Here is a 112,800-nt window from a genome sequence, read left to right on the forward strand (position 1 = left end):
TTCGCGATCTCCCACAACCCGTCCGGAACAATCCAACTCCACGTATCCCGCCCCATGAACAGTCCAACGAGCCAGCACCACATAGGACACGGTCTTACTTGGGTTCCGACCACAGGCAGGGCCACCAGCAGTGCGGAGTTGAGTACGGCGGCGGGAAGGTGCACGGCGGTCTGGCCGTGGCGGTCCATCAGGCGTCCCTTGACCGGCTGGGACAGTGCGGAGGACAGCCCGTACAGGGCGCTGAGCAGTCCGCCGAAAGCGATGCTGCCTCCGGTCGCGGTGGCCCACAGGAGGATGGCGACGGGTGCCATGCCGTTGGGGAGGCGGCCGGTGAGGGTGCCGCCGAGAAGGCGGGCGACGTACGGGCTGCCCAGCACCGCGCCATAGGTGATGCGCGGTGCCGGGGCCGGGGCCGGGGCCGGGGGTGCGGTCAGGGACAACGGGTGCTTTCTCTCGGGGGAGCGGTGCCTAGCGGTGGCGGGCGGTGGTGGTGCGCGCTGGCGGCGTGGGTGGTGTGGTGTCCACGGCGGGGCGCGGGCGGACCCGTAGGACGGGGGTGCGGTGCGGCGGTAGAACGGCGACGGTCGCCCCGAGGTCCTCGGCCGCGTCATGCACTTCGCGGATGAGGAAGTCGATCTGTCGGCCGAGTGCGGTGAGCCGGGCGGCGATCTGCCGGCCCTGTACGGTCTCCAGGGCGCTGGCGAACTGGCCCGCGGTCTCAAGGAGTTCCTGAAGGCGGACCATCGGGCCCGCGTGGTAGCCGCGTTGGGTGGCACCGAGGAGCGCGTTGGACGCGTCACCGGCGTGCTGGGCCTCGATGACGTCCCGGATGAGTTCCTGCAGCGATATCTCGGGGGCGGGCACGGGCCGGTTGAACACAGAGACGTCCGCGCCAAGTACGCCGGGTGGGACGGGGGCGGGAAGCACCTGTCCGGCCTCGTATTCGTGGGCGAAGTGTCCGATCACCTGCCAGCCGGGGGCGTCCGGGTCACCTCTGAGGGCGACCACCGTCGAGTCGTCGTCCTCGATCAGATGGGCGAGGGTGATGGGCTGCCCGTCAGCGGCGTACCAGGACTCGGTCAGCTCTAGCTCGCCTCGCCGCTGCGCGGCCTGGGCCCGCTCGGTCCACGCCTGCTGTTCTTCGTCGGCCAGCGGGACCTTGTAGTGCTGGTGCTGGTCGGCGAGGTTGCTGGCAATGAAGCCGTGCTCCGCCCAAGCAGCGAGGTAGGGCCACAAGGCCGCATGCTGCGTGCGTACGGCGGAACCGGGGGCGGCGGGCCGGTCGAGTGCCCGCCGGATCTCGGCGGCGGAGACGGCGAGGCCGTCCAGCACGGTCCGCCACCCAGTGATGTGCCGGGCGGGCGGAAGCTCGTCGAGCGCTCGGTGAGCGGCATCGAGCAGTGCATCGGCGTACGGGGCGAGGTGCGTGGCGTACGCCTCCACGGCGGCCTTGTCGCGGTGGGCTCGTGAGGCTGCCGCGGCGCCTTCGTGAACGGTGCGGCCGTAGCGGTCGCGGGTCATGTCGAGCGCGATCTCGGTCTCGCGGGCGATGACGGACATCCGGAGACGGAAGTCGCCTGCTCGGGTTCCGAGGTCGCGTGCCACGGGCAGCGGGCTTTCGGGGGCCGGGTCGCTTCCGGGTGTCATCGGGATCGCCTGCCACCCCACGCCGTCAGGTGGACGGTCGGCGCGTAGGTGGGCTTCGGCGGGATCGGCCGGGCCGACGGCGGCGAGGTGGTGGGTGCCGTGCCGCGCTGCGTCGTACGGCCGGCGGCGGCCTGTGCGAGACGGCTGCGGCGTTCCAGGAGCCCGTTCGGCCGCACGGGAGGTGGCGGGCTGGCCGAAGTGGCGGGGTCGAGAACGACGTCGGCGTGTACGGCGTAACCCTGGCGGCGCAGGTCGTGGACGGCCTGTCGAGTGCGGCGAGGGCCGTCCCGTTCCGGTTCGCTGAGCCTGAACAGCCCGGGTTGGCCGGCGACCGGTTCGAACTCTTCGCGCAGCAGAAACCATTGGGCGAGGTGCGAGGGCATGGAGGAGGTGAAGGAGGCGACGAAGCCGTGTTCCTTGTGAGTGCCGAAGACAAAGTGGGTGCCGGGTTCCAAGAGGGTGGGCATCTCCTCACGTGGTCGGTGGTGGAGCAGGTCAGCGGCGGGGTGCCGGACGGGCCGCAGGCAGGGGACGCAGGGGTGCGGACACGGCGAGAGCCGGGCGCCGGTGCGCTGCGCTCACGCGGGCTTGGCGCAGGAACGCGCGGCCCAGGTCGTCGCCGACCGGTAGGCGAGGACGATGTGCGCGTCAGCCACGGGCGAGAGCCTCGCGGGTACGAAGAGCGGCCCGCAGGCTGAGTCCGTAGCCGTGCGCGTGCTCGCGGGCCGCCGCCTCAAGCTGGTCGTACGACGCCTGCTGCGTCATCTGCCCCGGGTGCTTGCGGTATCGGTAGACCGGCAGGCGCAGCAGGATTCCCGGGGCGAGGACCGTGATGCCGACGGCCGCCATATAGTCCTCGCCCTGGACGAGGCCGCCCATCGGGGCTGCTCGTACGAGATCGGTGCGGGCGAGGATCGTGGTCGGCCCGATCGGGATCGTGTCCTGCGGCCGTGCCCAGTAGTTCATGACGTCGCCGGCCTCGTGTCGGCCTGGCGGCGTCGGGCAGCGCCACAGGGTGGTCGAGCCGTCGGGGTGCAGGTCCTCACTCCAGCCGGCGCACCAGCCCACCCCTGTGGATTCGAGGGCGGACAGCCGTGCCGTCATGGCCTCGTCGGTGAACTCGTCGTCATCGTCTGCCCAGTTCACGTACGTGGTGCGGACCTGGGTGAGGGCGAGGTTGCGGGCGCAGGCGGCGCCGACGGGGCGGGGCAGCGTGAGGGTACGGATGCGCGGGTCCGCCGCGAGAGGGGCGGGCAGGCGGCTCGGGTCGGCGCCGTCGAGGGCGATCACTGCCTCCCACGGCACGGACTGCCGGGTGAGGCTGGCGTGCATGGCGGTCAGGTAATCGAGGCGGTCCTCACGCAGGCGGCTGGCGATGACGATTGTGATCGGGGGCGTGGGCAGGGAAATCTCCGGGAAGCGCGGGCGGGAAGGGTCAGCGGCGGGCAGCGGTGCGGGGACCAACCGAAGGCGAGGTGGGGGCGGGACGGGCCGATGGCGCGGCGGCCGAGGCGGGGGCAGACCAGTGCGCCGGGTGGTTGCTGAACCGGGCGCGGGGGTCGGTGCCCCACGCGACGAGAGGACCGGCGGCGGCGTGCAGCACGCTGATCACTTCGATCCCGTGGGGGCGAAGGATGTACCCCCACTGCACGTCCAGATCGGCGGCGGTCTTCTCGGTGACCGTCATGCGGACCGGCGGGGAGCCGACGGGCGTGACCAGGTGGTCCAGGGTGCTGCTGGCCCACTGTTCACCGCCGGTCAGCGACGAGAGGATCTCGGGCGGGGCACCGTCCAGGAGATCAGTGCCCAGCTCGTCCCATCCCACGGCGACGCCATCCACGAGATGCTGCGCCATAGCTTTGACGTCACGGCCGAACCGGTACCGGTGGGCAGTGAGGAGGATGGGCAGTTTCTCGCTCGGCTGGCCGTCGAGATGGACGTATATACCGGTGTAGCCGGTCTCGGTGGGGCGAGCGATGAAGGAACCGGTCGACAGGAGGGGCCTCCAGGGCGTTTCAGGATCACTGGGTGGGTGCTGGGTCGGCGGGCGGGACGCGCGGCGGGGTCGGGGCAGTTCTGTCGAGGCCGGTGCCTGGCCCGGCGACGGAAGGTTCGGCCACGGGTCCTTCTAGACAGAGGCGCTGGGGCCGGCGGCCTTGGCGTCGGTGCGGCGGCAGCTGTAGCCGAGGAGGCTGGACGCCTCAGGCACGCTCGGGACGGCGGCGATGTCCGAGCAGGTGAACGTGTAGGTGAAGGCGGGGCTGGGGCTGGTGCCGAGCCAGGCGCGGTCCTCTTTCTCCGGAATGATCCGCAGACCCGGTGCGGCGACGGCGTCGTGCTGGGTGTGCGTGTGGGAGAAGACGACAAGCGCGCCCGTGGTGGTCTTCAGCGCGTACGCATCGGTGAACTGCGGGTCGGCGGCAGTGAAGCGGGTGGTGCCGCGCGGGCCGAACTTCCGGGTCGTCTCGTCGTGCACCTTGATCTGCCGCTGGGAGGTCTGGTTCGAAGTGAAGACCTTCTTCCCGGTCAGCTCGCCTCCGGTGGCGAAGTTGTCGGTCACCGCCGAGCGGAGCTGGCCGACCGGTGCGGCCAGGGACTTCGAGGAGGCGTCGATGGCGGTGGCGTAACCATCCTTGTCGAGCACGATCTGCGGGAGCTGCTTGGGATCGTCGACGTCGACGGTGGCCACCATCTCCCACTGCTTCGACTTCGTGTTCTCGGCCATGACCAGGACGCGGGCGAACTGCTGCTGGCTGCCGCCCCTGGTGACGGCGGCGAACCACCGCTGCTGTCCGCTGTTCAGGCGCGGGATGTACAACTCGGTCGCCGACAGGTCGTACGACCACAGCCGGTACGGCTGGCGGTCCGCCTGCGGCAGCGCCTCGTCCTGCTTGAGGTCGGCCAGCGACATCGCGTAACGGGGACCGTCCTCGACGGTGTCGAGGAGCGCGGGGTCCTGCTTGACGTGCGCGAGGTAGTTGGTCGTCGAGTAGCGGGTGATGGCGTCGCGTGCCTGCGCCGGCGTGAGCGCGGGGGTCGCCACCGGCGCGGCGGTGGCGCTGGGCGCTGTCTTCTTGGCCGAGGGACTGCTGGCGTCGTTGGTGCAGGCGGTCGTAGCAAGGGCGACGCAGAGTGTGGCGGTGATCAAGGGCAGGGTGCGGCGGATGGTGCGGATGGGGGCTCCTCGTACTGGGGAAGAGGGGGGAACGGGTAGGCGCGCGTGGCCGGTCCGGCGGTCGGCCTATCGGTGGCGCAAGGTGGCTGCGGCGCTGGTCGGCGCGGGAACGGGCTGCCGCGTGGTGAGGGTGGTCGGTGTGGTGGTGTGGCGGAGGTTGACACCGATGCCCTTTGGGGCGAGGTGGTGCACCAGGGCCTGCAGGCGGAGAGCGCGGCCGTCCTCGCCGTAAGCGGCGGGCAACAGGAATGCGGCCTGGTGCGGGTGGTACTGGAATCCGAGGGCGTAAAGCACCGTGCGGGCTTCCTCGGGGACGTCCTTGTACGGAGTGCCGAGCGCGCCGTCCTCGTACCAGGTCAGGGTCACGACGTCGGCCACCTGCGGCGGTCCGGGGCGGTGCGGCGGCTCTGGCTGGATGGTTGCGTTGTGCAGCACGGTGTCCAAGGCCCGCTGGTAGCGGGGCAGCAGGCGTCGGGTGACCTGCGCGGCTGCCCGCGCTGGCTGGGCACGAACGGCCATGCCGTTCGGTTCCTCGACTCCAGAGAAGTGATGGGGCTTGATGCCGGGCCCTTCGGGCTCCAGCGGTGCCACGACGAACTGGTGCCGGTACAAGGGTCGATCGGTGAGATAGAGCTGTCGTCCGTCCTGGTCGCGCAGGACGGCGTGGTGACTGAGGACGTACTGGCTGACGATGTAGTCGACGTGGCCGACGTCCCAGAGCGCCTCGGCGCTGGCGAACTGCTCGTCGCAGGAAGCGTGTCGGACGTATTCGGTGGTCCACTGGCCGGGCAGCCGGTCGGCCAGGGCGTCGGCGAAGGCGGAGAGATCAGCGCGGAGTGTGGGCATGTGCTCCCAAGGAGATTCGTGGCGCTCTAGCGGCGGGAGCGCGGAGGGCCGGAGGCAGCCGAAGGCCCCAACGACCGGGGACGGGCCGCGGCTGGCTGGACGGCCCTGTCTTCGTCCGGGCCTACTGCGGGCGGGGTGTAGTGGGCACGCAGGTTCTCCAGATCGGCCTGGGTGACCTGTGCCGGCGCCAGGCGGACACCGTGGGCGGCGTCACGTAGCAGGCGCACCGCCTGTGGTGTGTGGCGGTGCTCATGGCCGGCCCAGAGGGCTATGGCCACGAAGTGGCCGGCTATGTGGTCGAGCACGGGCGTGGTGGCTTCGACGAGCCGACGGGTGACGGCGCTGACCTCGGCGGGCGTCTCCGCCATGGCGAGCGCGGTGAGGTAGGGAGTCAGGTCGGGAAGCGGCAGCGGCTCGTCGGGGAGCAGGTGCGCGGCCAGGAAGGGCTCGGCGTCCCGGCGGGCGTAGCGGTGAAGCGTGTTGGGCGAGGTCTCGCGCTGTTCCGGATCTTGGTAGGGCAGGGAGAGGTCCGTTCTGATCGACTGGCGGTGAGTGGCAGCAGGATCGTCGTGCGGTCACGGTCCGAAGAGGGCGGCCTGATCGGCGTGGACATCGGTCCAGCCGAAGACCACGCGCTCCATCGATTGGTGGCGGTCGGCGGCAGAACGCGGGGTCACTGCCAGTTGGGGTGAACTCGCGGGACTTCTCAGTGCATGCGGGCGTCGGTGTCGAACAGCGACAGCTCGCACGAATGCAAAAGATGTTGAACGATGAACGATCGCCCGGCGACCTTCCACAGGCCACGCCCTCGGTTGAGGTGCGCGATGGCGTCCATCTCGACGGAGGTCAGGCCGAGCAGGGAGGCCGCGGCGTGGAGCTGGTCGGTCTCCTGGCGGTAGATGATGCGGGTGCTGCAGTCGGCGAGAAGGCCCTCGGCCAGGGCGCGGCCCTGGGATCCGGCATCGCCGGCGGTGAGCAGGTCGGACAGCCGGTGGATCACCATCAGGTTGGCGATGCCGAGTCCGCGGGAGAGCTTCCATTGGGCCTGCATTCGCTGCAGCAGCCCGACGTGCCGCATCAACCTCCACGCCTCGTCGTACACAATCCAGCGTCGGCCGCCGTTCGGGTCGGAGAGGGCGGACTCCATCCAGGCGGAGGCGCACGTCATCGCCAGGACCAGCGCCGTGTCGTCCCCCGAGCCGCCGAGTCGGGACAGGTCGATGGTGAGCATCGGTGCGCTGGGATCGAAGGCGACGGTGGAGGGGGCGTCGAACATGCCGGCCAGGTCACCGTGGACGAGGCGGCGCATGGCGTGGGCCAGGTCGCGGGCGGCGTCGCCGAGTTGGCCTGACATCATCCCGGCGGCCTCGTCGAGTGCGCCGGAGTTGTTGAGGGTGGCGGCGACGTCACCGAGGAGCGGGGTGCTGCCGGTGTCGGCGGCGCGGGTGACGACGGCGTCGAGGGCGACGTCCAGGGCCGTGTGCTCCATGGGCATCACCTCCCGACCCAGGACGGTGCGGGCCAGGGAACCGAGCAGGAGAAGGCGCCGCTTACGGATCTCGCCGACCCAGTCGGCCTCGGAGACGCTTTCCGGGCGCGGGGCCGCGTCCAGGGGATTGAGCCTGCCGGGCAGTCCGGGCCCGAGGGCTACGGATCGGCCGCCGAGGGCTTCCGCCACCGGTGTCCACTCACCCTTGGGGTCACACGGGACGTAGACGCGGTACCCGAAGGCCACAGAGCGCAGCGCGAAGGACTTGGCCAGCGCGCTCTTGCCCTGGCCGATGACTCCGGCGAGGAGGAGATTCGGGTTGGTGAAGCCCTCGACCTTGCCGTACAGCGCGAAGGGGTCGAAGACGAATGATGCCTCGGCGTGTACATCGCGGCCGATGTAAATGCCTTCCGCGCCGAGGCCGCCCTCCGCCAGGAATGGGTACGCGCCGGCGGCCACGGCGGTGGTCATGCGGTGTGCGGGGAGCTTCAGCCGGTTCCTGCGAGCGGAGGCGGGTCCGGGGCGTCCGCTTGAGGGGTAGAGGGCGGCGGGAGTCTCGTGCTCGGCGCGTGTGGTCTCTGTCTGGTGGGCGCTGGCTTCGGCGCGGGCCTTGGCGGTGGCTTCGGCGAGCTGGCGACGGGCCTCTTTGCGGCTGGCCCGGTCCGTTCTGTGGGGAGTGAAGAGCGGAGACGCGGAAGCGCGGCGGGCGCGGCGGGCGGGCCGGTGGCTCATCGGGGGCCCTCGATTCTGCGGGTAATGCTCATTGCGCACAGGCCGTGGTGTGCGCGCGGAGGTCGGTGGGGGTGGTCTTGCGCCGGACCACGTGGCCGGCGGCGAGGTGGCGCTGGCAGATGGTCAGCACGGGCGGTCCCTCGGGCAGCCGGTCCGGACGGCACGCGCTTGCTTCGCTGCCCGCCGTCGTGTTGCTGGGCAGCAGGTGGAAGGCGGCGTGGACTTCGCTGGCGGCCTGCCACAGGTGGGTGTGCGCGGTGGCCAGGCGGCGGCCGGCGGTGGGGTGCGGTGGCCGGGTGGTCTCGGCGAGCCGGTCGAGGAGCTGGTGCAGGGTGGTGAGGTGGGCGTGGAGCACGTCAAGGTGCAGTCGGTCTGCCGGCCGGGGAGGGCCTGTGTCCGACGGTGCCAGTGCACGGGTGTGGTGGCGGACTCCGGCGCTTGCGGCGCGAAGGTAGGGGTGCGCGTCCTGTGGAGTGTGAGAGGTCAATGGTGGTGGTCCTTCCTGCCGGGAGGCAGGGGGCGGCGGGCAGCGGTTGCTCTGCCACGCCTTGATCGAAAAGGGATGGGTCCGTCACAGGGCGGTCCGCGCGAGCGGCAGCGCGGTGAGGGTGAAGGCGTCGGGCTGCTGGTAGTTGAGCCGTCGCAGATCGACGCCGGAGGTGACGGCGCTGGTCTCGATCTGCGCGCAGGCCGCGTCCAGGAGGGCATCGGTCTCGGCCGTGACGGTGACCAGGCCGGTCAGGGCCACGTCCGCGTGCCCGGCGATGAGCTGGCGCTCTCGCATTTTGACGTCGGCGTACTCGACGGAGTCTTCCTCGCTGTCGACCTGTCCCCGGCGGGCGCGCTCGTTCGCGTCGGCGATGATCGCGGCCTTCTTCCGCTGGACGTCCCGCAGCGCAGACTCGAGCCCCTGCGGCGCGTATATAAGGGACAGGCTGCGCCGCACTCCGGCCGTGAACATGATCCCGTGCAGGAAGCCGGCTCCCATTTCGGTGCGCGGCCAGTTCTCCACCCAGTACGTGGCGTGGCGGGCGGAGTCGGTGGCGAGGCGGTCGTACTCCTCGAGCTGGACGACAGGTCCGGCGGCTGCGGGGTCCGCCTCGGCGCGGCCGGTGTCGGACCACTGCTGGAGCGCGGCGAGGGCCTTCGGGTCGTAGGCGGTGCGGATGACGGCGGCGATCTCCCGGGCGCTCAGCCAGCCCGTGACCATGAGCCCGGCGTTCCGGGCGGCCTGGGCGATGGAGGCGGTCGTCTGCTCCATGACGGTGAACGCGCCCGGCAGTCCGCCGCCGGCCTGGCTGATCAGGCGCTTGGCGGCCTTCAGGTCGAGGGAGATGGCGAGGTAGGTCTCGTGCGGGGCGGCGGCGGGGCCGGCCGAGGCGACCAGTTCCGAGTAGATCTGTCCGGCGACTGGGGCCTGGGGCTGCCCGTTCTGGGTCCAGTGGCGGGTGAGGGTGTCGCCGCTGTCGGGGACGGTGCGCTCCAGGACCTGCACGGTGGCGATGTGTCCGGTCCGTGCGATGCCCGCGAGCGCACGTCCCCAACTGGCCACGTTGTGGTTCTGGGTGGCGGGGTCGAGGAGGGCGAAGGCGCGAGAGGTGACGCGGGCGATGGCGGTCAGGGTCTGCCGGTGCGGGTCGTGGACCGCTGCAGCGCCGTTGGCGGAGTCGCCGGGGGTGACCACCTTGAGGGAGGCGGTGGTGCCGGGCAGGTGAAGGACGCCTTCCTGCCGGGGTCGGGTGACGGGCCGGGCGAGCCAGAGCGTCTGGCCGGTGCGTCGGCGCTGCGCGTAGCGGGTGACGATCGGCGCCCAGTCGATCAGGGAGCGGCCGTGCCGGCGTATCGCGACGAGAGCGCCCGAGGCGGCCCAGAGCGGGGTCAGGGCGACGGCGCCGAGCAGCCCGGTGGAGAGCACCGTCATCAGCAGCAGGGCCAGTGTGCACGCCACGAGGACGAGTTGGGGAAGGGAGAGGCCGAGGAGGATGCCGCGACGGGACCGGTGCGGGAATTTCACCGTGACCGGGGCGACGGAAAGGTCAGTCATGGGGCGGGTCCTGGAGGCGCGGGTGGGGGCCCGGGGGCGGGAGCGCGCGGTGCGTCCCGCCCCCGGAAGCGGGCAGAGGATCAGGGGCCGGTCGGGGGCGGGGGCGGCCCAGCCGGTCCGCTGGTCGTGGCGTTCTGTTGGCTGGAGGACGGCGGTGCGCCCTGGGGCGGCGGGGTCGTGGTCGGGGGAGCGGACTGCCATCCGTCGCCCTGGCTGGACGCGGCGCTCGGTCCGGACCCACCCGGGCCTGGGCTGCCTCCCACCTGGCTGCTGGTGTCGTCGGAGACGCTCGTCGGCGGGGGCTGGACGGCCTTCTCCAGGCCGGACTTGATGGCATCACCACCGGGCGAGACGCCCGTGCCACCGCCTTGCGCGTCTTCCTTGCCACCGCCTCCACCGGTCGAGTGGGAGGCGATGTCGCCCGGGAAGCCGCCTCCGCCTGCGGCGTCGGGGCCTTGCGGAGCGGCGCCTGCTCCGGCTGCCGCACCGCCGGTTCCGGCGGTGGCGGCTGCCGCCGCGGCCTTGCGGGTCGCGTTCTCGGCGTGTGCCTTGGCGACTTGGGCTCCGGCGCCGCCGGCGCGGTGGATGGACTCGCCGTCGGTTCCGTCGGCTGCCCAGTGCACGAATTTGAACACCGCGTACGGGCACAGCAGTACCAGGACCATGATCACGATGCCGGACATGACGTCGGCGAGGGCACCGATGCCGTCCTTGGCCTCGGTCTTGCCCATGGCGGCGATGCCGAGCACGAAGATCACGGTCATCAACAGCTTGGAAACGACGAGGGTGGCGGTGGCTTCGATCCAGCCCTTGCGCCAGCGGCGTGCGACCTCCCAGCCGCCGCCGGCACTGGCGAAGATCGCCAGGGTGACCATGACGAGGATGCCGACCTTGCGGACCATCATCACGCACCAGTAGAGGAAGGCGCCGATGGCGGCGCCGAGGCCGGCCACGACCGGGACGAGCCAGCCGAGCCCGGCCAGGGCGCCGATCTGGCTCACCTTCACGATGCGGCGCACGGCCGACTCGATGTCCAGGCTCGCGGCCTTGAACAGGCCGTCGGAGATCGCGTCGACCACCTCGACGGCGACCGTGGTGAAGGCGATGGCGCAGAAGGCGAACAGGACGCCCGACATGGTGCCGGTGAATGCCTGTGTGAGGGCTTGTCCGTCGCGTCTGACGGCGGCCCGGACGAGCTGTGCGCAGAAGGTTGCGACCAGCAGGACCAGGCCCAGCGGCAGCAGCATCTCGTAGTTGTCGCGGAACCAGCCGGCGTTCAGGTCGACCTTCGTGGTGGTGTTGACGGCCTTGGCCGCCAGGTCGGCAGCGGCGGCAGCGAGTTCGCCTGCCGACTTCGCCATCCAGTCACCGATGGCCTTGCCGGGATCCGAGGCGAAGTCGACCGCGTCGCCGACGGCGCACAGCTTGCCCGCCAGGGGGAAATCACAGAAACCCACGGAGAGTTGCCCCTCCTTTCTTGTGTCAGGCGCGGGTCACTGCGTGACGCTCGGAGCGATGGCGGCCAGGGCGCAGTCGTGGTTGGGCCGGCACTGCACGGCCAGGGTCACGGCGCGTTCCTCGGCTCCACCGCCGCCCTTCTTCCAGGCGATCTGCTGCTTGCCGTTGACGGTGACGACGTAGATGTACGCCTTGGTGATCGCGGACGGGTCGTCGGCCAGGGCCTGCTTGAACGCGGAGGGGTAGTGGCCCTCGGTGACACTGGCGGTGGCGTGCTGGTCCTGGTCGGCCATGCGCGACCACAGCACCGGATCCGGGACTTGGCCGGAGACCGATGCCCAGTCGGCGTACGTGGGCTCGTTGGTCATCCACGCGCGCATGCCGGCGAGCTGCTGGTCGCGGCTGGTGTTGCGGGTGTCGTAGGACCACAGCATCTGGGCCACGGCCTTGGCGTAGGCGACGGGCTCCGCGATCTGCGGGGGCTTGGGCACCGATCCGGATCCGGCGACGGGCTTCGGGGCGGCCTCGGAGGAGGACGGGCTACTCGCCGGCGCCGCAACGGCGCGATCCGGACCCTGGCGGCCGTTGCCGTTCCCGCTGAGCCAGGCGACGGCGGCGGCGGTCGCGAGCAGGACGGTGACGACCAGAGCGACGATCGCGATCCGCTTGTTGGCCGACCAGCCGATGCCGTACGGGGACAGGGAGAGGGAGAGGAATCGTTTCTGCATCAGTGGACCTGAGACCCGAGAGCCGAGAAGAACGCGACGATTCCGTTCGCGGCGCCCAGGCCCAGAGCCGCGCCCGCGGCGACGACGGCGCCCTTCTTGCCGTTGGCCTCGGCCTGGTGGCCACCGGTGTGGTGGCCCCAGGCCCACACACCGAGGGAGACGGCGAGAGCGCCGACGACGGCGATGATCCCGAACATGTTGATCGAGTTGACGACGTTCTTCAGCACGGCGAGGCCGGGCAGGCAGCCGCCCGCGGGGGTGATGCCGGGGTCGAAGGCGAGCTGGATGACGCGGTCTGCGAGAGGGAGGGACATGGGTGTGGCGAGGCTCCTTGCGAACGCAGGCCAGGCGAGGGGCCGGCGGGAAAGGGGGAAGCGGAGGGGGAGGCGCGCTCGGCGCGCGGGAAGTGGCCGCGGCGGCGGCCCGCCCGCAGCAGCGGGGTGCGGGCGGGAGCGGCGTCAGAGGACGCGGCGGGCGGCGAGGATGTCCCAGTCCTTGATCGGGGTGATCCGGACGGGCTTTCCGGTGCGCGGGGCCTCGATCACGAGGCCCTCGCCCATGTACATGCCGACGTGCTCGGGGCGGCTCGCGGTGCCGCGGCTGAAGATCAGGTCTCCGGGCTGGAGGTGGCTGGGGGAGACGGGCTTGCCTTCGTTGACCTGCGTGTACGTGGTGCGGGTGAGGGTGATGCCGGCGTGGGCGTACGCCTGCTGCATGAGCGAGCTGCAATCGCAGCGGCCCATCGGGTCTGGGCCGTGCGCGTCGGTGCAGCTGCCGCCCCACTGGTACTGCGTGCCGAGCTGGTGCATCGCCCAGTCCAGGGCCTTCCGGGCCCTGGGGTCGGCATCCTTGGGGATCCTTTATCCCTTCGGGACGCTCCCCTCGGGGATGCGGCCGAAGCCGGATCCGTCCTGGGCTGGAGCGCAGCCGGTGGTGCCGGTCGCGGACTCGTCGCCCTTGTCCGGCCCCTTGTCGTCCTTGTCCTTGCCGGTGCTGGGAAAGGTTTTGGCGATGGCCGTCTGGAGCGCGGTGGCTAGGTTCTCCCACTGCGCGTACGCGTCCGGGTAGCCGGACTTCTGCACGGCCTGTGCCGCCTGGGTGACGGTCATCTGCTGCCAGCCGTTGACCTTGAGCAGCTCCTTGTAGAAGCGCTCACTGGCGTAGACAGGATCACGGATCTGCTGGGCAGTGCCCCAGCCCTGTGAGGGACGCTGCTGGAACAAGCCGAGCGAGTCCCGGTCGCCGTAGTTGAGGTTGCGCAGCCGCGACTCCTGCATCGCGGTGGCGAGCGCGATGATCTGACCCTTCTTGGGCACGTCGAGGCTGATGCCGGTGGCCACGATGGTCCGCGCGTTGGGGACCTGCTCGGCGGGCAGATCCAGGCCCTCGATGTGGACGTCCTTACCGGACGCTCCGTCGAGGATCTCGGTGACGTGCTTGGCGACCTCGTCGGAGTCGATGTCGGTCAGGCAGCCGCTGAAAGAGCCGGAGGTCTGCACGGCTTCGGCGGAGGAGGCCATCATCATGGCCGTCCCGGCGAGCAGCAGTGGGGAGAGGAAGACGACGCCGATGCCGGCGGCGACCGCCTTCAACCGGCGCGGACCGCTCGCGCGTCAGCGATTTCGGGCATGGGTGGGTAGCAAGGCGTCATGAACGTGTCCTTGGGGGTGCGGTGTCCGGCGTGCCGCGTGCGCGTGGCGGTGGAAGGGCGCGGCGGCCGGGGTGGGCAATCGTGTGGGCCGGCGGGCGAGTTGCCGCTCGCTCCGCATGGCCGTGTCGTGAGCTAGGTGTGCCGGGGCAGGGGGTACCTCCGTGAGGCGTGGTGGGGAGTAGCCAGCGGCGGTGTGCGCCGGGCGGTTCAAAAACAGTAGGCCCGGATTGGCGGCTGACCAAAAAGTCGGCATGAGGTGCCGGAATCCGGTACGTCAGCAGCGGACTTCTTGGTCGTCGGCGTATTCGCCTCTACAGTTTTTGGACTCCCCTCGCCCTCCTCGGTCTGCGGCCCGGGCTTCCTCATGCCCAATTCCGGCCTGCGGGGACTCGTATGCGAGACGGGAGTTTCCCTCTGCGCTTCCACACCCGAATTGGGGCCCCTCTTTGCCTTTTTCCCTGCACCAGGGCGACGCTCTCAGCGTCCTCGCCGGCCTGCCGGACGACTGCGTCGACTCCGTCATCACCGACCCGCCGTACAACTCGGGCGGTCGAACTGCGAAGGAGCGCACCACGCGCTCGGCGAAGCAGAAGTACACCTCCGCCGACGCCCAGCACGCCCTGCCGGACTTCACCGGCGAGAACATGGACCAGCGCAGCTACGGGTTCTGGCTGACGCAGATCATGACCGAAGCCCACCGCCTCACGAAGACCGGTGGTACCGCGCTGCTGTTCACCGACTGGCGGCAGCTCCCCACCACAACGGACGCGATCCAGGCGGCCGGCTGGCTGTGGCGCGGTGTCCTGGCCTGGCACAAGCCGCAGGCCAGGCCGCAGAAGGGCCGGTTCACCCAGAACTGCGAGTTCATCGTCTGGGCGAGCAAGGGGTCGATCGACGGCTCCCGGAACCCCGTCTATCTACCGGGCATGTACTCGGCTTCCCAGCCCTCGGGGACGAAGCGCCAGCACATCACGCAGAAGCCGGTCTCGGTCATGCGCGAGCTGGTCAAGATCAGCCCCGAAGGCGGCACGGTGCTCGACTTCTGCGCCGGCTCCGGCTCCACGGGCGTCGCCGCCCTGCTGGAAGGCCGCGACTTCATCGGCGTGGAGAAGACCGAGCACTACGCGTCCATCGCAGCCGACCGGCTCACCGAAACGATCCGCGAAACCCTCACCCAGGACGACGTGGACCTCTCCGTCTGAGGCTGCGACCGCCTTTCCTGCGCAGAATCCGACGCCGCTTCTGGCCCCGAGCGGTATCCCGCCGTGACGCCGGCAGTCCGTCGACCGGCCCGCACTGCTTCCGCTTCCCCTTTTTCCGCACCTCGTAGGAGGCCCCACGTTCCATGTCTGAATCCATAGAACCCTCGGACCACGGGGAGTTGGAACCGGTTCGTATTCCGGACCCCCACCTGGAGGGAATCGAGGCGAGCGTCCGCAGGCTGATGGAGCAGTCGGCTCAGCAGGCGCAGCAGCTCGACCATCTGGCCTCCGCCCCGGCTCCGGGCGGGTCACCGTTCGCTGCGTTCGGCATGCCGGGGCTCGGCGGACCGCCCCCGGCTGCGCCGCCGGAGCCGCGCCCGATTCTGGAACTGGATGGGGAGGAGCGTGAGGACGAGCTCGACGCCTTGTCCGACTGGGTCGATGACTTCTTCCTCCCGGTCTACGGGGCGGAGGTCACCACCGCGGCGCCCTGGTGCCTGCAGTGGCAGGAGCACGACGACGTCGTTGCATGGCTTCACGCCCTGTGGCTCGCATACCAGCAGCACAAGGACCCCGAAGCCGGTCTCTCCGGCCTGTTCGTGTGGCACCGGGACTTCCTCACCCATGCCATCGCGGCGATTCGCGCGCCGGGCGGTCCGCTGTCGGCCTGCATGACCTCACCTGAGCGTCCCGCCCACCGGATCCTTCCGGGCCCGCCGCCTTCGGCGCGTACGGAGAAGGCGATGGCGAGCGCGGCGGAGGCGGCCGGGCCCCCTGAGCCGGACGAGCCGACGTCGTGAACGGGGGGCAGCAACCGGCTTTCGGCCTGAGTTTCGATCCCCGAGCCCTGACCGATCTCCTCCAGGCGCCCAGCGACATCCGCGATCTCACCCTTGTCTACCTGCAGGAAGTCGTGAACGCGCAGCGCTTCGGGCTCCGGCTCACGGGCGACCTGGAGGGCTACCGCAAGTTGTTCGTGGACTCCCGCAAGGACTGGCGCGTCGTCTACGGCGTCCGCCCGGCACCCGCCGAGTCCATGCACCAGCGGGAGATCCACGTCGTGGCGATCCGACCGCGGGCGGGCAACGACGTCTACGACGAGGTCGGCCGCCGCCTGGGCATGACCCGCCGGCCACTGAGCGCCCGCACCCACGCGGCACGCTCCCGCTCCCCGCAGCTCACGACCCGAGGCCCCGCACCCCGGCCTGCTCCGCCGCCCTCCGCGCTGCCGGGCCTGCCCCGCCCCGCACTCAACCCCTCGCACCATCACGCCCGCTGAACGACGGAGTCCCGCCTATGCCCCCTGACCCCGCGCCGGCAGCAGTCCGGCGTGCGGTGTCCCCACTCGACCATCGCATCGAAGCCGTCACCGGCCATGACGTCGACACCCTGTGGGCGTACGGCGACCGCGGCGTCCTCGACGAGCCACATGCCCACCTGGTCGACCGGCACCGCGAGCTGGTCCGGGCCGAGACCGGCGTGACCTTTTACCGCGTCCTCCTCCACCGTCTGTCCAGCGGCGAGTTCCCCGTCGACGGCGCCCTGTTCGCGCGCATCGACCGGACCGTGGACCAGTTGGAGGAGGCCGCCAACGTACGCGACGCTGCCGCCCGGAAGGTGATCACCGCCCTGGAGCCCATCGAGGCCGCCGCCGCAGCGTCCTCGGCGCCCAGCGAAAGGCCGCTGTCGACTGCCGACCAGGCGGCGCTGCTGGCCATCGCCGGCGGGGCCAAGCTCTACGAGCATCTCCTGACCGGCCGGATGTCGGTGACCACTGCCTCCGGCACCCGCATCCCCTACGCCGAGCTACAGCAGCTGGAGGGTGCCGGCCTGGCCAGCCCGTCGCACTGACCGATGTCGGCCGCGCCGCGCTGTTCGCCGCGCGTCGGCCGCCCACGACCCAAGTGCCGAAGCCCCCGGCTCGCCCCGGGGCCTGGCCGTCCACCCCGGCACGGCGGCGCTGAACTCCCCGAAAGGCTCTTGTTGTCCCCCAGCGAACCGGCACCCGCCCGGAAGCCCCTTCCCGCAGTCGAATTCGACGTGGACGACCTCGACGCCGACGAGCAGGTTCACCTCGACTTCTACCGTCAGGTCGAAGTGCGGTCCGACTTGCTCGTCCCCCTGGCGGAACACCACACTGCCAACGGTGTGCACAGCTACTACGTCCTGTTCGACCGCACCGCCACCTACGGACACCCCGGCATGCCGCAGTACGTCGCCGTACATCTGCAACGGGACAGGGAAAAGCGGACGTTCAACTTCGAGAAGGAACTGCTGCCGCTGCCCGCCATGGCTCAGTCCTGGCTGATCCACCGCGGCTGCCCTCCCAACGCCATCGGCCTCAACCCCGAACTGGGCCCGCCGCCAGCGGACGAGGCGACGCGGGCCCTGGAGCAACGCCTCGCAGGCGACGGCGACCACTACGCGATGGGCTACTCCTACACCAGCGACGACCCGGACGACATGGTCACCGTCGTGGCACTGCGCGCTCTCGACGAGCGAGCCCCCTCACCGTTCCGCGTCGTGGTCGAGGAAGTCGACACCGACGCGTGGACCCACACCCTGCGCGAGGGCGGCTTCGCCAGGGTCGAAGAGGCCCTTCAGTGGTGCGACGACCGGCTCACAGGCGAGGCCGGCCCCCTCCCGCCGGTCCGCCCGGCAGCGTCATTCACCCGCCCGGCTGCCATGCCGAAGGCCCCCGCTCCACGCCCGCCCGGCCCCTCACGCTGAATTCCGAGGCCGACCGGCGCGGCGGAACATAGCCGACGATCGCCGGTTAGCCAAACCGGCGATTCTCCGGACTCTTATACAGCCGCCGGGGCAAAGCCCCGGTGCCTTCCCCTCAAGCCTTATGCCTCATGGAGGTTTCTTCCGCATGCGCTCAACCCGTATTGCCATATCCGCTGCGATGCTCGGCGCACTCGCTGTGCCGGTGCTGTCCGCCACCGCCGCGAATGCGGCGCCCGTCGCCACCGCGGCAACTGCCGTCCCGACGAGCAGCTGCTCGTCTCTCCCGCCGCTGCCGTACGAGGTCCACACGAAGGCCGTGACCATCCGGTCCAAGGCCACCACGAAGTCCACCGCGGTCGGAGTGCTCTACCGCAGCCACAAGTTCACCGTGCACAAGAAGAGCGGCAACTGGCTCTACATCACGGACAAGACGACCGGCGTAAAGGGATGGGTCTCCGGCACGTACGTCTACCGAGACGTCCGCATGTGCCTCAGCTGACAGGCCGGCAGCAGTAACCGGCTTACTTCGCAGCCGGGGTCGTCCGACCGCCGTTATCTCCCTGCCCTTGAAGTTTTAGGTGTCGTCTTCCGAAAAAGAGTTCCCGTTGTCCGACGACATACCCGAAGACACAGCGGATGTCCTGGGTGTGCTCACCGAACGGATCGAAGCCCACTTCGGAATGGGCATGGATCAGTTGAGGGCCGCAGTCGCCGTCGCGCCGGCCGCGAACCCCGACGCCACCGAGGTCGTCACGTGGCACGGCCATCTCGTCGACTCCCAGGCTGTGCTCGACCGAGCGGAGGACGACCTCCTCGCCGCGCTGGAAACGCAGCCCGGTGAGGTCGACGACCCGACGATGGGCCTCGCCCAGCGCGTCAACGCGGCCGTCATGGCACGCGACGGCCGGGCCCTGGTCGTGCGGTGGCTTCTCGATCCGGAGGCTCCGGGGAAGAAGGGCCTCGCTGCCGAACGCCTTGCCCGTCTCAATCGCGGAGCCCGCAAGGGCCCGGCGGTGCCGACCAGCGCTCCGCACCGCCCCGCAGTTGCGCCGGCGTCGGTGCCGCGAGCGGGAAGGGCCGTGCTGTGAGCGTCCGGCTCAAGTCCAGCACCGCAGACGGCCAGCTGCAGGAGATCTTCGGCGCCCCGGTCGCCGAGCTGTACGCGACTGCTACCGGGCCCGATGCCCCTCCCGCGCTGACCCGCGCCCTGGAGCTGCGCTCCTTCCTCGCCTTGGCCGAGGAGCAGGTCGCCCGGGTCCGCGACCGCGTGCACGAGGCGATGGCACCCGACCGGGACATGGGCGAGCTGTCAGCCGGTGACCTCCGCTTCGACGCGCAGTGGCTGGAGGCGGCGCTCGATGCCCGCGACGGCTACCGCGCCGCGCTCGGCGAGCTGCTGCGCACCATGCCTCCGCCCGATCATCAGCCCCGCCCCGTCCGTACGGCGCAGCCGGTGGTCGCAGCCGTCCTGCCCCCGTCCCTCGCCGCCCCGGCCCCCGCGCGTGCCGGGGCGGCGAGGGCCCGCCGACCGTGAAAGCCCCCGCTTGCCCCACTCGACGTCCACCGAGATAGCCGGACGGATCGAGGACCTGTACGGCGCACCGCTCGCCGAGCTCGAAGCCCACGCCCAGGACCAGCCGCCGGGCATGCTCTCTGCCCTGCTCGGCATGCACGACGACCTCATCCTCGCCGAGCGCAGCATCGACTTCCACCGCGACCGCCTCGCCCAGCTCATCCACCCCGAGCGGCAGATCGGCCGACACGAGGTCTCCCACCTTCTCGACGGCGCCCGCCGGCTCGCCGAAGCGGTCGCAGTCCGCGACGTCCAGGCCAAGTCGGTCTCCGCCGTTCTCCAGAGCCTCACCCGCGTCACCGCGCCTGCACCGCCCCCGGCCACCGCGCCAGCTGTACCCGCCCCGCCCGTCCCGGCCGTGAGCCCTGCACGAAGCCGCTGACCCGCGGGCATCCCTCTTCACTCACCCAGGAGTTCCTCCCTTGGCCATCACCGGTCTGCCCCCTGACACCGACGCTGACATCGCGCGGGTCAGCGAGGCGCTCGCCATGATCACTCCGCGATGGAACGTACGGATCCTGCTGGCTCTCTCCGGGCCGCCGCTGCGGTACAGCGAGATCGCGGATCGGCTGTCGTGGCTGCAGAACGGCCAGCTCCACCCCAAGCTGCGGGCCCTGTGCGATGCCGGCCTTGTCCAGCGCACCGAACACACCTCGCGGCATGTCACCTACGGACACACCGACCGCGGCGCAGCCCTTCTGCGGGTGCTGCCGGTGATCGTCACCTGGGCCGAGGAGCACCTGGAGAAGGCGGACCGCCCGCTTCCCGCGATCGAGCAGATCGAGGACAGCCTCACCCTGCTCACCCGGCGGCACGCCGCCGCCATCCTGTGGGTACTGAAGTCCCGCGCAGAGGTCAGCGGCCGGGCCCTGGCCAGGATCGTCATGCCCAGCAGCGACTGGACCAACATCTACCCCCCGCTGCGGCAGCTCGTGGCCGACGGTCTGGTCGACACCGCGGGCATAGGTCAGCCCTACCGCCTGTCTGTGGCGGGCGACGGCCTGGGGCCCGTCTTCGGCGCCCTTTCCGCGTGGTCCGCCGGGCACCCCCTCACCCATGCTGCCCAGCACCCCGTCTGGGGGCACCCGGGGGCCGTACCCGCGCCGAAGCCGTGGGTCAGCAACCACGCCCTGCCGGCTCCCACAGCCTCCTCGGCTGGCCGGGCCGGAGGGGCCACTCGCCCGACGTGGCAGAACCGCGACCTGTTCTCGCACACCGCGACGGCCCGCCCGAAGGCGGCGCTCCCGGCGGGAGGTCCGCGCCGATGACCGCCTCCTTCACTCCGGCCGAACTGCGCAACGCACTCGCCCTGCTGTCCTCGCCGGGCCTGATCCGGCTGATCACCGAGATCGACGACAACGGGCCGATCCCGCCGAGAAGGCTCGCCGGCACCCTCCCCGACCTCTCTGCGCACCACCTTCGCCGGACCACCCACGTTGCCCGCGTGCACGGTCTCGTCCGGGTCGCACCCGGCGTCGGCCTTGCCCTCACCGAGGCCGGCTCGGAGCTGGCCGACTTCTACGACGCCACCGCACGCTGGGCCCGACGCCACGCCTACCCCACCCGCGTCTGCGACTTCACCACCCGCCTCCAGCACTCCCTCAGCCTCCTGGCCCCCGCGCTCCTCGCCGACCGCGCCGATGGCTCCCCGCGACCAGCGAGCGAGGACACGCCCAGCCCCGAGGCCGAAACGGATCTCGACCACCCCCGCGCTCTGCTGGTCCAGTGGCTGAACGCCAACCCGCAGGTCACCGTGCTCCTTGACCCAGAGCCGGTCGCGTGAGCGGAGGCGTCACCCCCCGGCACGCCCTCCACACCGGGGGACTGCTGCGCAGCATCTACCTGCCGCGCACGGTGGACGCCCTCGCGTTCGCCATGTCCACCTACGGCATCCCGCTCCTGGTGCTGGTCACCACGCGCTCCGCGGCGTTGACCGGCCTGGCGTTCGCCCTGGAGTGGGTGCCCAGGTTGGCAGCGTTCGGGTGGGCTGGCGGGATTGTTGACCGGCGCGGGGCATCGGTCGTCTTCTTCCTCGCCTCCCTCGGCCGCGCGCTGGTCGTAGCCGTCGGCGCGATCCTCCTCTACCTCCACCCGTCCGGCGCCGTGGCGAGCGTGACGGTGATGGCACTCGCGGCCACCACAGGCGTGCTCACCGAGTTCAGTTACATCGCGGCCGAGACCGCGGGCGCAGCCGCCGGCCGTCGAGCCGGTGGGCGGGCCCACCGTGTCCAGGCCGTGCTGCTCGGGATCGACCAGACCGCCACCCTGGCCGGCCCGGCATTGGCAGGTCTGCTGCTGCTCGCCGGACCTTGGCAGATGCTCGCGGTGATCACGGTGTTCTCGCTGCTCGCCGCGCTGCTCGCCCTGCGCACACCGCCGTCGCCGGTCGCCCCGGCCCGCTCAGCGAAGGGCAACACGAGTGCGGGGCTGATCACCGGGTGGCGGACCATCCGGTCTCTGCCCGCGCTCGGCTGGCTCGTGACTGGCCTGACCCTGTCCAACCTCGCCATCGGCTTCCTCCAGGCTGCCGGTCCGGTGATCGTCGTCAACCACTACGGGCAGTCGGCCCCGGCTGTCGGCCTGGTCTGGTCTGCCGCTGCAGGAGCGACGCTCCTCAGCGTCACGCTCTGCCGGTTCGCGATCGACCGCCTGGGCCTGTGGCCGGTCGGCGCCGCCTGCGCCGCCATCGCCTCGCTCGCCACCCTCGCCGCTGCACAGGCCCCCGACTACGTGTCCTACCTGGTCCTGGTCGCGGTCCTGATGGCCGCAGAGGGCGGCATGACGGTCGTCCTGCGCACCCTGCGCTCCCGCCTGATCCCGCCGGAGAAGTTCGGCAGCACCTTGTCCGCGACCATCCTCATCCTCCTGCTGCCCTTCCCCGTCGCCGGCGTGCTCACCGCGCTCACCCCGCCCGACGCGCTCGGCCACGTCATCACCGCGTGCGCCGTCCTGCAGGCCCTCGGACTGATCCCGGCCTTCCTCCGCCTGCGCACCGATCCCGCCATGCGCACCTGACCCCCTGCGCTTCCCCAGCCTGTGGAGAACTTCCCCATGCCCGCTGCCTGCTCCAGGGCGAACCGTACGAGCGGTCGCACCATCACCGAGCAGTTCCACGCCTTCGACGCACAGAACCCGCACGTCTACAGCGCGCTCGAGCGCATGGCCGCCCGTCGCCTTGCCGCCGGCGCCACGCGCATCAGCCTCAAGGACCTCTTCGAGGACCTGCGCCGACAACTCCCGTACGGCGTCCCCGGGCTGAACAACAACTACACCGCCCTCTACGCCAGGCAGCTGATCGCCGCGCATCCCCATTGGGCCAGCGCGTTCGAGCTACGCCGCCGCCGTGCCGACTGACACCCCTCTTCCCTCGTCCCGCCGTCCAACGATCCGGAGAACTCCTTCTTGTCCGCTCGCCCCCTCGTGCTCGTCGTCTCTCCCGGCGATGAGACCTATCGCGGCTACTGCCTGGAGCAGGTGGCCGCCGCGTACGACGTCGTCCTGCTGACCGGCACCGAGCCGTCATGGGAGAAGCCGTACATCGTCGACCACGCCGTCGTCGACCTCCACGACGACGCCGCACTGCTCTCCGCGGGCCGGGCTCTGGCGGCACGCCACGAACTCTCCGGTGTCATCACCTGGGAGGAGTGGCACCTCGTCTCCACGGCCCGCCTTGCCCGCGCGCTCGGTCTGCCCGTGAACTCCGTCGAGGTGATGCGGGCCTGCCGCAACAAGGCCACCGCCCGTACGCTTTTCGCCCGTCACGGGGTCCCGTCGGCCGCCTCGAAGAAGGCCCGCACCTTGCTGGAGGCAGGACGGGCGACGACGACCATCGGCCTCCCCGCCGTCATCAAGCCCGCCGCATCCGCCGGCAGCATCGGCGTGATCCGCATCGACCGCCCCGAAGAACTGCGCGCCGCATTTGAGTTCGCCTCCGCCGGAGCCAGCCAGAGCCGCGAGGACACCGGTGTCGAGGAGTACCTCGACGGCCCGGAAGTCTCCGTCGAATGCGTCACCCACCGCGGGCAGACGACCGCCGTCGCCGTGACCCGCAAGAGCCTCGGGCCCGCCCCGTACTTCTACGAGACCGGACACACCGTCGATGCCACCGACCCGCTCCTCGCACAGGTCGCCCCCGTCGTGGCGGCGGCGGTCAAGGCCGTGGGGGTCACCGACGGCGTGCAGCACGTCGAGATGCGCCTCGTGGATGGCCGGCCCCGGCTGATTGAGGTCAACGCACGTATCGGCGGCGACATGATCGGCCATCTCGTCCGCCTCGCCACCGGCATCGACCTGCCGAAGGCCGCCGCCGACCTCGCCTGCGGTCGAGCCCCGGACCTCATCCCTACCCGCCGCCAGGCCGCAGGCATCCGCATGCTTTACCCGGCCGCCTCCGGCACGCTCACGCAGCGGCAGGTCAACCAGCCATTCGCCGCCCACAACCCGTGGCTGCGGCAGGTGCAGTGGATGCGACAGGTCGGCGACCTGCTCCTCCTTCCGCCCGAGGGTGACCTGTTCACCGCCCGGGCCGGGTTCTACATCGTCACCGGCCGCGACACCGCCGAGGTCAACGAACGCCTCGACACGGCCGCCGAAGAGATCACCGTGACGACGCGGGCGGAACGATGAGCCACCAGCCCGACCCGCGCCACGACATCGATGGAGACGTCTACGTCTCCCCGCGCTACCTCGCCTCCACCACCGGGATCGGCGACCCCGCCCTCGCCCCGCTCCTCGAACTCGGCTGGGAACTCCAGCGCGACGAGGACGGCAACGTGTATGTGAGCGCCCCCGACCGGCGCGTACGCCTGGGCTACCTTCCCGAAGGCGAGGACGACGGGCTCTGGCGGATCAACGCCTACCGTGACCCGTTCGGCACGCCGACGTGGGGTGTTTGTTTCAACGACCGCTTCCCCACCGAGTTCGTGGCCGCCTTCACCACCGCTCTCGCCACGGCGTACGAACAGGGGCCGGCCGCCTACCTCACCAGGCCGGTCGCCGGGAGCGACGATCACGATCCCTTCCTCGCCGTCGTGCCCCTCCTGAAGCAGCGCTGGGAGATCGACCGTCCGCGCTGGGGCGTCTTCGCGGTCCAGTCCCCGGACGGGCTCGCCGGTCTGGAGTTCACCACCGGCGACCTCGATCCGGAAGCCGAGCTGACCACGCGCGACGCCCGCTGGCAGCTGTGGGCCGGCAAGTCCATCGACCGCCCCGTCTGGTACGCGACGGCCAGCACCGATACCCCCGTCGCCCTGCTCACCGCCGTAACGCAGTGCGTCTCCGACCAGGCCCCGCTGCCCCGTTGGCGTCAGGACACGCTCAGCTACATCAAGGGCATGGCCCAGCTCGCCCCCATCCTCCCTCCCGAGCCACCGGCCCCCACCCCACTGGACGTCCAACGGGCTACCGCATCACGCCGCCCGGCCGCGCTCCCCGCTCCCAGCGTCCCGCGCTGGAGCACCACCAGCCGCCCGGCCCTGCCCGGCCCACGCCGATAACAACCGCTCGACCTCGACCGGAGCCCCTTCTTGTCCCTGCAGGCCCCCGAGTTCTTCGACGAACTGTGCCTCCCGTTCCACGACAGCACCGTCGTGGGCAACACCTACTACGCAACCCCCACCCCGGGCGCACCGCTGCGGCTGCGGATCACCTTCACCGGAACCATCCACGCGGACACCTACGGCGGCCTGCGCCTGGCGGTCCTCCACGCGGACCGGGGCGAGATCGATGCGGTGGCACTCAGCTTCGAGGACCACGGCACCTTCCACCGTCGCGACGAAGCCCACAACACCCGAAGCGGCACCAAGCAGTACGGCACGTTCGACACGTACCACCGCCCCGGTCAGCCACCGTGGGAGGGTGCCGTCACCACCGGCCTGCGCGATGCGATCGAGCAGTACACCGCCGTCTGGTTCCCCGGCGCGTGGACCGCGTCCGCGCCGAGCCGCGCTGCGGGCAGGACCGCCCATAAGGCTCCCGCCCTGCCAACCTCCCGCAGTGGTGGCCGCGCCCGCTGAACCTTAAGTCTGCTCACCCGTCCCGCCGCCCGCGCCTCCGGTCGCTGGCCGGACCCGATGAACTCCCCACCACCTGATCAAGGAGACCCTCTTCCCGTGCATGCTCGTTTCGTCCGTGGCGCCGTCCGATCCGCTGCCGTCGCCGCCGCAGTGACCGGCACCCTCACCTGGGCGCCGGCCGCGACCGCCCAGTCGTCCGAGCCGACGCCCTCAGCCTCCGCTGCTCCCGCCGACACACCGGCCCCGGATGCGGGCAGCATTGCGATCACCAAGAAGGACGCGGCCGGGGACGTCCTCCCCGGCGCCGAGTTCCTCCTGCTCGACTCCACCGGCAAGGAGGCTGGACGCGGGAAGACCGACGCACAGGGCAAGCTGACCTTCCCCGACCTCGCTCCCGGTGTGTATCGGTTGAAGGAAACGTCCTCCGGCAGTCCGCTCCACGAGGTCGTCGCCGACCAGGACGTCATCGTCACCCCCGGCGCGACCACACCGCTGACGATCACCGACCCGTTCAAGGCCGCCAAGGTCCTCCTCCAGGCCAAGGACGACAAGACCGGAAAGCTGCTGCCCGGATCCACCGTGAACATCGGAACGGGCAGCGAGACCCTGCTCACCCTCACCACCGGGTCGCAGGGCACAGCCACCGGCGAGCTGCCCGTGACCAGCCGGAAGACCGAATTCTGGGTCAAGCAGATCGAAGCCCCCGCCGGCTACGACCTCTACAAGCCGTCGAAGACGTTCACCGCAGGCCCCGGCGCGCCGGTCACCGTGACCGTCACCAACGCCAAGACCGCCACCACTCCGAAGCCTGACCCGTCAGATAAGCCGACGCACGAGCCCACCGGCACCCCGTCCACACCTGCGGACAAGCCGAGCGGCAGCGGGACCGGCGGGACAAAGCCTTCCTCGACGGGCACCAGCACGCCGACCGCCGTCTCCTCGCCCACCGCAGCGGCCGGGCCGAACGACAACACGACGCCGAAGCCTCCGGCCGGCTCCCTCGCCCACACCGGCGCCGACGCCACCCCGTGGACTGCCGGCGGCGCGGGTCTCCTTGTCGCCGCAGGCGCCGTCGCCCTCGTCGTCACCCGCCGTCGTACGCCGGCCGAGCCCGAGCCGGACGACAACCGCGAGACCAAATAACCGAAGACCCCACCATCAGCAGGCCCCCGGGACGCCGCCCCGGGGGCCTGCTCACGTCTACCGACGCCGGCCCACCCGGTCCACCTCCCCCCAAGACCGCCACACCGCCCAGCGGAGCCCCTACAGTCGGCCGAAGCCTGCCCACTGCGGATGAGCTGGGGAAACGAGCGTGCCGCCGACGATCGCTTCGGTGGTGTCGCGGCGGCGGACACCCTCGATGGGCGTCAGCTGACGGCCTGAGACTCAGCGGACTTGCGTGAACTGCGAAACGCTAACTTTCCGGTCTTGGGGCAAGTCCCATGGGCCCAGAACTACGCCCACACAGGCTTGGGCAGTCGCTACGGTGGGGTACGCCAGCTCAGATGCGGAATCCGGTACAAGGGGGCGCGGTGCACATGCGTGCCGTGAGGGTGCCAGCGAGGCCAAGCGAAACCCATCAGGGGATCGAGTGGCTGACCAACTTCGGCCCCAGGGACACTGAGACGGCTCAGCAGTTGCTCGACAGCCTGCATATCGTGTCGGAGACGACGTTCAGGCAGGGGCTACGGGAACATCTGGGGTCAGTCCTAGCTGGTGAAGCCAGCATGGAGAGACCGGCGGCGCTGTATGGCGTCCGCTCCTGCAAGCCGACGGACACGATGTTCATCAACAACGTGTCACCACAGGTTTCCGGTGGCGATGGCGGCGGTAGCGAGTTGATCGTCCAGAACATCATCCGCGATGTGCAGCGGAGCCTGGACACCTCCGTTGTGACGCGCAACGCCATGACGATTGATCTTCTTCGGGCGCGTCGTGCACGGAGCCTAGTGTTCGTTTCCGACTACGCCGGCTCCGGCGAGGAGTCTCTGGCGTACGCGCGGGCCTGGCTGCGTAATGCGACGGTCCGCAGCTGGCGCTCCCTGAAGTTGGTCCGGCTGCACTTGGTCCTCTTCGCCGCAACAACCACCGGACTGCGGCGCATCCGTGCCAGTGGGCTGTTCGACGGGGTGTCGGTGCTGCACCGCGGGATGGACCTTCCCTCGGCTCAGTGGCATACGGACGAGCTCTGGAGGATCAGGAAGCTGTGCGAAGACTACGCACGGCGGCCCGAAGACAGTGCAGGCTGGTCGGGCAGCGAGGGGCTGCTCGTGTTCGAGCACACCGTCCCGAACAATCTGCCATCCATCCTGCGCCAATCCAGGGGCCGGACTCGGCGTCCCGACGGGAAGTGGGCACCGTTCTTCGAGCACCGCACTGCGCCGCCGGGGCTCATGCGTGACCTCGTCGGATACCGGCCAGAGCGCAACGCAGAACTCGGGCTGCGTGGCATGGGGCGAGTCCAGCCGACAGGATCGGGCAAGCTACACGTGCGCTATCGCGGCGGCATCAGGGACCTTGTTGAGGTCCTTGGCCACATCGCGAAAGGCCATAGGCACCCCGAACAACTGGCGACCGATGTTTCGGTCTCGGTTCCGATGGCCAGAAACCTCGTCTTCCAGGCCCAGAAGCTGGGTTTGGTGGACTCTCAAACGCGGCTTACCGACGCAGGGTGGAAGGAGCTGCGGGCAGCCAAAGCGAAGCCCCGGGTCGTCGTAAGCCGCTTGCAGGGCAGTCAGGAGCCTTACTACCCTGGCGCCTTGCGGGAGAGTTGGTAACGGCCTAGCGCAATCGGCGAGGTCATCGTCGAGTCAACGATCTGCATCGGTAGGTCAGGCTGCGGTCGTGAGCCGCACGCTGTGGACAAGCTGTCGAACGCCTGGATGGTGCGAGGCGCACGTGCTCCTACGGGGGTCTGGCGCGCGACTCGCACCAGCCCGCCGGGGCGGGATACACCGAAGGTAGGCCACCATCGACTCTCCCGCACACTACCGGAGCCTCGGCCGCAGGAATGGCATCACTTCCTCAGTCATCGACGAGGCTTTGGTGCAGATGCAACGAGTCCGAAGTCAAGGACTCACACCTGTACTGACGCTGGGGCACCTGGCCCACCAGACAGGCGCGCCATACCTCTACCTACGGAAGATTGTCCAGCGGCGACAGGACCCATACACCGAGTTCTCCCGCCCCAAGCGTGAGCCCGGCAAATCTCGCACAATCGCTTCCCCTGCGCCCGTCTTGATGGACGTACAACGCTGGCTCCTGGGCAACGTATTCAGCCGGATACCGACGCACGGTTCGAGCTACGCCTACCAGCGGGGACGCTCTGCCGTGCAGTGCGCGCAGCTTCACCTTGGTGCCTCGTGGTTGCTGAAGTTCGATCTGCATGACTTCTTCCACTCCGTCGACGAGCGTGCAGTTCAATCGATCCTGCGGGCGGTCGGCTACAACCGTCTCGTCTCCTTCGAAATCGCCCGCGTCTGTACCCGCCTTCCGGGAGGAATTACCTTGCCGCACTTCAGGAGTGCGTACCAGGCCATCCCCACCTACAGAGCGCCGGTCCTGGGCTACCTCCCACAGGGAGGCCCCGCGAGTGGCGCCCTTGCCAATTTGGCCGCCCGCCCACTGGACGAGGCTCTCTCATCCGTCGCCGACCGGTACCGCATGACGTACACACGCTATGCGGACGACATGACCTTCTCTACTCTGAGGAACCTCGACCGCTCCACGCTCACACGCTGCGTCTCCGAGGTCTCGGCAACGGTGCCCGACGCCCGGTTCCGGCTACACAGGAAGAAGACCCGCGTTGTTCCGCCAGGTGCCCGCAAGATCGTCTTGGGCCTCCTCGTGGACGGCGAGAGACTGCGATTGCCGCGGCACACGAGAAGGGGACTCGAAGATCACGTCCGCGGTGTCGCCAAGTTCGGGCTTGGGGCCCACGTCGAGCACGCTGGCTACAGCTCCCTGCAAGGGTTCGTCAACCACATCGACGGGCTGCTTGCGTACGGGCATGGTGTGGACCCTGCGTGGTCGAAGCCACTGGCTGCCCAGTGGGAGCACCTGATGAACGCTGCGGGTCTTACGGCCCAGGAACGCCGCCTCTGGTGAGCAGAAGTCGGCCTTCCCCGTCGTGCAGGCCATCTGCACGCCTCATGAGCGGGGGTGCTGCGAGGATTTCTCGACGAGACGAACTGCGATCCATCAACCTTCAGTGAGGTTCGCTCATGGTTGGTGCGACAGGACAGGGATCGGCTGTGACTCGTGATGTGTGAGTGCTTCTCAGCGAAGGTTGGAAACGGCGCGGACCGGCCTGCGAAGTAGGAGATCCACCACGCTCGAGCCAGCGGTCGACCCAGGCGGGCACGGAGAGGGCAAGCTGCTGCTGGGCGGCGTGGATCGCAGGGCGGTGCTCCTGGATCCATTTCAAGCGGTCGCCGCGGCGCCGGATGGCGCGAACCTCCAGCACTCCGGGCCGCTCGGCTAGGCCGGCGGCGACGGCGGTGCACTGGTCGCTGTAGCCGGGCGGCAGATGGCAGGCGCAGTGTTCGTCCACGGACGCGAGGGGCAGGCCCCAGCCGGGTGCCGCGAGCAGCGCCATCAGACGCCGGTGGCTGGGGCGCCGGAGCCTTCCGCGAACGTGGGGTCGATGATCCAGCGTTCGCCACCGCCGCGTTCGTGGTGGCCGAGCCAGCCGGTCACGGCCAGCGGTGCCCCGAGGGTGCGGATCAGGCCGACCCGGCGCAGCAGCCCGCTGGTCAGCCAGGCCGATGCCGCGGTGCCGCGGCGGCTCGGCCGCCGGTAGAGACGCTCGGCCGGGTGCCACCGGGCCGGCAGGTCGCGGTGGCACGGCGTCATGCCGTAGGCGCCCATCTGCTGGTCCTGGACGTCGACCGCGCGCAGCCACTCGTCGGGGTCCAGACCCAGCAGGGTGACGGAGGCGGACGTGTCCAGCACGCGGAGCATCACCTGCCCGCGCTCGACGGGGGTACGTGCCCCGGGCACCCCCTTGATATCGCCGTACTCGTCGGCGCGTGGCAGCAGCGCCTCGGCCAGGTCCAGGGCCTGGGTCTCGTCCGGGTCGCGCCGCTCGACCGGGTTGGCCTCGAATCGGATCAGGAGGCGGTCGGAGCGCGGGTCCACGTATTCGATACCCCAGGGGTGCAGAGTGGTGATCCGACGCCATGCCAGTGCGGCCATGACCCGGGCCTCCAGCAGCAGTTGGTCGACGTCAGGCCGCGGGATCAGCAAGGATCCAGGCGCTGCGGCCTCGACCCGGCGCAGGGCGGACTGCCAGGGCAACTCGGTGTACAGACGCAGCGGTTCGGCGCGACGTTCGACGGCGGTTGTCTTCATGACTCGGAGTCCCTCAACACCGCGGAGCCGTCCCGACACAAGCGCGCGGCGGAGAGCCACGAGGAACATGCGGACCGTGCAGCGGTGCCGGCCGAGTTGGCTTCTCCACGGCGTGCTCGATGTCGGCTCGAGCACAGGGCAGCGACCCCGCCGGGCCCACCGTTCTGGATTTGACCACAGTGACGGGGCAGGCCCCCCGGTCGCCGGGGTGACGCGCCGCCGCGTCACCCGAACGTTCGCAGGCGGGTTGATCGAAACATCGAGGGGATCCTGTCTGCAGGCGGAACGCGCGGCCACCTCTGGTGCTCAAAGTGGCCAACTGGGCGCGGCTCAGTCACATCGCCACGGGCTAGGCGTGGATCGGGGGCAGGCCGTAGCGGCTGACGGCCAGGTACGTCTCCGGGGTAGCCGCTTCGAGAAGACTCTCGTCGCCCTCCAGGTCGAGCTCCGGCTCCTGAGGACGGCGCAGCAGGTCGCTCCAGTTGCTCGTCGCACCCCGCTCGTAGGCGTCACGGAGAAGGGGGCGCAGCCGGGGACGGGCTTCCTCCTGCTGCTCGCGGAAGATCCGCCGCTGGGTGAGTCGCTGTTCTTCCTGAGCATCCTCGCTGAGCCCCTGGTCGACGGCCAGCAGGTCCTCGGCGCGCAGCCCCGGGGTGCGCCGGGCGATGGCGAGATCTTCCTCGTGGAGGCGCTCGCAGGCGGCGAACAGCTTCCGGGACATGCCGAGGTGGACTTCGGTTCCGGAGATTCGACAGGTGAGGAAGTCGTCGAGCCCCATGGTGCGGATGCCGACGCGCAGGGTGTGCTGCTCGATGTGGGGCGCTGCTCCGCGGGCGTCGGCCCGCAAGGCGAGGGTAAGGCCGTCGTCCTCCAGGGGGGTGGTCAGCCCGGAGCGCCGGTGACGGGAAGCGCGGTCGGCCGGCACCGGTACCGTGCGCAGATGAGAGGCGGGAGCCGAGCGCAGCGCCAGGTAGGCGAGCATCTGGGCTCGGGCCGCGCCGATGAGCGCGTCGTCGCTGTCGCCGAGGTGGTCTTCGAGGTTGCCCGGGCTCGCCGCTGCCTCGTCGTCGGTGCCGGATCCGTCCGGGTGGAGCGGCGGCTGGCCGGGGTGCAGGTCGTGGTCGATGGTGAGGAAGAGGTCGTCTCCGGGCCGCACGGACGCTCCGACCAGGACGGTGCGGTGCGCGTACGAGCCGAGTATCTTGCTGCCAGCCTCCAGTTGTGCCCACCCCTTGCGGAGCGTGCCGACGCCGACGTTGCCGCCCTTGGCCTCGATCAGCCAGTACATCTCCTCCGCCTCGTGCCGTCCCCACAGGTCGGGCAGCTTCTTCTTCGGGTCCTTGAAGGTTTCGCTCAGGGCGGGGATGGGGCCGCCGAGTTCGAGATGTTCGGTCTGCCCGAGGCCCAGCAGCGAACGGCAGGCCCACTCGGCCATCGTCATGCCCAGCCGGTAGGCGGCGGCGTTCTTCGCCGTGCGCTCTGTCCCGTGCGCGTAGACCGGGTTCAGGGTCAGGCGCCGGCCCTTGGCGCCCGGTACGGGGTGCCGCGGCTTAACGGGGTGAGCGCCGAGGTAGGCGTACAGCGGGGAAACCCGGGCGACGAGTTCCCCGTGCGCGTACTGCGGCTGGTTCTGCAGATGCGGGGTGATGTCGCGGCCGACCTCGGTGGCGGCCTTGATGATCTCGCGCCACGTGGTGGTCGGGGCGTACCAGCCGTCCGCTGCTGGGGACCCGTCCGACTCGGTCCACGGCTTGTGCTTGTTGGTCCGCCACTGCCTCTTGGGCTTGTCCGCGGGTCCGTTACGGAACAGGACCGGTATGTCGAAGCTGTCGGCGTAGGTGAGCGGTGGCTCGTCGGGGACGTGTGCGGGGATCATGGGGTTCATGGGGATTACCCTGGCACGGGCCTGGGCCCTCCCGGGGGTCGGGCGGCGGGCTGCCGATCTGCATGGCTCCTGTCGTGATGGCGCAGTCGCGGCCATGTCCGATGGTGACTGATGTTGTTGGCCCGCCACCCGTCTCCTGGTGTTGTGCCGCTCACGGCCGGTCGGGCCAGAAGATCGACAAGGGGAGTCGGATGGAGGGCAGCTGTACCGCCTCGATCGGTCCGAGAACGGCTGCCGCGGCGCGAAGGGCTTCGGTGTAGGAACCGGAGCCAAGGACTTCGGCGGAACAGGCAGGACAGTCTCCGGGGCGTCGGGCGTGACCAGCACCGCTATCCCTGGAGCCTCGGACGTGCGCGAAGGCGTCGTCGGGGAAGTCAGCCCGCACGGCATGCCAGACCCCGACGCGTTCGTCGTCGGGTAGCCCGGCCGCTACCGCCGGCCGCATCGGCGGCAGCAGGCGTTCGTGGTCCTGGACGAGGAACACTCGGTCAGTGAAGTCGACGCTGTCCCCCTCGGGGCGCTCCTGCTCCAGCCACGCCCGGGCCTCCTCTCGGGTGCCCGGTCCCCACAGGTATTCCGTGGGGAACCGTGTGGTCTCGTAGCGGGTGTCGAACTCCGCCCAGTGAGCGTCATTCCAGCGACTGCCCGGGATGAAGGGGATGGCCCGTACCACGACGTGCTGGTACTCGTCACTCTCCTGATCTTCCATGGGGTCGGGCGCGGTGAGCGCGTCGGCGGGCTCCATCCGCGCCCGCCCGGAACCGTTCCAGCTCAGTACGGCGATCTCCCGGTGCAGAGGTGCCGGGTACAGGCGCCCGTCGGGAGTGGCCTGCCCCCACAACTGGTTGATCAGCTCCGCCAGATCCCGCACCGTCCGGGCCGCACCGACGGGGGTATCGACATGGTGGCCGGAGGGATGGGCAACGTAGTTACGAAGCTTGGCCAGCGCGTCTTCGACCGCGCGGCTGCGCCGCCCGCGGAGCAGACCCGCCGTGCGCGCCCACAGGCGGAGCCCGTGCAGCATCCCGTTGAACTCGATGGCGTGGGTGGCGACGACGAGCTTCGCGCGTTGCCGCGTCATCCTATCCGCGCGCTTCTTGACGTCGTCGTACGACGTGACGGTGTAGGAGACGTCCGGGGTTTGGGGGAGACGGAAGGTGATGGTGCCGGCGCACCACTCCATGAAGCGGTCGCGCAACGCCTGTTCATAGATGAGGAGCGCCTGGTCGCCGACCATGGTGTACACGTCGTAGCACAGCACGCCGTAGGCGAAGACGGTGCGCAGCCGCTCGAAGGAATCGCGTGTTCCTGCCGCGACACCCGCCGCCAGGTCGCAGTCGGCGATCTGCCGCTGCTGGAACTCCGCAGCGCTTTCGGGCCTCATACGGCCGCCGAGCCCCCAGGGGTTGAACGCCAGCGACAGATCGTCCGCGGCACGCAACTCCTCAAGCGGCCGGATCTCCATGTACTCCTCCTCATGATGGGAAACGGGCCAGCATGCACCTCCGGGCCCCTGGCTGGCCACCCCTTTCCTTCAGGTGACTTCGTGAGATCGACGTGAAATGGGTGCGGAAGGCAACAGTTCTGTCCGCTGTCATCCAATCCAGGCGTTTGACATCGAACTCAGTCGTTCGGGCGGCCTTGCCAGCGAACCTAGTCGCATGAGGTGAACACGCTGGGGGCTGGGTGGCCGCACAGAGCATCAACGGCGCCCGCTGCTGGACTGCATGCGGTGCCGGCGGGCGCGGCGCACAGCGGCCTTGGTCACCCCGCAGCGCGTACGGGCGTCGTACCCTGCCCATCCCCGAAGAGCCCAAGCATCTCGCTACCGGCAGACAGCGTGCCGACCAGGTGGCGAGATTGATGTACCCGGACGCTGTCAGAGGGACCTGACAGGATCCGGAGCATGGATTACTGGCCTTACCCGCCGACTGAGGCGGACCGTATCAACCCCTTTGACAGCGAGCGCACCGAGACGCAGTACCTACTCTTCGGCGGCCACCGGCCCACATCTGCGTTCACCGATCCCGCCATGTTCAACAACCCTGATCTTCACCAATGGATCCCGATGGGCTACAAGATCCTTCGGATGGCCCAGAAGGTGGCCATCCTCCGGCACGGCGACGTCGTACGTGAGTGGCCGGTGCATCGCCGCGATCCTCGCGTCGACCCGGTGGACCCGCCGGCCGGCGAGACGCTGTACCTGGACAACTGGCGGCGCAGCGTTTGCGGGTATCGGATCCTCACCTCGCCGACCGCGATGACCGCTGCGCAGGACGCCTACGACTACCCAGCCGCCATCGCGCTGGGCCGCGCCGCCTCGCGTGCCGAAGGCCGCGCTCTGGTGGTGTACATGTACGACGCCGAGAACTGGCACTGATAACCGAGGCATTCCGGCGCCCAGCACTCGCCGGCAGGGTCATCACCGAACACGGTTCAGAAGGCCAGGAATCTTCTGGCTGCAGCAGCACCCGCCGCGGGCTCCCAACCAACCGCTCCGACGACCGCGGTCACGTGTGCCTCCGTGACGTCGCCGTCGGCGGCGATGAGCGCTTCGATCGCGGCCGGATTCGGCGCCGACCCGCCGAGTCCCGGCGCCTCCCGGGCGAGCGAGATGATCCTCTCGCGCGTCTTCTCAAGGCTCAGGGCGGGCAGGCCCACGCTGCGAAATCCGTCTTCCGCGCTGTAGTCGGCGCGCTTCCATCCGCCGCCGGCGAAGCCGTACACAAAGCCCACGTACTGCTTCTCAGCCAGCATTCGCTCCACCACCGGCCGCCACCAGTCGGGTGCCTCGGCGAGCACATCGGTTTCGCCCTCGCCGAACTCCTCGGCGGCCGGGCCGTAATAGGTTTCCGAGTATTCGTGGTCGTAACCGATCAGCACCGCACGGCCTGTGCCAAGGTGGTGCACCTCCGCCCAGTTGCCACCGCTGTCGTCGAAGTGCCATACAGGGCCGTCGGCCCAGCACGTTCTACCCCAACCCCTGGCCGCGCAGATCGCCGCGTATGCCGCCCAGCGGCCGCGCAACTGCGCCGGCGCGGGAAGGTCCAACATCACAAGCCCCACAGCCGGTCCACCTCCTTCTTCCTGTCTTGCCCTCGCGTGCACAGCGGCCAGGCTTCACCAGTCATGCCTCAACGACCGCGCTGCGACGGACGTTCTCCATTCAAACCCCCGCCTCTGACAACGGGACTCCGTCCAGGGTGAGCCCACACCCATGCCCACGAGGAGGCAACCCGCGCGCGACAGCACACGGGAGCGGGAGGGTATGGCGAGCCACGTGGCGGGCGCCGGGCTCAACACGTCGCGGGCCACGGCCCCGATGTCGGTAGTGCCGTCAGCCGCTGGCGCATATCGGCGAGGCCCGCACAGGCAGGGACTTCCTCACGCGGTCACGCCTTGCGACAGCCGCGCCTCTGCACCGACCCCGAAAGGGGTCCGAATGTGCAGTCCCGCTACGAGGCGACCGTATTGTCCACAGTCCTCAACGAGTGGCTGTGACCAACACCTTCCCAACCGACCCTATTCACATCGAACGCCTCACCGGCCGCCGCCGCAAAAGTGTCGCCAGCGAATCGATCCGGTTGCCGGTTCATACCATCCAGCTCTGTCTACGCTGGTCAGCCCGCCTAGACCTTCGCCACCGGATGCCAGCAACTCAGAGCAGGACAATCCTGCAAGCGGCTCCTGCAATCGGTGTTCTCGCACCTCAGTCCTGTGCCGATGTCGGCCTACTCGAAAGCAGCTCCATCAGGCGCGTGCGAGCGTAGCCATCCCAAGACCGCAGCGCGACACACCTCTGCAGCCTTTCCGTGAAGCTGGCCCTCCGTGATCCGCGCCGGGGTCGGCGTCACGAAGCCGGTCTCCTCGTCGACTTCCAGAAGGCTGTTGCCGTGCGTCAGCAGGGAGCGGGTCTCGTAGAGCAGTTTGTGGGTGCGCTCATCCTCCGAATCCTCGGTCGGTGGCGCGTACTTGGCCACAAACTCCTGAAACAGCCTGGTCGGGCCCACTCCGATGACTCGATCACATTCGGGACACTTCGGTTGCCCAGGGGGAACGGTCGTGAGCGCCTCCACCGCTTGGACCAACGATTGGAAGCTCGCGGAGTGCGAGCTGGCAAAGACTTTCCCTGCAAGGTGCAACCAGTAGGCAGCACGCAGGAGCTTTCGGCGGTCATCAGGTGTGAGCTGGATGTAGGCGTCGAGGTACGCCGCCATGTCCTCGCGCAGGGTCAGCGTCGCCCCGGCCTCAATCCCGCGCGGAACTGGTCCCAGATTGATGTCCGGAAGACCGTCCTGCTCCGAGAGGGAGTCCGGCCCGTTCAGCATCCCCGGAACGAAGTACCCCTGCTGTGCGTATTCGCTCTGCAGTTCTGGCGTCGGCGCTTCCGGGTTCAGCGTGCTTAAGGTCGGTGTCAGGACCCAGCCCTGCGCCGACTGGTCCGCCAGCCTCAGACCGGGCACCAGCAGGGTCAGGAGAAGCGCCAGCTGACGGGGTTCGCGGCCGGATCGCAGGCTGCTGACCCACGGGTCACTGGCGCCATCGAAGCGGATCTCGCAGATGAGCGGATGGTCAGCCAGCTCGTGGCGGCTGCGGGGCACCGGCTGGCACCTGACGCAGGACGATCCGGTCGCGATACCGCCAGTAGCCCACGACCGGCACATGTGCGTACATCACGAAGCGGGCCACCTTCGGGACCGGCGCCGACACCAGCTTGTCCTCGATCTCCTTTTCGATCTGCGCAACCAGGGCGGATTCCAGAGGTCGTTGCAACACATTGATCAACTGGCTGTTGCCAGGAGCTTGGCGAGGCGCTCGGCTGGGGTTTCCCAGCCGAGCGTTTTGCGTGGGCGGCTGTTGAGTTCTGCCGCGACGGCCGCCAGGTCGTCGGGGGTGTGGGCTGCCAGGTCGGTGCCCTTGGGGAATTACTGCCGCAGCAAGCCGTTCGTGTTCTCGTTCGATCCGCGCTGCCAGGGGCTGGCTGGATCGCAGAAGAAGATGGGAATGTCCGTGGCGACGGTGAACGAGCGGTGGGCGGACATCTCCGAGCCCTGGTCCCAGGTCAGAGACCGCCAGAGGTGGCGCGGGAGGGACTGAACGGTCGTGGCGAGCGCGTCGCGGGTGGCCATGGCGGTGTGACCGGCGGGCAGGTGGACGAGCATCAGGTAGCGGGTGGCGCGTTCGACCAGCGTGCCGATGGCGGACTTGCCGTTCTTGCCGATGATCAAGTCGCCCTCCCAGTGGCCCGGAACGGCCCTGTCGGCGGCCTCGGTGGGCCGCTCACTGATCATGACCATGTTCTTGATCGGACCCGGGAGACGCTTGTAGGCGTGACGGTGCGGGCGTCGCGCAGCCCGGCCGGTCCGCAGCGAGCGGGTCAGTTCCCGGCGGAGTTCTCCACGGCCCTGGACATAGAGAGCCTGGTAGATCGTCTCGTGGACCACGTGCATCTCCGGGCGGTCGGGAAAGGCGGCCCGCAGAGCCTGGCAGATCTGCTCCGGGCTCCACCTCCTTGTGAGGCGATCCTGGATGAAGTCCCGCAGCTCGGAACACTGGCCGATCTTCCCGGCCTTCGGGCGAGCGCGTCTGTTCCGAGCCCGGACGTCGGCCTGGAAGGGCTGATAGAAGAAACCACCCCTGGGCATCGGCCGGCGGTTGCGGCGTATCTCGCGGCTGACGGTCGAAGGGCTGCGGCCCAGTTCGGCCGCGATCTGCCGGACGGACGCCTTCTCACGCAGCCGGTCAGCGATGTGTATGCGTTCGTCCTCGCGCAGGTACCGCGACGTCCGGAGAGCCGACTCCCCCTGATCAACCGCCCCTCCAGGGAGCGGGTAGATCGGGGGGACCGGCTTTCGTCCCCGGTCCGGCGAGTGATGCCCGTTGCGCCATCTCTTGCCGGTCCGCAGGTTGATACCGACGATGCGGGCCGCTTCCCGGGTGCTGTAGCCCTGCTCCATGAGCTGGAAGTATGCGACCCGCTCGGCGACCAACCTGCGGGGCCCCCGCTGTGTCCGGTCCTGACGAATCTCGAAGTCCATCGCACCCCTTGAGCTGGGGTGTTGCAAGGACCACTAGAACCGAAGCGACGGTCGGGGGCAGCAGCATGTCCAGGCCGGTCAGCCGACTCTTTCCGCCTTGGCGAGAGCCTTCTCAAGGTGACGGTCGACGAGGGCCGGGGAGCCCGAGACGATCAGCAACAGACTGCCGTCGCGGATCGCGGTCTGCTTCACCACGGTGCTTCGCCCTCCAGCGGAGAACGTCAGGAGTTGACTCAACTGCTCGTCCCCGAGCTGGTGGGGGGCGGGCAGCTTCTGCGAGGCCATGTCGATCGCAGTGCCGCCCGCGACGACCTGATAGGTGGGGCAGCCGGTCATGGCGTCGAAGATCCGGCCGATGCCGTCGGACAGCTTGTTCGCGCTGTCGCTGTACAGCTCCTCGGTGACCTGCGAGTTGCTGCCTCCGGTGTAGGTGAAGGTGGCCTTCGCCTTGTGCGGGAAGGTGAGCGAGCCGCCGGTTGCCGCATCGCCGCCCAGCTCGCTCAGGGCCGTACAGCCAACAACGGTTACGTCGTCGTGCCGTGACGGACGCTCCGGCTGGCGCAGGTAGCCGCTGCCGAGGTCGCTCTCGTCGAGCAGGCGCGTCTTCAGCGCGGCCGAGGACAGCGGGGCGGCGTCCTGGTCGGCGCCGGCTGACTTTACGACCTGGGCGGAGGAGGCGGCGTCGGGCTTGGCCCCGGCGGTGCCGGTGGAGCAGGCCGGTAGGGCGAGCAGGGTAACGGCGGTGAGGCCGACGGCGGTGGTGGCGACGCGAACGCGCATGACGGAACTGACCCCTTGGTGCTAGGCGACGGGTGGTCAGTGCGGGCCCGCGGGCCCGGTGGGGTTGTAGGGATGGGGGTCACTGGCCGAGGTGGCGCAGGCAGTCTTCGAACGTGGTGTGCGTCGCGTCCGCCGGCCCGGCGCTCCGGTTGTACCAGGCGGTGTCGAGGCGGGTCTCCAGCTGCTGGTGGCCGGCCCGGCAGCGCAGCCAGATCTGGTCGCGGGTGGAGAGGATGAGCCAGTCCCGGTACGCGCCGCACGCGGCGCACGCGACCATCTCGCCGTCGAGAACGATCGGCTGCCTCCAGGGCATCATGCGGCCGTCGAGCTGGTCGTGGCTGGGCACCCGCAGCTCCGGCGGAAGGAAGTCGTCCACCGCTGCGGCCGGCTCACTGCGCTCGGGCTCGGCCGGCGGCCCCCCCAAGCCCGGCGGGGCCTGGTCCTGCAGCCGCGCCGACAGCTCGAAGAATTGGCGCTGCGCCTCGCTGGGCTCCGCCGCCCGGCGGCGTATCCGGTGAAACACCTTGACGTCCTCCTTTGCCTCGCCCTGCTCGCGTCATGATCGTGCCCTAGGAACGGGAGGGCTTCAATTCGCAAAGTCGACAGTCGCACTCCAATCGTGACGCGTTTCCGTGATCCAGGCGGAGACAGAGCAGAGATGGCATAGCCTTCCCGGTATGAGCAACCGACTTCCGGGCGAGCATGGGGCGCAGTCCCCCATGTCTTGGCCGAGGTTGAGGGTGCTCCAACCCGAAGACCTTGACGTTCATGCACCAGTGACGCCGTATATCGAGCGGCAGCATGATTTGGTCCTGGCGACCACCATGATGACCGTCGGGTTCGGCGAACCGAAGATCGACGGACTCCTGTTCGCGGCGGGGGCGCGGCTTCATGACCTTCAGAAGGTCTGGCTCTTCCAGGCCAAGGCTTGGGCCCCCTCCAGCGACCTGGGGGGCGAGGATCTGACGCGTCTGCTTCTCCGCACAGCGGAGGAGACGGCCGGTCTCCCGTGCGTCTCTTCGGGCCTTCTCCACAGACTTGAGCCGACACCGCCCCCCGTCGGCCCCATGTCCGTGATCGATGGGCAGCACAGGCTTTCTGCCCTGAGGACCATCGTTCACCACACCATGGGCTCAGGTAAGTCGGCGACCATCGTGTTCGAGGCAATGGGGCAGCTGTCTCGGCGGCTCGATGAGATCGGCCGTGATGGACGTGCTCCGACGGCGGCGGACTTTGCGCACCTTGCCGATGCCGCCGACGCACTCTCAGCGTTGTTGCTGAGCATCGTGCAGCGTCGCCACGATGGTTACGTCAGGCGCTTTGCGTATCTCGTTGCGGTTCCGCTCACCGAATCTTCACCGTGCGGTGTCCTGCGGCTGGCCGCGCCACGCGTACCGCGCGCTCCCGGGGCGGGCCTGGTTCCCGGCCTGAGTAATTTCGCCCTCGCCGCATAGCTTCGCGCGGGGGCGCCAAGTCCCCCGTGAGGTTGATCGTGACCATGTCTCCGTGGTTCTTCTGGCTGTTCCTGTACCTGCTGCTATTGCCCGTGGCTATTTGGTGGTACGGCATGCGGGCCCGTCGGCTCTGGCGCCGTGTCCGAGCCTGGGTGTCACGCTCGAAGCTCCGGTGCCTGGCCGCTCTGCGACTCCGACTTCGGCGCCTGCTCGCCGAGGAGATTGCTGCCGGAGCAGCAGATGAAGCACCTCGGCCCGCCGAACTGCGCCCCCGTCCCTAACAGGTCCATAACGCGATAGCGCAAGAAGAGGAGACCACCGGGAAAAGCGGTCTCCTCTTCTTGCGACGGGCTACTTCTCCGGCCAGTCTCCGGAAGGCATAGGCGGTTGGGTGGAATGCGGCCCGGACCGACCAGCTATCGGCGCCGGTATCGAACGTGGTCCGATTCGGGGACTGTACCGGCCGACGGTGCCCGGGACGCGGGAGTGGCAAGGGGAGCATCGGCGGGGTCGGCGGGCAGGTCGGCTAGACGCCGCAGCCGCCACACCAGCACGTCGCTGACCGAGTCCGCGGTGTCGAGTTCGCGGCTCTCGACCACATCGGACAAGAGAGCGGCGGGGTCGTGGCCGACAGCTTCGGCGTCCGCGATCGTCGCCGCCAAGGCGTACCAGCCAGGCTCGGCCAGGATCTGCTGGGCCAGACCGGGCAGCGCCTCGCGCAGCACCACTGTCTGGCGCTGGAGCATCGGCCGGTTCAGGCGCCGGCCTCGCTGGTAGAGCACGCCGAGGGGCTGAGCTGCGGCGGTCTGGTAGGCGGCGCGCAGATGTTCGGCGGCCCGGCGGGCGGCGGCGGCCTGCTGCGCGTGGCCTTTCTTCGCGTGCCAGTGCACGGCGGCGGTGATGAGGAAGAACAGCATGTCGATGGCCATCGCGGTGCTCGCGCCGTCCTCGCCGCGGCCGAGGGCCGCGCCGCCGTGGACGAGGTCGCGGGCGGCCTGCCGCAGGGCCCGGTCGTGTCCGCGCACGGCGCGCTCGTGGGAGCGCGAGGCCCGTTCGAAGGCCGTTGCCGCGTCTCGTAGTTCGCGGCGGGTGTGGGCGGCGGATGTATTCGCGAGGGCGTCGAGGACCTCGCCGGCCGCAGCGATGTGGGCGGCGACGATCGCGTCGTCGCCGTTCTCGACGACGAGCACGGCACGCCACGCGGCCGAAGCCGTCCTGCGGCGGGCAGCGGCAGGAGTGACCGGCCCCGTACGGACCCCGTCCTCCTGCCGAGGAGCCGGATTCTCCTGGGCATCGCCGGACCAGCGCTCCCGGATGCGGGGCAGCGAGAGGTCGGGGGCGAGGCGCGCGCCGGGGTAGAACACCGGCTCGCCGTTCTTGTTCCGGTCGTCGGGCAGGGCGACCTTGTATCCGAGGAGGTCCCCGGAGGGCGCCACGCGCTTACGGATCAGGAGGCCGTCACCGGCGAGCCGGTCGAAGAACTCCTCCTCGCTCGTCGCGCCGGCCACCGCGCGCCGTACCGCCTCGCGCAGTTCTTCGCGGGCAGTGCGCTCGCGGCCCTGCCGTTCGGCCTTGTGGCGTTCGGCGCTCGTGGGACGTTGAGCAGCTGTGCCGTCCCCGGGCGCGACCTCGTGGAGTCCGAGTTCCTTTTCGATGAGCCGGGCTTCGGCCTGGGCGCGGGCGCCGGAGCGGTAGTCGTCGGGGCGATGGCCGTCCTCGGTCACGAGGGTGGCGACGATGTGGATGTGGTCGTCCGCGTGCCGTACGGCGGCCCAGCGGCAGCCGGACTGTCCGTCGCCGGGGTCGATGCCGGTGGCGGCGACGATGCGGCGGGCGATGTCGGCCCACTCCTCGTCGGACAGGATCCGGTCGCGCGGGTCGGCGCGGACGGAGGTGTGCCACACGTGCTTGGCCGGTCGGGCGTGCTCGGCGAGGGCCATCACAGGCTGGTCGACGAGCTGCTGGAGGTCCTTGAGGGTGGCGTTCGGATCGCGGCCGGGGTCAGGGGACATGCCGTCGAAGGAGGCCACGAGGTGAGGGTCGGTGTGTTCCTCGTGCTTGCCTGGGCCGTAGAGGTAGGCCAGGAGCCCAATGGTCCGGGAGCCCGAGGAGTTGACGCTGGGGATCATGAGCCGCGGCGCTCGATCAGCCGTGCGGCGGCTTCGTGCGCGGTGTCGGCGGCCCGCCGTACAGCGGCTACGGCCGCCTCGAGCTGGGGAGCGTCCGCACCGGAGTTGAGCGCCTTGACTGCCTGGTTGAGGTTGCTGCCGGCCCAGCCGAGCCGCCGCCGGCTCTCGAATAGGGCTGTGATCACTTCGCGCTCGTCGGCGATCTCGGCGCTGGTGCGGTCGAGGTCGCGGGCGGCGGCGAGCGCGGAACGGGCGAGGAACCCGGCGACGGAGAGGCTGCACCGGGCGGCGGCGGACTTGATCAGAGCGAACTCTTCTTCATTGAAACGTGTGTTGGGCTGGTGCAGACGCTTCTTCTCGGGCGGCTGGCGCGGACGCTGGCGGGCCCGAGCGGCGCGCTCTCGGCGGACGCGGCGATCGGTCTGCTTCTCCTCCTGCCCCGGCTTCGACCCGCCCTCGGTCGAAGCCCGAAGGACCTGCGCCCCCCGGTGCAGGTCCTCTCCCGCCCCCTCGGGGGCGGGTTCGGCGGAAGCTACGCTTCCGCCCCAACTTGCTCGCCCCGAGACTGAGTTGAGGTCAGGAGCAGGTTCCGGGGTGGTGCCGTTCTCGTTCGGGTTCGTCATCGGGTTCAGGGCCTCGTGGAGCGGACGCGGTGCTGGATGGCGGCGGCCAGCTCGACGACGTCGGCCGGTCCCGCGAGGACGTGGACGGGGCTGTCGGGCTCGTGCTGGACGAGCCACTGGCCGTTCGGAGCGAGGGCTGCGGCGTGCAGGAGTCGCCGACGGACCAGGACGTCCGCCCATGCGCCGGCCTCGGTGGTCGTGGGTGTGGACGAGCGGGTGTGACGGGGAATCACGGGGTGCCTCCTAGAGCGGGGCAGTGGCCCGGCACAGAGCCGGGCCACCGTGAGCAGATGGGAGCTTTGACCTGCTGTTTTGCAGGTTCAGCCGCACTCGGGGCAGCGCCCGACGTGGCCGCTGAGCGCCCGCGCCATCCGCGCTTTCGTGGACGCGGCGTGCTTCGCGCTGGACTTCGCCGACGGCCTGCCGGCGTGCCGCTCGGAGTGGGCGCTCAGGAAGCCGATCTCCCGCTCGTACTCCTCACGGATGGTCGCGAATCGGGGGCAGGTCTTCATCGGGCGGCGCTCCTTGTCTTCGTGGTGTCTTCCTCGCTCCGCAGTTGCTGAAGGACGAGGCTCAGTCGTTCGTTCCGGCCACCCTTGAGGCCCTCGCGCCGCAGGATCTCCCGAAGCTGGACCCGGGTGACGGCTTCGTTGCCGTCCCGCGCGAGCAGGTCGGGGACGTGGGGGCGGACCTGCTCGACGAGGTGCTCCACGGATTGCTCCGGCTCGCGCGGCGGACGCTGCGTCTGCGGGCTGCGGGATTGGCCACTGCGCTTGCCCTTGCCCTTGGCCTTAGGGGTTGGCTTCCGCCGGAGGGGCACCCTGTGGCCCCGGTCCCCGGTGGGCTCGGTCCCCGTGTCGGGGGTGCTCGGTCCCCGGTCCCCGGTGGGCTCGGTCCCCGACTCGGCGCCCCTCGGTCCCCGGTGCGCTTCAGGGGCATGAGCAGGCACTTCGACCGCAGTGAGGTCGGTCCCTGCGCAGCCCTCGGGCGCTTCGTCGGGCTCCGGCCTGACGGCCTCGGTCCCCGTCCAGGTCTCCTCGTGACGGTCGTCGGTCCCCGCGTCACGGTCCCCAGCACCGGGGGCCGGTCCCCTTTCCTTGTACGGTCCCCGGTCCCGGATCGGCTCGGCGTCGGAGCGGGGACCGTCGATGGGGACCGGGGTGCTCTGGGTCTTCGGTGCGGGGACCGTGACGGTCATCTTGCTGTCGTGGTGCGGGGACCAGGGGGAGGGCAGGGGGACCGTGGCGAGCGCGAGTGCGTGCCGGCGGGCGGCGAGATGGGCGAGCAGTTCGGCGCGCTGCTCAGGGTCCGTGCCGACCGAGGCCCTGCCTATTGCCTTCGACAGCCGCCGCGTGAGTCGTCGGCCGCGCCAACCCTGTTGCTGCTCGGGGGTGCGTTCGGCGAGGCGGGCGGCGAGGGCGACGGCGCGGGCGGTGGCGCGGTCGCGGGTGATCTGCGCGGCGTCGCGGTCCCGTGCAGCGATGCCGAGGCGGGACAGCAGGCGTTCGCGCGCCTCCCGCCCGAGGGTGGCGATCAGGCCGTGGGATGCGGCCCCCGGGGTGCGCAGGCGCAGTTCTATGCCCATGGCGAGGTGCCAGAGCATCGCCGCCATGATCGGGCCGACGAAGGCGCGGACCGTGCCGCCGACGGGGCCGCTCTCGGCGTAGGCGGGGATCACCTGTACGCCGGTGATGACCCAGACCAGGGTGCCCGGCATCCCGGGCGCCCCCTGGGTGGCCAGGTTCTGCCTGGCCATCAGCGCGGTCGCGAAGAGCCCCAGTTCGGCGGCGGCGAACATACCGATCCGCTCGGCGGTGCCGGCCATGTCGAGGTAGTCGGCGGCGAACCGCCAGCTCGTTTCCGCGCTGTAGGCGGTGCAGCCGAGGGCCGCGACTGCGGCGGCTTTGACCGCCGGGCTGCCGAGACGCTTCCGCGGACGCCTTCCCCGCCGCCGGATCGCCCATCCGGTCAGGGCCAGGACCAGGGTGGAGACGGGGGCGCCGATGACGAGAAGCAGGGACAGGTCCGAGACGGCACCGAGGGACAGAACGGTGGGGTGGGTCATGCTGCCTTTCCGAGAGGGCCGTGCGCGGAGGTCGACGTCGCCGGACGGGACACCGGCTGCTTCGGGCAGGGTTTGGTGGTCGCGGGCCGGCTGTTTGCCGAGGCTGTCTGCTTCCCCTTCTTCTTGTACGGGTTCGGCGGCACGCCGAGGGTCAGGTCGCGGTCGAAGACCTTGTTGGCGACCTGTCGCAGAAGGTCACGGGCGTGCTTGACGCTGATCTGCAGGGCCGCAGCGAGCCGGTCGGGGCGCCAGCCCCGGACGTAGGCGTGGTCGATGACGGCCTGGCGCTCGGCTTCGGTCAGGTGCACGTCGCGGCCGTTGAAGAAGGCGATCACGCGGCTGTAGTCGAGGCGCTGGGGTAGTCCGTCGTGCCAGGGGCGTCGCTCGGCCTCGGTCAGCCCGCCCCAGATGCCCTCCTTCAGGACGTTCTCCAAGGCGAAGTTGAGGCAGTCGCGGCGGACCGGGCACGCGGCGCACAGCTCCTTCGCCTCGGCGATGGCCTCGTGGTCCCGGGGCAGCGGGAAGAAGGTGGCGTCGGCGTCCTCGGGGTTCATGCCATGGCACACACCGCGGGTGTGCCAGCTGGTGTCGCCGATGCCGCGCAGGCCGGTGGCGGGCGCGTCGTGGGTGGTGATGTGGCGCAAGGTGGTCTCCGATGTGCTGCCGCGTCGGCCGGTCGGAGCCGGCAGGGGGAGGACGCGGCGTCGGTGCTGGCTGCGGCGCCGGGCGGGCGCCCAGCCGGAGCTGGACGGTGGCGTTGGGGTGGTGCGCCGGATGGGGTGCGCCGGCGGGATGGGCCTTCAGGCCATCGCGGGCTGCTGGACCTGTTGGGGCGCTTGCGCCTGCTGGGTGGCGGCGAGGTCGAGGCGGCCGGGGTGCGGGGTCGCGCGCGGGGCGTTGCCGCGCGCGCCGCCGTCGGGGCCGATTCGCCGACGACGGCACGGCTCGCCGATCTGGGCGTGGCACCAATCGCAGCGGACCGCAAGGGCGTCCGGCTGGCCCTGGGCGATGGCTGCCTCTCGTGCAGCCCGGGCCGGCCGGTAGGGCGCGAGGGCGGCTCGAGCTGAGGCCGGTATGCAGGAGCCGACCTCCCGCAGCCGTGCCTCCAGCCGCGGATCGATCCGGCCGCTGGTGATGGCCCGGTACTGCGCGGGCTGAGCAGCACCCGAGGCCACGGCGCGCCGAGTGCCGACCAGTTCGGCGGTCCAGGCCGCCTGGTCGTCCGGGTCCACGGACGGGGTCGGGTCGGTGTGCCGGCCCAGGCGGTCGCGCCGGTAGCTCTGCCACGGACGGGCGACGTCCGCGGGCAGGATCTGGTAGGGCGAGACGCGGATGTGCTGCCGGGCGGCGACGCGGGCGTCCCAGCCGTGCGTCGTGGCCATCGGCACGTCGCCGAGCAGCTCGTGCCACTGGGCGAGCTGGTCGCGGGCCTCGCCTTGGTCGGTGCGGATGGTGCGAGGGTCGAGTCGGCCGATGTAGGCCAGCAGGGCGGCGGTTTCGCGGCGATCCATGGCTACTTCGTTCCGGTCGGCTCGTCGAGGGCGGCGAGAAGGGCTGCGGTGTGGGCTTCAGCGCGGGTCATGCCGCCTGCGGGCGCGGAGCCTCCACTGCGTGGCAGGGCGTAGAGGTTCGGGCGGCCCGGAGCGTGCTCTCGGGCGACCCAGGACCGCCAGTCGGCAGCCCAGGCACCCGCCGAGCGGGGCTTGAAGTCGGCGCGGTGCAAACGCCACTTCGCGTCGGCGGCAGCGAGGCCCTCCTCGCCGAGGCGGTCGAGGTGGCCCTGCTGGCGGGCCCAGGCATGGGTGGCTGGGTCGACCTGCCACTCGCTGGCCGGGGTGACGGCGGTACCACTACTGCTGTACCTACGGTTCACCTTCGGTTCACTACGGTTCTGGGGTCCCGTTTCCGGTACAGCGCTGTGCCGGTTTCCGGTACGTCGGGGTGCCGGTTTCCGTCGTGAGGTGCCGGTTTCCGGACCTGCCGGTTTCCGGCCCGTCGCGGGGGATTCCGGTACCTCACGGGGGCGGATTCCGTACCGCCGCAGGGCCGAGATCCGGAGCGTCAGGCCGACCTCGGGCTCGTCCGTCGGAGCGGCTTCGTCGCCGGCCTCCTGCTCCCCCGCAGCCTTGGCTACGGCCTTTGCGGCGAGGGGCAGGCGGTAGACCGTGCTGCGCTGCGGGCCTGTGAGGTCGTCGACCTGCTCCAGCTCGCCGCTGTCGAGCAGCCGGTCGAGGGCGTCGCGCACCGTGGACCGTGAGGCGTTCGCGCGCTCCGCCAGGCTGGCCAGGGAGGCCCAGGCGATGCACTGCTCGTCGGCCACCCGGTCGGCGATCGACAGCAGGACCAGGCGCGCGGTCCCCCGGCTGGAGCTGCGCTCCCACACCCAGTCGCGGGCATCGCTGCTCATCGGCCGCTCCCGCTCACCAGGCGGGACCGGCGGCTCGACGAGGCCGTTGCGGTGTGCTCCGGCCCGGGGCGGGAAGGCGCCGAGGCGGAGGTGGCTGCCGCGCAGGCCAGGCGGTTTGGCCTTTCGCGTAGGGCAGGAGGCATGCAAGAATCCCCTTTGCAGTGTTGCCACGCTGACGCGCCCGTGGAAAGGGATCAGCGTGGTGATGGTGGGCAATCTCCGCCCTTGCCGGGGCGGGTTGTGCCGTTGAGCGTTCGGCGTCCGGGAGTTCGCATCTCTCGGGCGCCGCCGCTATATCGGGACCTATACGGTCGGGCCGGTACGCATGTCGCTCCTCAGCTTCGCGGTGCCGGGCAGGCCGCCCGGCGGACGACGAACATACGCAGGCCCCTGCGTCAAGATCCAGACTTGGTTCAAGAACGCTCCACTACTCGCAGCGTGCCCGGCGCCCGGCCGCGGACCGTGCTCACGATTGAGCCGGCCATGTCGCGCCCCGTGTCTTCAGTGAGGACAGGCAGCGGTTCAGTAGAGGCATGGCGGACTCCGGGGCTACAAGTGGCGCAGGAGCGTTCTGCTCGATGCGCGCGCAGGATGATGTCGCAGAGGTAAACTGAGAAGCTCACCCCGATCGATGAAACGAAAGTATCCTCGTTTAGTCGATCGATCAAGTGGCTACAACGCAGACCTCATCGGACCAGGAAGGATGGGTTGGATGCCGGCACGCCGGTTCGACGCCGCGCGCGTGCTGATCACCCGCCGGGATGCCCGCCTCAAACAGAGCGACGTGGCGCTCGGCATGCGAGTCAGTGCTGCTCGGGTCAGCGCCTGGGAGACGGAACGCTCGGTTCCCGACCCGGAGAAGTTGCCTCGCTTGGCCGAGCTCCTTGGGCGCGGCCTGGACGACTTGTTTCCGCGTGAGGGGCGTCCCGACCTTGCCGACCTCCGTGCCGATGCTGGCTACTCGCAGGCGGATACCAAGCATCTGACGAAGACCAGGACGGCCGGCCCGGTGGCCGCCGCAGAGAAGGGCCAGCGGCGTCTTGCCGAGGAGTATCACGCACCGTTGGCCAAGGCGTACGGCGTGGGCGTGGAAGCGCTGCTCCGTGCCCAGGAGCGCTCCTTCGGTATTGACGTGCCCGAGCCCGGCGAGCAGCCGGAAACGCCGCGAGTCGCTAGCGACGGGCTGCCCGAGACTCTCGCGGAGAAGATCACCTATCTGCTGGAGCAACTGCCGTCACCGCCGTCGGACGCGGAGGTCGCGGCCCTGGGCAACAGCCGTACGGGGGCGGAGAACCTCGACGAGGACCTGGTGCGCGATCTGCGTACCGGAGTGGTGACGAGCGCCCAGGACGAGGTGCTGCATGCGTTGGCCGAAGCGCTGGATACCACTCCGCTCATCTGGTCCGCCGACGCCGACGTGCAGCGGATCATTGCGGAAACGATGCTGCTCAGGGGTCAGGTCGCCGCACTCGCAGCACGCGGCGGCGGACAGGAAGGGCTCTCGGCAGAGTTGCTGCAGTTCATCCTCAAAGAGGTCGAGAAGGTCAAAGCGGACGTCCAGGGGAGCGGCTCCTCTGAGACCGTCTGACTGACCAGCCCTGGAACGGCGTTCCCGGCACGAAAATGCATGATCCTCGTGCCGGGAACGCGGTCTTAGAGGCGGATGGAGACCTCCATCAGGGTCTGGCTGGCATGGGCGGCGAGGGCGGCCCGCCAGACCTTGGTCAGGTGAGGGGGGATCAGGCCCGGCTCCATGTCATCGGGGTGGCAGAACCGGTACTCGCTCAGCTCAGTCTCCTGCAGCTCGATCGCGGCCCGCTCCTTCTCGCCGAGGATCCCTCCGTCGTAGACGTAGAGCACCTGGGCGCCTCGGCCGGGGACGGTGAGCCAGGCGTGTACAAGCAGGCGGCCGATAGGGGGCGTGATGCCGAGTTCCTCGCGCACCTCTCGTACGGCGGCCGCGTACGGCGTCTCGTCGTGGTCAATGTCGACCGCCCCGCCGGGCAGGTTCCAGTGGTCCTTGTATGTCGGATTGACGATGAGGACGGCGCCCTCTGTGTCGAAGAACAGGGCAGCGGCGGAGGCGCTCAGGTGGGAGGAGGTGGCACTCATGGTTACATCCTGGAGGTGTGGGGGACGGGTTGCTCGGTGACGGTGCTGCCGATGAGCGGGACGGCGGCAGGGCGCGCCGAGCGGTAGACGTCGGCGACACGCACCAGCCAGGCGACCTCCGAGGCGAAGTCGCCGCCGGCGGTTTCGAACCTGACAGGCGCTCCGGCGGGGTGGCGGACGGCGCCCAGCGCCGACTTGAGCCAGTACGCTTCGGCCACGGCCGCCGCGTCTGTGCCCCGGTGCCCTTCGGCGTCGGCGAGCTCGCGGGCCCGTGAGAGTAGGTCGGCCGGCACCCGGCGCCGCAATTCGTGGGTGACATCCCGGATCTCGGTGACGTAGCGGCCGAGCCGGATCTGCGGGGTGGCATCGTGCGACAGGACGTCGCGGGCCAGGTTCACCACGGCAGCGGCCCTATGACCATCCAGCAGCAGGCTGGGCTGGTATAGGGCGATGCCGTCCACTGCGAGTACGAGGTCACGCCACAGCGGGTGCAGGCGGACCACGGTCCGCATGCACTGGATTCGCCCGATGAGCGCCCGGGCAGCAGGGGTGACGGCCCCGACCAACCACAAGAGGAAGCCGGCGTACAGCACGGCATCGGTGATCTGCTCCTGCTGAACCACGGCTGCGGTCGACGGGAGCGCCACCGCGGTGGGGATGAGGAACGCGGTACGCAGGACGGCGTACAAGATGATCACGACCATGCCGGCGGCCATCATTGCCAGCCCGGCTCGCAGCGGCCACCGGCGGGCATGGCGTGCGGCCCTGCCCCACTGGTAACCGCACACAGCTGCTGCCGCCGCGGTGTACAGGTAGAGCAGACCCATGTAGAGGACCAGGCCGGGTTCGCCGATGTGCCGGCCGACGAAGTACGGGCTGTCTGCCCCGGTCTTCGTCCGGTCTAGGGCGAGGAAGAACACGCCGGCCAAGCACAGAACGGTCGCCAGGGAAGCCCGGGCGGCGACGCGATGCGCCAGCGACGTGATCTTGATGTGGCGGGCGGTGGCGTCCTCGTCGGCGTAGACGTCCGTGACGTAGGTCAGCAGTCCGCAGATCCCGACGATCGCCAGGATGTGCTTCAGGAGGGTGGGCAGGTCGTTGATGCCGAGCGGATCGATCACCGCGCGGCCGAGGTCGGTGCGCAGTCACCATGCAGTGGCGAAGGCGGCGAAGGCACCCCACAAGGAGCGCTCGCGACGCCGGCCGCGTATAGCTGCGGGGATACGCATGATGACCTGCAGCAGGAGCAGGACGACGATGAGAGTGATGGTCGCGTCAGGTGCGGACACGGGTCTTCCGGTCGTTGCGGGGACGGGGAACTAGGAGAGGACGGGACAGGTCTTCATCGAGGTGCCGGAGCGTCGTGTCCTCGATGTAGTCGATGGCGTACGCCTCGTTGTGGAGGAGGTCGGCCAGCATCTCGGCGCGCATCTCGGTGTGGGAGTCGTACCGATGCCGGGCCATGATCCGGCCGCGCCGGGTCAAGCGGTGCAGGACGTTGGGTGGAAAGTCCGGCAGGAGTCGGGCCAGTTCCTCGTAGCTGACTTCGGTCTCGTCGTCGCACCACATGTGGGCCAGCTCGTGGAGGATGATCCGCATGCGGTGGAAGGCGGTGGTGCCCTCCACATACAAGATCATGTCGACGGGTGCGTCATCGAGGTGCAGCCATAGGCCGCACACGTCGGTGTTGGCCAGCAGGTAGTCGGGGATCGCCACTAGTTTGATCTTTCGGCCGCGCGCCGCCTCGATGCCTGTGATCAGCCCGTCCAGCGTGAACGGTCGCGGGATCGGCATCTGCTCCAGCAGCACCCGACACTCCTCGCGCACGGCACGACGCCGCTCCGCGGCCTTGGGAGGGTTCCGCCGGCCACGGTCGCTCAAAGGTCGGCGCCAGCCACCGCGCAGGCTTGCCCACAACATGGCGCTGCCTGATCTGCTCAAGCCGGGTCGGCCATCGGGGCGGGTGTAGCCAATTCCGCTGCTGCCCTGGTGATCGGATTGGAGCGCGTCATGAAGATCCTTTTTACGGTTCGACGGTCTTACTGCCTGGGGAATTGAGTGCCTCGGCGGCCTCAGCGAGATTAGGCGACAGCCCGCGCGTCACAGCAACACATAGCCTGCGCTTATCCTTTTGATGAGAACTCCCAGTTCACCCTGCCCTGCAAGAACCTTCACGCTTCAAGTAGTGGACGAGGTGTTCGGGGTCAACTCCCCTAAAGGCGCGCCGAGATACCGGTGGCCGCCTGAGTGGGGTGACCGTGAATGCGACGGCAGTGTGACCTGAGCCCCACCCTCCCGTCGTTATGTGAACGTTATGAATAAGAGTGAGACGCAGTTGATTGTCACCCGCATTCTGAGGCAAGCCCGCGCGCGGCGTAACACTTCGGGCATACCGGGTTTTGTGGCGTCGTTCGGTGACCGGTCTTCTGTCGGAATCACCCAAGCCCAGACGGCGCAGCTGGCCGGCGTCAGCCGTCGTTGGTACAACGCCCTGGAATCCGGCCGGCCGGAGAACTACAGCGACAATTTTCTGCAGGCTGTCCGGCGGATCCTCGACCTGAGTACTGAGGAGTGGGACATCGTGTACCGCATCACCCGCGGTCGAGTCCCCAACTCGGCACCCGTCAGCTCCCTCAGTGGCCTGCTGCCGGATGCGATCCGCGATGTCGTCGAGCAGAGCCCCACATGGGCGCTCTACGTCAACGACTTCCGCTGGGACGTGCTCGCCTACAACGCCAAGACCCGCGAATACTTCCCCTGGATTCGGCATGGCCTCAATGTGATGGAGTGGGCCCTCACCTGGCCCGAAGCCCGTGCCCAGCTCATCGACTGGCAGGATGAATGGGCGCTGCCGATGGTCGCCCAACTCCGTCTGCACGCGGAACAATGGCCCCACGATGCGCGACTCCAGGCAGTTGTCGGCACCGTCATGGCTGACCCAATCGCGGGCAAGCTGTGGAACGCGCCCAACCTGCCAGCCATTACGCACCCGGCATCGCACCAGCCGCGGCGACTCTACTTGCCTCGGCAGGGCGGCAAGGAGTTCGCCATACGGCTTCTACCGTTCACCCCCATGGAGTTGCCCTCCTGTCGTCTGATGGCCATCACGCCCGTGAAATAAGAGTCGGGTCTCTGATGGCGAAGCTGCGCGGTCTCGGTGTGTAATGGTTCGCGATGTGTGCGCGGGTCAGCGAGCCCGCGCGGGGTATCGGGGTTTCTGGGCACATGCGTGCGGTCCAACCACTCGATGCCGCTGGGCCTCGTCCTCCGCATGGCCGCCGAGCGCTCCTGGCTCTCCACAACTGCAGGAGCGTGAGTCGTCCGATGGCTGCTGCGAGCGGGATGGTGGCCATCGCGACGGCGCAGCCGAGGTTCGTGGCGATCATCAACGGCCGTTTCCGGAGCCGGTCGGCCCAGGCGCCGGCGGGGAGCGAGAACAGCAGCGGCGGGGTCTTCTGCGCGGCGGCGAGGACCGCGGCTCGCCAGGCGCTCGCGTGCAGGGTGACGACCGCGACCAGGGGGATGGCGACAGAGCTGAGCGAGGAGCCCAGGACGTCGATGGCCTGCCCGGTCCAATAGAGGCGGAAGTCGCGGTGCCGCCACAGGGTCGTACGCGGGGGCGAGTTCATCCACCTGCGCTTTCTGGAGCGGATGACGGTGCCGTTCGGCTGTCGTAGGGAGTGAAGTGGGCCGGGGGGTGGTCGATGGGCAGGTCGGGGCGCCAGGCGGTGAGGATATGTGCGCTGCACTCGAAGAGACCGTCGGGCAACTCGTCGAGCGGCCACCAGGCCCAGTCGCCGACGCTCTCGTCTGGCTGGGTGGTGGGTTCGCCCTGCCAGATGGTGACGAGGGCGCCTACGGTGACGCGTACGACGTCGCCGACGTGATCGACGAGGGTGCCCAGGAGGGTGACGTCTTCGGGGCGCGCGGACAGGCCGGTCTCCTCGGCCAGCTCGCGCACGACCGTCTTCTCCAGGGGTTCGCCGATCTCAAGAGATCCGCCGGGGAGTTCGAGAGTGCCGCGGCGGTGGCGGCCCAGGAGTAGACCGCGGTCGCCGAGGACGATGGCGCCCACGCCGATCGCGGCGTGCGGGACGGGCGGGCGTCGGCTGCGGGGGCGGCTGGTGATCCGCGCAGGTAGGACGGTCCTGCGCCGGGCCTGGATGAGCTGGCAGGTGACGGGGTTGTCCGGGGCGGGTGCGTGGAGCTGGGTGATGGCCTCCACCGTGAATCTGTAGTCCGTCAGGAGGTCTTCCCACACCTGGGCGGTGAGCACCCAGGTCTGCAGCGGCAGCGGGTCCATGCCCTTGAGCGCGACCGTCTCCGCGCGTGGAGCCACGGTGTCGGAGGGGCCATGGCCGTGCCAGTTGGTGTGCAGAACGGAGAAGACGAGCGGGGCTCCGGGGAGTAGTCCGTCGCGCAGCGCGGGCAGTGAGATGTGGGGGTCGATTCCGGCGAGTGTGCAGATGCCGTACGCCGCGTCGTACGGCTGAGCCTGCTGAAGGTGCTCGATCACGTCCGCGTGCAGGAACCGGACGCCGGGTACGTCGCCGAAGTGCCCAGTGGCGCGTCGGTGTTGGGTCGGCGAGAGTTCGACCGCGTCGACGAGTGCGCCGTGGGCTTGTGCGAGGTGGACGGCGTAGTGGCCTGCGCCGGAGCCGATGTCCAGGACCCGCTTTCCGGCCAGGGGGCCGAGGACGTCGTCGCCGGGGCCGACACCGTCCCAGAAGCCCCATCGCAGCTGTTCAGGTGCGGGCGGCATGTAGGACCGGTCGAGCTGAAACTGACCATAGGCAGTCCAGGTCTCGGGGTTGGGGGACGCCTCGACGGACATGAGAACTCCAAAGGGGAGGGCCGGGGTTAGGTGTGATCGGTGACGAGGTACTGCGGGCCGCGGCCGGTGCGGGCCCGTTCGATGGCCTCCAGGCGGGCGAACGCTCCCTCGGCCAGCAGAGGTCGCCACTCGTCGAGGCCGTGGATCGCCCACATGTCGTGCTCTGCCGGGTCGACGCGAATCTGCCGCAGCTGTTCAGGGCTGAGGCTGCCGCCGTCGAAGATGAAGCCGATCTTGCCCATGGGCCAGCGGGGCCCGGGGTGCAGGTAGTGCGTGAGCAGCAGGCGGGGTTGGCCCTGGCCGAGCTCGAGTCCGGTTTCCTCGGCCGTTTCGCGGCGCGCGGTCTGCAGGGGATCCTCGCCGGCGTCACTGTTCCCGCCTGGAAACTGCCAGGGTCGACCGCCGTACACCGAACGCAGCATGACGGGCCGATCGCGGTCGTCGCGTACGTAGAAGCAGCTGTACACAGTGTGGTGCGGAACGGTCTGTACGTATGCCTCGGGCGACACGGGCATCGGCTGCCCCGCGAGTGCCGGCCGGTGGTCGAACTCGATCGCGAGCGGTCCAAGGGCCTCCTTCTCTGGTGGGTAGATGCGGCGCAGGTTGGCGAGCTGCTCGGCCTCTGTGGCGTCAGGGTCGATGCGGGAGGTGTCCTCCGCGGCGAGCAGCTCGGCGAACGAGGCGTGCGGCGTGATCCGCGCGACCCTTACGTCGAGTTCGCGGCCGGAGTCCTCGCCGTGGAATACGGGCACGTCGCCGACCGCGACGTCCGTCATCCGGGGTGTGCGCACCCGGACTTCGATGGTCTTGCGGCCGGATTCCACCTGGGCGTAGTAGCGCTCGTACAGGCCCAGCCCGTGCTGTGGCTCGACCTGGTCGGGTGCCGGTTCAGTCATGGGCGCTCACCTTCTCTGGCTGCGCGGCCGGGGCATCGGCGGTGTCGGAGCGCCACGTCCACACGAGCCGGTTGTGGGTCTTGTCCAGCACGTGGCCTGCGGGTAGTTCGGTGTCAGGGGTTCCGGCGGGATGAACCTCCAACTGGGGGTAGCCGTGGGCTCGTTCGTGGACGTCCCAGCGACGCACGGCGAAGGTGAGCTGTTCGGCCAGAGCAGGCCCGGATGGCCCGAAGCCGTGAGCCAGAAACTCCGAGCAGCGCTGTTCGGCCGTGGGGCCGTCCTGGACCAGGACGTGGGTCAGGTAGGCGAGGGAGCCGACCGCTGTGATCGCGGCGGCGTCCGAGCCTTTCGGCAGCGCGGTGATGCCACTGCTCTGATCACGGTTGCGGGCGAGGCGGCAGAAGCCGGGCAGCGTGGTGGCGAGGAAGAGCTGCAGGGTCTCGAACGACTCGTTGCCTGCCACGGTCACGCCGGTGGCCACTTCGTGGCGAGGGCCAGCGAGGGCATCGTCCAGACCGGTGGTCTCGGCGGGGACGCCGTCGGGGAAACGGAGCTGCAGTTCGCCGTCGGCGAGGTCGACGGCGGGGACGGCGCGGGCCGCGGGCCCGCGGTCGCGGATGAACCCACAGAACGTGAAGTCCGTAGCACGCAGCACCGGGCCGTGCTTTTGAAAGGCGATGGCGCGGGTGTAGTCATGGACTTCCAGTGGGAGGACGAGATAGCGGCCGTCGGCGAGCTGGTCACGCCAAGCGGGAGCGATATCCCAGCAGTTGTAAGTAATCACCGCAGCATCGAAACCCCCGCGGGGCATGTGCTCGACGGCGCCGTCGCTGGCAGAGCCGAGCACCGCTGTGACGCGACCGCTGCCGGCCTCGGCGGTCAGCCGCCGCGTGCGGCGCACGACATACGGTGCGAGGTCGACGGTGATCACGCGGCCGGTCGGCCCGACGACGTGTGCGATCAGTTCGGCGTTGTAGCCGCCCGAGCCTCCCTCGAATACCGTCATCCCCTCGGCCAGATGCAGGTGCTCGGCCATGTCGGCCTGGAGCCAGGCCGCAGACACGGAACTGGTCGCCTGAGCAAGGTCGTTGTGCTCGGTGGCCACGGCCAGGTTGCTGTGGTACGCGGTCCGCAGAGGGCTCTCGGGGGTGAAGCGGTGCCGCGGGACCGAGCGGAGCGCTTGCTGGATCGGCGGGGAGGGGGCCCAGCCGCCGGCAATGACCCGGTCAGCCATCTGCTCGCGTCGCTCGATCGCCTCTGGCGGCTCGCCGGGCACCGGCGGGCAGCTGTTGTCGACCGGATAGGCGTGCGCGGACGGCACGTACGGAAGGACTCCCGGCCAGACCAGGTCCAGCGCCCGCGCTGAGGTGCCTGGCAGCCGGTCCAGACGGTGCAGGGTGTGCAGCGGTCGCCAGTCCACGTGCCCGAACCGGTTCGGCTTCAGCGACTGGGCCTGCCCGGTGTGAGACGTGACGCGGACCACCACGCTCGTACGCAAGAGGCCGTCCGGGGCATCGAAGTGCAGTCCGAGGACGTGCGCGTCGGCGGGATCGGCCATCACGCCGGTCTGCTCGGCCAGGGCGCGCACCGCAGTCTGCTCGAATCCTTCCCCGGGCTCGGCCATGGCGCTGGGCAGCTCCCACTCCTGTTGTTGCGAGCGCCCCAGCAGAACGCGCCCCAGGGCGTCGGTGCCCACGACGTGCACCGCGGTCACCGAACTCGACGTCGGGAGAGTGGGGTTCGTGATCTGCACGGCGGGCTTCTTCAGCCCGCGCAGGACCAGGACGGCCATCCCGTTCGCGTCGAAGCGCTGTGCCTGCTCCCACATGCTCATCAGGTGCGCGACCTCGTCCTCGTCGAGGGCGATGCCCCGGCGCTCGGCGGGGGTGGTCGCGGTGAGCGGTGTGATGACGACGAGGGCACCGTGCTTGCGTAGCCGCCGGCCCAGCGTGCGGGTCAGGCGCGTGCGGTCGCGCAGGAACGCGAACACCATCCGCAGGACGATCAGGTCGTAGCCGTCTGCGTGCAGTTTCGAGAGGTTGGCGCGCTCGATGTCCAGGTGCAGCCAGCGAACGGCTCCGTGCGAGGGGTCTTCCGGGTGCGCGTCGGTGCTGGGGAAGGCGGCGTCGGCCCAGTCCACGGCGTCGACGGCGTAGCCCATGGAGGCCAGGTGCAGGGCCAGTTCGCCGGTCCCGCACCCCACGTCGAGTGCTCGGCCTCCATCGGAAGCGGGCACGTGCTGGGCGAGCAAAGTGCGCTCCTCCTTGTCGAGAGGCCGGTAGCGGCGCCCCTCGGCATAACCGCTGTTCCATTCATCCTGCGAGGTGAACAACGAGTGGCACATCCTTACTTTGAGGGGTGGCTGGAGAGGCGTCGGCCAGAGCCAGCAGGTCGGAACGGCGGGGCCGTTGAGGGATGGGTCAGCTCCACCCCATCGCCGTGTACGGCTCGTCGCGGGCGATAGCTCGCAGCGCGACGCGGGTGTACTCCACGAGGGACTCGGGCAGGGCGTCGAGCGGCCACCACCGCCACTGGGTGCACCGCTCGGGTTCGAGCACGCGCGGTCGCCGCTCCAACGGGAGGCGGTGAAGAACAGCTGGATACGCGACGTGGAGCTGCCGGGATCGAGGAGATCCAGGGTGTGGGCCAGGCGGAGATCTTCAGCGGCGATGGTGAGCCCGGCCTCCTCGGCCGTTTCGCGGACCATGCAGGCCAGGGCAGACTCGCCGGCCTCTCGGTGTCCGGCCGGCAGATGCCAGGCGCCGGGAGCGAAGGCGCTGTCCGGGTGGCGTTGGCCGAGCAGCACCGCGCCGTCGCGTACAAGGACGAGATGCGCTCCGACGATGCTGCGATCTCGGTGCTCGTCCGGCTCCGTCACCTTCACGATCGCGGGCCTGCCCGAGCCGTCGAGGAGGGGCTGTGGAAGGCGTCGATGTTCGTCGAGGGTCGCCATGGTGGCGGGGTCCATCGTCATCTCGGCCGTCTCGTCGATGCGCGTCCACCGCAACTGGATGCCTTCGCGTAGTTCGATCTCGTGGACGGCCCGGTTGAGCGTGCCGAGGTAGACATGCACACGGTTGGTCAGGACACCGTTGGCATCGACGGTGTCCCGGGTCCGGAACGGGACGAGGTCCTCTACGACAAGACCGATCTCCTCCTGTAGTTCACGCCTGATGCAGTCGTCGTTGCTCTCTCCAGCGTCGAGGCGGCCTCCGAGCAGACACCAGTGGCCGGCGCGCCAGATTGGCTTGTTAGCCGCGCGCAGGTGCAGCAGGTACTCACCGCTGTCGTTGACGAGCAGCGCGGCGGTGCCACTTCCACGGAGTAGTTCCGCGTGGCCGGGGCTGTGCACGGTGTCGGTGGACTGAAAGGACACGATGCTCCTTCGGAGGGCTGGTCAGGCGGACTCGGAGGCGGCCGTGGGCCGGGCGGGGCGGGGCAGGACGGGGGCGTACTGGGCGGCCTGGGCGCGGAACATGGATGCGTATTGCTTGTTCGCTTCGATCAGCTCGTCATGGGTGCCGTGCTCGGCGACGTGCCCGTTGTTCAGGACGTAGATCTGATCGGCCCACCGCACGCCGGACATGCGGTGTGTCACCAGCACCACGGCCCGGTGGGGCGCGGCCAGCTCTCGGATGCGATCGAAGGTACGGATCTCGGCCTCGGGGTCCAGGGCGGAGGTGGGCTCATCGACGATGAGGAGGCTGTCCGCGGTGGAGGTCTCGGCGCGCCAATGCGACCGCGCCAGGCCGACCTTCTGCCACTCTCCGCCGGACAGTTCGGTCGCACCTCGGAACATGCGGGCCAGCAGCGTATTGAGCCCCTCCGGGAGTTTGTCGAGCAGCGACACTGCACCCGCGAAGCGCACCGATGAATTCAACTCCTCATCGGTGGAGGGGCGGTGGGGACGGCCGATCCGAATGTTCATCGAGGCGGTCATCGGCCACCGCTGGAAGTCCTGTGTCAGTTGCCCAACCCGCTCGAAGAGCTTGAAGCGGTTGAGCTGGGTGACTGGGGATCCGCCCCAGGAGACCGAGCCGGTGGTCGGGACCAGGAGGCCGCTAATGATCTTCACTAGCGTGGACTTGCCCGCGCCGTTGTCGCCGACCACGGCAGTCACGCTGCCCATGGGAAGGGTCAACGACACCTTGTCCAGGGCCGGTTCATCCCGGTCGGGATAGCGGTAGCCGACCTGCTCCAGAACGATCGCGTCGACCCGCTCCGGCAGGTCATCCCCGCCGTCCGGAATGGTGCGCCGGGCTGCCTCGACGAGGAAGCGCTCGTGATCCTGCACATACAACGACTCCTCGTGCAGGTCGTTGACGTTCATCACGAGGGCGCCGAGGCTGGCCGAGCCGGAGCGGATGGCGAACACCGCAGTGCCGGCGACGGCCAGGCTCATCTGCCCGCCCGTGACCAGCCAGAACATCACCGCATAGGTCGCCGCCGTCGCGATGCCAGACATCGCCTGCGCCAGCAGCTCGGTCGCAGCCTTCCCGTTGGCCAGCCGCTGCTGTTCTTCCTCCGCGTTCTCGGCCATGTCCCGGTAGCGCGCCAGCAGATAAGGGCCCACACCGTGCAGACGCACTTCCTGGGCGGCGCTGCGCTCGGTCAGAAGGTTGCCGATGAGACGACTGGCCCGCAGGTGCTCGACCCAGTTCAGCACCGACACGTAGCGCCGCTGCGCCACCCTCATGGCGCCCCAGCCGCGTGGGGCCACGATCAGCAGCAGCATCGGGATGAGAGCCCAGTGCAGCACGAGCAGGATGCCGGCCGTGGAGATGAGCCCGATCATGCTGTTCAGGCCGGCGACGCAGGTGGAGATCATGCGGCGCGCGTACGTGGGGCCGTAGTAGGCCACGTCGAGCAGCCGGCGAAAGGCCGGGTCCTCGATCGCCTCCAGCTCGACGGCCTGCGCCGCGTCCAGGTACTCCGTCGTGGCGATCCGCTCGACGAGTGGCTCCAGACGGCCGGCGCGCGACGTTGACCAACTGGCCAGACCTGAATTGACCACGGCCGCGCCTGCCCCGACGAGCATCGCCGGCAGCGCCGCGTCGAGGCGGTCCGCCGGGCTGCCCGCGCCGAGCAGTGCATGCATCACTGCGTTGAGGACGAGGAGGTTCACCGCGGCGACGATGCCCTGGCCGATCTCGCAGGCGCCGACGCTCAGCAGAGCGCCCCGGTCGGCCCGCCAGGCTCGCCGCAGTGTGCCCCACACCTGCCGGGGCATGGAACGAAGTGCGCTCCATAGCGTCAACTCGAGCCGAGCGTGCTCGTGTTCGGTCCACCCCATGTCATAGCGAAGCGGTCCTCCGAACAGCTCCTGTTCGGAACGGGAGACCTTGGGCTCCTCCACTCGGGGACGGCGCAGAAGCCTCATGCGGCGTCACCCGCAGTGGTGGGGTCGGCTTTGATAACGGCGTACAGGGTCCCTTCGACGAAGTGGCGGAGCACGCCCTGGGTGTAGGGGTGACAGTCCTGGGGCGGGTCGCCGGGTTCGGCCCACAGGAGCTCCGAGTGCTTGTCGGGCTCGCTATTCGTCGGGGTTCCTTCCCAGTAGCGCGTTACCCAGGCCGTCCCGAGCCGCCGAGAACCGTCTGCCGCGACGAACTGGAATAGCCCGCAGAACTCGGCGTCGTGGGGGTTGATCCGGATCCCCAGCTCCTCCTCGGCCTCCCGGATCGCCCCTTCCAGAGGGGACTCGCCCTCCTCCAAGTGACCTCCCACCACTGTGAGTTGTCCGGGCGCGTACTGATCTTGTGCACGCCGTAGAAGCGGCATCCGTCCGTCCTGGCGGTACGGGAGCATGAGCACGTCGACGATGCTGGTGTAGCGGTCCCTCACGCGAACGCCTCCTCGGATGCTGCTCCGAGGCGCTCCGTAGCGCCGACGGGCGCACAGGGATGAGGGGGACAGGCTCCAGGCGGAGGTCCGAGGCGCACGGGCACATGGAATTCGAGCGTGGTGTGCGCGCCAATGGCGATCATCTGGCGGGGCATACGGCCTCCTCGGTGTGCGTGCTCTCGGACAGGTGCTCGGAATAACGGCCCGCTGGGCCAGTCGTTCGGGGCACAGAAGGGGTATTTCTTGGAACGCATGTGCTGTTCTGAGGGTTTGGGCAGGTGCCCCCGCGTTCTCCGGGAGGGGGGCCTCAAGTTCGTCACGCGTGTGGGGGGCGACGCGGCTTCGCCGCCGTGTCGGAGGTTGCGGCGACTAGAGGTGATGGGCCGTCAGGCGGGTCGCGAGGGCGCTGCGGCCGTGGCGAGCCGAGGTGACGTAGGTGACCGAAATCGTGGGTGTGCTGCGGTGCGGCGGGCGAGCATCGCGGCGGCACGTGCAAGATCCTCCGGGGTGTCGACCGCGATGCCGCTGTCGGACACGGGCAGCATCTGCACTCGGTGGCCGTGCTCGATGAACCGCAGCATCTCGACGCCCTCGGCCTGTTCGAGAGGGCCCTGCGGGAGCTGCCGGAAGCGTTCGAGAGCCTCGCGTGTGAAGCCGTAAAGGCCGAGCTGTCGCAGGAAGGAAGGCCGGCTGCTGCGGGGGTAGGGGATGGGCTGCCGCGAGAACATCAGCGCCTGGCTTTCGGTTCCGACGACAACCTTGACGACGTTGTGGTCGAGTACGGCCGCGGTTTCGCTCAGCTCGGCGTACGCGTTAACGGCCAGGGCCTTGCCGTCCAGGTTGGCGAGCGCGTCGGATAAAGCATCGATGGCTGACGGCTCAATGAAGGGCTCGTCGCCCTGGACGTTGATGTACGCGTCCGCGCGGAGACGCTCGGCGCACTCTGCGACGCGGTCGGTGCCGGTGGCCTGCTCGCCGGTCCGTACGCAGTCGATGCCCAGCTCGTGGCACGCTGCCTCGATGCGCTCGTCGTCCGTCGCCACTACGGCGCTGTCCAGAGACGTGGCTTCCAGACAGCGCTGGTGAACGTGCCAGAGCAGCGGCTTGTCGCCCAGACGGGCCAGGGGTTTGCCGGGGAAACGCGAAGCCCCCCACCGGCAGGGGATGACGGCTATGTGCCGGCGTCCAGGTGTTTTCGGTGGTGAGGCTGTGGTGGCGGCCACGGGATCTCCTAGCGGTCGGCTGGGTGTCGGAGTCAGAGAAGGGCGAGTTTGGCGCGGACCGTGGGTGCGGCGGCCTCGGTGAAGGGACGCCACTCGTAGCCGCCCACTTCCGCGGCCTGCAATGTCACTTCGTGCTCCGAACCGAGGCGGAAGATCCAGCGGAAGTCGATGTGCTGGTGATCGGGCTCGCCCTTCGAGGGGTTTGCGTCGATCGCGTGCACGTCGATATCGAAAGGGATGTCTGCGAATCCGGGAAGAGCGACAACGGCGCTTGGCGGGATGCCTGCTTCTTCGTGGAGTTCACGCAGTGCCGCAGTGGGGAGGTCGGGGTCCTCTGCCTCGTTGTGGCCCCCGGGCGCGAGAACCTTTCCGGAAGCCTTGTGGTGGATATGGAGGATCCTCTGGTCGCGGTCGAGGAGGATGGCGCTGCAGGTCACGTGGGCCGGGAACGTCTTGCGGCTCGTGGGGTCGTCGCCGCCGGCGAGTGCGGTGAAAAGCGGTGCCAGCCCGTCGCGTTCGTGCGGGTAACGGGAGAGGTACGTCTCGGTGACGGCGCGGATGTGCTGTGCGGAAGGGGGCACGGAATCACCTTTCGAAGTGGTCGAGCCAGGTCCTGGCGATGGCGTGACGGTCGGATGCCGCCATCTCGTGCATGCCGGGCTCGAACTGGTCGCGGCTAAGAGCTGCTGTGGCGGCGAGTATTTCGGCCTGGACGAGATGGATGTACGAGCCGACAGCGGCGCCGTGCACGAAGTTGACCGCGCCGCCGTCGGCGAGCACGAAGAAGTAGTGGCCGGTGATTTCGTACCGAGTCAACTCCGGGCTGGTAGACGTGCGTTGGTAGAGACTGTGGAGGCTTCCAAGCTCAAGTTCGTCCTCTGAGGAGGTGACCGACCCGAGATACGCACCGTTGCGCAGGGCAGCGAAGTCGCTCTGCTGCAGGGCGAGGTTGCCGGTCGCACACAAGACGAGTTCCGCCTCGCGGACCGCGTCCGCGGCGGACGCGCAGGTACGGAAGCCCAGCGAGTGCGCCTGCACCTGCCTGACTGGGTCCTTGTCGTACACCGTGACGCGCAGGTCCAGCGCCCGCAGCGTCTGAGCGATAGCGCGCCCGACTTTCCCGAAGCCGATGACGCAGGCGTTGCGGCCGGTCAGAATATCTCCGCGCCCGCGCACAAGAGCCTCGGTGGAGAAGACGATCGAGCGACCCACGAGGTGGTCCTCGCAGTCCTTGAGCGGGGAGCGGGCCACGGAGACGACTGGGCACGGCAGGGAGTCGAGCGCCGCGTATCGCTGGTGTCCGTTCTCGGTGTCCTCGACGACGCCGAGGATGCGGCCGGAGAACTTGCTCACGAGGGTGTCGAGGCTCGCCGCGAAGTAGCCGCCGATGTCCACCAGGACGACGTCCCGGCCGCTGGCCGTGTCCTCCAGGTAGTCCAGAGCCTGGGTCTCGTCGGTGAACCGTTCTCGGGTGAGGTCGTGGACTGGGAGGGTGCGGCGGACGTCGTCGAGGGTCGGCTGGTGGATCGACCGGGGCTTGGGGAGTACGGCGCCGACCGTGGACACCTCGGTCATGGCGCGCAGGAACGCCGGCCGCTCGGGGAGCAGATGCGTGATGACCAGCGTCGTGATCGCCTCGCCTGCGGGGAATTGCGCGGTGATCTGCCGGAAGAAGGCGTCCAGCCGGGCTCGCTCGGGACTTTCCATTGCGTCTCCTCTCGGGCTCCGGGTCGCGGAACTATGCGGCTCGGCTGTAGTTGGGGACCTGTGCGGCCAGAGCCTGCATGTGAGCACGCAGCCCGTTGTGGAGGTCGACTCGCGGCTGCCAGCCGAGGATCTCTCGGGCACGGCTGGGGTCGGCGCGAGTGAGGAGGACGTCACCGCTGCGCGCGTGGTTCTGCTCGATCTGGATGTCGCGGCCGATGAGGCTGGTCGCGATGTTGATCACTTCCAGCAGCGACGCGTTCGACCCGCCGCCCACGTTGATCGCGCCCTGCGCGGTCGGCACGACGGCGGCGGCGATCGTGGCGGCGACCACGTCGTCGATGTAGGTGAAGTCGCGTCGCTGGTGGCCGTCTCCGTACAGGCGCAGCGGCTGTCCGGTCAGAGCTGCCTGCAGGGCGCGGTGGGTGAACATGTCCGCGCGCTGGCGGGGGCCGTAGACGGTGAAGTACCGCAGGGCGACGACGCTGGGACCGTTGGGGCGCGTGGCGTAGGCGAGGCAGAGCTGTTCCTCGGCCAGTTTGGTCACCGCGTACGGGGACGCCGGTTGCGGGCGGTCGGCTTCGACGCTCGCGCCGCCGTCGGTCGGCCCGTAGACGCTGGAGGAGGAAGCGACGATCAGCCGCGGAACGCCGATGCGCGTGCAGGCTTCCAGCACCCGGTGGGTGGCCAGCACGTTGGACGCGAGGTAGTCGCCGAACTGCGGACCCCAGGAAGGCCGTACGCCGGGAATTCCGGCGAGGTGGAAGACCGCGTCCGCGTCGATCAGGAGAGGGTCGATCGCGCAGTGGAGGAGGTCGGCAGTGACGTGGTGGTAACCCGGGAGGCCCCGCAGGGCGGCGAGGTTGGCGCCGGCCGTGTGGTCGGTGGACGGGTCGCGGCGGTCGACGCCGATCACGGTGGTGCCGGCCTGGACGAGGGCGTGGGCGAGGTGGGAACCGATGAATCCGGCGGAGCCGGTCACCACGGCTCGGCGGGGGGCAGCGGCGGTCGGGTGCTGCTCGTGCTGCGGCACGGGAATCTCCAGAGAGGTGTGGTCGAAGGGGGGGAAGGTCAGGTGAGGCGGGACAGGACGGTTCGGCCGTGCGCGCTCAGAGTGAGGTCGTTTTCCTTGTGGCCCTTGACCAGGGCGGTGGCCGCCTCGATGGCGCCGAAGGACTCCAGGAGGCGCCGTTCGGCGTCGGTCAGCGGACGCCCGTAGCCGTCGAGGAATGCCGTTCGGAGGTGGGGTGCGGCTTGCCAGCGTCGGAACTCGAGCCGAGCGAAGTCGCGGACGCGGGCGTCGCGTCGCATGTGCTCGAAGTCGCAGACACCGAAGACGTCTCCGACCAGCCAGTTCCGCGGCTGGTAGTCGAGGTGGCAGACCGCGCCGTCCATGAGGCTGTTGCCCAGGATGGCCGCATGGTGCTTCAGCAGGTTTCGCTCGGCCGTGTCGATCAGGTCGGCGTGAACGGCCCGGTCGATCCAGCTCTGGAGGCGCTCGGCGAGTGCTGCGCCAACGGCGCCGCCCTGGGGCATGGAGGTGGCCCGGTGGAGCTTGCCGAGGACGTGGCCGGCCTCGTGATGGGCCAGTTCCTCCTCGGGTGAGCCCGGGGCTGCGGTGTCCGCCCGAGCGCCTGCGAGCGCGGTAAGGAGAAGGGTGCGGGTGGCGTCGTCACGGCCGACTAGCTTCGGCGCGTGGCCGGTCAGCTGGGTGCCCCATGTCCGGTAGGCGTGGAGTTCGCCTGCGTACCGGTCGTGCTCGGCATGCTGCTTGGCGACGAAGTGACGCCCGTCGTCGGCCACCACGCGCACGACCCGGGGAGGGAGCAAGGGGTCCGGCGCGATCTCGACTGCGCCGAGGAGGCAGTGCGCCAGTTGGATCCGGGGATCGTCCGATGTCGCGATCACGGGGTCGGCTCCGGCGTGAGGAGACTGAGGTGCTCGGTGTCGTTGTGTCGATCGAGCATCCAGCGGGTCTGGCCCAGTCGGTTGCGGTGGTGCTGCCAGCGGGTGATGGAGGCGTGGTTGTGCGTGAAGCCCGCCGGCGAGCCGATCGGGATGTCGAGGAGCAGGGTGTGCGCGGTGATCACCGTCTCTCCGTGGGCGGCGAACACGATGCGCTTCCCCTCGTTCTCCTCGATGAGCTGACTCAGGTTCTTGCTGGCGCGCTTCAGGTACCCGTTCCAGGTGTCTGAGCCAGCGGCCCAGGGAGCGTCGGGGTGCGCATGCGGGCCGCCGTTGGCGGCCGTCTTCACCGCATCCCAGGGTTTGCCATCGGCATCGCCGTGGACGGGGCCGTCGAGCCGGTCGTCGACTTGCAGCGGGATCTGGAGCGTCTGGGCGATAATCTCGCCGGTCTGGACGAGGCGAATCCGCGGACCTGCGTAGACCATGTCGAAGGGCTTCTTCAGGTGCTCGGTGGACAGGCGGCGCGCGGCCTGTTCGGCCTGGGCATACCCCAGGTTCGTCAGTCCCGTGCAGGTGCGAGGACCTCCGACGAGTCCGTCGGCATTGCACTGGGCTTCACCGTGCCGCACGAAGATGAGTTCGGTGGTGATCACGTTGCTCCTTGAAGGCGGAGACGGATGTGGGCGGGCCAGATGTGGCAGTAGCCGTTCCGGCCGAGGTAGGGCGCGGTGAGTACGGCGTGCAGCGCCAAGCCGTCGTCCAGGCGTTCTCGGTCTATGGGGTCCAGCTGTGGGGCGTGCTGGCGGAGCGCCTGGCTGTAGATGTCGCAGGCGTCGTCGATCGCTTCGCTCGCGAGGGAGCCGTAGGTGAGGAGAAGCGTGGCGACCAGCTTCGCGAGGTCGTAGCCCATGGGTGCGAGACTGAGATCGTCGGTGTCGACCGTGACGATGTCCCCGGCGGCAGTGATGATGAAGTTCCGCGGGTTGCTGTCCTTGTAGAAGGCACAGGGCCCCTGCGCCGTCTCCTCCAGCAGGCCGAGCATCGCGTGCAAGGACACCTTGTTCGGCAGGTAGCCCTGTTCGTGGCGCCGTCGGAGCGCGACCTGGCGCGGGCCGAGGTAGTCATCGAACGTCGTGCCGTCTTGGAAACGATGCAGAGTGTTCAACGACGCGGCCTGCAAGTCACTGCGCCAGGCGGCACCGTGAGCGTGGCCCAGCAGTTCCGCCGTGCGCGGGAGATCCTCGGGGCGTACGGAGCGCCCCTCGACCCGCTCGAAAGTCAGGCTGGCAGGGCCGATGACTTTGAGGGCCGGCTGCCGCAGCGGCTTCGCGTGCTCGTTGATCCACCGGTAGTGGCGGACGGCCGCCGCCGCGCGCTGCGGTGTCTCGTAGTGCTTGGTGAACGGCGGAAGGGTCATGCCTGCCCCTTCTTCGGATGGGCGACGACGAAGGTGATGAGGGACCGAGTGGTCAGCGGCTGGTCCGGAAGGAATTCGTGCAAGGCCGCCGCCATAGCCCTGGGGTTGCCGTACAGGCCGGGCGCGAGGTGGTACTTGGGGTTCGTGGCCAGGTATTGCGCCGTGTGGTCGTGGCCGTCGAAGGTGAAGGCGTGCTCCTCGTCCAGGACGGCGATCACGTCGAGCGAGGAGGCGGTCAGGTCGGCGAGGTTGCCGCTGTGCGCTGCGGTGTAGAGGCTCTCGTGCTTATCGCCCCGCGCGTCGAGGCCGGCCGAAGCGACCAGCTGGTCCATCTCCCGGTAGCTGTCGAGTGCCTTGGTGACGAGCACGGCCAGGCCCCCGGGGGAGAGGACCCTGGCGATCTGCGCGATGACGTCTTTGGGCTGCGGCGAGTGGTAGAGGCAGAACGCGGCGACGGCGACGTCGCACGACCCGGCGGGCAACGGGAGGTCGTGGAAGTCGCCTTCGACGAAGTCCACCGTGATGCCGGGCAGCTCCTTGGCGCGCTCGTGGGCCTGGGCGAGCAGGGCGGGGGCGGCGTCCAGACCGACGACGCGCTGCGGTCGGAGCTGCTCGGCGATGCCCAGGCTGCTCGTACCGCGACCGCAGCCTATGTCGAGCACCACGCCGAGCCGGTCCGGCTGCGCGTGGTGGGTCTGCACCAGGCTGACGATCGTCTCGGGCACGGGGTTGCCGGAGGTCTTCGCGCGCATCAGGGCGCTGGTCCGCCCGGACAGCCGGGAGGCGTTCCCGTACAGCTCCTGTTGCCGGGCGGGGTCCAGGAAGGCGTTGGGCTCGTTCATGCCGCACCCCCTGCCCGGGGGCGAGGGTCGTTCAGGACTGCTCGGCGGCCACCTTCCGCAGCCAGCGGCGCGTCTGGCGCCGGTTGGCCAGCAGCACCACGTCGGCTTTCGCGCCGAACTCCTCGATCTTCGCCATCACGCGGGGCCGCATCTTGCGGCGGTACGTGGCGACGTACTTGATCACGCCCCAGTGGATGCGGTTGTGCACCCCGTTGCCCTTGTGTCCCGCGCCGTGCCGGATCTGCCGGGCGAAGATCCCGTACAGCGCCGCCACGGTCGACACGTCCATCAGGACCACCGTGTCGCAGGCTTCGAGCCGCACCTGCAGCGTCGAGTTGTAGTTGCCGTCGATCACCCACCGCGGTTGCGCGACCAGCTCGCGCTGCACGGCGGTGAACTTGTCCATGGGGAGCGCGTTCCACTCGTCGTCGTAGAACGCGGCGTCCAGGTGCGTCACCGGGGCGTCGAGGATCTTGCCCAGTTCGCGGGCCACGTGGGATTTGCCGCTGCCTCCGCAGCCGACGATGGCGACCTTCTGCATGGTGCTCCAGCGTAGAGAGGTTCGGGTGTCCGGCGGAGCCATCCTCCAGGACACGTTTTGATGATCCAGGCGCCATGGCCTGTAGAGCGGTCGGCATCAGGCAGCTCCCCGCTCGGTCGTGCCCGGCCTCACGAGACCGTGCAGAAGGGATTCCAGGGTGTCGACCTGCTTGCTCAGGCCGAACAGGCGCAGACGGTCCACGCACGCGGCGATCAGGTCGGCGTGCTGCTGGGTGCCGGCGATCTCGCGGAGGTGGGAGAGGCGTTTGATCACGTCCCGGCCGGAGCGCACGACCAGCTCGTCCGGGACGAACCGGTTGACGTAGCGGATGTCCGCCGGGGCCAGGGGCAGGCACCCGGCGAGCACGGCCTCGAAGATGCGCTGGGTCATCTGCCCGACCGCGGCGTACCGCTCGGGCAGCATGAGCACCGTGGCCAGGGACCTGCCGTATACGCCGGCGGCGGCCTCGAACGGGATCCGGCCCAGGAAGTGGACGTGCGGCCAGCGGTCGGTCTCCGTCCACTTCCCGGCGACCAGGTGCGCGACGCGGGCGGCGGCTGGGGCGAAGAAGCGGTCGAAGGGCTCGTCGCGGTCGTACTGGTTGCCCACGTAGCCGAGCACGAGGTCCCGCCTCTGTGCCGCGAGGGCCACGGGGTCCGCCTGGGTGAGGAGGTTCTCGGCGACGGGGAAGAGTAGCGAGTGAGCTCCGTGGGTCGGGGCGAGGGCGGCCTCGCAGACGCGGGTGTGCGACGTGGTGCGCCACACGCTCTCGGCTCGCAGGGTGCGGTCCTTGTCCCAGATCACAGTGGGTGTCTGGTGCCGCACGGTGTAGTGGTTGATGAGCTGGGCCTGGCGGTGAAGGTCGCAGGTGTGCCCCTCGCTCCCGCACATGGTGGTGTTGCGGCCGGGGATCGCCCAGCGCCACTCCAGGAACAGGGCGTCGATGTGCGGAACGCCGTCGTCGAAGGTGTACGCGCCGCCGAGGTCCTCGCCCGCTTCGAGGCGGTCGCGGTCGGCCTGCAGGAAGACGATGTCGTGACCGTGGGCGATGAGGGCGTCGATGAAGGGGCGGCGGTGGCTGCGTCCCCCGTCCGGGGTGTCGGTGACCCCGTTGCCGAGGAAGCCCCAGAAGCTGTATCCGATCTTCACTTGGTGATCCACCGCCCTTCGAGGAGCAGGGCGTCGAGCCCGGAGTTGACCAGGCAGTCCAGGGCCATTTCCGGTGTTCCGCAGATCGGCTTGCCCTTGACGTTGAGGGACGTGTTGATCAGCACGGGCACCCCGGTCCGGCGGCCGAAGGCGGTCAGGACCGCGTGCATGAACGGGTTCTGCGCCTTGGTGACGGTCTGCAGGCGGGAGGTGCCGTTGGCGTGCACGATGGCCGGCACGCGCTCGCGCGTTTTGTCGGTCACGCCGGAGGCCATGGACATGTACGGCGCCTGCTGGCCGAGGGTGAAGAACTCGCGGGCGCACTCGGCCAGGACCATGGGGGCGAAGGGCCGGAACGGCTCGCGGAACTTCACGGTGGCGTTCAGCCGCTCGACGACGCCGGGCTCCAGCGGAGAGGCGAGGATCGAACGGTTGCCCAGGGCTCGCGGCCCGGCTTCGACGGCTCCCTGGAACAGGCCGACGATCGTGCCGTGGGCCAGCTGGTCGGCGAGGAACTCTGCGGTTTCGATGCCCAGGGTCTTCTGGTGAAGGCCGGGCCAGGGCGTGAGGTCGAGGGCATGGTCCTCGTAGGACGGGCCGAGGTAGCAGGTGCGGGCGACGCCGGCCACCGGTCGCGGGCTGCGTCCGCCGATATGCACGGCGAGGGCGGCGCCGATCGCGGTACCGGCGTCACCGGGCGCAGGAGGCACGAAGACCTCGTCGAAGATGCCGGCCTCGATGATCCGGCCGATGCTCACGCAGTTCGTGGCGACACCGCCCCCCACGCACAGGCGCCGGGAGCCGGTGAGCACGCGAGCGCGGCGGGCCAGGTGCACCATGACCTGCTCGGTCCGCTCCTGGAGAGCCGCCGCCAGGTCCCGGTGGACGTCGGCCAGGGACTCGCCCGGGTGCCGTTCGGGGCAGGTCTCGGTGACGAAACGGCGGGACGTCCGCTCGTATCCCGACGTGAGGGTGCGCGTGGGGAAGTAGGCGGGGTTGATGCGGAAGCCGGTTGCGGTCGTGTGGACGGCGTGGGTGAAGAGGGAGCGGAAGCGGGCGGGGTCGCCGAGGGCGGCCAGCGCCATCACGGTGCCCTCCTCGTCGCCCCGGCGCCAGCCCAGGTGCTCGGTGACGGCCCCGTACACGTACCCCAGGGAGGCTGGGTCGTTGATCGCCTCCAGGGTCTGCGCGCGGGGACGGAGCGTGTCGTGGCAGCGGGCGATGGTGGTGGTCTGCCGCTCGCCGAGGCTGTCGACCACGAGCACGGCGGCTTCGTCCCAGCCCGAGGCGGCGAAGGCCGTGAGCTGGTGGGCGCGGTGATGCAGCACCGGGGTAACACGGGCGGCGGGGAACTGCCTGCCGATCAGCCGCAGGCGCTGCTGGGTGCGCACCGCCACCTTGGCGAACCCGTGCGCTCGGGCGAACGCCCGGTCACGAGTTGTCGGGGAGAGCGCCATGCGCAGGGCGGCGGGCGACTCGGCGAGGTAGCGGGCGGGCTGGAAGTTGTAGGCGACGGTGTCCACGTCGGCTGAGGTGAGCTTGGTCCGGCCGAGCAGCCAGTCCACAGCGTGAGCGGGGTAGAGCTTGGTGTGCTTCTGCTCGGAGAGGCGCTCTTCCTCGACGAAGCCGATGAGTTCGCCGTCGACCAGGAGAGCTGCCGACGAGTCGTGGGTGTAGGAGCACAGGCCGAGGATGACCGAGGGAGTGCGCTTCATGGCGGCCGTCACCTCGCCCCGGCCGTCGTCGCAGCCGCGGGCTGGCGGGAGCGTCGTTTCAGCTCGCCGTACCAGGCGGTGAGGGCTTGGCCGAGGTGGCCGTCGATGCCGTCGGCCACGCGCCACGCCTGCTGGTGCTGTCCGTCCTTCCACAGCCGATAGCTGCGCAGCGTCCCGGCCATCGCGTCCCAGCCGGGGTGGCCGGTCACGTCCCGGGCCGCGACCTGATCGAGCAGACCGGCGAAGCCGTTCCACCGTGTCCGCAGGTCGGGCATGACGGGGCTCGCCGTGAGCGAGGCCAGCTGCTCGGACTGGTCGAGGTGCTCCTCGTAGATGTGCAGCGACCCCACGTGCAGGTGGAACTCGCCCAGCTCCGCGTCGAGCCATCCGGCGACCAGCTCGTGCAGGACGGTGTAGAAGAAGACGTCGTACGGCATGCCGATCCACACGTCCTGGCCCCGCATCATGGTCGCCATGTGCAGCCGGCCAGCACGCAGATGGAAGCGGAAGCCGAGGGTGCAGGGCACGTCCTTGTGCCCGGCGGCGTCCTGAACCGGGTCGTAGAGCTGGATCAGGGCGCGGCGGGAGTCGGGGTCCTCCTTGAGGATCTCCACGACACGGTTGAGCTGATCGACCTTGCCGGCCCAGTTCCGCATCCTGGGGCCGTACGCGCCGAGCAACACCCCGTGATCGGCGTACTGCCGGAGCCGCGCGTTGTAGTCGAAGATCCACGGATCGTCCGAGCCGGACAGGTGCCAGACGCTCTCGGCCACGGCGAACGCCGGGTTCAGGATCCTGGCCGGCGGCGCGTACAGCAGGCGGGCCCGCGGCTGCGTGAGCAGCAAGTGGATGTCGCGGACTTCCCGCGTGGGCATGCCGCGCGGGCTGACCTTGTCGCCGGACTTCGTCAGCGTGACGGCTTCGGAGAACAACTCGGCGATGTTGTCGGCGGTCAGATGGGTCATGAGGCTGGGACTCCTTCGCCCTGCTCAGGCACGGGCGGCGTGCTGCGGGCATCGTCGTGAAGGGGGTCAAAGGGCAGCTCGGGGTGCGTGGCGCGGTGATCGATGAGGCGGGCGACCTGGGCGGCGCTGTCGCCGCGCCACCGGCACACCGAATCGGCGGCTCCGGCCGGCGGGCGAGAGCGGGGCAGCTCCGCGAGGGCGATGCCGACTTCGTCCGCGGAGCCACACCGTTGCGCGATGCCGTGGTCGGCCAGGCCGAGGGTCCGTTCGCCCGGGGCGGCAAGTTCAAGGACGGGCACGCCCAGCAGCGCGGCTTCGATGCCGCATGTCGAGTAGGCGCTCGCGACCACATCCGCGCCGGCCAGGCACCCGCGTGCTCCTACCCGAGTGTCGGCGACGGCCACCGGAAGACCGGTCGCCTGCTCAAGAAGCGGGGCGAACACGCTGTCGCGCTGCGCCGGATGCGGAGCGATGACCAGTCCCCAGTCCGGGACGGCCGACCGCAGCCCGCCGAGGAGGAGTTCGGCCTGGCGGGCGAGATGCTCGGGCCGGAAGGGCTGGCAGGCCCACACGGCGATCTTCGACGGGGCACGCCGTGTGCCGACCGACAACAGCTTTTCCAGGTACCGGCGCTGTGCCCCACGGCCCAAAGCGGCCAGTGCATCGAAGCGGGGCTGTCCCAGGACGTGCACCTCACTCTTCGGGTGCTTGGCCCAGGCGAGGGCGAGCGGATGGTCGCGCTCGCCCATCACGACCACGTCCCGGCTGTGGAGGGCGGGCCACGCGACGGACTCTTCCGTCCAGGCGCCGTGCTGGACGTGCACCGTGTTGGAGTCGTGCCGATCAGCAAGGTGAACCGCCAACGCCCCGAGCGGACTTGTGTCGTTGCTGAGGACGACGGAGTGCGGACGAACGGCTCTCAGAACGCGGTCCAGCCAGTTCTCCGCCTGGACCAGAGCAGGCCAGGATGGCTGCGTGCAGCCGCCACTCATCGCCAGCAGCGTGGACAACAACCGGACGAGGCGGGACAGGCGGATCGCGTGCGGACCGACCTCGACGGTCCGGTCGTCATCCGCGGGACGCAGTCCGTCCGCCTCGCCTGACAGCCGGAAGAGCCCAACCGGTGCAGGACACACCCGCACGCTCTCGCTGCCCTCGGCCAAGCAGCGCTGACCGGGATCAGTGGCGAGGTCGATGAGCACGCTGTTGTGCCCTTTGCGCGCCAACTCCCGAAGAACCGGCATCAGGGTCTCGGCGTGGCGGGACGACCAAGAAAGGGCCACGACTCCGCCCCGGTGCAGGCCCGTGGGAAGCGGGTGCGGCTCGGTGATAGCCACGTCGGCGGGTAAGAGCGTGCTCAACTCGGCAGTGTGCGGCGGATTGTGTGCCGCCGTGCCGCCGAGCAGATAGGCAATGCCCGACCAGGTGACCGTGTAGGTGCGGTACTCCTGAGAGCTGCTCGGCCGCACACCGACGAGACCTTCGTACGGCACCGGGGTGATGGGCCCGGGTGCGGTGACGAATGGCTCCCAGAGGCTCAATGCCAGCAGTTTCCGCAGGACCTGCGTGACCAGTCGGCGGACCGGTACGTGCTGGACATGGAGCCAGTCAGCTCCGCCGGGCGTGTGGGCTCGGCCGCCGCCATACTCGTGCAGCGCGGCCATGACGCGTTCGGTCAACGAGCGGAGGTCCTGCTGGTTCAGCGGCAGCGCCTCCAGATCTCCCGTTCTGATGCGGAGGGAGTCGGCGACGTCAAAGCGGCCGGCGCCGACTAGGACCCAGGCGGGCCGGTGGCCGTCTTCTCTCCGGACAAGGCCCAAGTCTCCGAATGCCGAGGTGGTCACGCCAGGCTCCCTTCGACAATGGGAGTGCATGCCGTGGCCTGGTGGAGGAGATCGAGCAGGTCGGTTGGGGACTGGGCGACGGCCACAGCAGGAGAGCCGGGCTCGCCGTACCCCCAGGCGGCATGAATGTAGGGGACGCCGGCACGAGTTGCTGCCTCCCGGTCCACCGGCATGTCCCCGATGTACACGGCCGACGCAGGGTCGACTCCGAGGTCCACCAACGCGAGGAGGAGAGGGTCCGGCGCCGGCTTCGACCGCCCGGAACCCGCGGGTGTCCGCACGGTGTCGAAGGGGCAACCAAGCTGCGCCAGGAGGGGCGCGGCCCGATCGACGTGCTTGGAAGTCACAACTCCAAGCCGCCAGCCAGCTGCCACGAAGGCGTGCAGGACGTCCGTGATCCCGATGAACTCCTGGGCCAAATGCGCTGCGGCTGTCGAGCCGGCTCCGTAGGTCCGGTGGACGCCGTCAGCGTCGACGACACCGAGCCGCTCCATGATGTCGCTGAACTCCCGCCCCAGGTGGGCTTCGTACGCGGCGAACGGGATAGCGAGGCCGTGGTCTTCCTGGACCTTCCTCCACGCCTCGCGCATCACCGGCCGCGTGTCCAGTAGGACACCGTCCAGGTCAAGAAGGAGTGCCCGTTCAGCATCGGGAGGTTGGAGTGCCGACGGTTTCGGGCGATGGTGCAGGGGCGCGGAGGACTGCTCGGAGGCCGTGGGAACGGGTGACGTGGTCACTTGCTCGCTCCGCTCCGCACCGTGCTGGTCTGCTGGGCGGTCAGCAGGTTCCAGCCGTGGGCCCGGGCGACCAGCCGGGTGGTGTCCGGTGCCCCGGTATCAGCGAGCAACTGGAGGAGCGCCGCGCAGAGGTCCGCCGGTGCCATGTTGGCGCCGCGCGCGATGTCGAGCGGCTTGGTGCGCTCGGCGACGGCCTTCAGCAGGTTCGTCTGCTCGGTGCTCAAGTCGGGGGCTGGCGTGTCCGGTACCGGGGCCGTGGCCTCGTTTGCGCTGAGCAGACGGTGGGTGACTACGGCAAGGGAGCAGCGTTCGGGGCAGTGCAGCTTCCTGCGCAAGGAGACCATGTGCGCGCGGACCGTGTGGTGCGACAGGGTCTCGGTGTCGGCGATCTGGCCTGTTGGTAGGCCGTTCACCACATGCTGGGCGATGCGCCGTTCGGCCGGGGTGAGCGGTGTGGTCGGGGCTGGGGCGGTCATGGTGGTCTTCCTCGTCGGTATCGGTCAGCGGCTCGACGTCGGGCGCAGGCGCACAGGGACGGAGGTGTGTCCGTTGCTGATCAGGCTCGGCAGCCTCTTCAGATCGGTCCTGTCCGTGGCGAGTTGGGCGTCGGGGAAGCGTTCGAAGAGCAGGCGCAGGGCGGTGGCGACTTCGAGTCGGGCAAGTGGGGCGCCGAGGCAGAAGTGGACGCCGTGTCCGAAGGCGAGGTGTTCCTTGCTGGGGCGGGTGGCGTCGAAGCGGTCGGCGTCCGCGTGCCAGTCGGGGTGCCGGTTGGCGGCGGCATAGGAGGCGAGGATCGCCTCGCCGGTCTTGATCGTCTGCCCGTCCGGGAGGGCGATGTCGGTGCGGGCATAGCGCAGGGGAAGGTGCTTGACCGCGGGCTGGTGGCGCAGGGTCTCCTCGACTACGCCCTCCCAGGTGCAGCGGCCGTCCCGGACGTGGGCCAGCTGCTCTGGCTCGGAGAGCAGGGTGGTGATGGCCTGGTCGATGACGTTGACGGTGGTCTCGTACCCGGCGCTGATCATCAGCAGGAGCGTGTCGCGCAGCTCGGCGTCGCTGAGGGCGGAGCCGTCGCCCTCCTCGTCGCGGGCGGCGATCAGCAGCGAGGTCATGTCCTCGCCGGGCTCGGTGCGCTTGATCTCGATCAGGGCGTCCAGCAGGCCGTACAGGGTGGCGGTGTTCGCGGCTTGTTCCTCGGCGGACAGGTGGGTGGCGAATACGTTGTCCACCACGGTGCGGAACTCGGTGCGCCGGTCGGCGGGGACGCCCATGAGCTTGCCGATGACGGCGATCGGGAGCGGGTAGGCGAGGTGCTCGCGCAGGTCGGCCACCTCATCGGCCCGGAGGGCGTCGAGGTCGTCGAGGATGCCGTTCACGAGGATCTCGATGTCCGCCTGGTGGGCGGCGGTACGGCGGGCCGAGAGGGCGGGGGCGACCATGCGCCGCAGGCGGCTGTGGTTGCTGCCGTAGGCGGTGAACATGTTCTCCACCGCCACCCACAGGGCCAGCGGCCAGGTGGGGACCGTCTCGGCGAAGGCCGGCCAGTGGGCGCGGCCGTCCTTGGAGACGTCCTTGCTGGTCAGAAGCTGCTTAAGGAGGGCCGGGTTGGAGACGGACCAGGCGCGCACGCCGAGGATGTCCACGAGAGTGGCGGAGCCGCGCTCGCGGAGGGCCCGGTGTTCGGCGTCCGGGTCGGATCCGGTGGGGTCGAGGACGAGTATCTGCCGTTCGGACACGTTGGGGCCTCTTTCAGCTTGAGGGGAGGGTGACGGGGAGGGCGACCAGCGAGCGGTGGAAGGGGCCGGGGCGCCAGACGAGGTCGTCGCGGTGGCCGTCGAGGTCCATCTCGGGCAGGGCGTCGAGGACGTGGAGGATGGCGGTCTCGGCGATGAGGTAGGCGTGCGTGCTGGCCGGGCAGCCGTGCGGGCCGGCGCCCCAGGCGAGGTGGGCCCGGTTGCCCAGTGGCCGGTGGGTTCCCAGGGCAGGGTCGTTGTTGCAGGCGGTATAGCTGATGACCACCGGCTGGTCGGCGGGCAGCAGGTACCCGCCGATGTCGGCTGGCCGGGGCGGGTAGGACATCGCGAAGTTCGCGAGCGGCGGGTCGCGATAGAGGACGCTGTCCAGGGCCTCGCGGACGGAGGCGTCGCCAGCGTGCAGGTCACCGGAGAACTCGCTGTTGGTGAGCATCTCCAGGAGGGTGTTCGTGATCAGGTTGGTCAGGGGTTCGATGCCCGCCCCGTACAGGGTGATGAGCTGCTGGCCCATCTCGGTGTCGTCCAGCCGGGCAACATGGACGAGGAGCCTGCTGGTCACGTCGTCGCCCGGCTCTCGGCGGCGCAGGGCGACGAGGTCCGCCACGGCCTGGGCCATGATCTGGTTGCCGATGGAGGCGTTGACCCCGTCGAAGATCTTCGCCATTCCGTCCGCGATCCGGTGGCCGACCTCGTCGGGGCAGCCGAGAAGGTGGCTGAGCGTCTGGAACGCGAGAGGCCAGGCGTACTGGGACAGCAGGTCCGCCTTGCCGCTGCCCTTGAAGGCGTTGATGGTCTGCTCGGCAACCAGTTCGACGTGGGCTCGCAGCGCGTGCTGGTCGACAGCCCCGAGGGCTTCCGTGTTCGCGGCCCGGTAGCGGGCGTGCTCGGCACCGGCCGAGCGCAGGGCGTTGGGGCGCCACTCCATCATCGGCCGGATTGGGCAGGTGTCGGGGACGGAGGTCTGCCACTGGCGCGGGTCGGCGGGGAAACGTTGCGGGTCGCCGAGGATGCGGCGAGCCTCCTCATAGCCGACGACCAGCGTGGCGGGCACGCCAGGGGCCAGGTCCACGGGGACCAGAGGGCCGAACTGCTCGCGCATGCGCTGGTAGGCGGCGTGCGGATTCCGGGCGAAGTCCGGTTCGTACAGGGGGATGCGGTGGGTCGCGGTGCTCACGGTCGGGGCTCCAGACGGTGCGCGAGACGGGCGAGGTATTCGGTGAGCTGGATCAGGGCCTGCATGCAGGACGCTCGCTCGCGGGCATCGCACACGGTCAGCGGCGTGTGTCCCTCCAGGGCGAGGGCCTCGTGGACTTCTTCGAGCGGGTGGCGGGGCGCGCCGTCGAACTGGTTGACCGCAACCGCGTAGGGGACGCCGTTCTCTTCGAGGAGGCCGAGGATTTCGTGGGAGGCGTCCAGGTCGCGGGGGTCGACGAGGACCAGGGCGCCGAGGGCGCCGATGATCAACTCCTGCCACAGGAAGCTGAATCGGGCCTGGCCGGGGGTACCGAACAGGTAGAGCACGAGGTCGTCGCTGAGGTGCTTGCGTCCGAAGTCCACGCCGACGGTGGTGGTGGACTTGGCAGGCGTGCGGGCCAGGTCGTCGACCAGGGCGCTCGCCCGGGTGATGGTTTCCTCCATGTGGACCGGAGGCACCTCGGAGACACTGCCGACGAAGGTGGTCTTGCCCACGCCGAAGGCTCCGGCGACCACGATCTTCGCGGTAGCCGTCACCGTGCGCGCGACGAACCGGTCAGGCGTGAGCGCGGAGTCCATGAAGAACCCTTTCGATGAGTGAGGCCGGGGGCCGGTCGTCGTCCTGGCCCTGGGCGAGGGTCATCAGTCCGTGTCCGATGAGGTCGGCGACGAGAATCCGGGTGGTCGAGGGCGGGAGGGCGAGTGCGGAGGCGATCTCGGCGACGGCCAGCCCTCCGCCTTGCGCGGGTGCGAACAGGGCGAGCACGCGCCGTGCGTCCGGGTTGAGGCCGGGACGGGTGCCGGCCGCGGCGAAGACCAGGCTCTCCAGGCGCACGTCCTCGCTGGGGCGGGTACGTCCGCCCGTGCGGACGTAGGGCCTGACCAGATCCGGGTCCTGCCGCGGCCTGCTCATGCCAGCGGTGCTTCCGTGCCGCCGGCGATGCGTGTCTGGACACCCAGCTGTTCGCCCACGCTCGCGGCCAAGCGCAGGGCGGCCTCGCTGATCACCCCGATGTCCGCGTGAGGGCTGTCGGTGCGGACGGCGAGCATGGTGTTCTCGCCAGCCGGGATGAGCAGGGAGATGTGGTCGACCGACTCCATGACGAACTGGCGGACGCCCCCGCCGTTCGTCTCCCGGTCGTAGGCCCGCGATGCTCCCCACAGCGTGGAGGCAATGGCCGAGATCTTCTCGGCGCGCTCGCGCGGCAGCCGATCGGTGTAGGCCGGGCTCATGCCGTCCGCGGCGACCAGCACGGCGTATTCCACGCCGGCGGTCTCCTCCAGGCTTTCGAGGAGCCAGCCGATGCTCTTGTCGGTCATGCGTCGTGTCCTTGGTCGTTGTCGGCAGTGGGGACGTGGGTGCCCTGCTCGGCGCGGGCGCGCTGAGTGCCACGGGCCCAGGCGGCGATCACGCTCGCTCGCCCCGGCTCGGCGTTGGCAGGGCGGGGAACGGGGACGGAGGCGGGTGCGGCGCGGCGGCTGCGCACCGTCAGTCCGCTGGCGGTCGTGCGGGCAGTGGAACGCTCCTGGTCGGATTCCCCGGCCGTCGGCGGGACGGGGGTGAGTGCGGGTTGTGTGGCTACCGGAACCGGGGCGAGAGCAGGGAGCCGGCCGGACGCGGCAGAGGCGAGAGCAGCTGGCGGATCCTTCTGCACCGGCTGCGAGGATGCCGGCGGCGCCTGGGGCGCCGTGGTGAGGAGGTCCTGGGGAAGGGTGAGGAGCGCGCGGGTGCCCAGAAGGGAGTTGGGCGCCTGGACATCGACCCGGAATCCGTAGGCGCGCGCGAGGGCGGCGGCGACTCGGAACCCGGTCTGCGGGCGGGCGCCGAGCTGCGTTATGTCGTCCCTGCGCTGCCCGGTGAGGATGTCCCGGGCGCTGTCGAGCTGCTCCGGCGTCATCTGCAGGCCGCTGTCGTCCACGAAGACGGTGACTCCGTGGTGGCCCTGTTCGAAGGACACGTGCACTCTCGACTGTGGTGGCGAGAAGCGCAGCGCGTTGTCCAGCAGGAGCGCGAGGGCGTGCACCACGGGCCCGACCACGCGGGTCTTCACCGCGACGGTGAGTTCCTGGGGCTGTACGCGCTGGTAGTCCTCGACGTAGCCCATCGCGGCCCGCACCACATCGGTCAGCGTCGTCGTGGGCCAGTGCCGGGTCAGCTTGCCGCCGGCCAGGATGGTCCAGCCCTGAGCGACCAGCAGCATCTGCTGCACTGTGTGGTCGATATCGGTCAGCGTCTCGAACGCGGCGTCGTCCTCGTGCTCGCGCACGCCCTCGCTGACCTTGCGGCTGGTCTTGGCGGCCATGCCCACGAGCGCCGACGACACACTGCGCACTGCGGCCTCGGTCGACCGCACAGCAGTGGAACTTACCCGAGCGATCTCTTCCTGGGCGGCGGTGTGCGAACGCCGCAACTCCTCCGCCCCGAGCGTCTTCGCCTGCTCGATCTCCTGGTGCGCCACGTACTGGATGTCGCGGATCACGGCCTGGACGACGCCGGCGGTGCCCTTGACCGCGTTGGTCAGTTGCTCACCGACTGCGGTGCCGGCCAGTTCCGGTGCGGGGGCCGGCACCGTGATCCGACCGCCCGACTGGTGGATCTGGGGCAGCGTCTCGTGGACCAGCTTCTGCAGGGCACCCTCGGTGGCCTGTTGTTCGCGGGCCAGGAGGTGTGCCCGCCGCCGCGTCTTCTGCCATCGGCGGTGGCTAACCCAGGCCGCTGCCACCGCGACGATGGCCGCGGCGGCGAGCACGATGACCATGGTGGTGGCGGTCGTGTTCATCAGACACCCACCGCCAAGAGCACGTCGGCCTCGGCTGCGGGCGCCCCCGAGTCGAGCTGCTGCAGCAGGAGCGCGGACCCGATCACCCCGATGTGGCTGTACGCCTGCGGGAAGTTGCCCAGTTGTCGCCCGGTGGCGGGGTCGTACTCCTCGGCGAGCAGGCCGAGGTCAGTGCGCAGGGCCAGGAGCCGGTCGAAGAGAGCGTGGGCTTCGTCCGGGCGGCCAGTCAGGGCGAGCGCATCGACCATCCAGAACGAGCAGAGCAGGAAGGTCCCCTCGTCACCGTTCAGGCCGTCGAGCCCGATGCGGTCGCCGGCGGTCGGGTAGCGCCGTACGAGGCCCTCCGGGGTGGACAGTTGCTGACGTACTGCCTCCACCGTCCCGAGCACTCGGGGATCGTCGGGAGGCAGGAATCCCACCCTGGGGATCAGCAGGAGGGCGGCGTCGACCTCCTGTGATCCGTAGGACTGGGTGAAGGTGTTGCGGACCGGATCGAATCCGCGCGTGCACACCTCCTGGTGGATGGCCTCGCGCAGTTCAATCAGGGCGAACAGGTCGGCGTCCAGGACGGCGGCCTCGACCAGGCGGATGGTCCGGTCGATCGCGGCCCAGGCCATGACCTTGGAGTGCACGAAGTGGCGGCGCTCACCTCGGATCTCCCAGATTCCCTCGTCGGGCGTCTGCCACCGCTCGGCGAGGTGCTCGACCAGCTGTTGGTGCAGGACCGCGGTGTCGCCGCAGCGGGCCACCCCGCTTTGGTGGGCGAGGTACAGGGTCTCGATCACGTAGCCGTACACGTCGAGCTGCAGCTGGTCTACAGCCCCGTTGCCGATCCGGACCGGGCCGGAGTTCTCGTAGCCGGGCAGCCACCGCAGCTCCCGCTCCTGCAGATCCCGCTCTCCGGTGATCCCGTACATGATCTGCAGGTTCTCCGGATCGCCGGCCACGGCCCGCAGCAGCCACCGCCGCCACGCCTCGGCCTCCTGCCTGTACCCCGAACCGAGCAGCGCGCTCAGGGTGGTGGAGGCGTCGCGCAGCCAGGTGTAGCGGTAGTCCCAGTTCCGGCGACCGCCGATCTCTTCCGGCAGCGACGTGGTCGGCGCCGCGACGATGCCGCCGCTGGGGGCGTACGTCATCGCCTTCAGGGTGATCAGCGACCGGACGACTGCTTCCCGGTGCGGGCCGTCGTAGGTGCACTGGCTCGCCCAGTCCTCCCAGAACGCGAGGGTCGCGGCGAGCGCCGCCTCGGGATCCGGAAGCTCCGGCGCGACACCGTGGGAGGGCCCCCAGCTCAGTACGAAGGCGACGCTCTCGCCGGCGGTGACCGTGAAGGAGCTGACGATCGCGCCGTCCTTCCCAACCAGCCCGGTGGACGTGTCCAGCCACAGGGCGTCCCCGCCGCCCTCAGCGATCATGCGTCCGCCCAGCTCATGGATCCACGGGCTGACCCGGCCGTAGCCGGGGCGGGCGCGCAGAGTGGAAGCCATGGCGATCTGGCCAGCCGTTCCCTCCACGATCCGGATGACCTGCGGTGCCCCGTCGCGCGGCGGCATGAAGTCGGTGACCTTCGCGCTGCCGGAGGGCGTCGTCCACACCGTCTCCAGCACGAGGGACTCGCCGACGTAGCGCCGCTCGGCAGTCGCACCGGCTCCCTCTTCGTACGCAGCGGCCGGGGCTAAGCGCCACGCTCCGTGCTTCTGCGTGCCGAGCAGCGCAGCGAAGGGGGCCGCCGAGTCGAAGCGGGGCAGGCACAGCCAGTCGATCGAGCCGTCGTCGCAGACGTGGGCACTGGTCTGCATGTCGCCGATCAGGCCGTAGTGCTCGATACGCGGAAGGCGTTTCATCGTGTAGATCTCCGTTAGGCCCCGCGAGTCCGGGGAGGGCTTTAGGGCCGTCGAAACGGCCGGCGAACTGTCGGTGAGGCGAGACTCCGGTGGTCACCGGTGAGGCGGCGACTCGCTCCGCGCCGGTGCGGGTTCCTCGTCCGCTGGCGGGGGACTGGTTGCGCGATCACCGCGGAGAACCAGCCATGTCGTGGGACCAAGGATCAGGGCGATCAGAACCGCCCCGGTGGCGGTCATGTCCGGGGCACCGACGCGGCCAGGACGAGACAGGCGAAGGCGATCGCGAAGAATGTGCCGCGCAGCAGGTTGATCGGCGGTGTCCGCCAACGCCGTCCCCGCTGCCGCATCGCACTGCCGGTGCCGTGGGCCTCCACGGTCGCCACGAGCTCCTGGGCCGCCTCGGCCAGTTGGACCAGATGCGCCCTGCTGGGCATGTAGCCGTCGGGGACCCCCGCCGAGCCGAGCTGCTGCGCGCGGCGCAGCGCTGGCTCCTCCTTGGGCACCAAGACGCCGAGTCGATTGATGTGACCGCGCAGACGCCTCGCGAGGTCTTCAACGTCGGCGGTGGTCTCCGGCAGCGGCGAGTCCTCGTCCAGCACGAGCGCCACTGTCTCGGCCGCGGCCACCGCTTGATTGCGCGGTGAAACCGGCTCGACAGCCATGCGGCCCTTCCTGTTGGACGCGACGTATTGACAGGCGTCCTGGCGGGGAGCCAGCGAGAGGCGCATGACACAACTCCTGTTCGGATCAGGCCAAGTTGATTGGGGTTCGCCGTGCGGAGGCGGCGGTCGTCGTGCAAAGTGAGTGATCCGGTCGTTACGTTGAGCGAACCGTGAATCCCCGCTGGGGGGTATGCCTGCGCGACCGCCGAGGCCGTCAAAGGCGTCAAAGATCATTTCGGAACCGAGGGGCAGCCCATGGCCCGTGTGCGAAACGTCGCCCTCGCCGCACTTCTGCGCGAAGCGGGCTGGTCTCAGCCGCAAGCAGCCGCAGCGGTCGCCCGGGTAGCCGCGGAGAGCGGGGTGCGTGAGCTGGAGGCCATCTCCCGCTCGCACATCGCCATGTGGGTGCAGGGCACGCAGCCGAGCGGTCAGGCACCTCATATCCTTCGCGAGACGCTGTCCCGCAGGCTCGGCCGCCGCCTCACCCTGGCCGACCTCGGGCTGGAAGGTGAAGGCACAGGCCAAACCGACAGCGGTTCCGACTGGAGCGTCGATCCTCTGACCGTGCTGGCCGAGCTGGGAAGCGACGACCTCGATATGCACCGACGTAAGCTGCTGGCGACCGCCGCGTACTCGGCCGCCGGCCTGGCCTTGCCCACCGCCTCGTGGTGGGCAGCCGCTCCTGCCGCGGCGGCGAAGCGCCCAGCAGTCTCCTCCCGGCTGGTGACGCAGGCCGACATCGACGACGTCCGCGATCTGACGACCTTCTACTCCGCGCGTGACCAGCAGCGAGGCGGCGCCTCTGGCCGATCGGCCCTCGCCGGCCATCTTCGCGACGAAGCGGTGCCCCTGCTCGGCAGCAGGTTCCGCACGGAGCAGCTTCGTCGCGACACCTACTCGGCCGTGGCGGAGATGGCCTATTTGTCGGGGTGGATGGCTTTCGACGCCTCCGAGCACCGCACCGCCCAGCGCTACCTCACTCTCGCCGCCCGCATAGCGGCCGAAGCGGGCGACGGGCCGCTCGGCGGCCACATCCTGCGCGCCCTCGCGCACCAAGCCGTGGACCTTGGGCACCCCCGCCGCGCCCTCGTCCTGGCCGACGCCTCCATGAACCGCGACCGCTACGGCCAAGCTAGCCACCGTGAGAAAGCCCTGCTCGCGATCGTTCACGCACGCGCCCTCGCAGCCGACGGCGACCGCGCCGGCACTCTCGCGGCCATCAGCCGCGCGGAGCGGGATCTCTCCCGCGCCGACAACAGCGAGGCTCCGAGCCGCGTGAGCTTCTTCCAGGAAGCCTCCCTGGCCCACGAGACAGCCTGCGCCCTGCGCGACATGGGCCAGCCGCTGGACGCGGAGATCCACTTCAAGCGCAGCGTGGCGACCCGCCGCCGCCAGCAGTACGCCCGCACGCACAGCGTGACCCTCGGCTACCTCGGCGCCGTCCAGGTCCAGCAAGGCCGCCTCGACGAGGCATGCGCCACCTGGAACCAAGCACTCGACGCCATGGCCGGCGTCCAGTCCGGCCGTGCCCGCGACGTCATCGTCCGCATCCAGAGTGACCTCTCGCCCGTCCGGCAACGCGGAGGCCGACATGTCACCGAACTGGACCACCGGGCACGGGGCATGCTGCGCACCATAGGCTGACCACAGAGCGGGTTCGCGGCGCTGGCCGGGGGCCGCCGTGCATGCTACGCCGAGGGAGAGGAACGAGCGCCGATGGCGACGTACGAGGTCGAGTCGATCGCAACAGTCGTCGGGGGCCACACCCGCGTTCAGGACGACTACCAGGGCGGGGTCGAATCGATCATTCGGCTCGACGACGCGTACCCCCTCGAAACGCTGCAGGGAATCGGGGAGTTCTCCCACCTGACGGTGACGTGGCGCTTCCACCTGGCGCGACCCGAAGACGTCGAGCTCCACGCACGCAGCCCACGGGGAAACCAGAACTGGCCGCCGACAGGTACGTTCGTCCACCGCAACCACCGGCGCCCCAACCAACTGGCGATCAGCTACCCGCGGTTGCTCAAGGTCGAAGGCCGGGACCTCCTGGTCACCGATCTCGACGCCGTAGATGGAACGCCCGTGATCGACCTGGCACCGTACTTCGAACAGATGGGACCTCGGGGCCCGATCCATCAGCCCGCATGGCCTGGCGAGATGCTCGAACCGAACTACTGGGCGAAGGCAAGCGAACGGCCCTCGGAGCGCCCTGCGTAACGGGAGTGACTGAGCTGTGCTGCTCGTCGTTTGGCTGGTCGGGGACCAGCTGGAGGTCTGACTCAAGCCGCAGCCCTCGCGTACCGGAACTCACACCACGTCTCCTCGCCGCTGCTCTCCCACGCGTCTGAGATCGCATGGACAAGCCGGATCCCGCGACCGGATTCACCGTCAGGTCCGGCTTCCTTGAGTACAGCGGGGGCCGGATTGCGGTCGGTTACCGAGACCCGCACCACGTCGACGGTCACCGTGATCCGGAGCACGACTTCGCGCTCACCGTGAACCACGGCGTTGGTGACCAGCTCCGAAACGGCCAGCACGACGAACCCCGCCACCGGCTGCGAAACACGGCACCGTCGCAGGAACACCCTGGTTGTCTGCCGCATCTCCCCAGCTTTCGTGGGATCCGGGAGAAGGGCCGCCTGACAGGCATGGGGTGCCGCCGGTATGTCGGCCAATGCTGCTGTGCTGCGTCGGTCCTCCTGGGCCGGCCTCACACACGACGTGCCTGCTGTGGCCGCAGAACTACGGATGCCCCCGCCGGGCGGGGTCGCCTCTTGGAGCCTGGTCATGGGGGCTATCGCACCGCGCGGCGACGCCGTCGACCAGGGGAATCCAGAGGGGGAAAAATCTGTCAAGGGGGAAAACAGAGGGGGAATTGAGGCCATGATTGGATTCCGCCCACCAACAGAGGTCACACTCATGCCAGATCCGTTCGCCGACCTGCTCCTCCGGCTTCGGCAGGATGCGGGCCGGACGCAGGAGGAGCAGGCAGACGCGATCAACGCTGTCTCCGGCCGGGACACCATGACCCGCCGAGAGATCAGCCGCTATGAGAACTTTGAGAACATTCCTACCAATCACACAATCGGCCATATCGCGGCGGCCTGCGGTGTGCCCTTCGAGGAACTACAGCGGGAGGCTAAGGCTGCCCGCGCTCGGAAGAGAGAGGGGCATGCCAATGCAGGGGAGGATCAGGACGCCGTGAAGCGTCGCACGCTGCTGGGTGGTGCCGCCATCGGCGTGAGCGCGGCTGCCGAGCCCTGGGGGCGCCTGGCCTTCGCCCTCAGTAAGGGGTCCAAGATCGATTCGCCCTCCGCCGTCGCGCTCATCGACCGGGCCGCTGAATTGCACGTCCAGGAACTCAATCTCAGTGCCCGGCGACTACAAAGCACGGTCGAGTCACATCTTGACGCGATCACCGCGGCCCTGCCCCGTGCCGGCGAACACGAACGGGCTCTCACTATCGCCGCCGGAGAAACTGCCGCTCTGGCTGGTTGGGTGGCCTGGGACCTGGGCGAGCACGACAAAGCCGACGCCTACTACAAGGTCACGTCGCAGTGCGCGGCGACCGCCGGGCACCCTCCACTCCGAGCCCTGGCCCTGACCTACACCAGCTACGGCGCCTCGACGCCGAGGGCGAAGTTGGAGTTCCTTTCTCAAGCGGCCAGCGACGTGCGAGGCCACGGCAACGCTACTGCTGCCGCCTGGGTCCTCGGCAGGCACGCGGAGGAAGCCGCGGCGGCCGGCGACGAGACGGGGGCACTCCGGGCCTTGGAGCGAGCGTGCTTCGCCTACGACTTCGCGGATCACACCAGCGAGCAGGCGTGGGTCCGGTTCGTGACCCCGTACCGCATGGACTCGTTGGCCCTCTCCGTCTACGGCCAGTTGGGGCGTCCCGAACTCACCGCTACAGCCGACACTGCAGTCAACCGCCTCGGAGACGAACTCCCGGACGGAGGCGTCGTGGTCCTCGGTGATCTCGCTTCGGCCCTGCTGCGTGGAGGTGACGTCGACCAAGGGGTCTACGTGTCACGCCAGTTCGTCGCAGCGGCACAGGCCAAACCCAACACGATGGGAAAGGAGCGCGCATCGACTATCGCAGCGTCGCTCCCAGACAGCGAGCAGGAACTCGGCCGCTATCTACGACAGTTCGCATCCTGAGTCCCCACACGCAGTAGGCGGGTAAGCCCAGGACGCGAACGCCGTCGTACGGCCGGCCCGGCGCTGCGCAGAACCTATGCGGTTTCCTCGACAACCCAGGACAGGTACGCCTCCGACCCGCCGGTCACGGGCAGCGTGATCCACTGGGGGACGTCGTACGGGTGCTTCTCGTGCAGCCACGCCTCCAGTGCCGGGAGACGGTCCGTCGTAGTCATATACGAGATCCGCCACTCCTGCGCCGTCTCGACCTTCCCCTTCCACCAGTAGAAGGCTGTGATCGGCGCATCAATGTGAACGCCCGCTGCCAGCTTGCTCTCGACCGCGCCACGGGCCAGCGCCTTCGCCTGATCCTCGTTGTCGCTGGTCGTCTGCGCGATCACAATCTCGTTGGCCATGCAATTGCCTCTCCAGCTCGGTTAGCGCGACTCTACCGAGCCGTCAAGGGCACACGTCACGCTGCTGAAGCAGCACCATCCCAGCCCGTGCCGGACTCTCCGCTTAACAGACCCGACCCGATCATGCGGGTCGCCGAGCCATCGAGGGTCGTGCCCCACGACGTGGTGTAGGGGATCAAGCGCTGCGCGTTCCGGTTCGAGGCCCATGGTGATCTTCGTGCAGACGGCAGCCCAGGAGGCGTGCCGGTGAGGCGGGTTGGACGTCGGACAGCGCGCGGGCACTGCTCCTGGTCTGCGGATTCCGGCGCCTTGATCCCCTACACCACCGGGCGGGACGCCATCCCATCGAGGCGGCGACGCCCCTGCCCGAGGACAGTCGAGGGTAGTTGCGGCATCGAAAGCGGAACCCCGGGATTGGTGGGGCACAGGCCCGCGGGCACACCCGAGTGTGTCGTGAATGGTGACGTGTGAGTTGGCAACGTCGACCGCATGACGGCCCGTCCGCTACTGATGGACTCCAAGCTGGTCGCCGTCGTGCCGTCGGAGTGGGATCTTGACTCCACGGCCGCGGAGATGACGACGGCCGACGCGGCCACCGAGACCGACTACGCCCAGTTTTGCGAGACGTACGGCACGTCCCCACCGATGTACGAAGGATACGAGTTCCTCGTTGGGGATCGGGAGTTGCGCATGACGACCTACACAGCCCCGCATGCGTCGATGCGACCCGAGTGGCAAGCAGAGGCTCAGTACCGTGTCAACTGCCTGCGTGGCCGTGCAGAGCCGTGACCCTGGAACTGGAAAGAGATCCATGTAGCCCTCGCAAACGCCGCGACACTCAGGTGTTGTAGCTCTCCTGTTTCACTCCGGCCCCAATTGCGCGTGATCTGCGCCGTCCACTGGTATGTCTCCAGTACAGCCAGCGACTTCCGCGCCGCCTCTTTATCGGAGGTTGTCGGCTTCTCGTCCGGGCTGGTCGCTGGCACCGTGCACACCGGCATCACGGTGCGACCGCGTCAGGTGAAGGAGGAGCACGCCTTGCCCCTCTTCTCCGACGGAACGCTCCCTACGTCTTCCGGTTGGCCTTCCCGCGGCGCGGCATTCGCTCACGGCAGACGAGAAATATCCCCGAAGGACTGGAACCTCCTCTGGGGATATGTCAACGTACAACGTCCCGGAAAACGCCAGGACAGTGACGGGATTCTGGATTTCGGGCCGACCTGCAGGTCGACCATGACGGAGTCCGGCACCTCGCGCTGCTCGGCCTCATCGCAGAGGCCCCGACCCAAGGAGCACCCCTATCGAATGCCGCTCTCCGATCCGTCCGATTCAACACCCCCATCTGCTTGGCACTTGGCGCCCTGAGCGTATGGAACACATCGGATCGAGAGCATTGCGCCGCTCCTCCACGACGCTGTGCCTCTGCGTCTGTGCGACCGCGTTGGTTGCCGAGGACTTGCTGCATCGTATGGGATCGAGTGGTCCTCGCGCGCATGGCGACGCACCTGGAGCCCCACCCAAGCACATGATCCGAGCTGTCGCTGCTCCCGAGCGTGTCGTTGCACGCGATCTGGATCGGCTAGTTGACAAGGGACTCGGGGTATCCGTGACGGACGGCGCGGCCTCGTTCTCCGATCGCGCCGGCTGGCCCCTGCGTTTCGTCCGTTAGCAATCGTCCGTTAGTTCCACTGCGGGGGCGCAACATAGACCACGATCGCCGGTTGGCCAAACCGGCGATCGTGACGACCATTGAGGTGTTCTCGGCGGCTGTGCTTGGTGGTGGAGCCGTTCGGACACCATGGCCCTTCATGTCGGCGCCCAGTAGTCCCCGTAACTGACAGCATTTACCCATCAGCTGTGGCGGAGTGGGTGCAAGTCGAGCACTGCCGCTTGGGCCGCCGACACATCTGGAACATCCGAGGAAATATCAATGGCTCGTCCACCTGCGCTCAAGCTCGCCGAGGTCCTAGCGGAAATCAGGATGAGCCCGTCGGCCTTCTACCGCCTGCGCGCTCGCGGTCAGGCACCCCGAATGATCAAGCTGCCCAATGGTGAACTGCGCTGCCGCCGCGCCGATCTGGATGCGTGGTGGGATGCGTGTGAAAGGGATACGCCTGGATGGCGATGAGTTATAACGTCCGCTTCTGGGAGATACGTGAGCGCCCCGACCGGCGCAAGCCTTTCCAGATTCGGTGGACGGTTAACGGGCGAGAGAAGTCTGAGTCCTTCATCGCGTTCGCGCTTGCTGACAGCCGGCGTGCGAAGCTGATGACAGCTGCGCGCGAGGGTGAGCCGTTTGACGAGCACACAGGTCTGCCGGCATCCGAGTTGCGGGCCATCAAGCAGCGCACTACGTGGTACGACCTGGTGCACGAATACATCGAGCAAAGATGGGAGCGCACGCCAGGGAACACCCGCCGCACCCTGGCTGATGCCTTCGCTACGGTCACGCCCGCCCTGGTACGTCCCGGCGTAGCATATTCCGATCCGCGGGTACTGCGGCGTGCCCTGTACTCGTGGGCATTCAACAAGAAAGCCTGGGAGTGCGAGCCCACCGAGGAGTGGCTCCACGCGCTGGACTGGATGAAGCGGAACTCGCTGCCGGTCAGCGCCCTCGCGGAAGCCGACGTTCTGAGGCGGGCCCTCGATGCGATGTGCCGCAAGCTGGACGGCAAAGCGGCTGCGGCTAAAACAGCCCGACGCAAGAGGGCTGCGTTCAACGAAGCTCTCAACACTGCGGTGGAGAAGGGGTACTTCGCAGAGAACCCCCTCAAGGGGCTCCGGTGGCAAGCGCCAGCAGTCAATGAGGAGGTGGATCCGGCCGCCGTTCCCAATCCGGCCCAGGTGCTTCGGCTGCTCGAGGCCGTTGCTCGCCAGCGGGGGCGGGGTCCTCATCTTGAAGCATTCTTCGGTTGCATGTACTTCGCGGCTCTGCGGCCAGCTGAGGTCATCCACCTTCGGATCGATCAATGCCACTTGCCGAAGACGGGATGGGGGATGCTGAACCTCTCGGGCGGGGTTGTCACGTCTGGCAAGGAGTGGACCGACGACGGTGAGGTGCACGAGGTGCACTCGCTCAAGCGTCGCGCGGCAAGCGCGACGCGGCCTGTTCCCATCCCGCCGCAGTTCGTACGCATGCTGCGTGCCCATGTGAATCAGTTCGACGTGGCACCTGACGGTCGGCTTTTCCGGAACCAGGCCGGCAACTACGTGGACGCGGCCGCCTACGGCATCACGTGGGCGCGGGCCCGGGAATACGCCCTGACTCGTACTGAGCGCACTTCTCGCCTGGCCAAGCGGCCTTACGATCTCCGGCACGCCGGGATCTCGTTCTGGCTCTACTCCGGAGTGGACCCGGCCGAGTGCGCCCGCCGCGCCGGCCAGAGCATCGAGGTTCTCTTTCGCCACTACGCCAAGTTCCTCGACGGCCTTCGAGAGCAGGCAAACCGTCTCATCGAGCAGTCCATGAACGAGTGGCAGCGCGTCAGTCAAGGTGACGTACCCGAGGGCTGAACCGGGGGTTTGGTCCGTGACTGGTCCGGAAGTACTGGTCAGGAGGGGTGCAGTCGTGGGAGGAATTGGGAGTTAGAGCGCAAGCCGGGCTCGGTCGAGAGCGGGTTGAGCGAAGGGCGCCTGACGGGTGAAAACCCAGGTCAGGCGCCCTTTCGTGTGCCTCTAGAAGAAGCCCAGCTTCTGCGGCGCGTACGACACCAGCAGATTCTTCGTCTGCTGGTAGTGGTCCAGCATCATCTTGTGCGTCTCACGGCCGATACCGGACTGCTTGTAGCCGCCGAAGGCGGCGTGCGCCGGGTAGGCGTGGTAGCAGTTCGTCCAGACCCGGCCCGCCTGGATCGCGCGGCCGGCGCGGTACGCCTGGTTGATGTCGCGGGTCCATACGCCGGCGCCGAGCCCGTAGAGGGTGTCGTTCGCCGTCTTGATGGCGTCGTCGAAGTCGGCGAAGGAGGTGACCGCCACGACCGGGCCGAAGATCTCCTCCTGGAAGATCCGCATGCGGTTGTCGCCCTCGAAGATCGTCGGCTGGACGTAGTAGCCACCCGCCAGTTCGCCGTCGTACTCGATCCGCTGACCGCCCGTCAGGACCTTGGCGCCTTCCTGCTGGCCGATGTCCAGATACGAAAGGATCTTCTGGAGCTGGTCGTTGGAGGCCTGGGCGCCGATCATCGTGTCGGTGTCCAGCGGATGGCCCGGCACGATGGCCTCGGTACGGGCGATGCCGGCGTCCAGGAACTCGCTGTAGTGGCCGCGCTGGATCAGGGCACGCGACGGGCAGGTGCACACCTCGCCCTGGTTCAGGGCGAACATGGTGAAGCCTTCGAGCGCCTTGTCGCGCAGTTCGTCGTCGGCCGACCAGATGTCGTCGAAGAAGATGTTCGGCGACTTGCCGCCCAGCTCCAGTGTGACGGGCTTGATGTTCTCCGAGGCGTACTGCATGATCAGCCGCCCCGTCGTGGTCTCACCGGTGAACGCGATCTTGGCGACCCGGGGGCTGGACGCGAGTGGCTTGCCCGCCTCCACGCCGAAGCCGTTGACGATGTTCACGACGCCCGGCGGGAGCAGATCGGCGACGAGGCTCATCCAGAAGTGGATGGACGCCGGCGTCTGTTCGGCGGGCTTCAGGACCACCGCGTTGCCTGCGGCCAGCGCCGGGGCGAGCTTCCAGACCGCCATCAGGATCGGGAAGTTCCACGGGATGATCTGCGCCACCACGCCGAGCGGCTCGTGGAAGTGGTACGCGACCGTGTTGTCGTCGAGTTCGCTGAGCGACCCCTCCTGGGCGCGCAGCACCCCCGCGAAGTAGCGGAAGTGGTCGATGGCCAGCGGTATGTCGGCGGCCAGCGTCTCCCGTACCGGCTTGCCGTTCTCCCAGCTCTCCGCGACCGCGAGTTCCTCCAGATGCGACTCCATCCGGTCGGCGATCCTCAGCAGGATGTTCGCGCGGGCGTCGGGAGCGGTACGGCCCCAGGCGGGCGCGGCCGCGTGCGCCGCGTCCAGGGCGCGTTCGACGTCCTCGGCGGTGCCGCGGGCGATGTCGGTGAACGGCTGCCCGTTGACCGGGCTCGGGTTCTCGAAGTACTGGCCGCGGGCCGGCGGGACGTACTCGCCGCCGATCCAGTGGTCGTAACGGGACGCGTACGTGACGAGTGCGCCCTCCGTGCCAGGCGCGGCGTAACGAGTCATCTCGGAGGCCTCCCGGAGTTGCCGCCGTCCGCCGTTGGACGGCGTTCCGGCGCCGAACCTAGGGAGTCGTACGTTGCAACCGCGTTGCGGCGCCCGGGAGGCCTGCGCGAACGTCGGGGACTCCGGTCAGCTGCCCTCGGGGCCGTCGCTCGCCACAGGTACGGGCGGTGCCTTCGGCTTGTCCGCGGCCGGTGCGGGGGACGCCGCTTCCTTTGGGGTGCACGTGACCTTGTCGCGCGGTGTGTAGTGGGTCTTGAAGTTCTCCCGGCCGACCTCTCGGCCGCCCTGGACGAAGATGCGGTCCACGGCGACGTCGAACCCTTCGAGCGGAGTCTGGACCTCGCACTCGGGGCCGGTGCCGGTGCGCGTCCCCGGCGCCTTGATGTGGGTCCGCGGCCCCTTCGTCGCGCGTATCTCGTCGTACTTCTTCGTGCCGAGGAAGCTGATGGTCACTGAGGTGTCGGTGGACTCGGCGCGGACGTACAGCGCGTGGCCTGAGTCGTTCAGCCAGCGCAGATCGAGGGTGCCCCAGGCCACCGTGGCTTCGCGGCCCTCGGGGTAGCGCTCGATGTAGAACGAGTGTGCGCCGTACTCCACCGGCTTGACGCCGGCGAAGAACAGGGCGTTGAACATGGTGGTGGCGACGGCGGAGACGCCCCCGCCGGGCGACTTCACATACTGACCGTCGTTGATCATGATGCCGTCGACGAAGCCGTTCTCCTTGGTGCGCTCACCGACGGTGCGGTTGAAGCTCCACTCCTGGCCGGGGAGCACGACCGAGCCGTCGATGCGTTCCACGGCCCGGGCGATGTTGGTGATGCGGTAGGGAGCCGCCGGGAACTCGACGGTGAAGGAGGAGACCTTCTCCTTGATGCCGAGCTGCTGTACCGAGGCGCTCGAGAACTCGGGCTGGACTGCCTTGGCGGGAATCTCACCGGTACGGGCCGTGCCCGTGCGGGTCAGCAGTGGCAGCACCGCCTGGCCGAGCGCCTGCTCGGTGACCTCGTGGCCGACACGGCTGTCGCGGGTCACCACGACGCGGTCGCCGTCGAGCCCGAGCTCGGCGTTCCGGGGTTCCTGCGCGGCCTGGCTCACCGGGCCCGAGACCTCGGGGTCGGCGAGCAGAGTCTTGGAGTCGAGGGCCGGCGTGAGGCGGTCGTCGGCTCCCGGCTTCATGGTCAGATGCCGGCCCAGCGTGGACGGGTCGACGGTGACGGACTTCCCGGCGAGGGTGAGCGTGACGGGCCCGGACATCGCGGGCTGCGCGAACTCCTTCATGGCCCGTTCGGTCTCCTGGGGCCCTATCCGCGGCGGTGTCCGCTTCACGGGCATGACGATCGGCCGGGCGCTCGCAGCGCGCGCATAGCCGTCCCGGAGCGTGTCCATGGCCCGGTCCGTGATCAGGGAGGTGCCCGTGACCGGAGCGACGGCCATCGCCCGGCCCTCCTCGAACGCTATCGCTCCGTCGCGGACGTCACGCTTCGCGGTCGTACGCATGCGGTCGATCGCGGCCCGGATCTTGCGCTCGTCCACGCGTATCACCGGCTCGACGTCCTGGTGCTGCGAGGTGAAGAGCCTGCCGATCACGGTGCCGGGGTCGAGCGAGGTGCTCGCGGCACGCTCGGCGGTCGCGGCCGTGTCCAAGGACAGGCCGAGGGTGCCGGGAGCCGCTTTCTCGACGCGGTCGCCGATCTTCAGCGTGAGCGGTGCCGCGAAGGACGGGCCCAGCTGCCGGTCCAGGACCTGCTGGGCCTCCGACCGGCTCATCCCGCCGATGTCGACCCCCCGCACCTGCGTGCCCCCGGCGATGTCCCCCGTCGTCAGCCCGGCGGTGTAGAGACCGCCGAATGCCAGGACGACCGCCCCGCCGGCGGCGGGCAGAACGTACCGCCGGTTGCGTGCTGCGCGGGATACGCGTGCCATGAGACTCCCTAGGCGTCGACAGGCCGCGACGACGCCCGAAGGGCCGCCGGAACAGCCCGGTGAACGTACTTCGCCCAACACAATCCACTAAATCGGGCGAAAAGTGACCCAAATGTGACTGTTTTCACGAAGTGGGGAATCGGGTCGCCAGAGGGTGCTTTTGGGGTGAGGGGAGTCGCCCGGGGTGGTGCAGGTGGTGCAGGTGATGCGGGTGGGGCTGGGCGGTGCGTGGCCGCGCGGGTGGCGGCCTCAGGCCACGGGCGCTGCGGGTCGGTCGAAGCGGGAGGCGTCGCCGCCCTGAACGGCGTCGAGGACTCCGGCGCTCGCCTCGTGGGGTACGCCGGGCGCGATGGCGCTGACCTCCGAGAGGCGGTCGTACTGCTCGGCGGTGAGGTGGACGTCCAGGGCGCCGAGGTAGTCGTCGAGCTGGGCCGGGTTCCGGGGGCCGATGATCGGGACGAAGGACGTCGTCGCGCGCGCGGCTCGTTCGTTGATCCAGGCGATCGAGACCTGGGCGGGGGAGGCGCCGGTCTCCTCGGCGACGGCGAGGACGGTGTCGACGACAGCCGTCTTCTGCCCGCTGGACTCGGTGTGCACGAGCTTCTTCAGGTCGCTGAGCCGGCCCTCGGTGCCCCGGCGGTACTTGCCGGTCAGCAGCCCGCCGCCGAGCGGCGACCACAGGGCGGCCCCCAGCCCGAGGCTCTCGGCCATGGGGAGCAGCTCGCGGTCGGGGGTCCGCTCGACGAGGCTGTACTCGATCTGGATGCCGGCGACGGGGGCCCAGTTCTTCAGGTCGGCGAGGGTCGCTGCGCGGGAGACGCGCCAGGCGGGGAAGTTGGACAGGGCCGCGTGGAGGATCTTGCCCTGGCTCACCAGGTCGTCGATGCCGCGCAGGATCTCCTCCATCGGCGTCAGATCGTCGGGGAAGTGGACCCAGAGCAGGTCGATGTAGTCCGTGGCCAGGCGCTTCAGGCTCGCCTCCACCGAGAGCCGCATGGTCTTGCGGCTGTTCCCGGTCCTGGTGATGCCGGGAGTCGCCGTGGCGCCGTTGGAGAACTTGGTCGCCAGTACGAAGGCGTCGCGATCGGCGGCGAGGAACTGCCCCAGCAGCTTCTCGGACTCGCCGAACTGGTAGTTGTCGGCGGTGTCGATGAAGTTCCCGCCGGCCTCGGCGAATCCGTCGAAGATCTTGCGGGCCTCGTCGGGCTCGGCCCCGGCGCCCCAGCCGGTGCCGAAGTTGCCGGTGCCGAGTGCGTACTGCGAGACGCGAAGTCCCGTGCGGCGTCCGAAGGTTGTGTAGCGCATGAAGCTCTCCAGGGTCCTGGGTTCGTCCGAAGGCGGTGGGAGGCCGGGTGTGCCTCCGGGCGGCGGTCTGCCGCCGGGGCTGCCCGTGATGCGGGCGAGGGGCACAGGCCCCCGCCGGATGTGTTCCTCGGCCGGGGCGCGTCGCGCGTGCGGCGCGGCCGTGTCGCGAGAAGGGTGAAGGAAAACGATCGGTTTACTTATGCGGCCACGCTAGCACCGCCCCTGCCCTATGTAAAACGATCGGTATCCTTGAGGTATGAGCGAGCCTTCTCCCACCGGTCGGCGGCGCGGCAGAGGCGCCAGGGAACGGATCCTGGCGGCGGCGACCGAGCTGTTCACGGCCCAGGGCATCAACGCGACCGGCATGGAGCAGCTGACGTCCGTCGCCGGCGTCTCCAAGCGCACCCTGTACACGCACTTCGACGGCAAGGACGCCCTCGTCCACGCCTATCTGCGGCAGCTGGAGGACGGGCTGCTGCCCGTCGCCGAAGCCGGCGACGGGGACGACCCACGCGCACAGCTCCTCGCCGTCTTCGACGGCGAGCCGCCGGTTTCCGACGGCCCGCTACGCGGCTGCCCCTTCCTCAACGCCGCCGTCGAGGTACCCGACCCCGAGCACCCCGTCCACCGGCTCGCGGCCGCCTACAAGACCGAATTCGCCCGTCGCCTCGCGGTGATCGCGCGCCGGGCCGGAGCCCGCGATCCCGACACCCTCGGCGAGCAGCTGGCCCTGCTCTACGACGGCGCCGTGGCCCGCGCCACCGCGCTCAACAGCCTCAGCCCCGGAGCGCCCGCGCGTGCCGCGGCCGCGCTGTTGATCGACGCGGCCGTCGCCGCCCCGGTGCAATAGGCGCCGAGCCGGCACGAGACATCGCACCAACACGAGACAACGCACCAAGACGAGGCGCCGCACCAACAGGAGGCGCCGTACTGAACGGCGGCAGGCCGCAGGGCCCCTCGGTCGGGGACCGGGGCGTGCTCCGGCCCGGACCCGGGGGCGGGCATGAGTACCGCGCCGTCCGGCTCTGTCGCCGCCGCGAGGCGCGGACCGTAGGACCGTCCCCCGCCCTCCGGCTACAGCGCCAGGTGACGCCGGGGTGGCATTGCGGCCGCGTACTCCGCATCCAGCGCCCGTGCCCTCGCTTCCGCCGCCGGCCGTCGGCCCTCAGGGAGGGCGGCGGCGAGGGCCTGCCACACCTCAAGGTCGTCCTCGCCCCACGGGCTGTACGCCCACTCCGCGAGCAGCCCCGGGTCCGCGCGGGCGATCAGCGCCGTACGGAGCTGGTCCGCCAGCCGCTCCCGCAGCCGCAGCACACCGGGTGCCTGGGACGCCGGCAGCAGTGGACCCGGGTACCCGCCGAGCGCCGCCGCGACCGCGCCCGAGGCGACCCGGCGGGCCACCGCGTCGAAGTCGGCGTCGACCGGCACCGCCAGCCGGTACGGACGGGACCGCAGCAGCGCGGACCCCAGCAGACCCCGCAGCCGGGACAGTTCCGCCCGCAGCGTGACCGGGGTGATGTGCTCGTCCTCGTACAGCTCGAGCAGCAGCTCTTCCCCGCTCAGCCCCTCCGGGTGACGGGCGAGCACCACGACGATCTCGCTGTGCCGGCGGCTGAGGCGCACCGTGCGGCCCTCCGTCATCAGCAGCGCCTCGTCCCGGCCCAGCGCCGTCAGCCGCACAGTGTCGCCCGGCGGCCGCGGCGACAACAGCGCCAGCTGCGACTCGGCGGCACGCGCCACCGCTCCCACGAACGCCAGACTGTGCGGATGCGCCAGCCGGTCACCACCGGTGATGTCCACCGCGCCCAGCAGCCGCCCGCTGTGCGGATCGTGGACCGGAGCCGCCGCGCAGGTCCACTCCTGCACCGGCCTCCGGAAGTGCTCGGCCGCGAACACCTGCACAGGCCGGTCCACGGCGATCGCCGTGCCCGGGGCGTTCGTTCCGGCCACCGACTCGGCCCAGCGCGCACCCTCCACGAAGTTCATCCGCCCGGCGCGCCGCCGCGTCTGCGGATGGCCCTCCACCCAGAGCAGCCGCGCCTGCGCGTCGCACACGGCGACGAGATGCTCGCCGTCCACGGCGTAGACACCCATGAGTTCCCGGATCACCGGCATCACCCGCGACAACGGATGTCCGTCGCGGTAGACGGCGAGCTCGTCGTCACCGAGCTCCACGCTCGCCCGGCCCTCGGGCGTGACACTGGCTCGTGCGCAGCGCCGCCAGGACTCGGCCACCACCGGCCGGACGGCCGACTCCACCCTGCCCGCCGTCGCGAACTGTTCGTACGCCCTGCGCAGCACACCACCGCGCCGCACCGCGTCGCCCCCGGCTTCCAGCGCCACCCATGGGTCCGTCAACTCGGCCTCCCGGTCGCCGGTTTGCGTACGGGCCCATCGTCGTGCCGGCCGCGGTCCGCGACAAGGGTCACGCAACGACCACCGAACGTCACTCCCCGGCGGAGCGGGCACCCGGGGCGTCGTCACGCCTCCGGCAGCAGGCCCGCCAGAGCCGAGGCCGGGTCCGGGGCGGGTGGGCCCGCGGGCGTCCAGGGGCCGCGCGAGGCTCTGGTGAAGGGCCACCAGCGACCGTCCGCGCCGACGCGGAGCTGCGCCTGCGCGCCGGGCACCGTCCACCGCCCGGCTCCCGCGGCCCGCAGCCGCGGGCGTCCGCCCTCATCACGGTCCTGCGCGAGCTGCGCCTCGGCCCGTGCGAGGACCTCGTCGGGGACAGCATCGTCCGTCAGGACGGCCAGGCCCGCGGCACCGCCGAACCGCCAGGCACGGACGGCGAGTTCGAGGCCCGAGCGCTCCCGGCCCGAACCCGAAGCGAGCCGCGCCGCCACCTCCGCCGGAAGGGCGCTCCGGGCCGTCGCGGCCAGCCGTACCGCGTCCTGGCCCGCCGTCAGCACCGGGTCCCCGGGCAGTTCCGCGAGCGGCTGTCCGCCGACCGCGCCCAGCGCTTCCGCCAGCATCCGGTGCGCCCGCACCGCCGCGTCCGCGGCGAGGAACTCCAGGGCGTCACCGTCGATCCCCGGCGGCGGCGCCGTCTCCGTGTCCAGCGACGGAGGCAGTCCGGCCTCCGCAGGCAGCCGCGGTACCGCCGGCAGCGGCGGCAGGATGCCCGCCGCCGCGAACGCCTCGTCCGCCCGAACCCCCTCGGGCACTCCCTCGGGCGCTGCCGCGGACGGCTCAGCCCGCGCCGCGCTGCGCACCTGCAGGGCATCGATCAGCCGCCGCTCCCCGCGCCCGCGCAACAGCAGCAGCACGAACGGATCCTGGTCCAGCAGCCGTGCCACCTGGTAGCAGAGGGCGGCCGTGTGCGGGCACAGATCCCAGGCCTCGCATGTGCACTCGGGCTCCAGATCGCCGATGCCCGGCAGCAGTTCGACCCCCGCGCCGGCCGCGTCCTCCACCAGATGTGGCGGCATCTCCCGGTCCAGGAGCGCCGCGATGTGCCCCGCCCGGTCCACCGCCGTGTCCAGGAACCGGTGCCACTCGTCGCCGGTCAGCTCCTGGAGCAGCACATCGCTGCGGTACGCGGTGCCGTCCCGGTCCCTGACCACGGCCGTGATCCGCCCCGGCCGGACGGACACGGCACCCACCGCACCGTCCCGGGCCTGCCTGCGCCCCTTCTTCAGCTGCTCCGAGTCCAGCGCCGTGTCCTCGAGCGCCTTGAGCCAGGCCCGCCCCCACCACGTCTGCGCGAAGCCCTGCCCCCGCGCCGGAGGGAGCGCCGCGAACGTCCGCTCGTCCTCGTACCCGCCGCTCGATCCGTCGATCACTCCGCCGTTCGTCATCGCGCGCCCCCTCGCAGCTCCACCAGATCAGCCAGCTCGGCATCGGTCAGTTCGGTCAGCGCCGCCTCGCCGGAGCCGAGCACCGAGTCCGCGAGTTCCTGCTTGCGCTCCAGCATCGCCGCGACGCGGTCCTCGATCGTCCCCTCGGCGATGAGCCGGTGGACCTGGACCGGCTGGGTCTGGCCGATGCGGTACGCCCGGTCGGTGGCCTGCGCCTCGACGGCCGGGTTCCACCAGCGGTCGTAGTGCACGACGTGACCCGCCCGGGTCAGGTTGAGCCCGGTGCCCGCGGCCTTCAACGACAGCAGGAACACGGGCACTTCACCTTCCTGGAAGCGGTGCACCATCGCCTCCCGCTCGGCCACCGGCGTGCCGCCGTGCAGGAACTGCGTCCGCACGCCGCGCGCCGCGAGATGCCGCTCCAGCAGCCGCGCCATCTGTACGTACTGCGTGAAGACGAGGACGCTCCCGCCCTCGGCCAGGATCGTGTCGAGCAGCTCGTCGAGCAGCTCCAGCTTCCCGGACCGGTCCGCGATCCGCGGCCGCTCCTCCTTCAGGTACTGCGCCGGGTGGTTGCAGATCTGCTTCAGCGCGGTCAGCAGCTTCATGACCAGCCCGCGCCGCTCCATGCCGCCGGACGCCGAGATCGCCGCGAGGGTCTCCCGGACGACCGCCTCGTAGAGGCCCGCCTGCTCCGCGGTGAGGGACACGGCCCGGTCGGTCTCGGTCTTCGGCGGCAGTTCGGGCGCGATGCCCGGGTCGGACTTGCGGCGGCGCAGCAGGAAGGGCCGCACCAGCGAGGCCAGCCGTTCCGCCGCCGCCGTGTCGCCGCCCTCGACGGCCTGCGCGTGCCGTGTCCGGAAGATCCCCAGGCGGCCGAGGAGCCCCGGCGTGGTCCAGTCGAGGATCGCCCACAACTCGGACAGGTTGTTCTCGACGGGCGTGCCGGTGAGCGCGACCCGCGCCCTCGCGCCGATGGTGCGCAGTTGCTTCGCCGTCGTCGCGTACGGGTTCTTGACGTGCTGTGCCTCGTCGGCGACGACCAGGCCCCAGTCGACCCCGGCGAGTCTCGCCGCGTCGAGCCGCATCGTTCCGTACGTCGTGAGGACGAACTCGCCGTCCGCGAGGGACTGAAGGCTCCGCGCCGTCCCGTGGAAGCGGCGCACCGGCGTGCCGGGGGCGAACTTCTCGATCTCCCGCTGCCAGTTGCCCATCAGGGAGGTCGGGCACACGACGAGGGTCGGTCCCGCGGCGGAGCTGTCGGTCTGCCGGTGCAGATGCAGGGCGATGACCGTGATGGTCTTGCCCAGTCCCATGTCGTCGGCGAGGCAGCCGCCGAGGCCGAGGGACGTCATCCTGTGCAGCCAGTTGAGCCCGCGCAGCTGGTAGTCGCGCAGGGTCGCGGCGAGCGCGGCGGGCTGGGCGATCTCCTGCCGGCCTCCCTCGGGATCGGCCAACTGCTCGCGCAGCCGCTCCAGCCATCCCGATGCCTGGACCTCGATGCGACGTCCGCCGACCTCGGTCGAGCCGGTGAGCACGGCGCCGAGCGCGTCGACGGGGGAGACCTTGTGGTCATGGCGTTCCCGGGCCAGGCGGGCCTCGGCGGGGTCGATGAGCACCCACTGGTCGAGCAGTCGCACGAGGGGCCTGCCGGCTTCGGCCAGCCGGTCCAGGTCGGCGCGGGTCAGCCGCTGATCACCCAGCGCGAACCGCCAGTTGAACGTGAGCAGTGCGTCGGCGGACAGGAACGAAGGCATCCCGGAGCCCATCGGGTCCGTGCCGGAGCCTTCCGTCCTCTCCTGCGGTTCGATGTCCTCCGGCGGTCCGATCACCGCCCGGGCGGTGAGTGTGCGGGCCAGTTCCCTGGGCCAGTGGACCTGCACACCGGTCGCGGCGAGTGCCTGCGAGGCGTCGCCGAGCAGTTCGGTGACGTCCTCGTCGGCGAGTTCGATCGCGTCGGGCACGGCCGCGGACAGCAGCGGGGTGAGGGGCGGCCAGGCGCGTGCGGCCCGGCGCAGCGCGAGCAGCGCGTCCATCCGGGCGCGCGGCCCGAAGGCGGCGTCCTGGCCGCCGGCCCACACGGCGGCGGCGTCCGCGACCAGAGCGGGATCGCCGGCGCTGTGCAGTTGCAGCACGGCTCGGAAGGACGGACCTGCCGGACCCACCGGTCCTTCGGGACCTGCCGGTCCTTCGGGACCTGCCGGACCTTCGGGACTCGCCGGACCCGCCGGACCTGCCGGACCTGCCGGTTCATCGGGTTTCCCGGGACCCGCCGGGTCGGCGGCGCGGGTGATGCCGGTGATGCCGGGGACCTCGACGCGCAACGACAGACGTACGCCGGCGTCATGGCCCGCCGCCACATCCTGCACCCAGGCCCGCGCCTGGGGCAGCCGCCGGGGCTCGTCCGCCGCGAACGCGTCGGAGCCGGCCACCAGCGACGCCGCGGGCGTCCGCGGCAACCCGTCGGCGACCGCGTCGAAAAAGTCCCGCAGCAGCCGTTCGGGCTCGGGCAGCAGCACCGGTGCGGCGCCCGCGTCCAGCGGCGCGGCGTGCGCGGTCGGCGGCATGGAGGCGGCGAGGGTACGGACCAGGTCCAGGTCCTCGGCGGTCAGCGGCCCGGCCCGCCAGGCGTCGTGGTCGCTCGCAGTGAGACCGGGCAGCAGCAGCCCGCGCGCGGCCAGTTGGAGGGCGAGCACGGTCGCGGCGCCCCAGAACGCGGCGGCGACGGAAGCCTCGGGCGACACCCGCGCGTGGATGAGGACCGGCAGCGCGTCCCGTACGGGCAGCAGTCGGGCCGGTGCCGCGTACGTACGGCCGCCGGGGCCGGCCACGGTCAGTTCCGTGGCCGTGCCGGGACCCTCGATGCGCCCGCCATCGGGGTGCCAGAAGGCGATTCTGCCCGCGCGGGGCGGGTCCGAAGGCAGGAAGACGGCGGAGCAGTGGGTGAGTCGTGAGGTCTCGGAGAGCGTTGCCGCGGGAAGCCGGTGCACAGCGATGACGCATTCCTCAAATTTGACTACTGGAGGGCGGAGCGGCCGAGGATACCTCACTCGGACCCTGGGCACCCGTGCCGTGGGCCGAGGTGTCGTCAGCACCACCTCGCCGCCCCGGCAGTCCCCCCGCCGTTTCCGGGGGCTGGCGTCATGGTCGCGAAGGGCCGCGGATTCATACGTTTCTTCAGGTCAGAGCAGTGCAGCAGTCGAGCGCGCCGCCGGCGCGACGGCCCACAGACCGGAGACCGCCATGTCCCAGGCCACCGCCACCGCCCTTGCCGCCGATCCCGCCCCGCCGCCGGGCAGCGGCCGCGCATCGGCACCCGGGGGATCCGCGGAACCCACCGGCGCGGTGGGAGCCGCCGGGGCCGCCGGGGCCCAGGACCCGGCCGGGTCCACCGGGTCGGCCTCGTCGACCGGGTCCTCGGGCAGCGACTTCGCGCCACTCCTGCGGACCGTCAGGGAACAGGGCCTGCTGGAACGCCGCACCGGCTGGTACGCGCGCGTCATCACGCTCAATCTGCTCGCACTCGCCGCCGTCGTCGCGGGCATCGTGCTCATCGGCCCGTCCTGGTGGGTGCTGCCGCTGGCCGCACCGCTCGCCGTGCTGTCCGCACGTACCGCCTTCGTCGCGCACGACGCGGGCCATGCGCAGATCACGTCCGACCGACGGATCAGCAGAATGCTGCAGCTCATCCACGGGAACCTGCTGCTCGGGATGAGCCAGGACTGGTGGAACGACAAGCACAACCGCCACCACGCCAACCCCAACCACACCGAGAAGGATCCCGACGTCGCCCCCGACGTCCTGGTGTTCAGCAAGGACCACGCCGAGGGCCGCACCGGCTTCCGCGGCTGGATCACCCGCCACCAGGCATGGCTCTTCTTCCCGCTGACCACACTGGAGGCCCTCGCCCTCAAGATCGCGGGCTTCCGGCACGTCTTCTCCGCGCCGAGGGACGCAAGGTCCGCGGGCAGGAGCCGACGACCCGCCGGCCGGCGCGCCGTCGAGGGCGGACTGCTCATCGCCCATGCCGTCGGCTACCTCGCGCTGCTGCTGGCCTTTCTCACCCCGCTCCAGGCCCTCACCTTCGCGCTCCTCCACCAGATGCTCCTCGGCCTCCACCTCGGCATGGCGTTCGCGCCGAACCACAAGGGCATGGAGATGCCCGGCGACGACAACGGTGAGCGCTGGGGCCATCTGCAGCGGCAGGTCCTGACCTCGCGGAACATCCGCGGTGGGCTGCTCACGGACTGGTTCCTCGGCGGTCTGAACTACCAGATCGAGCACCATCTCTTCCCGAGCATGCCCCGCCCGCATCTGCGACTGGCCCAGCCCATGGTGCGGGCCCACTGCCGTCGCCTCGGCATGCCCTACACGGAGACCGGACTGGTCGAGTCCTACCGCCAGGCTCTCGGCCATATGCACGAGGTCGGTGGTGAGCTGCGTACGGGAGCGAGCGGGAGCTGAGGGGAACCGGCGGACGGGCGGGCGCGTTCTCACAGCAGGGAGTGGCGGCACGGTGCCGCGGAGGAGGGTTCGAAGATGTCGACAGGTGCGAAGATCGCCATCGGGGGCGTGGCCGTGGGCCTGCTCCTGATCCCGCTGATCGGATTCTGGATGTCGCTGCTGGTGATCGTCGGAGTGCCCGCAGTGGCGTACTTCGCGCTCGATCCCTCACAGCGCCGCCGGCTCCGCAGGATCAACCGCAAGGAGATCGGTCGCTGAGCGGGAGTCTCCCTCGCCCCTGCCGGACGGGTCCGCCGGAGGTATCCTCCGAAACGATCACCGGCATGGGAGAGGGGAGCTCCGAGGAATGGGCACATCAGGACGGATCACCACCGTCAGCAGCAATGGCGAGTACGCGTTCACGAAGCCGAACAGGGACAGCATCACGCTGCTCGCCGGGCTCGGAGTGGAGGGCGACGTCCACTCCGGGGTGACCGTCAAGCACCGCTCCCGCATCGCGCAGGACCCCACGCAGCCCAACCTGCGTCAGGTCCACCTCATCCACGAAGAGCTGTTCGACGAGGTGCGGGACGCCGGCTTCGAGGTCCGCCCCGGCGACCTGGGGGAGAACATCACGACGAGCGGGATCGATCTGCTCGGCCTCCCCACCGGCACGGTGCTGCGTCTCGGGGACGAGGCGGTCGTCGAGGTCACCGGCCTGCGCAACCCCTGCCTCCAGATCGACAACTTCCAGCAGGGGCTGCTCAAGCAGGTCGCCAGCCGTGACGACGACGGCACTATCGTGCTCCGGGCCGGGATCATGTCCGTCGTCAGGACCGGTGGCGTGGTGCGGCCCGGCGACACGATCAGGGTCGACCTGCCGGACGGTCCGCACCGTCCCCTCGAGCGGGTCTGACGTCGTCCGGTCGACGAGGGCGACGACACCTGAGCAAGCGCTGAGCGGGGCGCCGCGCCCTCACCGCACGCCGGGCCTTCACCACACGTCGGACCCTCGGCTCACCGCACGTCGGACCCTCGGCTCACCGCACGGCGGAGTCTCGGTCCAGCGCACAGGAGTTGACCACGTCACCGCTCCCGGGCCTCGGAACCGTCCGGTCCGCGGGCGGTGCCGTGCCGTCCTCCACCCAGCCGGTCAGCGCCGCGAACGCCGAGCGGTAGCAGGGCAGAATCGGCCGCAGCCGGTCCGGATACGTGTCGTACAGGCCGTCGGTGTGCGTGCCCGCCTCGATCGTGTAGTAGCGGTGCAGCGCCGAGCGGCCGCGGCCGTCGATCATTCGCGCGTACACCTCCGAGTCCTGACGGATCGGCAGCAGCGTGTCCAGATCGCCGTGCAGGGTGATCAGCGGCTTTCCGATCCTGCCCGTGAGCGCCACCTTGGCCAGCGCCCGCCGCACCGTCGCGGGACGTGAGGCGGGATCGTAGTCCGCGTCCGAGGGGCAGACCGCGAAGATCTGCTCCGGTGAGGATCCCGCCGAGGCCCCTGGGCAGTTCCGGTCGTACGCCGGATCGAACTCGGCCCGGAAGATCTTCTGGGTGAGGCCCCAGTAGGCCTTCTCGTGGTACGGCCACAGGAACTGCGAACCGGGCGCGAAACCGGCCGCCAGCAGATCGTCGTCCCCGGCCCGGCCCAGTGTGCGGGCCACGGTCACCGGCAGACTCGTCAGAGGGCTCGGTCCGCGCGCGGTCCACAGGACGCCTTCCCAGTCCACGCCGCCGTCGTACAGCTCCGGGTGGTTCTCCAGCTGCCAGCGGGTGAGATAGCCGCCGTTGGAGATGCCCGTCATGTATGTGCGAGTCGGTGCGTGCCCGTAGCGCTGCCCGGCCACCCGCTTCGCCGCCCGCGTCAGCTCGGTGACGCGCCGGTTCCACTCGGCGACGGCGTCACCGGGTCCGCGGCCGTCCGTGAAGAAGTCGGGCCCGGTATTGCCCTTGTCGGTGGCGGCGTACGCGTATCCCTGCGCCAGCACATGGTCGGAGATGAGCGTGTCGGTGGAGTACTGCCTCCGGGTGCCGGGGGCGCCCGTCACGACCAGTCCGCCGTTCCACCGGTCGGGGAGCCGTATGACGAACTGGGCGTCATGCCGCCAGCCGTGGGTGGCGTTGAGACGCGAGTCGTCAGGGAAGTAGCCGTCGATCTGGATGCCCGGCACCCCGGAGGGGTTCCGGGTGCCCGTAGCCGCCAGGCCGGCCTGGTCCGCCGTGTCGGTGTACGAGGTCCCGGCCAGCGCCGCGGTGGTCAGATCCCCGAGACAGGCCGCCTGCTGACGCGCCGCACCGGGAACGTCGAGACGGTGCTGGCGGGCGCAGTGGGCGGTTGCCGCCTCCGCGTCCGCCGGGCGGGCGTCGGCGAGCGACGCCGTGGTGGACGTCGTGGCGAGCGCGAGGAGCATCGCGGCGAGGGCCGGTGCTCTCCGGGTCGGGCGGAACAGACGCATGGCGGCGGCCTCCGAGTCAACGGCGAAGAGGTGGGTGCGCCGCCCCAGGGTGCTGTGGCCCCCTCCGTACGGCCATAGGGTCGGCCCACACCTGGCGATGGCCGCTCATGTGGGGCTCAGGCAGGGCCATCCGAAGCCGCTCAGGAACTACTGAGGAACCACTGAGGAACCACGGGAGCGGGCTCAGCCGTGCTCGCCGACCGGCGCCGCGCACCGCGCTCGGCCGGTGGGTGTGACCAGGCCCGAGCAGATCCTCAGGAAGGACGCACGGCCATCTTGTCCAGTGCCTCCAGCAGACCCGGCAGTTCAGGTCCGCGTCCCACCGGCAGCACCTCGCCGGGCTCCTCGTCCAGCAGCACGAACGCGATGTCGTCGGTCCTGGCCACCAGTGACCAGCCCGGCCCGTCCGCGCGCAGCATCCGGGCACCGTCCGGGGCGAAGCTGGAGCGAACCCGTCCGAGCGGCGGGGCGTCGTCCACATAGCTGTGGAGCTCCTTGAGCACCCGTCGCACCCCTTCGTGCGGTGTCGCGCGCTCCTCCTGCGGCACGTCGGGCTGGACGAACGTCATCTGATCCGCCACCTGTTCGCGCCACACCGCCCATTGCAGAGCGACCTCGTCCGCACCCAGACGGCGCTGGGCGGGACCCCAGGCGTTCGTGTCGGGCGGGGTGAGCGGTGGTCCGCCCCCGTCCTCCTCGGCCGGGTCGTGGGGCGCGGGCACACCGGGCGCGACGGTCGCCACGGCCAGCGGCCAGCCGGGCAGGCCTGCGACGACCGAGCGGTCGCTGGGCGACAGGTCGTACTCCATCCCGCAGTCCCACGACGCGATCGCGACGGCCACCAGGGACACGTCGTCGATCACGACCGTCCACCGGGCGCCGTCACTGTCCTGGCCGAGGACCAGCCCGTACCCGTCGGCGTACGGCTCGAGCCCCAGCGACGCGCACGCCGCCGGGTAGTCGTCGCCGAGCACGCTGGGGAACTGCGAGGGTGTCAGCAGCAGCGCGGTCAGCACAAAGAGCTCGTCGTCGTCCGCCGCCTGGTCCGTCCCGGCCACGGCATCCTCCCCATGCGATCGTTCGTCGGCGCACCTTAACCAGTGGGTAACCCCGACGTCGAGAGTTCGCGGCAGGAATCCGGCGCGAGCTGATCCGCAACCGGCGGTAACCCGCCGGGGCGTGCCATCAGGCGGCGGGCAGTCCGAGGAGACTGCGGGCCACGGACTGCGGGGACTCGTCCCGCTCGCGGGCGAGGGCGATCACCGCCCGGCAGGCCAGTTCGTTCACCCCGAAGGACAGCGCCTCGGGGGAGACCCAGCTCGAAGCCTCCTCGATGCTCCGCTGGTCGTCCTCCGCGCAGGCGGAGACGTAGGTCGCCGCGGCCTCGAAGAGGTTGTGCTGCCGCGGCCGCTCGGCCGCGGGCCGTGCCGCGCTCGTCGCCCCGCCCTCGTGGGGCGTGCGGACCGTGCGGAGTCTGCGCATCACCCTGTCGAACACCCATGGCCCCTTTCCTCGTACACCGTCACTCTTCCGGTGTACCCCGCCGGGGTGACAAGTCCTCCTGCAAACGGCTCCTGAGCCATGTCAGTTCTGCCTTGCTGGTGGCCCGGGCGATGGTGAGGATCCCCCGGCGGTACGGGTCGTCGAGCTCCTCGGCCCGCAGCGGCCTGTCGCCTTCGTAGAAGAAGCTGGCCGGCTGCTCGAGGAACTCCAGGCGCCGCCGGAGCACGGCCGCCCGCGCCGGTGCGTCCGGGAGGTGCCGGAGGAACGCCAGCACCGTGAACCACCGGTTCTCGTCGGTGATGTCCTGCTGCACGGGTTCGGCGAGCCGCTGCAGCAGTTCCTGGCGTCCCGCGTCGGTGAGGCTGAGGACGTGACGGGGCGCGGCGGCCCGTCCCGGTCGGCTCTCGCGGACCAGCAGCCCGGCCTTCTCCAGGCGCTTGATGGCGGGGTACAGCGTGCTCTCGGCCACGGGGCGCACATGCCCGGTGAGCGCGGTGATGCGCTTGCGCAGCTCGTAGCCGTGCAGCGGGGCGTCGTACAGGAATCCGAGGATGGCGAGCTCCAGCATGCCCGCATTCTGCCGCATGCTCGGGGTACATCGTTGACGTAGTACTACGACACCGATGTATATTCGCGTCTCGTGCGGCGGGAGATGCCGGGCAGGACAGGGCGATCAGGGGAGCGGCAGACATGCGAGCAGCAACGTTCGACGGGCGGGGAAGCCTCATCCGGTGGACGGAGTCGGCGGGGGAGGAGCCGGCCCGGGTGTACGTGCACGGTCTCGGCGCCGCCGCCACCGTCTACCACGCGCACATCGCCGCCCACCCTCTCCTGGCCGGCCGCAGGTCGCTCTTCGTCGACCTCCCGGGTCACGGCATCAGCGACCGGCCCGCGGACTTCGGCTACACGCTGGAGGACCACGCGGACGCACTGGCCGCCGCGCTCGACGAGGCCGGCGTCCGCGGCGCCGAGATCGTCGCGCACAGCATGGGCGGCGCGGTCGCCATCGTCCTCGCCCACCGGCGGCCCGCACTCGTGTCCCGGCTGGTGCTCACGGAGGCCAACCTCGACCCGGGCCCGAGGCGGACCGCGGGCGGCAGTGGCATCGCCGCCTACTCGGAGGAGGAGTTCGTGCAGGGCGGCGGATTCGACCGCGTACTGGAGCGGGTGGGACCGGCCTGGGCCGCGACGATGAGGCTCGCCGACCCGACGGCGCTGTACCGGAGCGCGGCCTGGCTCCTGCACGGCACGCGGCCGACCATGCGGCGGATGCTCCTGGACTGTCCCGTCCCGCGCGTCTGTCTGCAGGGCGGTCTCAGCGGTGAACTGGCCGGCGAGAGCGAACTGGTCGACGCCGGGGTCCGGGTCGTCACCGTCCCCGGCGCGGGGCACAACGTCATGTTCGACGCGCCCGAGGCGTTCGTGCGCGCGGTCGCGGGGACCGACGACGGCGCCCGGGAGGAGGAGGTCACCGAGGCGTCCGCCGTCTGATGACGCTCAGCCCTGACCGTTCTGACGTACCGCCACGGCCAGGAAGCGTGCCTCCTCGTCGGCGTACGAGACCAGTCTCCAGCCGGAACCGCCCAGCAGCGGACGGAGGTTGGGCTCGGCGCGCAGATCGTCCCCGGTGAGCTGCCGGCCCTGGCGGGCGGCCAGCGCGGCCCGCCCGACGGGGTGGAAGAGCGCGAGCCGGCCACCGGGGCGCACCACGCGCGCCAGCTCGCGCAGATTGTCGGCCGGCCGGGGCAGATGCGCGATGAGACCGGCGGCGAACACCGCGTCCAGCGACGCGGAACGCAGCGGCAGCCGCGCCACGTCGGTCAGCAGCAGCGCTCCGATGCCGTCCCGCCCGGCGCGTACCGCCGCCTCCAGCATCGCCGGGGTCAGATCGGCACCTATGACCGTGCCTTCCCTGCCCACCGCCTGCCGCAGCGGGGGCAGTGCGCGACCGGTCCCGCAGCCCGCGTCCAGGACCGCGTCGCCCAGCCGGAGGGCCAACGCCGCGACGCCGGAGGCATAGGCGGGACCGTCGCCGGAGAACCGCGCGTCCCAGCCGGCCGCCCGGGCGCCGAAGAACTCCTGGACATGTGTGTGGTCGAGGGTCATGGGCCCATGATTCCGCAGCGCCCCCGTTTCCTCGACACCCCCTCAGAACAGACGTACGGTGCACTCGTTCGAGCCCGGCACGATCGTTCTGAAACATCGGCTGTCATATTTCATCAGGTTTCGAAATGCGCCCCAGTCATGCGCCCCCACCGGGACTACCGTCCCTGAGCCATGGGACACCTGGACCACGCCACCTTCGGCTGGCTGACCCCCGTGCTGTCGTACGCGATGGCCTGCATCGGCGCCGCCCTCGGGCTGCGCTGCACCGTACGCGCGCTCGAATCGACGGGCCGTTCCCGCCGCAACTGGCTCATCACCGCGGCCTCCGCCATCGGTACCGGCATCTGGACGATGCACTTCGTCGCCATGCTCGGCTTCGGCGTCACCGGCACCGACATCCGCTACAACGTGCCGCTGACCATCCTCAGCCTGGTCGTCGCCATGGCCGTCGTCGGCGCCGGAGTCTTCGCCGTCGGCTACAGCCGGGACCGCGTCCGGGCCCTGCTGCTCGGCGGGCTCACCACCGGCCTCGGCGTCGCCAGCATGCACTACCTCGGCATGGCCGCCCTGCGGCTGCACGGCGAAGTGACCTACGACCCACTGCTCGTCGCACTCTCCGTGGTCATCGCCGTCGTCGCCGCCACCGCCGCCCTGTGGGCCGCCCTCAACATCAAGTCCGCCGTCGCGGTCGCCGTCGCCTCCCTCGTCATGGGCGCAGCGGTCAGCAGCATGCACTACACGGGCATGTTCGCCGTCGGGGTCGACGTCGAGCCGTCGGGCGGGTCACTGCCCGGAGCCACGGCGATGCAGTTCATCTTCCCCCTCGCCGTCGGCCTCGGGTCGTACCTCTTCCTCACCTCCGCATTCGTGGCCCTCACCCCGACGGCACGCGAACGGGCCGACTACGCCTCCGCGGAGCGCATCACCGAACCGGCCCCCGAACCGGCCACCGCACCATCGCCGACCCCGACCACCCCGTAAGGCCGCCCCGTCGCGTCCACCGCCCCGCACCCGGAACGAGGAGGCCATGCGCACACCTCGCAGCACCCCCGGCGCCGAGTCGCCGCCAACGCACGCGCATCCGCCCGCCGCCTCCAAGGCGCCGGCGGTGCGCGGGCGCCGCGCCCACGCAGGACCGCCCGCGCAAGAACGGCCAGGGCCCGGAACGGACCACGCCCCGGCCGTGGCACGCGTCCAGGATGCGCCCGGCGAAGGGTGGCGGCTGCGCCCCAGGACCGTACGCGCCAAGATCATCTCGCTGCTGATGGTGCCCGTCGTCTCCCTGCTCGCGCTGTGGGGCTTCGCCACCGTCACCACCGCACAGGACGTCGCCCGGCTGCGTCAGCTCCAGGACCTCGGGGAGCGCGTCGGCGAACCCGTCGCCGCGGCCGTCACCGCCCTGCAGGCCGAACGCCGCGCCGCACTCCGCCAGATCGCCGCCCCCGACGCCCAGCGCGCCGCCGATCTCGAACAACAGGCCAAGCTCACCGACGAAGCCCTCGCACAGCTGTCCCTCGGCTCCTCCCAC

At 69.9% G+C, this 112,800-nt stretch carries 110 protein-coding genes and 4 pseudogenes (1 of these 114 only partly in view); 36 read left to right on the forward strand and 78 right to left on the reverse strand.

Annotated features, from left to right (window positions below):
* The 15 genes and pseudogenes from ACIQMR_RS30705 to ACIQMR_RS30775 all read right to left on the reverse strand — a co-directional run.
* A pseudogene (locus ACIQMR_RS30705) lies at positions 1-440 on the reverse strand (hypothetical protein); the annotation flags it as partial.
* 28 nt (positions 441-468) lie between these two features.
* Positions 469-1,647 (reverse strand): hypothetical protein, encoded by a 1,179-nt coding sequence (locus ACIQMR_RS30710; RefSeq protein ID WP_401394082.1) that lies wholly within the window; start codon positions 1,645-1,647, stop codon positions 469-471.
* On the reverse strand, positions 1,644-2,102 hold the full coding sequence (locus ACIQMR_RS30715; protein WP_401394399.1) for a hypothetical protein: 459 nt from the start codon (positions 2,100-2,102) through the stop codon (positions 1,644-1,646). Before ACIQMR_RS30715 ends, ACIQMR_RS30710 begins: the two co-directional genes overlap by 4 nt.
* A 193-nt stretch (positions 2,103-2,295) precedes the next feature.
* Positions 2,296-3,030: a glycosyltransferase family 2 protein gene (locus tag ACIQMR_RS30720; protein WP_401394401.1), complete on the reverse strand. Its 735-nt coding sequence runs from the start codon at positions 3,028-3,030 to the stop codon at positions 2,296-2,298.
* A 52-nt stretch (positions 3,031-3,082) separates the two neighbouring features.
* The gene (locus ACIQMR_RS30725) at positions 3,083-3,502 is read right to left on the reverse strand and encodes a hypothetical protein (RefSeq protein WP_401394085.1); all 420 of its coding nucleotides are present in this window, start codon (positions 3,500-3,502) and stop codon (positions 3,083-3,085) included.
* 273 nt (positions 3,503-3,775) lie between these two features.
* Positions 3,776-4,795 carry a hypothetical protein gene (locus tag ACIQMR_RS30730; RefSeq protein ID WP_401394088.1) on the reverse strand — a complete coding sequence of 340 codons (1,020 nt, stop codon included), beginning with the start codon at positions 4,793-4,795 and terminating at the stop codon, positions 3,776-3,778.
* A 93-nt stretch (positions 4,796-4,888) separates the two neighbouring features.
* On the reverse strand, positions 4,889-5,668 hold the full coding sequence (locus ACIQMR_RS30735) for a hypothetical protein (RefSeq protein WP_401394091.1): 780 nt from the start codon (positions 5,666-5,668) through the stop codon (positions 4,889-4,891).
* 26 nt (positions 5,669-5,694) lie between these two features.
* On the reverse strand, positions 5,695-6,036 hold the full coding sequence (locus ACIQMR_RS30740) for a hypothetical protein (protein WP_401394093.1): 342 nt from the start codon (positions 6,034-6,036) through the stop codon (positions 5,695-5,697).
* 338 nt (positions 6,037-6,374) lie between these two features.
* Positions 6,375-7,889: a VirB4 family type IV secretion system protein gene (locus ACIQMR_RS30745; protein WP_401394096.1), complete on the reverse strand. Its 1,515-nt coding sequence runs from the start codon at positions 7,887-7,889 to the stop codon at positions 6,375-6,377.
* Positions 7,890-7,917: 28 nt separating this feature from the next.
* Positions 7,918-8,376, reverse strand: coding sequence for a DUF6238 family protein (locus ACIQMR_RS30750; RefSeq protein ID WP_401394098.1), 459 nt, complete (start codon positions 8,374-8,376; stop codon positions 7,918-7,920).
* A gap of 84 nt (positions 8,377-8,460) precedes the next feature.
* A complete protein-coding gene (locus ACIQMR_RS30755; protein WP_401394101.1) occupies positions 8,461-9,933 on the reverse strand; it encodes an SCO6880 family protein in 1,473 nt (490 codons plus the stop codon).
* Positions 9,934-10,013: 80 nt separating this feature from the next.
* Entirely contained in the window at positions 10,014-11,390 is a 1,377-nt protein-coding gene (locus ACIQMR_RS30760) for an ATP-binding protein (RefSeq protein WP_401394104.1), read from the reverse strand.
* A 36-nt stretch (positions 11,391-11,426) separates the two neighbouring features.
* Positions 11,427-12,119 carry a hypothetical protein gene (locus tag ACIQMR_RS30765; RefSeq protein ID WP_401394107.1) on the reverse strand — a complete coding sequence of 231 codons (693 nt, stop codon included), beginning with the start codon at positions 12,117-12,119 and terminating at the stop codon, positions 11,427-11,429.
* Positions 12,119-12,433, reverse strand: coding sequence for a DUF6112 family protein (locus ACIQMR_RS30770; RefSeq protein ID WP_401394109.1), 315 nt, complete (start codon positions 12,431-12,433; stop codon positions 12,119-12,121). The genes ACIQMR_RS30765 and ACIQMR_RS30770 overlap by 1 nt, the downstream gene beginning before the upstream one ends.
* Before the next feature lie 144 nt (positions 12,434-12,577).
* Positions 12,578-13,711 (reverse strand): annotated as a pseudogene (locus ACIQMR_RS30775) (C40 family peptidase).
* 505 nt (positions 13,712-14,216) lie between these two features.
* On the opposite strand from ACIQMR_RS30775, the gene ACIQMR_RS30780 reads away from it, so the two are divergent.
* From ACIQMR_RS30780 to ACIQMR_RS30870, 19 genes and pseudogenes are all read left to right on the forward strand, one after another.
* Complete coding sequence (locus tag ACIQMR_RS30780) at positions 14,217-14,972, forward strand: DNA-methyltransferase (protein ID WP_401394112.1); 756 nt, start codon at positions 14,217-14,219, stop codon at positions 14,970-14,972.
* Between the two features lie 242 nt (positions 14,973-15,214).
* Positions 15,215-15,772, forward strand: coding sequence for a DUF4913 domain-containing protein (locus ACIQMR_RS30785; RefSeq protein ID WP_401394404.1), 558 nt, complete (start codon positions 15,215-15,217; stop codon positions 15,770-15,772).
* Positions 15,769-16,251, forward strand: coding sequence for a hypothetical protein (locus ACIQMR_RS30790; RefSeq protein WP_401394115.1), 483 nt, complete (start codon positions 15,769-15,771; stop codon positions 16,249-16,251). Before ACIQMR_RS30785 ends, ACIQMR_RS30790 begins: the two co-directional genes overlap by 4 nt.
* A gap of 17 nt (positions 16,252-16,268) precedes the next feature.
* Positions 16,269-16,936 (forward strand): annotated as a pseudogene (locus ACIQMR_RS30795) (hypothetical protein).
* Between the two features lie 16 nt (positions 16,937-16,952).
* Entirely contained in the window at positions 16,953-17,702 is a 750-nt protein-coding gene (locus ACIQMR_RS30800) for a hypothetical protein (RefSeq protein WP_401394118.1), read from the forward strand.
* A gap of 145 nt (positions 17,703-17,847) precedes the next feature.
* Complete coding sequence (locus tag ACIQMR_RS30805; RefSeq protein ID WP_401394120.1) at positions 17,848-18,201, forward strand: SH3 domain-containing protein; 354 nt, start codon at positions 17,848-17,850, stop codon at positions 18,199-18,201.
* A gap of 106 nt (positions 18,202-18,307) precedes the next feature.
* Entirely contained in the window at positions 18,308-18,790 is a 483-nt protein-coding gene (locus ACIQMR_RS30810; RefSeq protein WP_401394123.1) for a hypothetical protein, read from the forward strand.
* Complete coding sequence (locus ACIQMR_RS30815; protein WP_401394126.1) at positions 18,787-19,236, forward strand: hypothetical protein; 450 nt, start codon at positions 18,787-18,789, stop codon at positions 19,234-19,236. The genes ACIQMR_RS30810 and ACIQMR_RS30815 overlap by 4 nt, the downstream gene beginning before the upstream one ends.
* A gap of 10 nt (positions 19,237-19,246) precedes the next feature.
* A complete protein-coding gene (locus ACIQMR_RS30820) occupies positions 19,247-19,657 on the forward strand; it encodes a hypothetical protein (RefSeq protein ID WP_401394128.1) in 411 nt (136 codons plus the stop codon).
* 40 nt (positions 19,658-19,697) lie between these two features.
* A complete protein-coding gene (locus tag ACIQMR_RS30825) occupies positions 19,698-20,543 on the forward strand; it encodes a winged helix-turn-helix transcriptional regulator (protein ID WP_401394131.1) in 846 nt (281 codons plus the stop codon).
* Positions 20,540-21,058, forward strand: coding sequence for a regulator (locus ACIQMR_RS30830; protein ID WP_401394133.1), 519 nt, complete (start codon positions 20,540-20,542; stop codon positions 21,056-21,058). Before ACIQMR_RS30825 ends, ACIQMR_RS30830 begins: the two co-directional genes overlap by 4 nt.
* Positions 21,055-22,290, forward strand: a complete 1,236-nt coding sequence (locus ACIQMR_RS30835) for an MFS transporter (protein ID WP_401394136.1) — start codon at positions 21,055-21,057, stop codon at positions 22,288-22,290. Before ACIQMR_RS30830 ends, ACIQMR_RS30835 begins: the two co-directional genes overlap by 4 nt.
* A 36-nt stretch (positions 22,291-22,326) precedes the next feature.
* Positions 22,327-22,629 (forward strand): hypothetical protein, encoded by a 303-nt coding sequence (locus ACIQMR_RS30840; RefSeq protein ID WP_401394138.1) that lies wholly within the window; start codon positions 22,327-22,329, stop codon positions 22,627-22,629.
* Positions 22,630-22,677: 48 nt separating this feature from the next.
* Entirely contained in the window at positions 22,678-23,901 is a 1,224-nt protein-coding gene (locus ACIQMR_RS30845; protein WP_401394140.1) for an ATP-grasp domain-containing protein, read from the forward strand.
* The gene (locus tag ACIQMR_RS30850; protein WP_401394143.1) at positions 23,898-24,770 is read left to right on the forward strand and encodes a DUF317 domain-containing protein; all 873 of its coding nucleotides are present in this window, start codon (positions 23,898-23,900) and stop codon (positions 24,768-24,770) included. Before ACIQMR_RS30845 ends, ACIQMR_RS30850 begins: the two co-directional genes overlap by 4 nt.
* A gap of 30 nt (positions 24,771-24,800) precedes the next feature.
* A complete protein-coding gene (locus ACIQMR_RS30855; protein WP_401394145.1) occupies positions 24,801-25,289 on the forward strand; it encodes a hypothetical protein in 489 nt (162 codons plus the stop codon).
* A 96-nt stretch (positions 25,290-25,385) separates the two neighbouring features.
* The gene (locus tag ACIQMR_RS30860; RefSeq protein ID WP_401394148.1) at positions 25,386-26,432 is read left to right on the forward strand and encodes a SpaA isopeptide-forming pilin-related protein; all 1,047 of its coding nucleotides are present in this window, start codon (positions 25,386-25,388) and stop codon (positions 26,430-26,432) included.
* A gap of 389 nt (positions 26,433-26,821) precedes the next feature.
* A complete protein-coding gene (locus ACIQMR_RS30865) occupies positions 26,822-28,066 on the forward strand; it encodes a hypothetical protein (protein ID WP_401394151.1) in 1,245 nt (414 codons plus the stop codon).
* A 274-nt stretch (positions 28,067-28,340) separates the two neighbouring features.
* A complete protein-coding gene (locus ACIQMR_RS30870; RefSeq protein WP_401394407.1) occupies positions 28,341-29,396 on the forward strand; it encodes a reverse transcriptase family protein in 1,056 nt (351 codons plus the stop codon).
* Between the two features lie 489 nt (positions 29,397-29,885).
* Here ACIQMR_RS30870 and ACIQMR_RS30875 read toward each other — a convergent pair whose 3' ends face one another.
* From ACIQMR_RS30875 to ACIQMR_RS30885, 3 genes are all read right to left on the reverse strand, one after another.
* Positions 29,886-30,641 (reverse strand): hypothetical protein, encoded by a 756-nt coding sequence (locus ACIQMR_RS30875; RefSeq protein WP_401394154.1) that lies wholly within the window; start codon positions 30,639-30,641, stop codon positions 29,886-29,888.
* A 349-nt stretch (positions 30,642-30,990) separates the two neighbouring features.
* The gene (locus tag ACIQMR_RS30880; protein ID WP_401394157.1) at positions 30,991-32,526 is read right to left on the reverse strand and encodes a gamma-glutamyltransferase; all 1,536 of its coding nucleotides are present in this window, start codon (positions 32,524-32,526) and stop codon (positions 30,991-30,993) included.
* A gap of 151 nt (positions 32,527-32,677) precedes the next feature.
* The gene (locus ACIQMR_RS30885; protein ID WP_401394159.1) at positions 32,678-33,991 is read right to left on the reverse strand and encodes a hypothetical protein; all 1,314 of its coding nucleotides are present in this window, start codon (positions 33,989-33,991) and stop codon (positions 32,678-32,680) included.
* 441 nt (positions 33,992-34,432) lie between these two features.
* Here ACIQMR_RS30885 and ACIQMR_RS30890 point away from each other — a divergent pair, with 441 nt between their 5' ends.
* On the forward strand, positions 34,433-34,906 hold the full coding sequence (locus ACIQMR_RS30890; protein ID WP_401394162.1) for a hypothetical protein: 474 nt from the start codon (positions 34,433-34,435) through the stop codon (positions 34,904-34,906).
* A gap of 56 nt (positions 34,907-34,962) precedes the next feature.
* On the opposite strand, the gene ACIQMR_RS30895 is transcribed toward ACIQMR_RS30890, so the two are convergent.
* The 6 genes and pseudogenes from ACIQMR_RS30895 to ACIQMR_RS30920 all read right to left on the reverse strand — a co-directional run bounded on the left by ACIQMR_RS30895 (position 34,963) and on the right by ACIQMR_RS30920 (position 39,867).
* Positions 34,963-35,592: a proteophosphoglycan 5 gene (locus ACIQMR_RS30895; protein WP_401394165.1), complete on the reverse strand. Its 630-nt coding sequence runs from the start codon at positions 35,590-35,592 to the stop codon at positions 34,963-34,965.
* A gap of 665 nt (positions 35,593-36,257) precedes the next feature.
* A complete protein-coding gene (locus ACIQMR_RS30900) occupies positions 36,258-37,127 on the reverse strand; it encodes a hypothetical protein (protein ID WP_401394167.1) in 870 nt (289 codons plus the stop codon).
* Entirely contained in the window at positions 37,099-37,311 is a 213-nt protein-coding gene (locus tag ACIQMR_RS30905) for a hypothetical protein (protein ID WP_401394170.1), read from the reverse strand. Before ACIQMR_RS30905 ends, ACIQMR_RS30900 begins: the two co-directional genes overlap by 29 nt.
* Positions 37,308-38,483 (reverse strand): annotated as a pseudogene (locus ACIQMR_RS30910) (IS30 family transposase). The gene ACIQMR_RS30905 and the pseudogene ACIQMR_RS30910 overlap by 4 nt, the downstream one beginning before the upstream one ends.
* A 159-nt stretch (positions 38,484-38,642) precedes the next feature.
* Positions 38,643-39,344 carry a hypothetical protein gene (locus ACIQMR_RS30915; protein WP_401394173.1) on the reverse strand — a complete coding sequence of 234 codons (702 nt, stop codon included), beginning with the start codon at positions 39,342-39,344 and terminating at the stop codon, positions 38,643-38,645.
* 79 nt (positions 39,345-39,423) lie between these two features.
* Positions 39,424-39,867 (reverse strand): hypothetical protein, encoded by a 444-nt coding sequence (locus ACIQMR_RS30920; RefSeq protein ID WP_401394176.1) that lies wholly within the window; start codon positions 39,865-39,867, stop codon positions 39,424-39,426.
* 253 nt (positions 39,868-40,120) lie between these two features.
* On the opposite strand from ACIQMR_RS30920, the gene ACIQMR_RS30925 reads away from it, so the two are divergent.
* On the forward strand, positions 40,121-40,798 hold the full coding sequence (locus tag ACIQMR_RS30925) for a hypothetical protein (protein WP_401394178.1): 678 nt from the start codon (positions 40,121-40,123) through the stop codon (positions 40,796-40,798).
* A 416-nt stretch (positions 40,799-41,214) separates the two neighbouring features.
* On the opposite strand, the gene ACIQMR_RS30930 is transcribed toward ACIQMR_RS30925, so the two are convergent.
* The 8 genes from ACIQMR_RS30930 to ACIQMR_RS30965 form a co-directional block, all read right to left on the reverse strand.
* The gene (locus ACIQMR_RS30930) at positions 41,215-42,927 is read right to left on the reverse strand and encodes a relaxase/mobilization nuclease domain-containing protein (protein ID WP_401394181.1); all 1,713 of its coding nucleotides are present in this window, start codon (positions 42,925-42,927) and stop codon (positions 41,215-41,217) included.
* Complete coding sequence (locus ACIQMR_RS30935) at positions 42,924-43,550, reverse strand: plasmid mobilization protein (protein WP_401394184.1); 627 nt, start codon at positions 43,548-43,550, stop codon at positions 42,924-42,926. Before ACIQMR_RS30935 ends, ACIQMR_RS30930 begins: the two co-directional genes overlap by 4 nt.
* 5 nt (positions 43,551-43,555) lie before the next feature.
* A complete protein-coding gene (locus tag ACIQMR_RS30940) occupies positions 43,556-43,783 on the reverse strand; it encodes a hypothetical protein (RefSeq protein WP_401394187.1) in 228 nt (75 codons plus the stop codon).
* Positions 43,784-43,870: 87 nt separating this feature from the next.
* The gene (locus ACIQMR_RS30945) at positions 43,871-44,062 is read right to left on the reverse strand and encodes a hypothetical protein (RefSeq protein WP_401394189.1); all 192 of its coding nucleotides are present in this window, start codon (positions 44,060-44,062) and stop codon (positions 43,871-43,873) included.
* Positions 44,059-45,615, reverse strand: coding sequence for a hypothetical protein (locus ACIQMR_RS30950; protein ID WP_401394192.1), 1,557 nt, complete (start codon positions 45,613-45,615; stop codon positions 44,059-44,061). Before ACIQMR_RS30950 ends, ACIQMR_RS30945 begins: the two co-directional genes overlap by 4 nt.
* Entirely contained in the window at positions 45,612-46,259 is a 648-nt protein-coding gene (locus ACIQMR_RS30955) for a WhiB family transcriptional regulator (protein WP_356047145.1), read from the reverse strand. Before ACIQMR_RS30955 ends, ACIQMR_RS30950 begins: the two co-directional genes overlap by 4 nt.
* 156 nt (positions 46,260-46,415) lie before the next feature.
* Positions 46,416-47,126, reverse strand: coding sequence for a hypothetical protein (locus ACIQMR_RS30960; protein WP_401394195.1), 711 nt, complete (start codon positions 47,124-47,126; stop codon positions 46,416-46,418).
* 2 nt (positions 47,127-47,128) lie between these two features.
* Positions 47,129-48,022, reverse strand: a complete 894-nt coding sequence (locus ACIQMR_RS30965; protein WP_401394198.1) for a helix-turn-helix domain-containing protein — start codon at positions 48,020-48,022, stop codon at positions 47,129-47,131.
* Positions 48,023-48,734: 712 nt separating this feature from the next.
* Between ACIQMR_RS30965 and ACIQMR_RS30970 the strand changes: the two genes are divergently transcribed.
* Positions 48,735-49,610 carry a helix-turn-helix transcriptional regulator gene (locus tag ACIQMR_RS30970; protein ID WP_401394201.1) on the forward strand — a complete coding sequence of 292 codons (876 nt, stop codon included), beginning with the start codon at positions 48,735-48,737 and terminating at the stop codon, positions 49,608-49,610.
* Between the two features lie 65 nt (positions 49,611-49,675).
* Here ACIQMR_RS30970 and ACIQMR_RS30975 read toward each other — a convergent pair whose 3' ends face one another.
* From ACIQMR_RS30975 to ACIQMR_RS30990, 4 genes are read right to left on the reverse strand one after another with little or no spacing between them, the layout of a single operon-like run.
* Entirely contained in the window at positions 49,676-50,134 is a 459-nt protein-coding gene (locus ACIQMR_RS30975) for an NUDIX domain-containing protein (protein ID WP_401394204.1), read from the reverse strand.
* A 2-nt stretch (positions 50,135-50,136) separates the two neighbouring features.
* Positions 50,137-51,255: an MAB_1171c family putative transporter gene (locus ACIQMR_RS30980; protein ID WP_401394207.1), complete on the reverse strand. Its 1,119-nt coding sequence runs from the start codon at positions 51,253-51,255 to the stop codon at positions 50,137-50,139.
* Positions 51,256-51,279: 24 nt separating this feature from the next.
* Positions 51,280-51,423, reverse strand: a complete 144-nt coding sequence (locus ACIQMR_RS30985) for a hypothetical protein (protein WP_401394210.1) — start codon at positions 51,421-51,423, stop codon at positions 51,280-51,282.
* Positions 51,410-51,943 carry a hypothetical protein gene (locus tag ACIQMR_RS30990; protein ID WP_401394213.1) on the reverse strand — a complete coding sequence of 178 codons (534 nt, stop codon included), beginning with the start codon at positions 51,941-51,943 and terminating at the stop codon, positions 51,410-51,412. The genes ACIQMR_RS30985 and ACIQMR_RS30990 overlap by 14 nt, the downstream gene beginning before the upstream one ends.
* A 505-nt stretch (positions 51,944-52,448) precedes the next feature.
* Between ACIQMR_RS30990 and ACIQMR_RS30995 the strand changes: the two genes are divergently transcribed.
* Positions 52,449-53,255 carry a helix-turn-helix domain-containing protein gene (locus ACIQMR_RS30995; RefSeq protein ID WP_356050391.1) on the forward strand — a complete coding sequence of 269 codons (807 nt, stop codon included), beginning with the start codon at positions 52,449-52,451 and terminating at the stop codon, positions 53,253-53,255.
* Here ACIQMR_RS30995 and ACIQMR_RS31000 read toward each other — a convergent pair.
* From ACIQMR_RS31000 to ACIQMR_RS31140, 29 genes are all read right to left on the reverse strand, one after another.
* On the reverse strand, positions 53,239-53,763 hold the full coding sequence (locus ACIQMR_RS31000; protein WP_401394215.1) for an MFS transporter: 525 nt from the start codon (positions 53,761-53,763) through the stop codon (positions 53,239-53,241). The two genes, ACIQMR_RS30995 and ACIQMR_RS31000, sit on opposite strands and share 17 nt — an antisense overlap.
* Complete coding sequence (locus ACIQMR_RS31005) at positions 53,760-54,968, reverse strand: bifunctional class I SAM-dependent methyltransferase/NUDIX hydrolase (protein ID WP_401394218.1); 1,209 nt, start codon at positions 54,966-54,968, stop codon at positions 53,760-53,762. The genes ACIQMR_RS31000 and ACIQMR_RS31005 overlap by 4 nt, the downstream gene beginning before the upstream one ends.
* A gap of 26 nt (positions 54,969-54,994) precedes the next feature.
* A complete protein-coding gene (locus ACIQMR_RS31010) occupies positions 54,995-55,864 on the reverse strand; it encodes an NUDIX domain-containing protein (RefSeq protein ID WP_401394222.1) in 870 nt (289 codons plus the stop codon).
* Positions 55,857-59,240, reverse strand: a complete 3,384-nt coding sequence (fxlM, locus tag ACIQMR_RS31015; RefSeq protein ID WP_401394225.1) for a methyltransferase, FxLD system — start codon at positions 59,238-59,240, stop codon at positions 55,857-55,859. The genes ACIQMR_RS31010 and fxlM overlap by 8 nt, the downstream gene beginning before the upstream one ends.
* 21 nt (positions 59,241-59,261) lie before the next feature.
* A complete protein-coding gene (locus ACIQMR_RS31020; RefSeq protein WP_401394228.1) occupies positions 59,262-61,244 on the reverse strand; it encodes an ABC transporter ATP-binding protein in 1,983 nt (660 codons plus the stop codon).
* Positions 61,241-61,708 carry an NUDIX domain-containing protein gene (locus tag ACIQMR_RS31025; RefSeq protein ID WP_401394231.1) on the reverse strand — a complete coding sequence of 156 codons (468 nt, stop codon included), beginning with the start codon at positions 61,706-61,708 and terminating at the stop codon, positions 61,241-61,243. The genes ACIQMR_RS31020 and ACIQMR_RS31025 overlap by 4 nt, the downstream gene beginning before the upstream one ends.
* Positions 61,709-62,094: 386 nt before the next feature.
* Complete coding sequence (locus ACIQMR_RS31030) at positions 62,095-62,931, reverse strand: 3-deoxy-manno-octulosonate cytidylyltransferase (RefSeq protein ID WP_401394234.1); 837 nt, start codon at positions 62,929-62,931, stop codon at positions 62,095-62,097.
* Positions 62,932-62,963: 32 nt separating this feature from the next.
* Positions 62,964-63,512 (reverse strand): NUDIX hydrolase, encoded by a 549-nt coding sequence (locus tag ACIQMR_RS31035; RefSeq protein WP_401394236.1) that lies wholly within the window; start codon positions 63,510-63,512, stop codon positions 62,964-62,966.
* 4 nt (positions 63,513-63,516) lie between these two features.
* Positions 63,517-64,638: an adenosylhomocysteinase gene (locus ACIQMR_RS31040; protein ID WP_401394239.1), complete on the reverse strand. Its 1,122-nt coding sequence runs from the start codon at positions 64,636-64,638 to the stop codon at positions 63,517-63,519.
* 31 nt (positions 64,639-64,669) lie between these two features.
* Entirely contained in the window at positions 64,670-65,668 is a 999-nt protein-coding gene (locus tag ACIQMR_RS31045) for an NAD-dependent epimerase/dehydratase family protein (protein WP_385040521.1), read from the reverse strand.
* 38 nt (positions 65,669-65,706) lie between these two features.
* Entirely contained in the window at positions 65,707-66,543 is an 837-nt protein-coding gene (locus ACIQMR_RS31050; RefSeq protein WP_401394242.1) for an aminoglycoside phosphotransferase, read from the reverse strand.
* Positions 66,540-67,196: a histidine phosphatase family protein gene (locus ACIQMR_RS31055; RefSeq protein ID WP_401394245.1), complete on the reverse strand. Its 657-nt coding sequence runs from the start codon at positions 67,194-67,196 to the stop codon at positions 66,540-66,542. The genes ACIQMR_RS31050 and ACIQMR_RS31055 overlap by 4 nt, the downstream gene beginning before the upstream one ends.
* On the reverse strand, positions 67,193-67,960 hold the full coding sequence (locus tag ACIQMR_RS31060; RefSeq protein ID WP_401394248.1) for a phosphotransferase: 768 nt from the start codon (positions 67,958-67,960) through the stop codon (positions 67,193-67,195). Before ACIQMR_RS31060 ends, ACIQMR_RS31055 begins: the two co-directional genes overlap by 4 nt.
* Positions 67,957-68,802: a methyltransferase domain-containing protein gene (locus tag ACIQMR_RS31065; RefSeq protein ID WP_401394251.1), complete on the reverse strand. Its 846-nt coding sequence runs from the start codon at positions 68,800-68,802 to the stop codon at positions 67,957-67,959. The genes ACIQMR_RS31060 and ACIQMR_RS31065 overlap by 4 nt, the downstream gene beginning before the upstream one ends.
* Positions 68,803-68,833: 31 nt before the next feature.
* On the reverse strand, positions 68,834-69,343 hold the full coding sequence (locus ACIQMR_RS31070) for a topology modulation protein (RefSeq protein ID WP_401394254.1): 510 nt from the start codon (positions 69,341-69,343) through the stop codon (positions 68,834-68,836).
* A 96-nt stretch (positions 69,344-69,439) separates the two neighbouring features.
* The gene (locus ACIQMR_RS31075) at positions 69,440-70,492 is read right to left on the reverse strand and encodes a hypothetical protein (protein ID WP_401394256.1); all 1,053 of its coding nucleotides are present in this window, start codon (positions 70,490-70,492) and stop codon (positions 69,440-69,442) included.
* Positions 70,489-72,207: a carbamoyltransferase gene (locus tag ACIQMR_RS31080; RefSeq protein ID WP_401394259.1), complete on the reverse strand. Its 1,719-nt coding sequence runs from the start codon at positions 72,205-72,207 to the stop codon at positions 70,489-70,491. The genes ACIQMR_RS31075 and ACIQMR_RS31080 overlap by 4 nt, the downstream gene beginning before the upstream one ends.
* Before the next feature lie 8 nt (positions 72,208-72,215).
* Positions 72,216-73,172 (reverse strand): thymidylate synthase, encoded by a 957-nt coding sequence (locus tag ACIQMR_RS31085; protein ID WP_401394262.1) that lies wholly within the window; start codon positions 73,170-73,172, stop codon positions 72,216-72,218.
* A complete protein-coding gene (locus tag ACIQMR_RS31090; protein WP_401394265.1) occupies positions 73,169-75,016 on the reverse strand; it encodes a hypothetical protein in 1,848 nt (615 codons plus the stop codon). Before ACIQMR_RS31090 ends, ACIQMR_RS31085 begins: the two co-directional genes overlap by 4 nt.
* Positions 75,013-75,753 (reverse strand): HAD family hydrolase, encoded by a 741-nt coding sequence (locus tag ACIQMR_RS31095; protein WP_401394268.1) that lies wholly within the window; start codon positions 75,751-75,753, stop codon positions 75,013-75,015. The genes ACIQMR_RS31090 and ACIQMR_RS31095 overlap by 4 nt, the downstream gene beginning before the upstream one ends.
* Positions 75,750-76,229, reverse strand: coding sequence for a LuxR C-terminal-related transcriptional regulator (locus ACIQMR_RS31100; protein ID WP_401394271.1), 480 nt, complete (start codon positions 76,227-76,229; stop codon positions 75,750-75,752). The genes ACIQMR_RS31095 and ACIQMR_RS31100 overlap by 4 nt, the downstream gene beginning before the upstream one ends.
* A 24-nt stretch (positions 76,230-76,253) precedes the next feature.
* Positions 76,254-77,486 carry a cytochrome P450 gene (locus tag ACIQMR_RS31105; protein WP_401394274.1) on the reverse strand — a complete coding sequence of 411 codons (1,233 nt, stop codon included), beginning with the start codon at positions 77,484-77,486 and terminating at the stop codon, positions 76,254-76,256.
* Between the two features lie 13 nt (positions 77,487-77,499).
* A complete protein-coding gene (locus ACIQMR_RS31110; RefSeq protein ID WP_401394277.1) occupies positions 77,500-78,678 on the reverse strand; it encodes a cytochrome P450 in 1,179 nt (392 codons plus the stop codon).
* Positions 78,675-79,277 carry an ATP/GTP-binding protein gene (locus ACIQMR_RS31115; RefSeq protein WP_175309475.1) on the reverse strand — a complete coding sequence of 201 codons (603 nt, stop codon included), beginning with the start codon at positions 79,275-79,277 and terminating at the stop codon, positions 78,675-78,677. Before ACIQMR_RS31115 ends, ACIQMR_RS31110 begins: the two co-directional genes overlap by 4 nt.
* Positions 79,255-79,611: a DUF742 domain-containing protein gene (locus ACIQMR_RS31120; protein WP_361370222.1), complete on the reverse strand. Its 357-nt coding sequence runs from the start codon at positions 79,609-79,611 to the stop codon at positions 79,255-79,257. The genes ACIQMR_RS31115 and ACIQMR_RS31120 overlap by 23 nt, the downstream gene beginning before the upstream one ends.
* Positions 79,608-80,018, reverse strand: a complete 411-nt coding sequence (locus ACIQMR_RS31125; RefSeq protein WP_401394280.1) for a roadblock/LC7 domain-containing protein — start codon at positions 80,016-80,018, stop codon at positions 79,608-79,610. The genes ACIQMR_RS31120 and ACIQMR_RS31125 overlap by 4 nt, the downstream gene beginning before the upstream one ends.
* Positions 80,015-81,478: an ATP-binding protein gene (locus ACIQMR_RS31130; RefSeq protein WP_401394283.1), complete on the reverse strand. Its 1,464-nt coding sequence runs from the start codon at positions 81,476-81,478 to the stop codon at positions 80,015-80,017. Before ACIQMR_RS31130 ends, ACIQMR_RS31125 begins: the two co-directional genes overlap by 4 nt.
* Positions 81,478-83,322 carry a glycoside hydrolase family 15 protein gene (locus ACIQMR_RS31135; RefSeq protein ID WP_401394286.1) on the reverse strand — a complete coding sequence of 615 codons (1,845 nt, stop codon included), beginning with the start codon at positions 83,320-83,322 and terminating at the stop codon, positions 81,478-81,480. The genes ACIQMR_RS31130 and ACIQMR_RS31135 overlap by 1 nt, the downstream gene beginning before the upstream one ends.
* A gap of 233 nt (positions 83,323-83,555) precedes the next feature.
* Entirely contained in the window at positions 83,556-84,050 is a 495-nt protein-coding gene (locus tag ACIQMR_RS31140; protein ID WP_401394289.1) for a DUF6415 family natural product biosynthesis protein, read from the reverse strand.
* A gap of 189 nt (positions 84,051-84,239) precedes the next feature.
* Between ACIQMR_RS31140 and ACIQMR_RS31145 the strand changes: the two genes are divergently transcribed.
* Positions 84,240-85,628: a Tat pathway signal protein gene (locus tag ACIQMR_RS31145; RefSeq protein ID WP_361370209.1), complete on the forward strand. Its 1,389-nt coding sequence runs from the start codon at positions 84,240-84,242 to the stop codon at positions 85,626-85,628.
* A 72-nt stretch (positions 85,629-85,700) separates the two neighbouring features.
* Positions 85,701-86,201 carry an SAM-dependent methyltransferase gene (locus tag ACIQMR_RS31150; protein WP_329159780.1) on the forward strand — a complete coding sequence of 167 codons (501 nt, stop codon included), beginning with the start codon at positions 85,701-85,703 and terminating at the stop codon, positions 86,199-86,201.
* Between the two features lie 62 nt (positions 86,202-86,263).
* Here the strand turns inward: ACIQMR_RS31150 and ACIQMR_RS31155 are convergent, their stop codons facing one another.
* Complete coding sequence (locus ACIQMR_RS31155) at positions 86,264-86,659, reverse strand: ATP-binding protein (RefSeq protein WP_401394293.1); 396 nt, start codon at positions 86,657-86,659, stop codon at positions 86,264-86,266.
* A 244-nt stretch (positions 86,660-86,903) separates the two neighbouring features.
* Here ACIQMR_RS31155 and ACIQMR_RS31160 point away from each other — a divergent pair, with 244 nt between their 5' ends.
* The gene (locus ACIQMR_RS31160) at positions 86,904-88,145 is read left to right on the forward strand and encodes a helix-turn-helix transcriptional regulator (protein ID WP_401394410.1); all 1,242 of its coding nucleotides are present in this window, start codon (positions 86,904-86,906) and stop codon (positions 88,143-88,145) included.
* 74 nt (positions 88,146-88,219) lie between these two features.
* Here the strand turns inward: ACIQMR_RS31160 and cutA are convergent, their stop codons facing one another.
* A complete protein-coding gene (gene cutA, locus ACIQMR_RS31165) occupies positions 88,220-88,540 on the reverse strand; it encodes a divalent-cation tolerance protein CutA (RefSeq protein WP_401394296.1) in 321 nt (106 codons plus the stop codon).
* Positions 88,541-89,029: 489 nt separating this feature from the next.
* Here cutA and ACIQMR_RS31170 point away from each other — a divergent pair, with 489 nt between their 5' ends.
* The 3 genes from ACIQMR_RS31170 to ACIQMR_RS31180 all read left to right on the forward strand — a co-directional run bounded on the left by ACIQMR_RS31170 (position 89,030) and on the right by ACIQMR_RS31180 (position 92,053).
* Positions 89,030-89,329 carry a hypothetical protein gene (locus ACIQMR_RS31170; protein ID WP_401394298.1) on the forward strand — a complete coding sequence of 100 codons (300 nt, stop codon included), beginning with the start codon at positions 89,030-89,032 and terminating at the stop codon, positions 89,327-89,329.
* Positions 89,330-90,470: 1,141 nt separating this feature from the next.
* Complete coding sequence (locus ACIQMR_RS31175; protein ID WP_073946053.1) at positions 90,471-90,668, forward strand: AlpA family transcriptional regulator; 198 nt, start codon at positions 90,471-90,473, stop codon at positions 90,666-90,668.
* The gene (locus tag ACIQMR_RS31180) at positions 90,659-92,053 is read left to right on the forward strand and encodes a tyrosine-type recombinase/integrase (protein WP_401394301.1); all 1,395 of its coding nucleotides are present in this window, start codon (positions 90,659-90,661) and stop codon (positions 92,051-92,053) included. The genes ACIQMR_RS31175 and ACIQMR_RS31180 overlap by 10 nt, the downstream gene beginning before the upstream one ends.
* A 162-nt stretch (positions 92,054-92,215) precedes the next feature.
* On the opposite strand, the gene ACIQMR_RS31185 is transcribed toward ACIQMR_RS31180, so the two are convergent.
* The 3 genes from ACIQMR_RS31185 to ACIQMR_RS31195 form a co-directional block, all read right to left on the reverse strand.
* Positions 92,216-93,739 (reverse strand): aldehyde dehydrogenase family protein, encoded by a 1,524-nt coding sequence (locus tag ACIQMR_RS31185; RefSeq protein ID WP_385476094.1) that lies wholly within the window; start codon positions 93,737-93,739, stop codon positions 92,216-92,218.
* Between the two features lie 126 nt (positions 93,740-93,865).
* Positions 93,866-95,662, reverse strand: coding sequence for a VanW family protein (locus ACIQMR_RS31190; RefSeq protein ID WP_401394304.1), 1,797 nt, complete (start codon positions 95,660-95,662; stop codon positions 93,866-93,868).
* Between the two features lie 249 nt (positions 95,663-95,911).
* Positions 95,912-96,967: an aldo/keto reductase gene (locus ACIQMR_RS31195; RefSeq protein ID WP_401394307.1), complete on the reverse strand. Its 1,056-nt coding sequence runs from the start codon at positions 96,965-96,967 to the stop codon at positions 95,912-95,914.
* Positions 96,968-97,223: 256 nt separating this feature from the next.
* Between ACIQMR_RS31195 and ACIQMR_RS31200 the strand changes: the two genes are divergently transcribed.
* Positions 97,224-97,817 carry a TetR/AcrR family transcriptional regulator gene (locus ACIQMR_RS31200; protein ID WP_401394309.1) on the forward strand — a complete coding sequence of 198 codons (594 nt, stop codon included), beginning with the start codon at positions 97,224-97,226 and terminating at the stop codon, positions 97,815-97,817.
* A gap of 224 nt (positions 97,818-98,041) precedes the next feature.
* Here ACIQMR_RS31200 and ACIQMR_RS31205 read toward each other — a convergent pair whose 3' ends face one another.
* The 3 genes from ACIQMR_RS31205 to ACIQMR_RS31215 form a co-directional block, all read right to left on the reverse strand.
* The gene (locus ACIQMR_RS31205; RefSeq protein ID WP_401394312.1) at positions 98,042-99,325 is read right to left on the reverse strand and encodes a GAF domain-containing protein; all 1,284 of its coding nucleotides are present in this window, start codon (positions 99,323-99,325) and stop codon (positions 98,042-98,044) included.
* 122 nt (positions 99,326-99,447) lie between these two features.
* Positions 99,448-100,764 (reverse strand): SWF or SNF family helicase, encoded by a 1,317-nt coding sequence (locus ACIQMR_RS31210; protein WP_401394315.1) that lies wholly within the window; start codon positions 100,762-100,764, stop codon positions 99,448-99,450.
* A complete protein-coding gene (locus tag ACIQMR_RS31215; RefSeq protein ID WP_401394318.1) occupies positions 100,761-103,754 on the reverse strand; it encodes an SNF2-related protein in 2,994 nt (997 codons plus the stop codon). The genes ACIQMR_RS31210 and ACIQMR_RS31215 overlap by 4 nt, the downstream gene beginning before the upstream one ends.
* A gap of 253 nt (positions 103,755-104,007) precedes the next feature.
* On the opposite strand from ACIQMR_RS31215, the gene ACIQMR_RS31220 reads away from it, so the two are divergent.
* From ACIQMR_RS31220 to ACIQMR_RS31230, 3 genes are all read left to right on the forward strand, one after another.
* Positions 104,008-105,228, forward strand: coding sequence for a fatty acid desaturase family protein (locus tag ACIQMR_RS31220; RefSeq protein ID WP_401394321.1), 1,221 nt, complete (start codon positions 104,008-104,010; stop codon positions 105,226-105,228).
* Positions 105,229-105,303: 75 nt separating this feature from the next.
* Entirely contained in the window at positions 105,304-105,486 is a 183-nt protein-coding gene (locus ACIQMR_RS31225; protein ID WP_266389331.1) for a hypothetical protein, read from the forward strand.
* 88 nt (positions 105,487-105,574) lie between these two features.
* On the forward strand, positions 105,575-106,123 hold the full coding sequence (locus tag ACIQMR_RS31230) for an MOSC domain-containing protein (RefSeq protein WP_401394324.1): 549 nt from the start codon (positions 105,575-105,577) through the stop codon (positions 106,121-106,123).
* Between the two features lie 124 nt (positions 106,124-106,247).
* On the opposite strand, the gene ACIQMR_RS31235 is transcribed toward ACIQMR_RS31230, so the two are convergent.
* From ACIQMR_RS31235 to ACIQMR_RS31250, 4 genes are all read right to left on the reverse strand, one after another.
* Positions 106,248-107,663: a tannase/feruloyl esterase family alpha/beta hydrolase gene (locus ACIQMR_RS31235; protein ID WP_401394327.1), complete on the reverse strand. Its 1,416-nt coding sequence runs from the start codon at positions 107,661-107,663 to the stop codon at positions 106,248-106,250.
* 254 nt (positions 107,664-107,917) lie between these two features.
* Positions 107,918-108,721, reverse strand: coding sequence for a hypothetical protein (locus ACIQMR_RS31240; protein WP_401394330.1), 804 nt, complete (start codon positions 108,719-108,721; stop codon positions 107,918-107,920).
* Positions 108,722-108,848: 127 nt separating this feature from the next.
* Positions 108,849-109,160, reverse strand: coding sequence for a hypothetical protein (locus tag ACIQMR_RS31245; protein ID WP_401394332.1), 312 nt, complete (start codon positions 109,158-109,160; stop codon positions 108,849-108,851).
* Positions 109,161-109,185: 25 nt separating this feature from the next.
* Positions 109,186-109,734 carry a PadR family transcriptional regulator gene (locus ACIQMR_RS31250; RefSeq protein WP_401394335.1) on the reverse strand — a complete coding sequence of 183 codons (549 nt, stop codon included), beginning with the start codon at positions 109,732-109,734 and terminating at the stop codon, positions 109,186-109,188.
* Positions 109,735-109,856: 122 nt separating this feature from the next.
* Between ACIQMR_RS31250 and ACIQMR_RS31255 the strand changes: the two genes are divergently transcribed.
* Positions 109,857-110,657, forward strand: a complete 801-nt coding sequence (locus ACIQMR_RS31255) for an alpha/beta fold hydrolase (protein ID WP_401394338.1) — start codon at positions 109,857-109,859, stop codon at positions 110,655-110,657.
* A gap of 6 nt (positions 110,658-110,663) precedes the next feature.
* On the opposite strand, the gene ACIQMR_RS31260 is transcribed toward ACIQMR_RS31255, so the two are convergent.
* The gene (locus ACIQMR_RS31260; protein WP_401394341.1) at positions 110,664-111,272 is read right to left on the reverse strand and encodes a class I SAM-dependent methyltransferase; all 609 of its coding nucleotides are present in this window, start codon (positions 111,270-111,272) and stop codon (positions 110,664-110,666) included.
* A 171-nt stretch (positions 111,273-111,443) separates the two neighbouring features.
* Between ACIQMR_RS31260 and ACIQMR_RS31265 the strand changes: the two genes are divergently transcribed.
* Together ACIQMR_RS31265 and ACIQMR_RS31270 are read left to right on the forward strand one after the other, a co-directional pair.
* Positions 111,444-112,253 (forward strand): MHYT domain-containing protein, encoded by an 810-nt coding sequence (locus ACIQMR_RS31265; protein ID WP_401394344.1) that lies wholly within the window; start codon positions 111,444-111,446, stop codon positions 112,251-112,253.
* 46 nt (positions 112,254-112,299) lie between these two features.
* Positions 112,300-112,800, forward strand: the 5' portion of a protein-coding gene (locus ACIQMR_RS31270) for a nitrate- and nitrite sensing domain-containing protein (RefSeq protein ID WP_401394347.1). 2,133 nt of this gene lie beyond the right edge of the window; the window shows 501 of its 2,634 coding nt (coding positions 1-501); the start codon lies at positions 112,300-112,302; the stop codon falls past the right edge of the window.

Origin of the sequence: Streptomyces sp. NPDC091376 (assembly GCF_044757085.1) — a bacterium.
Classification (GTDB): Bacteria; Actinomycetota; Actinomycetes; order Streptomycetales; family Streptomycetaceae; genus Streptomyces; species Streptomyces pratisoli.

Bases quoted from the DNA above. Each gene is read 5' to 3' on its own strand.
- ACIQMR_RS31180 (WP_401394301.1), top strand. From the start codon at position 90,659: ATGGCGATGAGTTATAACGTCCGCTTCTGGGAGATACGTGAGCGCCCC.
- ACIQMR_RS30885 (WP_401394159.1), bottom strand. From the start codon at position 33,991: ATGGAGATCCGGCCGCTTGAGGAGTTGCGTGCCGCGGACGATCTGTCG.
- ACIQMR_RS31120 (WP_361370222.1), bottom strand. From the start codon at position 79,611: ATGAGCAGGCCGCGGCAGGACCCGGATCTGGTCAGGCCCTACGTCCGC.
- ACIQMR_RS31230 (WP_401394324.1), top strand. From the start codon at position 105,575: ATGGGCACATCAGGACGGATCACCACCGTCAGCAGCAATGGCGAGTAC.
- ACIQMR_RS31005 (WP_401394218.1), bottom strand. From the start codon at position 54,968: ATGTCCGTCGAGGCGTCCCCCAACCCCGAGACCTGGACTGCCTATGGT.
- ACIQMR_RS31235 (WP_401394327.1), bottom strand. From the start codon at position 107,663: ATGCGTCTGTTCCGCCCGACCCGGAGAGCACCGGCCCTCGCCGCGATG.
- ACIQMR_RS30870 (WP_401394407.1), top strand. From the start codon at position 28,341: ATGCAACGAGTCCGAAGTCAAGGACTCACACCTGTACTGACGCTGGGG.
- ACIQMR_RS30945 (WP_401394189.1), bottom strand. From the start codon at position 44,062: ATGAAGACCTGCCCCCGATTCGCGACCATCCGTGAGGAGTACGAGCGG.
- ACIQMR_RS31070 (WP_401394254.1), bottom strand. From the start codon at position 69,343: ATGCAGAAGGTCGCCATCGTCGGCTGCGGAGGCAGCGGCAAATCCCAC.
- ACIQMR_RS31175 (WP_073946053.1), top strand. From the start codon at position 90,471: ATGGCTCGTCCACCTGCGCTCAAGCTCGCCGAGGTCCTAGCGGAAATC.
- ACIQMR_RS30995 (WP_356050391.1), top strand. From the start codon at position 52,449: ATGAATAAGAGTGAGACGCAGTTGATTGTCACCCGCATTCTGAGGCAA.
- ACIQMR_RS31190 (WP_401394304.1), bottom strand. From the start codon at position 95,662: ATGGCACGCGTATCCCGCGCAGCACGCAACCGGCGGTACGTTCTGCCC.
- ACIQMR_RS31135 (WP_401394286.1), bottom strand. From the start codon at position 83,322: ATGAAACGCCTTCCGCGTATCGAGCACTACGGCCTGATCGGCGACATG.
- ACIQMR_RS31065 (WP_401394251.1), bottom strand. From the start codon at position 68,802: ATGAACGAGCCCAACGCCTTCCTGGACCCCGCCCGGCAACAGGAGCTG.
- ACIQMR_RS30745 (WP_401394096.1), bottom strand. From the start codon at position 7,889: ATGAGCCACCGGCCCGCCCGCCGCGCCCGCCGCGCTTCCGCGTCTCCG.
- ACIQMR_RS31130 (WP_401394283.1), bottom strand. From the start codon at position 81,478: ATGAACACGACCGCCACCACCATGGTCATCGTGCTCGCCGCCGCGGCC.
- ACIQMR_RS31210 (WP_401394315.1), bottom strand. From the start codon at position 100,764: ATGACGAACGGCGGAGTGATCGACGGATCGAGCGGCGGGTACGAGGAC.
- ACIQMR_RS30875 (WP_401394154.1), bottom strand. From the start codon at position 30,641: ATGAAGACAACCGCCGTCGAACGTCGCGCCGAACCGCTGCGTCTGTAC.
- ACIQMR_RS30725 (WP_401394085.1), bottom strand. From the start codon at position 3,502: ATGGCGCAGCATCTCGTGGATGGCGTCGCCGTGGGATGGGACGAGCTG.
- ACIQMR_RS31100 (WP_401394271.1), bottom strand. From the start codon at position 76,229: ATGACCGCCCCAGCCCCGACCACACCGCTCACCCCGGCCGAACGGCGC.
- ACIQMR_RS31185 (WP_385476094.1), bottom strand. From the start codon at position 93,739: ATGACTCGTTACGCCGCGCCTGGCACGGAGGGCGCACTCGTCACGTAC.
- ACIQMR_RS31085 (WP_401394262.1), bottom strand. From the start codon at position 73,172: ATGACCCATCTGACCGCCGACAACATCGCCGAGTTGTTCTCCGAAGCC.
- ACIQMR_RS30880 (WP_401394157.1), bottom strand. From the start codon at position 32,526: ATGAACCCCATGATCCCCGCACACGTCCCCGACGAGCCACCGCTCACC.
- ACIQMR_RS30935 (WP_401394184.1), bottom strand. From the start codon at position 43,550: ATGACGAACCCGAACGAGAACGGCACCACCCCGGAACCTGCTCCTGAC.
- ACIQMR_RS31010 (WP_401394222.1), bottom strand. From the start codon at position 55,864: ATGACTGAACCGGCACCCGACCAGGTCGAGCCACAGCACGGGCTGGGC.
- ACIQMR_RS30830 (WP_401394133.1), top strand. From the start codon at position 20,540: ATGACCGCCTCCTTCACTCCGGCCGAACTGCGCAACGCACTCGCCCTG.
- ACIQMR_RS30735 (WP_401394091.1), bottom strand. From the start codon at position 5,668: ATGCCCACACTCCGCGCTGATCTCTCCGCCTTCGCCGACGCCCTGGCC.
- ACIQMR_RS30850 (WP_401394143.1), top strand. From the start codon at position 23,898: ATGAGCCACCAGCCCGACCCGCGCCACGACATCGATGGAGACGTCTAC.
- ACIQMR_RS31150 (WP_329159780.1), top strand. From the start codon at position 85,701: ATGGCGACGTACGAGGTCGAGTCGATCGCAACAGTCGTCGGGGGCCAC.
- ACIQMR_RS30755 (WP_401394101.1), bottom strand. From the start codon at position 9,933: ATGACTGACCTTTCCGTCGCCCCGGTCACGGTGAAATTCCCGCACCGG.
- ACIQMR_RS31265 (WP_401394344.1), top strand. From the start codon at position 111,444: ATGGGACACCTGGACCACGCCACCTTCGGCTGGCTGACCCCCGTGCTG.
- ACIQMR_RS31195 (WP_401394307.1), bottom strand. From the start codon at position 96,967: ATGCGCTACACAACCTTCGGACGCCGCACGGGACTTCGCGTCTCGCAG.
- ACIQMR_RS30805 (WP_401394120.1), top strand. From the start codon at position 17,848: ATGCGCTCAACCCGTATTGCCATATCCGCTGCGATGCTCGGCGCACTC.
- ACIQMR_RS31080 (WP_401394259.1), bottom strand. From the start codon at position 72,207: ATGAAGCGCACTCCCTCGGTCATCCTCGGCCTGTGCTCCTACACCCAC.
- cutA (WP_401394296.1), bottom strand. From the start codon at position 88,540: ATGGCCAACGAGATTGTGATCGCGCAGACGACCAGCGACAACGAGGAT.
- ACIQMR_RS30770 (WP_401394109.1), bottom strand. From the start codon at position 12,433: ATGTCCCTCCCTCTCGCAGACCGCGTCATCCAGCTCGCCTTCGACCCC.
- ACIQMR_RS31000 (WP_401394215.1), bottom strand. From the start codon at position 53,763: ATGAACTCGCCCCCGCGTACGACCCTGTGGCGGCACCGCGACTTCCGC.
- ACIQMR_RS30970 (WP_401394201.1), top strand. From the start codon at position 48,735: ATGCCGGCACGCCGGTTCGACGCCGCGCGCGTGCTGATCACCCGCCGG.
- ACIQMR_RS30960 (WP_401394195.1), bottom strand. From the start codon at position 47,126: ATGGATCGCCGCGAAACCGCCGCCCTGCTGGCCTACATCGGCCGACTC.
- ACIQMR_RS30710 (WP_401394082.1), bottom strand. From the start codon at position 1,647: ATGACACCCGGAAGCGACCCGGCCCCCGAAAGCCCGCTGCCCGTGGCA.
- ACIQMR_RS31020 (WP_401394228.1), bottom strand. From the start codon at position 61,244: ATGAGGCTTCTGCGCCGTCCCCGAGTGGAGGAGCCCAAGGTCTCCCGT.
- ACIQMR_RS31170 (WP_401394298.1), top strand. From the start codon at position 89,030: ATGACGGCCCGTCCGCTACTGATGGACTCCAAGCTGGTCGCCGTCGTG.
- ACIQMR_RS30890 (WP_401394162.1), top strand. From the start codon at position 34,433: ATGGATTACTGGCCTTACCCGCCGACTGAGGCGGACCGTATCAACCCC.
- ACIQMR_RS31145 (WP_361370209.1), top strand. From the start codon at position 84,240: ATGGCCCGTGTGCGAAACGTCGCCCTCGCCGCACTTCTGCGCGAAGCG.
- ACIQMR_RS31225 (WP_266389331.1), top strand. From the start codon at position 105,304: ATGTCGACAGGTGCGAAGATCGCCATCGGGGGCGTGGCCGTGGGCCTG.
- ACIQMR_RS31140 (WP_401394289.1), bottom strand. From the start codon at position 84,050: ATGCGCCTCTCGCTGGCTCCCCGCCAGGACGCCTGTCAATACGTCGCG.
- ACIQMR_RS31060 (WP_401394248.1), bottom strand. From the start codon at position 67,960: ATGACCCTTCCGCCGTTCACCAAGCACTACGAGACACCGCAGCGCGCG.
- ACIQMR_RS31220 (WP_401394321.1), top strand. From the start codon at position 104,008: ATGTCCCAGGCCACCGCCACCGCCCTTGCCGCCGATCCCGCCCCGCCG.
- ACIQMR_RS31125 (WP_401394280.1), bottom strand. From the start codon at position 80,018: ATGACCGACAAGAGCATCGGCTGGCTCCTCGAAAGCCTGGAGGAGACC.
- ACIQMR_RS30785 (WP_401394404.1), top strand. From the start codon at position 15,215: ATGGAGCAGTCGGCTCAGCAGGCGCAGCAGCTCGACCATCTGGCCTCC.
- ACIQMR_RS30740 (WP_401394093.1), bottom strand. From the start codon at position 6,036: ATGGCGGAGACGCCCGCCGAGGTCAGCGCCGTCACCCGTCGGCTCGTC.
- ACIQMR_RS31040 (WP_401394239.1), bottom strand. From the start codon at position 64,638: ATGGAAAGTCCCGAGCGAGCCCGGCTGGACGCCTTCTTCCGGCAGATC.
- ACIQMR_RS30930 (WP_401394181.1), bottom strand. From the start codon at position 42,927: ATGATCCCCAGCGTCAACTCCTCGGGCTCCCGGACCATTGGGCTCCTG.
- ACIQMR_RS30975 (WP_401394204.1), bottom strand. From the start codon at position 50,134: ATGAGTGCCACCTCCTCCCACCTGAGCGCCTCCGCCGCTGCCCTGTTC.
- ACIQMR_RS30965 (WP_401394198.1), bottom strand. From the start codon at position 48,022: ATGAGCAGCGATGCCCGCGACTGGGTGTGGGAGCGCAGCTCCAGCCGG.
- ACIQMR_RS30950 (WP_401394192.1), bottom strand. From the start codon at position 45,615: ATGACCCACCCCACCGTTCTGTCCCTCGGTGCCGTCTCGGACCTGTCC.
- ACIQMR_RS30840 (WP_401394138.1), top strand. From the start codon at position 22,327: ATGCCCGCTGCCTGCTCCAGGGCGAACCGTACGAGCGGTCGCACCATC.
- ACIQMR_RS31160 (WP_401394410.1), top strand. From the start codon at position 86,904: ATGCCAGATCCGTTCGCCGACCTGCTCCTCCGGCTTCGGCAGGATGCG.
- ACIQMR_RS31200 (WP_401394309.1), top strand. From the start codon at position 97,224: ATGAGCGAGCCTTCTCCCACCGGTCGGCGGCGCGGCAGAGGCGCCAGG.
- ACIQMR_RS31260 (WP_401394341.1), bottom strand. From the start codon at position 111,272: ATGACCCTCGACCACACACATGTCCAGGAGTTCTTCGGCGCCCGGGCG.
- ACIQMR_RS30915 (WP_401394173.1), bottom strand. From the start codon at position 39,344: ATGCGCGTTCGCGTCGCCACCACCGCCGTCGGCCTCACCGCCGTTACC.
- ACIQMR_RS31250 (WP_401394335.1), bottom strand. From the start codon at position 109,734: ATGCTGGAGCTCGCCATCCTCGGATTCCTGTACGACGCCCCGCTGCAC.
- ACIQMR_RS31115 (WP_175309475.1), bottom strand. From the start codon at position 79,277: ATGGACTCCGCGCTCACGCCTGACCGGTTCGTCGCGCGCACGGTGACG.
- ACIQMR_RS31255 (WP_401394338.1), top strand. From the start codon at position 109,857: ATGCGAGCAGCAACGTTCGACGGGCGGGGAAGCCTCATCCGGTGGACG.
- ACIQMR_RS30765 (WP_401394107.1), bottom strand. From the start codon at position 12,119: ATGCAGAAACGATTCCTCTCCCTCTCCCTGTCCCCGTACGGCATCGGC.